Origin of the sequence: Enterobacter sp. 22466 (assembly GCF_052044775.1) — a bacterium.
Taxonomy (GTDB): Bacteria; Pseudomonadota; Gammaproteobacteria; order Enterobacterales; family Enterobacteriaceae; genus Enterobacter; species Enterobacter dissolvens.
Genome location: NZ_JBQENX010000001.1, coordinates 689,185 through 804,527, shown reverse-complemented (window position 1 = coordinate 804,527; position 115,343 = coordinate 689,185). Strand labels below are relative to the sequence as shown.

At 55.1% G+C, this 115,343-nt stretch carries 93 protein-coding genes (2 of these 93 only partly in view); 40 read left to right on the top strand and 53 right to left on the bottom strand.

Translation table 11 applies throughout. From position 1 onward, the window contains the following. Positions 1-544: the 5' portion of a helix-turn-helix transcriptional regulator gene (locus tag ACTJJI_RS03755; RefSeq protein WP_440653098.1), read on the bottom strand. 245 nt of this gene lie to the left of the window's left edge; only the first 544 of its 789 coding nucleotides appear in the window; its start codon is at positions 542-544; the stop codon falls past the left edge of the window. A gap of 10 nt (positions 545-554) precedes the next feature. Next, positions 555-1,112 carry a kinase inhibitor gene (locus ACTJJI_RS03750; protein ID WP_440653096.1) on the bottom strand — a complete coding sequence of 186 codons (558 nt, stop codon included), beginning with the start codon at positions 1,110-1,112 and terminating at the stop codon, positions 555-557. A 173-nt stretch (positions 1,113-1,285) separates the two neighbouring features. Here ACTJJI_RS03750 and rlmI point away from each other — a divergent pair, with 173 nt between their 5' ends. Continuing rightward, the gene (rlmI, locus tag ACTJJI_RS03745; RefSeq protein WP_440653094.1) at positions 1,286-2,476 is read left to right on the top strand and encodes a 23S rRNA (cytosine(1962)-C(5))-methyltransferase RlmI; all 1,191 of its coding nucleotides are present in this window, start codon (positions 1,286-1,288) and stop codon (positions 2,474-2,476) included. A gap of 60 nt (positions 2,477-2,536) precedes the next feature. Then, positions 2,537-2,854: a heat shock protein HspQ gene (gene hspQ, locus ACTJJI_RS03740; protein WP_013097248.1), complete on the top strand. Its 318-nt coding sequence runs from the start codon at positions 2,537-2,539 to the stop codon at positions 2,852-2,854. A gap of 33 nt (positions 2,855-2,887) precedes the next feature. Here hspQ and ACTJJI_RS03735 read toward each other — a convergent pair whose 3' ends face one another. Continuing rightward, positions 2,888-3,304, bottom strand: a complete 417-nt coding sequence (locus ACTJJI_RS03735) for a CoA-binding protein (protein ID WP_014831322.1) — start codon at positions 3,302-3,304, stop codon at positions 2,888-2,890. A gap of 173 nt (positions 3,305-3,477) precedes the next feature. Between ACTJJI_RS03735 and csgI the strand changes: the two genes are divergently transcribed. After that, entirely contained in the window at positions 3,478-4,140 is a 663-nt protein-coding gene (gene csgI, locus ACTJJI_RS03730; protein ID WP_153908177.1) for a curli synthesis inhibitor, read from the top strand. Positions 4,141-4,220: 80 nt separating this feature from the next. Beyond that, positions 4,221-4,679, top strand: coding sequence for a methylglyoxal synthase (mgsA, locus tag ACTJJI_RS03725; RefSeq protein WP_095455525.1), 459 nt, complete (start codon positions 4,221-4,223; stop codon positions 4,677-4,679). Between the two features lie 83 nt (positions 4,680-4,762). On the opposite strand, the gene helD is transcribed toward mgsA, so the two are convergent. Beyond that, positions 4,763-6,817, bottom strand: coding sequence for a DNA helicase IV (gene helD, locus ACTJJI_RS03720; RefSeq protein ID WP_440653091.1), 2,055 nt, complete (start codon positions 6,815-6,817; stop codon positions 4,763-4,765). 122 nt (positions 6,818-6,939) lie between these two features. On the opposite strand from helD, the gene ACTJJI_RS03715 reads away from it, so the two are divergent. Together ACTJJI_RS03715 and yccS are read left to right on the top strand one after the other, a co-directional pair. Then, a complete protein-coding gene (locus ACTJJI_RS03715; protein WP_014831318.1) occupies positions 6,940-7,386 on the top strand; it encodes a YccF domain-containing protein in 447 nt (148 codons plus the stop codon). A 19-nt stretch (positions 7,387-7,405) separates the two neighbouring features. After that, positions 7,406-9,568: a YccS family putative transporter gene (gene yccS / locus ACTJJI_RS03710; RefSeq protein WP_440653089.1), complete on the top strand. Its 2,163-nt coding sequence runs from the start codon at positions 7,406-7,408 to the stop codon at positions 9,566-9,568. On the opposite strand, the gene ACTJJI_RS03705 is transcribed toward yccS, so the two are convergent. Further along, positions 9,525-10,151: a TfoX/Sxy family DNA transformation protein gene (locus ACTJJI_RS03705; protein ID WP_013097255.1), complete on the bottom strand. Its 627-nt coding sequence runs from the start codon at positions 10,149-10,151 to the stop codon at positions 9,525-9,527. The genes yccS and ACTJJI_RS03705 overlap by 44 nt on opposite strands. A gap of 217 nt (positions 10,152-10,368) precedes the next feature. Between ACTJJI_RS03705 and sulA the strand changes: the two genes are divergently transcribed. Together sulA and ompA are read left to right on the top strand one after the other, a co-directional pair. Then, positions 10,369-10,878 carry an SOS-induced cell division inhibitor SulA gene (gene sulA / locus ACTJJI_RS03700; RefSeq protein WP_095455501.1) on the top strand — a complete coding sequence of 170 codons (510 nt, stop codon included), beginning with the start codon at positions 10,369-10,371 and terminating at the stop codon, positions 10,876-10,878. Positions 10,879-11,232: 354 nt separating this feature from the next. Beyond that, positions 11,233-12,285, top strand: a complete 1,053-nt coding sequence (gene ompA, locus ACTJJI_RS03695) for a porin OmpA (protein ID WP_118283100.1) — start codon at positions 11,233-11,235, stop codon at positions 12,283-12,285. 64 nt (positions 12,286-12,349) lie between these two features. Here the strand turns inward: ompA and matP are convergent, their stop codons facing one another. Further along, positions 12,350-12,802, bottom strand: a complete 453-nt coding sequence (gene matP / locus ACTJJI_RS03690; protein ID WP_013097258.1) for a macrodomain Ter protein MatP — start codon at positions 12,800-12,802, stop codon at positions 12,350-12,352. Between the two features lie 186 nt (positions 12,803-12,988). Between matP and ACTJJI_RS03685 the strand changes: the two genes are divergently transcribed. Continuing rightward, entirely contained in the window at positions 12,989-14,749 is a 1,761-nt protein-coding gene (locus ACTJJI_RS03685; protein WP_440653085.1) for an AAA family ATPase, read from the top strand. 68 nt (positions 14,750-14,817) lie between these two features. Next, positions 14,818-15,336 (top strand): bifunctional 3-hydroxydecanoyl-ACP dehydratase/trans-2-decenoyl-ACP isomerase, encoded by a 519-nt coding sequence (gene fabA / locus ACTJJI_RS03680; protein ID WP_000227926.1) that lies wholly within the window; start codon positions 14,818-14,820, stop codon positions 15,334-15,336. A gap of 72 nt (positions 15,337-15,408) precedes the next feature. Here the strand turns inward: fabA and rmf are convergent, their stop codons facing one another. The 6 genes from rmf to rlmKL form a co-directional block, all read right to left on the bottom strand. After that, a complete protein-coding gene (gene rmf / locus ACTJJI_RS03675) occupies positions 15,409-15,576 on the bottom strand; it encodes a ribosome modulation factor (RefSeq protein WP_013097261.1) in 168 nt (55 codons plus the stop codon). A 256-nt stretch (positions 15,577-15,832) separates the two neighbouring features. Beyond that, the gene (gene pqiC / locus ACTJJI_RS03670; protein WP_014831314.1) at positions 15,833-16,399 is read right to left on the bottom strand and encodes a membrane integrity-associated transporter subunit PqiC; all 567 of its coding nucleotides are present in this window, start codon (positions 16,397-16,399) and stop codon (positions 15,833-15,835) included. Next, positions 16,396-18,036 (bottom strand): intermembrane transport protein PqiB, encoded by a 1,641-nt coding sequence (pqiB, locus tag ACTJJI_RS03665; RefSeq protein WP_014831313.1) that lies wholly within the window; start codon positions 18,034-18,036, stop codon positions 16,396-16,398. Before pqiB ends, pqiC begins: the two co-directional genes overlap by 4 nt. Before the next feature lie 4 nt (positions 18,037-18,040). Further along, positions 18,041-19,294, bottom strand: a complete 1,254-nt coding sequence (gene pqiA / locus ACTJJI_RS03660) for a membrane integrity-associated transporter subunit PqiA (RefSeq protein ID WP_163281278.1) — start codon at positions 19,292-19,294, stop codon at positions 18,041-18,043. A 13-nt stretch (positions 19,295-19,307) separates the two neighbouring features. Then, a complete protein-coding gene (locus ACTJJI_RS03655; protein ID WP_014831311.1) occupies positions 19,308-21,215 on the bottom strand; it encodes an ABC transporter ATP-binding protein in 1,908 nt (635 codons plus the stop codon). Positions 21,216-21,227: 12 nt separating this feature from the next. Then, the gene (rlmKL, locus tag ACTJJI_RS03650; RefSeq protein ID WP_014831310.1) at positions 21,228-23,336 is read right to left on the bottom strand and encodes a bifunctional 23S rRNA (guanine(2069)-N(7))-methyltransferase RlmK/23S rRNA (guanine(2445)-N(2))-methyltransferase RlmL; all 2,109 of its coding nucleotides are present in this window, start codon (positions 23,334-23,336) and stop codon (positions 21,228-21,230) included. A 100-nt stretch (positions 23,337-23,436) separates the two neighbouring features. Between rlmKL and ACTJJI_RS03645 the strand changes: the two genes are divergently transcribed. Continuing rightward, on the top strand, positions 23,437-24,546 hold the full coding sequence (locus ACTJJI_RS03645; protein WP_014831309.1) for a YcbX family protein: 1,110 nt from the start codon (positions 23,437-23,439) through the stop codon (positions 24,544-24,546). On the opposite strand, the gene zapC is transcribed toward ACTJJI_RS03645, so the two are convergent. Together zapC and pyrD are read right to left on the bottom strand one after the other, a co-directional pair. After that, on the bottom strand, positions 24,543-25,085 hold the full coding sequence (gene zapC, locus ACTJJI_RS03640) for a cell division protein ZapC (protein ID WP_440653081.1): 543 nt from the start codon (positions 25,083-25,085) through the stop codon (positions 24,543-24,545). The genes ACTJJI_RS03645 and zapC overlap by 4 nt on opposite strands. Before the next feature lie 165 nt (positions 25,086-25,250). After that, positions 25,251-26,261, bottom strand: coding sequence for a quinone-dependent dihydroorotate dehydrogenase (pyrD, locus tag ACTJJI_RS03635; RefSeq protein ID WP_014831307.1), 1,011 nt, complete (start codon positions 26,259-26,261; stop codon positions 25,251-25,253). A gap of 249 nt (positions 26,262-26,510) precedes the next feature. On the opposite strand from pyrD, the gene ssuE reads away from it, so the two are divergent. The 5 genes from ssuE to ssuB are packed head-to-tail and all read left to right on the top strand — an operon-like array spanning position 26,511 to position 30,751. Continuing rightward, positions 26,511-27,086, top strand: a complete 576-nt coding sequence (gene ssuE / locus ACTJJI_RS03630; RefSeq protein WP_257256070.1) for an NADPH-dependent FMN reductase — start codon at positions 26,511-26,513, stop codon at positions 27,084-27,086. Then, positions 27,079-28,041: a sulfonate ABC transporter substrate-binding protein gene (locus ACTJJI_RS03625; protein ID WP_440653079.1), complete on the top strand. Its 963-nt coding sequence runs from the start codon at positions 27,079-27,081 to the stop codon at positions 28,039-28,041. The genes ssuE and ACTJJI_RS03625 overlap by 8 nt, the downstream gene beginning before the upstream one ends. Then, on the top strand, positions 28,038-29,183 hold the full coding sequence (gene ssuD, locus ACTJJI_RS03620) for an FMNH2-dependent alkanesulfonate monooxygenase (RefSeq protein WP_047362265.1): 1,146 nt from the start codon (positions 28,038-28,040) through the stop codon (positions 29,181-29,183). The genes ACTJJI_RS03625 and ssuD overlap by 4 nt, the downstream gene beginning before the upstream one ends. Before the next feature lie 9 nt (positions 29,184-29,192). After that, on the top strand, positions 29,193-29,984 hold the full coding sequence (gene ssuC / locus ACTJJI_RS03615) for an aliphatic sulfonate ABC transporter permease SsuC (RefSeq protein WP_083021140.1): 792 nt from the start codon (positions 29,193-29,195) through the stop codon (positions 29,982-29,984). Further along, entirely contained in the window at positions 29,981-30,751 is a 771-nt protein-coding gene (ssuB, locus tag ACTJJI_RS03610) for an aliphatic sulfonates ABC transporter ATP-binding protein (protein ID WP_014831302.1), read from the top strand. The genes ssuC and ssuB overlap by 4 nt, the downstream gene beginning before the upstream one ends. A gap of 51 nt (positions 30,752-30,802) precedes the next feature. Here ssuB and pepN read toward each other — a convergent pair whose 3' ends face one another. Beyond that, entirely contained in the window at positions 30,803-33,415 is a 2,613-nt protein-coding gene (pepN, locus tag ACTJJI_RS03605) for an aminopeptidase N (RefSeq protein WP_163281280.1), read from the bottom strand. Positions 33,416-33,670: 255 nt separating this feature from the next. Between pepN and pncB the strand changes: the two genes are divergently transcribed. From pncB to ACTJJI_RS03585, 4 genes are all read left to right on the top strand, one after another. Further along, positions 33,671-34,873 (top strand): nicotinate phosphoribosyltransferase, encoded by a 1,203-nt coding sequence (gene pncB / locus ACTJJI_RS03600; RefSeq protein WP_063412856.1) that lies wholly within the window; start codon positions 33,671-33,673, stop codon positions 34,871-34,873. 165 nt (positions 34,874-35,038) lie between these two features. Further along, positions 35,039-36,439, top strand: a complete 1,401-nt coding sequence (gene asnS, locus ACTJJI_RS03595; protein WP_221346117.1) for an asparagine--tRNA ligase — start codon at positions 35,039-35,041, stop codon at positions 36,437-36,439. Positions 36,440-37,044: 605 nt separating this feature from the next. Continuing rightward, positions 37,045-38,133: a porin gene (locus tag ACTJJI_RS03590; protein ID WP_050859796.1), complete on the top strand. Its 1,089-nt coding sequence runs from the start codon at positions 37,045-37,047 to the stop codon at positions 38,131-38,133. Positions 38,134-38,317: 184 nt separating this feature from the next. Then, on the top strand, positions 38,318-39,508 hold the full coding sequence (locus ACTJJI_RS03585; protein WP_014831297.1) for an amino acid aminotransferase: 1,191 nt from the start codon (positions 38,318-38,320) through the stop codon (positions 39,506-39,508). Between the two features lie 58 nt (positions 39,509-39,566). Here ACTJJI_RS03585 and ACTJJI_RS03580 read toward each other — a convergent pair whose 3' ends face one another. The 7 genes from ACTJJI_RS03580 to cmoM form a co-directional block, all read right to left on the bottom strand. Then, positions 39,567-40,214 carry an MBL fold metallo-hydrolase gene (locus ACTJJI_RS03580; RefSeq protein ID WP_440653074.1) on the bottom strand — a complete coding sequence of 216 codons (648 nt, stop codon included), beginning with the start codon at positions 40,212-40,214 and terminating at the stop codon, positions 39,567-39,569. 20 nt (positions 40,215-40,234) lie between these two features. Further along, positions 40,235-40,786, bottom strand: a complete 552-nt coding sequence (locus ACTJJI_RS03575) for a YcbK family protein (RefSeq protein WP_013097290.1) — start codon at positions 40,784-40,786, stop codon at positions 40,235-40,237. A gap of 174 nt (positions 40,787-40,960) precedes the next feature. Further along, complete coding sequence (ldtD, locus tag ACTJJI_RS03570) at positions 40,961-42,784, bottom strand: L,D-transpeptidase (RefSeq protein ID WP_046888159.1); 1,824 nt, start codon at positions 42,782-42,784, stop codon at positions 40,961-40,963. A 179-nt stretch (positions 42,785-42,963) separates the two neighbouring features. Continuing rightward, positions 42,964-47,412, bottom strand: a complete 4,449-nt coding sequence (gene mukB / locus ACTJJI_RS03565; RefSeq protein WP_047362267.1) for a chromosome partition protein MukB — start codon at positions 47,410-47,412, stop codon at positions 42,964-42,966. After that, positions 47,412-48,116 (bottom strand): chromosome partition protein MukE, encoded by a 705-nt coding sequence (gene mukE, locus ACTJJI_RS03560; RefSeq protein ID WP_013097294.1) that lies wholly within the window; start codon positions 48,114-48,116, stop codon positions 47,412-47,414. Before mukE ends, mukB begins: the two co-directional genes overlap by 1 nt. Then, positions 48,097-49,419, bottom strand: a complete 1,323-nt coding sequence (gene mukF / locus ACTJJI_RS03555; protein ID WP_013097295.1) for a chromosome partition protein MukF — start codon at positions 49,417-49,419, stop codon at positions 48,097-48,099. The genes mukE and mukF overlap by 20 nt, the downstream gene beginning before the upstream one ends. A 3-nt stretch (positions 49,420-49,422) precedes the next feature. Continuing rightward, positions 49,423-50,202, bottom strand: a complete 780-nt coding sequence (gene cmoM, locus ACTJJI_RS03550) for a tRNA uridine 5-oxyacetic acid(34) methyltransferase CmoM (RefSeq protein WP_014831294.1) — start codon at positions 50,200-50,202, stop codon at positions 49,423-49,425. 124 nt (positions 50,203-50,326) lie between these two features. Here cmoM and elyC point away from each other — a divergent pair, with 124 nt between their 5' ends. Continuing rightward, positions 50,327-51,106: an envelope biogenesis factor ElyC gene (gene elyC / locus ACTJJI_RS03545; protein WP_014831293.1), complete on the top strand. Its 780-nt coding sequence runs from the start codon at positions 50,327-50,329 to the stop codon at positions 51,104-51,106. Here the strand turns inward: elyC and ACTJJI_RS03540 are convergent. The 13 genes from ACTJJI_RS03540 to ACTJJI_RS03480 all read right to left on the bottom strand — a co-directional run bounded on the left by ACTJJI_RS03540 (position 51,083) and on the right by ACTJJI_RS03480 (position 66,008). Beyond that, positions 51,083-51,976, bottom strand: a complete 894-nt coding sequence (locus ACTJJI_RS03540; protein WP_014831292.1) for a YcbJ family phosphotransferase — start codon at positions 51,974-51,976, stop codon at positions 51,083-51,085. The genes elyC and ACTJJI_RS03540 overlap by 24 nt on opposite strands. A gap of 141 nt (positions 51,977-52,117) precedes the next feature. Beyond that, positions 52,118-52,864 carry a 3-deoxy-manno-octulosonate cytidylyltransferase gene (gene kdsB, locus ACTJJI_RS03535; RefSeq protein ID WP_192544202.1) on the bottom strand — a complete coding sequence of 249 codons (747 nt, stop codon included), beginning with the start codon at positions 52,862-52,864 and terminating at the stop codon, positions 52,118-52,120. Further along, a complete protein-coding gene (ycaR, locus tag ACTJJI_RS03530) occupies positions 52,861-53,043 on the bottom strand; it encodes a protein YcaR (RefSeq protein ID WP_013097300.1) in 183 nt (60 codons plus the stop codon). The genes kdsB and ycaR overlap by 4 nt, the downstream gene beginning before the upstream one ends. A gap of 45 nt (positions 53,044-53,088) precedes the next feature. Continuing rightward, complete coding sequence (locus ACTJJI_RS03525) at positions 53,089-54,318, bottom strand: winged helix-turn-helix domain-containing protein (RefSeq protein ID WP_333087004.1); 1,230 nt, start codon at positions 54,316-54,318, stop codon at positions 53,089-53,091. Positions 54,319-54,362: 44 nt separating this feature from the next. Beyond that, complete coding sequence (lpxK, locus tag ACTJJI_RS03520; RefSeq protein ID WP_046888154.1) at positions 54,363-55,340, bottom strand: tetraacyldisaccharide 4'-kinase; 978 nt, start codon at positions 55,338-55,340, stop codon at positions 54,363-54,365. Beyond that, positions 55,337-57,085 (bottom strand): lipid A ABC transporter ATP-binding protein/permease MsbA, encoded by a 1,749-nt coding sequence (msbA, locus tag ACTJJI_RS03515; RefSeq protein ID WP_046888153.1) that lies wholly within the window; start codon positions 57,083-57,085, stop codon positions 55,337-55,339. Before msbA ends, lpxK begins: the two co-directional genes overlap by 4 nt. A 36-nt stretch (positions 57,086-57,121) precedes the next feature. After that, complete coding sequence (locus ACTJJI_RS03510; RefSeq protein ID WP_333087009.1) at positions 57,122-59,386, bottom strand: ComEC family protein; 2,265 nt, start codon at positions 59,384-59,386, stop codon at positions 57,122-57,124. Positions 59,387-59,600: 214 nt separating this feature from the next. Beyond that, a complete protein-coding gene (ihfB, locus tag ACTJJI_RS03505; protein WP_003858233.1) occupies positions 59,601-59,888 on the bottom strand; it encodes an integration host factor subunit beta in 288 nt (95 codons plus the stop codon). Positions 59,889-60,058: 170 nt separating this feature from the next. Continuing rightward, complete coding sequence (gene rpsA / locus ACTJJI_RS03500) at positions 60,059-61,732, bottom strand: 30S ribosomal protein S1 (protein ID WP_008499966.1); 1,674 nt, start codon at positions 61,730-61,732, stop codon at positions 60,059-60,061. Between the two features lie 111 nt (positions 61,733-61,843). Beyond that, positions 61,844-62,527 carry a (d)CMP kinase gene (cmk, locus tag ACTJJI_RS03495; protein WP_013097305.1) on the bottom strand — a complete coding sequence of 228 codons (684 nt, stop codon included), beginning with the start codon at positions 62,525-62,527 and terminating at the stop codon, positions 61,844-61,846. Positions 62,528-62,712: 185 nt separating this feature from the next. After that, on the bottom strand, positions 62,713-63,996 hold the full coding sequence (gene aroA, locus ACTJJI_RS03490) for a 3-phosphoshikimate 1-carboxyvinyltransferase (RefSeq protein ID WP_440653064.1): 1,284 nt from the start codon (positions 63,994-63,996) through the stop codon (positions 62,713-62,715). A 68-nt stretch (positions 63,997-64,064) separates the two neighbouring features. Next, the gene (serC, locus tag ACTJJI_RS03485; protein ID WP_028028021.1) at positions 64,065-65,153 is read right to left on the bottom strand and encodes a 3-phosphoserine/phosphohydroxythreonine transaminase; all 1,089 of its coding nucleotides are present in this window, start codon (positions 65,151-65,153) and stop codon (positions 64,065-64,067) included. Between the two features lie 162 nt (positions 65,154-65,315). Continuing rightward, the gene (locus ACTJJI_RS03480; protein ID WP_440653062.1) at positions 65,316-66,008 is read right to left on the bottom strand and encodes a DUF421 domain-containing protein; all 693 of its coding nucleotides are present in this window, start codon (positions 66,006-66,008) and stop codon (positions 65,316-65,318) included. A gap of 127 nt (positions 66,009-66,135) precedes the next feature. On the opposite strand from ACTJJI_RS03480, the gene ycaO reads away from it, so the two are divergent. The 4 genes from ycaO (at position 66,136) to pflA (ending at position 72,433) form a co-directional block, all read left to right on the top strand. Beyond that, positions 66,136-67,896 (top strand): 30S ribosomal protein S12 methylthiotransferase accessory factor YcaO, encoded by a 1,761-nt coding sequence (gene ycaO / locus ACTJJI_RS03475; RefSeq protein ID WP_440653060.1) that lies wholly within the window; start codon positions 66,136-66,138, stop codon positions 67,894-67,896. Positions 67,897-68,302: 406 nt separating this feature from the next. Continuing rightward, on the top strand, positions 68,303-69,160 hold the full coding sequence (gene focA, locus ACTJJI_RS03470; RefSeq protein WP_440653058.1) for a formate transporter FocA: 858 nt from the start codon (positions 68,303-68,305) through the stop codon (positions 69,158-69,160). Between the two features lie 51 nt (positions 69,161-69,211). Further along, positions 69,212-71,494 carry a formate C-acetyltransferase gene (gene pflB, locus ACTJJI_RS03465; protein ID WP_014831282.1) on the top strand — a complete coding sequence of 761 codons (2,283 nt, stop codon included), beginning with the start codon at positions 69,212-69,214 and terminating at the stop codon, positions 71,492-71,494. Positions 71,495-71,692: 198 nt separating this feature from the next. Next, complete coding sequence (gene pflA / locus ACTJJI_RS03460) at positions 71,693-72,433, top strand: pyruvate formate lyase 1-activating protein (protein ID WP_440653055.1); 741 nt, start codon at positions 71,693-71,695, stop codon at positions 72,431-72,433. Between the two features lie 35 nt (positions 72,434-72,468). Here pflA and ACTJJI_RS03455 read toward each other — a convergent pair whose 3' ends face one another. The 10 genes from ACTJJI_RS03455 to lrp form a co-directional block, all read right to left on the bottom strand. Next, positions 72,469-72,996 (bottom strand): anti-virulence regulator CigR family protein, encoded by a 528-nt coding sequence (locus ACTJJI_RS03455; protein WP_043951591.1) that lies wholly within the window; start codon positions 72,994-72,996, stop codon positions 72,469-72,471. Between the two features lie 123 nt (positions 72,997-73,119). Then, positions 73,120-74,268 (bottom strand): MFS transporter, encoded by a 1,149-nt coding sequence (locus tag ACTJJI_RS03450; RefSeq protein ID WP_440653053.1) that lies wholly within the window; start codon positions 74,266-74,268, stop codon positions 73,120-73,122. 274 nt (positions 74,269-74,542) lie between these two features. Then, positions 74,543-75,406: a dimethyl sulfoxide reductase anchor subunit family protein gene (locus ACTJJI_RS03445; protein WP_047362276.1), complete on the bottom strand. Its 864-nt coding sequence runs from the start codon at positions 75,404-75,406 to the stop codon at positions 74,543-74,545. Position 75,407: 1 nt separating this feature from the next. Continuing rightward, entirely contained in the window at positions 75,408-76,025 is a 618-nt protein-coding gene (gene dmsB / locus ACTJJI_RS03440) for a dimethylsulfoxide reductase iron-sulfur subunit DmsB (protein ID WP_046888148.1), read from the bottom strand. 10 nt (positions 76,026-76,035) lie between these two features. Further along, positions 76,036-78,480: a dimethylsulfoxide reductase subunit A gene (gene dmsA, locus ACTJJI_RS03435; RefSeq protein ID WP_368529617.1), complete on the bottom strand. Its 2,445-nt coding sequence runs from the start codon at positions 78,478-78,480 to the stop codon at positions 76,036-76,038. A gap of 210 nt (positions 78,481-78,690) precedes the next feature. Beyond that, complete coding sequence (gene serS / locus ACTJJI_RS03430; RefSeq protein WP_008499983.1) at positions 78,691-79,983, bottom strand: serine--tRNA ligase; 1,293 nt, start codon at positions 79,981-79,983, stop codon at positions 78,691-78,693. 92 nt (positions 79,984-80,075) lie between these two features. Continuing rightward, positions 80,076-81,419: a replication-associated recombination protein RarA gene (gene rarA, locus ACTJJI_RS03425; RefSeq protein ID WP_440653050.1), complete on the bottom strand. Its 1,344-nt coding sequence runs from the start codon at positions 81,417-81,419 to the stop codon at positions 80,076-80,078. 9 nt (positions 81,420-81,428) lie between these two features. After that, positions 81,429-82,040, bottom strand: a complete 612-nt coding sequence (lolA, locus tag ACTJJI_RS03420; protein WP_014831274.1) for an outer membrane lipoprotein chaperone LolA — start codon at positions 82,038-82,040, stop codon at positions 81,429-81,431. A 128-nt stretch (positions 82,041-82,168) separates the two neighbouring features. Then, positions 82,169-85,873, bottom strand: a complete 3,705-nt coding sequence (locus tag ACTJJI_RS03415) for a DNA translocase FtsK (RefSeq protein WP_440653047.1) — start codon at positions 85,871-85,873, stop codon at positions 82,169-82,171. Positions 85,874-86,008: 135 nt separating this feature from the next. Beyond that, positions 86,009-86,503, bottom strand: coding sequence for a leucine-responsive transcriptional regulator Lrp (gene lrp, locus ACTJJI_RS03410; RefSeq protein WP_000228469.1), 495 nt, complete (start codon positions 86,501-86,503; stop codon positions 86,009-86,011). A gap of 545 nt (positions 86,504-87,048) precedes the next feature. Here lrp and trxB point away from each other — a divergent pair. The 5 genes from trxB (at position 87,049) to infA (ending at position 92,872) form a co-directional block, all read left to right on the top strand. Then, positions 87,049-88,017 carry a thioredoxin-disulfide reductase gene (trxB, locus tag ACTJJI_RS03405; protein ID WP_013097321.1) on the top strand — a complete coding sequence of 323 codons (969 nt, stop codon included), beginning with the start codon at positions 87,049-87,051 and terminating at the stop codon, positions 88,015-88,017. Positions 88,018-88,131: 114 nt separating this feature from the next. Then, complete coding sequence (gene cydD / locus ACTJJI_RS03400; protein WP_440653045.1) at positions 88,132-89,898, top strand: heme ABC transporter permease/ATP-binding protein CydD; 1,767 nt, start codon at positions 88,132-88,134, stop codon at positions 89,896-89,898. Further along, complete coding sequence (gene cydC, locus ACTJJI_RS03395; RefSeq protein ID WP_440653043.1) at positions 89,898-91,619, top strand: heme ABC transporter ATP-binding protein/permease CydC; 1,722 nt, start codon at positions 89,898-89,900, stop codon at positions 91,617-91,619. Before cydD ends, cydC begins: the two co-directional genes overlap by 1 nt. Before the next feature lie 45 nt (positions 91,620-91,664). Continuing rightward, a complete protein-coding gene (gene aat / locus ACTJJI_RS03390; RefSeq protein WP_047362282.1) occupies positions 91,665-92,369 on the top strand; it encodes a leucyl/phenylalanyl-tRNA--protein transferase in 705 nt (234 codons plus the stop codon). 284 nt (positions 92,370-92,653) lie between these two features. Then, positions 92,654-92,872, top strand: a complete 219-nt coding sequence (gene infA / locus ACTJJI_RS03385) for a translation initiation factor IF-1 (RefSeq protein ID WP_002211347.1) — start codon at positions 92,654-92,656, stop codon at positions 92,870-92,872. A gap of 286 nt (positions 92,873-93,158) precedes the next feature. Here the strand turns inward: infA and clpA are convergent, their stop codons facing one another. Continuing rightward, complete coding sequence (clpA, locus tag ACTJJI_RS03380) at positions 93,159-95,438, bottom strand: ATP-dependent Clp protease ATP-binding subunit ClpA (RefSeq protein WP_014831269.1); 2,280 nt, start codon at positions 95,436-95,438, stop codon at positions 93,159-93,161. A gap of 27 nt (positions 95,439-95,465) precedes the next feature. Then, on the bottom strand, positions 95,466-95,786 hold the full coding sequence (clpS, locus tag ACTJJI_RS03375) for an ATP-dependent Clp protease adapter ClpS (RefSeq protein WP_006174393.1): 321 nt from the start codon (positions 95,784-95,786) through the stop codon (positions 95,466-95,468). A 267-nt stretch (positions 95,787-96,053) separates the two neighbouring features. Between clpS and cspD the strand changes: the two genes are divergently transcribed. Continuing rightward, entirely contained in the window at positions 96,054-96,275 is a 222-nt protein-coding gene (gene cspD / locus ACTJJI_RS03370) for a cold shock-like protein CspD (RefSeq protein ID WP_008499993.1), read from the top strand. 70 nt (positions 96,276-96,345) lie between these two features. On the opposite strand, the gene macB is transcribed toward cspD, so the two are convergent. Both macB and macA read right to left on the bottom strand, forming a co-directional pair. Continuing rightward, positions 96,346-98,286, bottom strand: coding sequence for a macrolide ABC transporter ATP-binding protein/permease MacB (gene macB, locus ACTJJI_RS03365; protein WP_440653040.1), 1,941 nt, complete (start codon positions 98,284-98,286; stop codon positions 96,346-96,348). Then, positions 98,283-99,398: a macrolide transporter subunit MacA gene (gene macA, locus ACTJJI_RS03360; protein WP_014831267.1), complete on the bottom strand. Its 1,116-nt coding sequence runs from the start codon at positions 99,396-99,398 to the stop codon at positions 98,283-98,285. Before macA ends, macB begins: the two co-directional genes overlap by 4 nt. A 159-nt stretch (positions 99,399-99,557) precedes the next feature. Between macA and ACTJJI_RS03355 the strand changes: the two genes are divergently transcribed. Further along, positions 99,558-100,514, top strand: coding sequence for a VirK/YbjX family protein (locus tag ACTJJI_RS03355; protein ID WP_046888142.1), 957 nt, complete (start codon positions 99,558-99,560; stop codon positions 100,512-100,514). Here ACTJJI_RS03355 and ACTJJI_RS03350 read toward each other — a convergent pair. Beyond that, positions 100,511-102,169, bottom strand: coding sequence for an ATP-dependent endonuclease (locus ACTJJI_RS03350; RefSeq protein ID WP_047362284.1), 1,659 nt, complete (start codon positions 102,167-102,169; stop codon positions 100,511-100,513). The genes ACTJJI_RS03355 and ACTJJI_RS03350 overlap by 4 nt on opposite strands. A 372-nt stretch (positions 102,170-102,541) precedes the next feature. Here ACTJJI_RS03350 and aqpZ point away from each other — a divergent pair, with 372 nt between their 5' ends. From aqpZ to hcr, 4 genes are all read left to right on the top strand, one after another. Further along, positions 102,542-103,237, top strand: a complete 696-nt coding sequence (aqpZ, locus tag ACTJJI_RS03345; RefSeq protein ID WP_014831264.1) for an aquaporin Z — start codon at positions 102,542-102,544, stop codon at positions 103,235-103,237. A gap of 158 nt (positions 103,238-103,395) precedes the next feature. Continuing rightward, entirely contained in the window at positions 103,396-104,295 is a 900-nt protein-coding gene (locus ACTJJI_RS03340; RefSeq protein ID WP_047362285.1) for a lysine exporter LysO family protein, read from the top strand. Between the two features lie 144 nt (positions 104,296-104,439). Beyond that, positions 104,440-106,092 carry a hydroxylamine reductase gene (gene hcp, locus ACTJJI_RS03335; RefSeq protein ID WP_440653036.1) on the top strand — a complete coding sequence of 551 codons (1,653 nt, stop codon included), beginning with the start codon at positions 104,440-104,442 and terminating at the stop codon, positions 106,090-106,092. Positions 106,093-106,102: 10 nt separating this feature from the next. Continuing rightward, on the top strand, positions 106,103-107,071 hold the full coding sequence (hcr, locus tag ACTJJI_RS03330; RefSeq protein ID WP_440653034.1) for an NADH oxidoreductase: 969 nt from the start codon (positions 106,103-106,105) through the stop codon (positions 107,069-107,071). A gap of 58 nt (positions 107,072-107,129) precedes the next feature. On the opposite strand, the gene ACTJJI_RS03325 is transcribed toward hcr, so the two are convergent. After that, entirely contained in the window at positions 107,130-107,564 is a 435-nt protein-coding gene (locus tag ACTJJI_RS03325; protein WP_050859812.1) for a DoxX family protein, read from the bottom strand. Positions 107,565-107,716: 152 nt separating this feature from the next. Here ACTJJI_RS03325 and poxB point away from each other — a divergent pair, with 152 nt between their 5' ends. From poxB to ACTJJI_RS03305, 4 genes are all read left to right on the top strand, one after another. Further along, a complete protein-coding gene (gene poxB / locus ACTJJI_RS03320; RefSeq protein ID WP_046888139.1) occupies positions 107,717-109,435 on the top strand; it encodes a ubiquinone-dependent pyruvate dehydrogenase in 1,719 nt (572 codons plus the stop codon). Between the two features lie 38 nt (positions 109,436-109,473). Then, entirely contained in the window at positions 109,474-110,475 is a 1,002-nt protein-coding gene (ltaE, locus tag ACTJJI_RS03315; protein WP_063425800.1) for a low-specificity L-threonine aldolase, read from the top strand. 10 nt (positions 110,476-110,485) lie between these two features. Next, positions 110,486-111,922, top strand: coding sequence for a DUF2867 domain-containing protein (locus tag ACTJJI_RS03310; protein ID WP_440653031.1), 1,437 nt, complete (start codon positions 110,486-110,488; stop codon positions 111,920-111,922). Positions 111,923-112,014: 92 nt separating this feature from the next. Then, positions 112,015-113,028 carry an NAD-dependent epimerase/dehydratase family protein gene (locus ACTJJI_RS03305; protein ID WP_014831256.1) on the top strand — a complete coding sequence of 338 codons (1,014 nt, stop codon included), beginning with the start codon at positions 112,015-112,017 and terminating at the stop codon, positions 113,026-113,028. Positions 113,029-113,124: 96 nt separating this feature from the next. On the opposite strand, the gene ACTJJI_RS03300 is transcribed toward ACTJJI_RS03305, so the two are convergent. Next, positions 113,125-114,957 (bottom strand): glycoside hydrolase family 19 protein, encoded by a 1,833-nt coding sequence (locus tag ACTJJI_RS03300; protein ID WP_046888136.1) that lies wholly within the window; start codon positions 114,955-114,957, stop codon positions 113,125-113,127. Between the two features lie 136 nt (positions 114,958-115,093). Then, positions 115,094-115,343, bottom strand: partial view of a type III secretion system invasion protein IagB gene (iagB, locus tag ACTJJI_RS03295; RefSeq protein WP_323281501.1) — the 3' portion only. 203 nt of this gene lie beyond the right edge of the window; only the last 250 of its 453 coding nucleotides appear in the window; the start codon falls outside the window, past its right edge; its stop codon occupies positions 115,094-115,096.

Genomic DNA, 115,343 nt, shown 5'->3' with positions numbered 1-115,343 from the left:
TCCAGTCTCTGGCAGGCGACAGCATAATGAACTGATGCACCTGCTCAGTCAGGTTACTGTTTCGCTCAACAAGCAGCGGACCGGCCACTCCATCATGCAGCAATGCCAGCAACAGACCGAAAGCCTGATGTTTTTGTAGCGCCTCCGGTAAATCCTGACGCACGGCGTGCAGCAGGTTATCCCACATAAACGCCAGCCCCTCGCTCAGCGGCGCGCAGAGCGAATGCAGCGTCGTGCGCGGCCAGGATTTCAGGTAATGCGCTTTAAACTCGGAGACAATTTCCGGCGATAACATCAGTAAGTCCGAGTGAAACAGACCGTTCGCAGGCTGATTGATAATCTCCATCGCCGTATTGGCCGGGATAATAATCAGCTCATCCCGGGTGGCCACCAGGCGGTTATCGTCCTGAACAATCACCTTACTGCCGTGCGTGATATGACATATGGCCGGAAAAAAGAGTTTAACCTGGTGCAGGCGATGCATTTTGCTGGCACTCACTTCACCCGCGGTCAACTGTTTATGTCGAAAATGAAACTCCTGCACCGGGTCATCCTTATCTGCTGTAGGTTGCAGTTAACTGGGCTTTTTCCAGAACGTGACTGTTGATCATAAAACCGACCAGTGCGCCACTGGCGTTCATGTCGAGGGGCAATTTTTCTACGTTCAACGCCCAGACGGTAATCTGATAACGGTGGGGTTTGTCTCCCGCAGGTGGACATGCGCCGCCGAATCCAGAATAACCGAAATCATTACGCCCCTGCACAGCGCCAGCAGGTAATTTTTCACCATTTGGGTTACCGGCATCAGCAGGCAGCGTCGTGGTATTCGCAGGGATATTGGCTACCGTCCAGTGCCACCAGCCGCTGCCGGTGGGGGCATCCGGGTCATACACCGTGATCGCAAAACTTTTCGTACCCACTGGCGGATTTTTCCATGCCAGTTGCGGAGACTGATTACCCCCGTGGCAGCCGAATCCCTCGAATACCTGCTGTTGCGTTAAATGGCGCTCACCGGAAATATCCTGACTGGTCATATTGAAAGGCGTCGCGGCTAAAACCTGAAAACTTATCGCCGCCAGAGCGGCTGTTGTGATTACATTGCGCTTTTTCATGGGATTTCCTTTGCTGAACCGGAAGCCCTACTCTAAAGCCTGCTGCAATGTCGTAATGTGCCTGAACGATTTGATTTTGTGCCGAAACGCTCAATGCCATCCGCAGATGATTGCGCCTTGCTGAATGTGCTACTCTACGCGCCATTTCCCTGAAATCGACAGAACAGCAAATTATGAGTGTACGTTTAGTGTTAGCCAAAGGGCGCGAGAAGTCATTACTGCGCCGTCATCCCTGGGTCTTTTCTGGCGCGGTTGCACGTCAGGAAGGCAAAGCCAGTCTCGGTGAAACCATTGATATCGTTGACCATCAGGGTAAATGGTTAGCACGAGGCGCTTACTCCCCAGCCTCCCAGATCCGCGCGCGCGTCTGGACCTTCGACAAAGATGAAACCATCGACATCGACTTCTTCATCCGTCGTTTGCAGCAGGCGCAGCAGTGGCGCGACTGGCTGGCAAAACGTGATGGTCTTGACAGCTACCGCCTGATTGCCGGGGAGTCCGACGGTCTGCCGGGTGTGACCATTGACCGCTTCGGTAACTTCCTGGTTCTGCAGTTACTGAGCGCCGGGGCGGAATACCAGCGCGCCGCGCTGATCAGCGCCCTGCAGTCGCTGTTCCCGGAGTGCGCCATCTACGATCGCAGCGATGTGGCGGTGCGTAAAAAAGAGGGCATGGAACTGACCCAGGGCCCGGTGACCGGCGAACTGCCGCCTGCCCTGTTGCCTATCGAAGAGCACGGCATGAAGCTGCTGGTGGATATTCAGGGAGGTCATAAAACGGGCTATTACCTCGACCAGCGCGACAGCCGTCTGGCCACGCGTCAGTACGTTGCCGACAAGCGCGTGCTCAACTGCTTCTCTTACACCGGTGGCTTTGCGGTATCGGCCCTGATGGGCGGATGTGCGCAGGTGGTCAGCGTGGATACCTCGCAAGAAGCGCTGGATGTGGCGAAACAGAACGTTGAGCTGAACAAGCTGGATCTGAGCAAAGCCGAATTTATTCGCGACGACGTCTTCAAACTGCTGCGCAAATATCGCGACCAGGGCGAGAAGTTTGACGTTATCGTGATGGATCCGCCTAAGTTTGTGGAGAACAAAAGCCAGCTGATGGGTGCCTGCCGCGGCTATAAAGATATCAACATGCTGGCCATTCAGCTGCTGACCCCAGGCGGCGTGCTGCTCACCTTCTCCTGTTCAGGATTGATGACCACCGATTTATTCCAAAAAATCATCGCCGATGCCGCAATAGATGCTGGTCGTGATGTACAATTTATAGAGCAGTTCCGTCAGGCAGCCGATCACCCGGTGATCGCTACCTACCCGGAAGGGCTGTATCTGAAAGGGTTTGCCTGTCGCGTCATGTAACTTGAAAAGAGAAATATTGCCCGCACATACAGTGTAAGTAGTGTTTCCCGGGAGGTGACTATGATTGCCAGCAAATTCGGTATCGGCCAGCAGGTCCGCCACACTTTGCTCGGGTATTTGGGTGTGGTCGTGGATATCGACCCGGAGTATTCCCTTGATGAACCGTCGGCGGATGAGCTGGCGGTGAACGCAGAGCTTCGCGCCGCACCCTGGTACCATGTGGTGATGGAAGGTGACGATGGACAACCCGTCCATACCTATCTTGCTGAGGCGCAGCTAAGCAGTGAACTGCAGGATGAGCATCCGGAGCAACCCACGATGGATGAACTTGCTCAGACTATCCGCAAACAGCTACAGGCTCCGCGCCTGCGGAACTAAGCGTGTAAAAAAAGCCCGATAACGGGCTTTTTTTTATGACTTTGTCAGCCCCAGCCGGGGGATTTCGATCGCCGGACAGCGATCCATGACGACGTTCAACCCCGCATCCCGCGCCAGCACGGCGGCCTGTTCGTTAATCACACCCAACTGCATCCACAGGGTTTTCGCTCCGATGGCGATGGCCTCCTGCGCCACTCCCCATGCTGCCTCGGAATTGCGGAAGACATCCACCATATCCACCTTTTCCGGTACGTCGTTCAGCGTGGCGTATCCAGGCTGGCCCAGTAAGGTTTTACCGGCCACTTTCGGTGACACAGGGATGACGTGGTAGCCCTGATCGAGAAGGTACTTCATCACCCGATAGCTTGGACGATCCGGTTTATCGCTCGCCCCCACCAGCGCAATGGTGCGTGTGGACGTCAAAATCTCGGCAATATCATTCTCTTTCATGCTCATCCTCCTGGCTTTTTAACAAGTGTATGTCAAAGCGCACATCTCAACCATCCATCCCATACAGATGCATGAGGGCAAAAGACCATAATATGTCTATATGTTAGTAAACATGATTATCGACAAATTTAGATACATTATTGCGGTAAACGTATTATCGACAGGAGCCCCCTATGAAAACCGGCATTGCCACTGCTGTGATCGCGTTAGTGATGCCGGTTTGCGTCTTTGCAACCACGCTTCGGCTCTCTCCCGATATCGATCTGCTGGTGCTGGACGGGAAAAAAGTCTCCAGTTCGTTATTACGCGGCGCTGACAGCATTGAGCTGGATAACGGCCCTCACCAGGTGGTGTTTAGGGTGGAGAAAACCATCCGACTCGCTAACCATGAACAACGGATGTACCTCTCTCCCCCGCTGATTGTCAGCTTTAACACCCGGCAGGTCAGCCAGGTGAACTTTAATTTGCCGCGTCTGGAAACGGAGAAAGAGTCTGCGACGTTTGACGCCTCGCCGCGTGTGGAACTGGTGGATGGAGAGGCCATGCCGATTCCGGTGAAGCTGGATATTCTGGCACTGACCTCGTCACCGAAGGGCAATGATTATGAGGCCGCAACCCAGGCCTATAACAAAGCGGGTAAACGCGCCTCGCTGCCCCGGTTTGCCACCATGATGGCTGACGACAGCACGCTGTTGTCCGGCGTATCAGAACTGGATGTGATTCCCCCTCAATCCCAGACGCTGACGGAACAACGGCTGAAATTCTGGTTCCAGCAGGCCGATCCGGATACGCGAGCCCGTTTTTTACAGTGGGTGAAGCAACAACCTTCGTCGTGAGCCACATTTTTTTCTCCTTTCTCTTGCAGCCTCAGGCGGTTCCCGTCATCGTGTAGCCAGTTAACCTGATGGATATGATTATGGAACTGACAACACGCACGCTACCGGCACGCAAACACATTGCTCTGGTTGCGCACGATCACTGTAAACAAATGCTGCTTAACTGGGTTCGCCGCCATCAGTCCTTGCTGGAAAAGCACGCCCTCTCGGCGACGGGCACCACCGGTAACCTGATCCACCGTGAAACAGGCCTGGAAGTGAATGCGATGCTGAGCGGCCCGATGGGCGGCGATCAGCAGGTAGGCGCACAGATTTCTGAGGGGAAAATTGATGTTCTGATTTTCTTCTGGGATCCGCTGAATGCGGTTCCGCATGACCCGGACGTGAAAGCGCTGCTGCGCCTCGCCACCGTCTGGAATATTCCGGTGGCGACAAACCTGTCGACGGCGGATTTCATCATTGAATCACCGCAGTTTAACTCGCCGGTTGAGATCCTGATCCCGGATTATCAGCGTTATCTTTCCGACAGACTGAAGTAGCGTTATGCCCGGCGGCGCTACGCTTGCACGGGACGGCGTGTTTTGCAGGCCGGGTCAGGCGAAGCCGCCACCCGGCAATCCCGCTACGGCTTGCGCGCCACCGGCACATCAATACTCTTCAGAATATCGACAAACACTGACGGCTCCTCTTTGTTGAACAGCAGCCACACGCGATGACGCGCGCGGGTGATCGCCACGTACAGCAATCGCCGCTCTTCGGCGTCCGGGAAATCTTCCGGCACCGGCAGTAAGGCTTCCTCCATCACCGACTCACGGGCAGGCGCGGGGAATCCATCGCTCCCCTCTTTCAGCCCGACCACAATGACATAGTCGGCCTGCTGGCCTTTACTTGCGTGGATGGTCATAAAATCAAGCTGCAGCTTCGGCCAGCGAGTCGCCGCCTTCTCCAGCGCCGCCGGTTTAAGATGGTGATAGCGCGCCAGCACCAGAATACGTTCATCAGGCTTTGCGTAACCGCTGAGTTTGTCCAGCAGCGGCTCAAGCTGGTCATCCGCCAGCAGGGTCACGGCTTTTTTATCTCCCGCTCTCAGACTGTTGAGCGGCTTGGCCAACTGATGGGGGTTCTGCTGGATAAAGCGGTTAGCGATTTCACCAATTCGGGAGTTGAAGCGGTAAGTCGTGTCCAGATCGCTACGATCGCCTTCGCCAAAATAGTGATGGAACGCGGTGGTCAATGAAAGCTGCGCGCCGCTAAAGCGGTAGATGGCCTGCCAGTCATCACCTACGGCAAACAGAGAGGTATGTTTATTTTGTGCCCGTAATGCCGAAAGCAGTGCAGCACGCTGCGGGGAGATATCCTGGAACTCATCCACCAGAATATGTTTCCACGGGCTGACAAAACGCCCCTTCTCCAGAATGATGATGGCCTGATGGATAAGACCTGAGAAATCGACGGCGTTTTCCTCCTTCAGCGCCGTTTTCCAGGCTTTCAACAGCGGAGCCATCAGCTTGACCCGCTTTGAAAACAGGGCGCGAACAGACTCCGGCGCGCTTTCAATCATCTCCGCCTGCGATCCGCCATGCATCCGCATCAGACTCACCCAGCGGTCAAGACGCGAGCCGAGCCGGCGCGCCAGCTTTTCATCCTGCCAGAAGCTGCCTTCAGGCACCTCCCAGTTGAGCTCCTCTTCCAGCCACTGCCGCCACCCTTTCGCCTGTGCTTTTTTCTCGCTGCACTGCTGGCGCCACGTTTTAATAAACAGGGCCTGACGCGCCTGGGTGTCGTTTTCCAGTTTACTGATGGACGGGACTTTTTTGCTGCCCTGCTGAATGATGTGCAGCGCAAGGGCATGGAAGGTTCGCGCGGTGATATCCCGGGTGTGTAGCCGTTCCTGAATGCGTTCGTCCATCTCCTGCGCCGCCTTGCGACCAAACGCCAGCAGCAGGATCTGATCGGCGACGGCCTCACCCGTTGTCAGCAACCACCCCGCCCGCGCAACCAGCACGGACGTTTTACCGCTCCCGGCACCCGCAAGCACCAGCAGCGATTGTTCGCCGTTAACCACGGCGCGAGCCTGAGCAGGATTCAGCGGTGAAGACTCCACTGTGCTGAAGAAATCGGCGTAGCGGGTGAGCATTTCGTCAGTCCACGCCTGATTATGCGCCAGCCGGCTCTTGTCTGCATCGCTCAGCCAGGCCTGACACTGGCGCCAGGCGTCACGACAATTGTCGAATTCATTAAGGCGCGTCACCGGTAACGGTAGCGCCGTGAGTGCCTGCCTGATCTTTTGTTGCAGCCCGGCGGTCTGCTGACGGGTCAGCCACGTTTGTTGGGCATGACTCTGCGCAATATCATTCAGCACCTGCTGCAGGACTTGCGCGGCAATCACGCTCATATCGTGACTCCACTGCTGCCAGAGCTGGTTCAGATGATGATGAAAACGCTGGGTTTCGCCCCACTCCGTGCCATGAAGACGCACGACTTTATCGGCAGGCAACACAAATTCCAGTTCACCCCATACCAGCCCGCGCTTGCAGTGGATGGCCAGGAGCTGATTGAACGGAATAAGGTATTCGTGGCGTTCCCCGGAGACTTTCACTCCCGCGTTGAGGAGGACAACCTTGTCGTACGGGTGTTGCGCCAGGCGTTTGCCTATTGAAGTTGCTTTCAGTTCCATATCCAGCCGGATCCACGAAGAGATAATTGCCTGATAGTTTAACTGCCAGTTTTAAGGTGCTCCAGCCTAAAAAAACGTTACAATCATTGGGCGTTAATTTTATCGAAAGGAAGTGAGGGTTTATGCGTACCGTTCTGAATGTGTTGAATTTTGTGCTGGGCGGTTTTGCCACCACCCTTTCCTGGCTTTTTGCCACTCTGGTGAGCATCGTCCTGATTTTTACGCTTCCCCTGACCCGCTCCTGCTGGGAAATCACCAAACTCTCCTTTATCCCTTACGGGAATGAAGCCGTTCACGTCGACGAACTGAACCCGGAGAGCAAAAGCGCACTGATGAACACGGGTGGAACCGTGCTGAACATCCTGTGGCTGATTTTCTTCGGCTGGTGGCTGTGTGTGATGCATATTTTTGCCGGCATAGCCCAGTGCATCACGATTATCGGTATCCCGGTGGGGATCGCGAACTTTAAGATCGCCGCCATCGCTCTGTGGCCTGTCGGGCGCAGGGTTGTTCCGGTCGAAGTGGCCCAGGCGGCGCGTGAAGCGAATGCACGTCGTCGTTTTCAGTGATTAAGGACTGGCCGCGTCTATGCTAAGCCCACTGCTTCGCCGTTACACCTGGAACAGCTCCTGGCTCTATAACGTCAGGATTTTTATCGCACTTTGCGGCACGGTTGCCCTGCCGTGGTGGCTGAACGATGTCAAGCTCACCATTCCGCTCACGCTGGGGGTGGTTGCGGGGGCGCTGGCGGATCTGGACGATCGCCTTGCCGGGCGTCTGCGTAATCTGGTTATTACCCTCGTCTGCTTTTTTATTGCCTCCGCGTCCGTGGAGTTGCTGTTCCCGTGGCCGTGGCTGTTCGCTTTAGGCCTTACGCTTTCCACCAGCGGGTTTATTTTGCTGGGTGGGCTGGGACAGCGCTATGCCACCATCGCGTTTGGCGCCCTGCTGATTGCCATCTACACCATGCTGGGCGTTTCCCTTTACGACCAATGGTACCAGCAACCTGTTCTGCTGTTGCTGGGGGCCATCTGGTATAACCTGCTGACGTTAACCGGTCATCTGATCTTCCCGGTACGCCCTCTGCAGGATAATCTTGCCCGCAGCTACGAGCAGTTGGCCCACTACCTTGAGCTAAAATCCCGGTTGTTCGACCCGGATATCGAAGAGGAGAGCCAGGCGCCGCTCTACGACCTGGCACTGGCAAACGGCCAGTTGGTCGCCACGCTTAACCAGACCAAAGCCTCGCTGCTCACTCGCCTGCGGGGCGACCGGGGCCAGCGAGGGACACGCAGAACGCTGCACTATTACTTTGCCGCCCAGGATATTCATGAACGCGCCAGCTCGTCGCATGTGCAGTATGCCGCCCTGCGTGAGAAGTTCCGCTACAGCGACGTCATGTTCCGCTTCCAGCGCCTGCTGTCCATGCAGTCCCAGGCGTGCCAGCAGCTGGCACGCTCCATTCTGCTGCGCACGCCCTATCAACACGATCCGCGCTTTGAGCGCGTTTTCAGCCATCTCGATGCGGCCATTGACCGCGTGCGAGCCAGCGGTACATCGCCGGAGCATATAAAAGCGTTGGGATTTCTGCTCAACAACCTGCGGGCAATTGATGCTCAGCTGGCAACCATTGAATCTGAGCAGGCAATGGCGCTGCCGGGTAATGAGGCGGACAGCCAGCTTGTGGATGACAGCGTGCACAGTTTCAGCGATATGTGGCTCCGGCTAAGCCGCAACTTTACGCCGGAATCTGCCCTGTTTCGCCATGCGGTACGCATGTCGCTGGTGCTGTGCGTGGGCTACGCCTTTATTCAGGTCACCGGTTTACACCATGGATACTGGATCCTGCTGACCAGCCTGTTCGTCTGCCAGCCGAACTATAACGCCACCCGACACCGGCTTGCGCTGCGTATTATCGGCACGCTGGTGGGGGTCGCAATCGGGCTACCGGTGCTCTATTTCGTCCCCTCGGTGGAGGGCCAGTTGATCCTGATCGTGATCACCGGGGTGCTGTTCTTCGCCTTTCGTAACGTGCAGTACGCCCACGCGACGATGTTCATCACCCTGCTGGTGCTACTCTGCTTTAACCTGCTGGGTGAAGGGTTTGAAGTTGCCCTGCCCCGCGTGATCGATACTCTGCTCGGCTGTGCCATCGCCTGGGCGGCAGTGAGTTTTATCTGGCCCGACTGGCGTTTTCGTAATTTGCCGCGCGTCCTGGACAGGGCGATGAATGCCAACTGCCGCTATCTGGATGCCATTCTTGAACAGTATCACCAGGGACGCGATAACCGTCTGGCTTACCGCATTGCCCGACGCGATGCGCATAACAGCGATGCTGAACTGGCTTCCGTAGTCTCTAATATGTCAACGGAGCCGCGCGCCACGGCAGAAATTCGTGAAACGGCTTTCCGCCTGCTGTGCCTCAACCATACCTTCACCAGCTATATCTCTACGCTCGGTGCCCACCGCGAAAAACTGACAAACCCGGGTATCCTTGCCTTGCTGGATGATGCTGTCTGCTATGTCGATGATGCGCTACACCACCGCCCAGCCGATCAACCGCGTGTCCAGCAGGCACTGGATGAACTGGCTCAACGGATTGCGCATCTTGACCCAGGAAACGACAGCAAAGCGCCGCTGGTTCTCCAGCAGATTGGTCTGCTTATCGCTCTGCTGCCAGAAATTTGCCGACTGCAACAGCAAATTGCTACCTGGAGGAGCGATTCTCCTGTGGCTCAGGCAGCGCATTAAACCACTCCGTCAGCTCCCGGCGAATCTCCGCCGGGAGTGCCGCTTCATGCAGGCCCTCTATAGCCCCTTCCAGGGCAAACAGTACTTTAATACTGAGCGCTTTATTTTTTGCCCGCAGCTTTAGCCAGCTCGTTCTGGCTCCCAGCGACCGGAGGGTATCTTCGTTGGTAATCCCGGCTTCACAGAGCAGGACTTCCAGCTGAAAAGTCAGGTTGGGCAGATCCTTAAGCCGATTTCGCTGGTAGCGCTGTATGCGCTCTTTACGCGCGGCATTAAGCGCGTAAGAGGAAAGCTGAAGCAACCGCTCCCGGTCCTGCCAGAGTCCGTCATCCACACGATAGTAGTTAAGCAGGATCGGACGGCCGCGTTTCATTAAGGTCAAAAAGGAGGATCCGTTTTTGACACAGTACTTTGCACTTTCCTCACAGGCGCGAAGGTAAAGCTCACCGTCTGACACCATGGCAAACACCGCTTCATCGACGGCCAGGGTATAGCCACCAAAAAGCGCACGATGATGAATTTCTCCTAATGGAGAGAGGTATTCCTGGGATTTATAAATCCGTTCATAAGATATCTTTTTCATGATATTTCCATTAAAAATCAGATATTAACGACGACATTTCTTACTAACGGATCCGTTAACAGGAAAATAGGCAACTTATTGCCGATGAGCAAGATGATTTTTTCAGGTTCGCCAGGAATGAATGAATTTTGCGAGTCGCTTTCCGAAATTGAGGTTGATCTTTATGCATACAGGGGTTACTGTATATTCATACAGTAACTACAGGGCTGGAATGATTATGTACACTTCAGGCTATGCAAATCGCTCAACATCTTTCTCTTCTCCCGCTGGCGATGTCGCACAGAACGCCGTCGGGCGTGTTTCGACAGGGCTTATCAGTGAAGTGGTTTATCGTGAAGACCAGCCCCTGTTGACCCAACTTCTGTTACTGCCGCTATTGCAGCAGCTTGGTCAGCAATCGCGCTGGCAGCTCTGGCTAACGCCGCAGCAGAAACTGAGCCGGGAATGGGTTCAGTCTGCAGGCCTGCCGCTGACGAAAGTCATGCAAATTAATCAGCTCTCTCCCTGCGATACGGTTGAGTCGATGATCCGGGCATTACGTACAGGAAATTACAGCGTGGTGATTGGATGGTTATCAGACGAATTGACGGAGCAGGAACATTTTCGTCTCACCGAAGCGGCAGAAGAAGGCAATGCGATCGGCTTTATCATGCGCCCGGTTCGCCAGGATTCTTACCGCAGAGGACAACTTTCTGGGCTAAAAATTCACTCAAATTTGTATCACTGAGCAAATTTAAGAGTTTTCCTGGAATTTTTTTCGACCTCAAGATGCGCTTTTAGTTCCATGGTCCAAAACGGCGGCAAGGCTTGTCTGGTGCGGTTCTTCTTAATTTTATTGCACAAATTTCGTTCAGAAATTGTTAAATAATCGGTATACGGAACTTTTTTTTTCATATGCCTGACGGACTTCACACTTGTAAGTTTTCAGCTACGTTGTAGACTTTACATCGCCAGGGGTGCTCGGCCTAAGCCGAAGATATCGGTAGATTTATATTTGACCACGCCCCCCGGTGAAGGATTTAACCGTGATTCTCGATTGAGATTTTCATGGCGAATTTTGGATGATAACGAGGCGCAAAAAATGAAAAAGACAGCTATCGCGATTGCAGTGGCACTGGCTGGCTTCGCTACCGTAGCGCAGGCCGCTCCGAAAGATAATACCTGGTATGCAGGTGGTAAACTGGGCTGGTCTCAGTTCCACGACACCGGCTGGTACAACAGCAGCCTGAACAATGATGGCCCTACTCACGAGAGCCAGCTTGGTGCAGGTGCGTTCGGTGGCTATCAGGTTAACCCGTATGTTGGTTTTGAAATGGGTTACGACTGGTTAGGTCGTATGCCATACAAAGGCGACAACGTAAATGGCGCTTTCAAAGCTCAGGGCGTACAGCTGACCGCTAAACTGGGTTACCCAGTAACTGACGATCTGGACGTGTACACCCGTCTGGGCGGCATGGTATGGCGCGCTGACTCCAGCAACAGCATCGCTGGCGACGACCATGACACCGGTGTTTCCCCAGTATTCGCTGGTGGCGTTGAGTGGGCTATGACCCGTGACATCGCTACCCGTCTGGAATACCAGTGGGTTAACAACATCGGTGACGGTGCTACCGTTGGTGTTCGTCCAGACAACGGCATGCTGAGCGTAGGTGTTTCCTACCGTTTCGGCCAGCAGGAAGATGCGCCAGTCGTAGCTCCAGCACCGGCTCCAGCTCCAGAAGTACAGACCAAGCACTTCACTCTGAAGTCTGACGTTCTGTTCAACTTCAACAAAGCGACCCTGAAACCAGAAGGTCAGCAGGCACTGGATCAGCTGTACACCCAGCTGAGCAACCTGGATCCTAAAGACGGTTCTGTCGTGGTTCTGGGCTTCACCGACCGTATCGGTTCTGACGCTTACAACCAGAAACTGTCTGAGAAACGTGCTCAGTCTGTTGTTGATTACCTGATCTCTAAAGGTATCCCAGCTAACAAGATCTCCCCACGTGGTATGGGCGAATCTAACCCAGTTACTGGCAACACCTGTGACAACGTTAAAGCTCGCGCTGCTCTGATCGACTGCCTGGCACCAGATCGTCGCGTAGAGATCGAAGTTAAAGGCGTTAAAGACGTTGTAACTCAGCCAGCGGCTTAAGTTATCGTCTTATAAAAAAACCCCGCAATGCGGGGTTTTTTATTATCTGAAGTAACTGAAAACGTTATTTTTTGCCCAGCAGCGCCTGAAGATCGTTCTTCAGCGTGGACATCTGGTTGGCGTATTTCTCTTTATGCTCGGCATCTTCAATCAACTGCACCACCGTTTCTGACAACGTTTTTCCCCGCCGTTGCGCAAGCCCTGCCAGACGCTGCCAGACCATAAATTCCAGGTCGATGGATTTTTTGCGGGTGTGCTGGTGCTCAGCATTAAAATGCCGTTTACGTCGCGCGCGGATAGTTTGCTTCATCCGGTTTAACAGTGCCGGATTGATATGTTTCTCAATCCAGCCATTCACCTGTACCGGTTCATTTTCGAGGGTCAGCAAAATATCCACGGCCTCTTGTGCGGCGCTGGCTTCGATGTAGCAGGTAATCAGCTCCCCTTCTCGGTGCTTTTTGACCAGGTACTTCCATTTCCAGCCGCTTTCGAGATTTTCCAGTTGTTGATATTTCATTGCGATCTCAGTGTTACCACGTAACTCTGTTCAGAATATCAGTTTTTTAGCAATCTGCTGAAAAGAAATCATATCCTGTGAAGCATTGCAGGCGATTCGCTTCCCGAAAACCCCAATCCTGCTTGGGTACAGCCCCCCGCTTACGGTATACTCCACGCTTTTACATCTGACTAAAAAACATCAACTTTGACCATTACGAAACTTGCATGGCGTGACCTTGTTCCGGATACCGAAAGTTACCAGGAATTGTTTGCACAGCCAGACCTCGCACAAGAACACGAATTCATACTTAGCGATACACAACCGCGTTTGCATTACGCGCTGGAGCAGGTGTTAAGCCCATGGGCGACATCACCCTTCATGCTGCTCAAAGCCCCGGAAGAAGCCGAGTATTTGACGCTTCTGGGTGATGCCATGCGCCAGCTACGACCGGAAGCAAATGTTGTTTTCGGCGGCCAGTATCGTATTTCTGGACATGATGTCACTTTCGAACCCGCAGAACAGGCTGATGGCCGTTTTGCGGCTAAGGGCGAAGTGGTTACCGCTAACTGGGTCGAGGCTGAACAACTCTTTGGTTGCCTTCGCCAGTTCAATGGTGAGATATCGCTGCAGCCTGGGCTGGTACACCGCGCGAATGGTGGCGTACTGATCATTTCCCTGCGTACTTTGCTCTCCCAGCCGCTGTTGTGGATGCGTCTGAAGACAATCGTCAGTCAGCAACGCTTTGACTGGGTCGGCTACGACGAGTCTCGTCCTCTGCCGGTCTCTGTCCCCTCCATGCCGCTGTCGTTGACCGTGGTACTGACGGGTGACCGTGAATCGCTGGCTGATTTCCAGGAAATGGAGCCAGAGCTGGCGGCACAGGCGGTGTACAGCGAGTACGAAGACAACATCCAGATTGCTGATGCCGATGACATGGCTCAGTGGTGCCAGTGGGTGATGGCCATTGCAGCCCGTTTTACCCTGCCAACGCCTGGTGCTGACGCGTGGCCTGGACTTATCCGCGAAGCGGTTCGTTATACCGGTGATCAGGAGACGTTGCCGCTTTGTCCGCTCTGGATCAGCAAACAGCTGCGTGAAGTGGGCGTTATCAGCGGGAACGGCGTCTTTACCGGGGAACAACTCGCTCAGATGCTTGCCCAGCGAGAGTGGCGGGAAGGTTATCTTGCCGACCGTATGCAGGATGAAATTCTGCTGGAGCAGATTCTGGTCGAGACCGAAGGCGAGCGCATCGGACAGATCAATGCCCTGTCGGTGATTGAATTTCCCGGGCATCCGCGTGCGTTTGGCGAGCCTTCACGCATCAGCTGCGTCGTCCACATTGGCGACGGCGAGTTTACCGACATTGAACGCAAAGCTGAGCTTGGCGGAAACATCCACGCTAAAGGCATGATGATCATGCAGGCGTTCCTGATGTCAGAGTTGCAGCTTGAGCAACAAATCCCCTTCTCTGCCTCGCTGACGTTTGAGCAATCCTACAGCGAAGTGGATGGTGATAGCGCCTCTATGGCCGAGCTGTGTGCCTTAATCAGCGCCCTGGCGGACGTCCCCATCAATCAAAATATCGCCATTACCGGTTCAGTCGATCAATTTGGTCGCGCCCAGCCTGTAGGTGGTCTGAATGAAAAGATTGAGGGCTTCTTCTCTATTTGTCAGCAACGCGGGTTAAACGGCAAACAAGGGGTGATTATTCCGGCTCCCAACGCACGCCATTTGAGCCTCAGTCAGGCACTTCTGGATGCGGTGGAGCAGGAACAATTCACCCTCTGGGCCATCGAAGGGATTGAGGATGCACTACCCTTACTGACAAACCTGGTATGGGATGGGGAGGGGCAAACGACCCTGATGCAGACTATCCAGGAGCGCATTGCCCAGGCGACACAGCAAGATGCTCGTCATCGTTATCCGTGGCCGTTACGCTGGTTGGGTTGGTTTAGTCCGAACTGATCGGACTTGTTCAGCGTACACGTGTTAGCTATCCTGCGTCCTTCACTAAAATAAGGCTTACTGAGAACATGGTAGATAAACGCGAATCCTATACAAAAGAAGATCTTCTTGCCTCTGGTCGCGGTGAACTGTTTGGTGCGAAAGGCCCACAGTTACCGGCCCCGAACATGCTGATGATGGACCGTGTCGTGAAAATGACCGAAACCGGCGGCAACTTCGATAAGGGTTACGTAGAAGCAGAACTCGATATCAATCCTGACCTGTGGTTCTTCGGTTGCCACTTCATTGGCGATCCGGTAATGCCTGGCTGCCTGGGTCTGGACGCTATGTGGCAGCTGGTTGGCTTCTATCTGGGCTGGCTTGGCGGCGAAGGTAAAGGTCGTGCGCTGGGCGTGGGTGAAGTGAAATTCACAGGTCAGGTTCTGCCAACGGCGAAGAAAGTGACCTACCGTATTCACTTCAAGCGCATTGTTAACCGCCGCCTGATTATGGGCCTGGCGGATGGCGAAGTGCTGGTAGACGGTCGTCTGATCTATACCGCCAACGATCTGAAAGTGGGTCTGTTCCAGGACACTTCTGCTTTCTAATCGCTGCTTTTCGCGGCTCCAGAAAGGCGAAACCTCCGCATTGCGGAGGTTTCTGTTTTTAAAGAGACGTTATCAGGCAATGAGTGCCCTGTCGCCGATGGCTTCTCGCCAGCCTCCCAGCCATTGTGACCTTTGATTTATCGTCTGATAAGGACACATTTCTTTAGAACGTCCAGCGATGCCGGCCTGATAACCACGTTGATGAGCCCGTTCCAGGCGATCTCGTTTCTGTCTCTTCATGCCTCGTTTCCCTCATTCTTTTGTCTGGTGGAAAGAAAACAGTGGCTGCACAATACGTGCAGGCACAGATAACGAATACCCCGAATTAGTCGTAGCGTCAACGTTCAAAATTCATACGGATGTCATATTTGTGAGCTAGCTGGAAGATCATTTGTACAAAAAATGTGACCCGGGACAAGTAACGGTCTGACGTGAAAACGAAAAAAAAACCGCAATCAGTGGCACACCGATTGCGGTTTTTGCTGATGAATTTTACTTATGGCAGCCGGGAGATTTCTCTGGCGATGCTGGCCGATTCTTGTGCCCAACCCTGCGCCAGCACTTTCACCATTTCATCATAACCATCTTTTTGCTGCTTGAGCTCCAGATGGAAAGGACGCTTAATCAGCTGTCCCTGATGGTTCAGCAGCCACTCCCCGCTAATCACAACCGCACCGTCGTAGCGGCCGTGGAAGCCCGTCACCGTGACATTCAGCGTGTCCTGATCGTTACCTAACGGCTGGGACGCGACAACCCAGCCCGGAAGCTGGCTGCCCAGATTAGCCACCAGCGTATTACGTAACTGCTGATCCAGCGGGCTGGCCCACAGGTTATTGTTAGCGATGACATACTGCACATCGCTGGTCTGGTAGACCACTCCGTTGCCGGCCAGATAATCTGGCACAGCGACTTGCTCAACCCACAGCAGACGGTTGCCCTGCGAGGCGGTACTCTGGGTACCCGCCTGCGCCATCAGCGGCAGCTGGTAGTAACTTTTCGTTTCACTCCCTGAGCTACAGGCCGTGAGCACCATCGCACCTACAATCGCTAGCCATTTTTTCATTGTTTCGCCCTCTTCGGCTCAGGATCCTTTTTATCTTTTGCTTCAAACACCAGCGCGTTGCTCTTCTCATTGAGCGTTTTCAGTACTGGCTGCAGTTCGCGCAAGACCTGATCAAGACGCTGCATATCTGCCACCATCTTGTTGTACGCCGCCGAACCAGGCTGGAAGCCCTGCATACTGCGGTTAAGTTCACGCAGCGTTTTCTGCATATCCTGGGGCAGTTGCTGCATGCTCTGGCTTGCCGTGATCTTATTAATATTATCCAGCGTGGCTTGCAGACGTCGCATCGTCTCCTGGCTCTGATGTAACGAACCTGTCGCCGCTTCAATCATCGGATTCAGTGGCAGGTTGTTGATCTTGTCCAGGGTATCCATCAGACGCTGCTGGATCTGGGCCAGACCGCTGCTTACCGTTGGAATGATCTTGTAGCCGCCAAACTCACGAATACCGGTAACGGGAGGCGCTTTCGGATAGAAGTCCATATCCACATACAGCGCGCCGGTGACCAGGTTACCGGTCTTCAGCGAGCCACGCAGACCCCGGTTCATCAGTGTTGAGATATGCGTGCCAATATCCTGATCCTCGCCAATCTGGTTGAGCAGACGTTCCGGCTCAATGCGGATCAGCACCGGAATACGATAGTCATCATCCAGCACCTGACGCAGGCCCGGCACAAAGAACGGCACCTGGCCTACGGTACCCAGACGGATACCACGGAACTCAACCGGTGCGCCCGGCTGCAGGCCGCGGACAGAATCTTTAAAGAACATCAGGTAGTCGATGTGATCGGTATACAGCGCATCCTGAATGCTTCTTTGATCGTCAAAGAGCCTGAAAGCCGTTTTCTCGGCAACTGGCTGACCCAGTTCCAGCCCTTCCGGCACATCAAAGCTGACGCCGCCGCCAAACAGTGTCGTCAGAGAGCCCATTTCAACGCGCATCCCTGCTGAGGTGAGATCGACCGCGATCCCGCTGTCCTTCCAGAAGCGGACATTGCTGGTCACCAGCCGATCGTTTGGCGCGTTGATGAACAGCTGATAGCTAATGGTACGTTTTTGCGGATCAAAGCTGCTGGTCTCAACCGAGCCGACACGATAGCCGCGGAACAACACCGGATCGCCGGGAGAAAGCTGGCCCGCTTTTTTACTGTCAAGGATCACGCGGATACCTTTTGCATCAGGCGGCGCGAGTGGAGGTGAATCCAGGAGCTGGTATTGGCCCGGCTGGCTGCCTTTCGCCCCCGGCTGCAATTCAATATAGGCCCCCGACAACAGCGTTCCTAAGCCGCTGATCCCTTCCCGTCCGACCTGCGGTTTAACCACCCAAAACACCGAATCACCATGCAGCAGTTTTTCCATGCCAGCATTGAGACGGGCTTTGATTTCCACATGGGTTAAATCATCGGTCAGGGTGGCGCTTTCAACCACGCCCACATCCACGCTGCGGCTTTTGATGGTGGTTTTACCGCCCTCAATTCCCTCGGCATTGGTGGTGATGAGCGTCACTTCCGGCCCCTGATGGCTGTAGTGATAAAACAGGATCCATGCACCGATCAGCGCGGTCACGATGGGGAAGATCCACACCGGCGACCAGTTTTTGACCTTCTGCACTTTCGCCTCTCCACTCTTATTTTCCATGCTCTTACGCTTCCTCATGGCTTGATTCAGGCTCACGATCCCACGATAAACGAGGATCGAAGGTCATGGCCGCAAACATGGTCATAATTACAACCAATGCAAACATTAATGCCCCCATCGCGGGATAAATACTCATCAATCCGCCCATCCGCACCAGTGCGGAGAGAACGGCAATAACAAACACGTCAATCATTGACCAGCGTCCCACAAACTCGACGACTTCATAAATCAGGTGCATGCGTTCGCTGTCGCGTTTACCGTGCCCTTTTGCATCCCAACAGAGCCAGGCAATCGCAATCATTTTTAAGGTTGGCACCATAATACTGGCGATGAAAATCACACCAGCCACGGGATAGGAACCTTCTCCCCACAGCAAAATCACCCCGGCGAGGATCGTCGAGGGCATTTTGTCGCCAAGCAAATCGGTGATCATAATTGGCAATATATTTGCCGGGAGATACAGCATGACAGAGGTCACCAGCAGCGCCATCGTCCACTGCAGGCTGTTTTTACGTCGCACATGGCCTTTCGTCCCACAACGCGGGCAGACGTCCAGATCGGCGGGCAACACCGCAGTACAGCAGGAGCAAGAGCGTAACCCCTGACGGATCCCCGGTACGCCGATCTTAACCGTCTGAGCAAGCGTGGGGGCCGGAGCGATATCATCCCATGCCCAACGCCTGTCAACGCACTGGAATGCACGCAGTTGCAGTACGCAGTACAGACACCATGGGATAAAGCTGCTGCCAATCCCCACGTCACCGTAGGCCATCAGCTTTACGAAGCTGACCAGAATACCCGCCAGAAAAATCTCGGCCATTCCCCAGCTTTTAAGCTGGAACAGGATGCGCGCCAGTTTGATTTTCAGGGCTGCGGGCATTTTTATCCGGTTGACCAGCAAAAGGATGACCACCAGACAAAAGGCCGGGACGATCTGCACAAACAGAAGGAAGAAGGTGCCGAGGCTGGCGTAATCTTCCGAGAACATGACGCCCGGGATCTCAAGTAAATCCACCTGGCTTGTGATCCCTCCCACCTTCATATAGATGAAGGGGAAGAGATTGGAGAGCAGCAGCATGAATAACGCTGCCAGTGCATATGCAGTGGGACGCTGTCTTGGCGCATCCCACTCGGTTGTTAACGTTGCGCCACAACGCGGGCACAGGGCTTTATGTCCGTGACCAAGCTCTGGCAACGCCACGAGCATATCGCATTGCGAGCATAATATATGCCTGTCGGCATGGTGCTGGTCACACATATGTTATCCCTGTTTATGCGCCGTTTTTCAGAGACTCAAGGTACTCCCAGCGCTCAAATGCTTCTTCCAGAGCTTTTTCAGCCTCGGACAGTTCAGCCAATACTTTTTGAGTATAGTCGTGCGATTGTGTGAAGAATGACGCATCGGCAACCTGCGTTTGCAATGCCTCCAGTGCGGCCTCCAGCTCTTCAAGACGCTGAGGAAGCCCCTCCAGTTCGCGCTGCAGGTTATAGCTTAGTTTAGCCGAGGTTTTCTTGACAGTTTCTGCTTTTGTTACAGCAGGTTCAGTGCTTGTTTTAGGCTTTGCCTGTTTTTGCGCCAGCGACTGTGCCTGCTGCCCTTTCGCGTCGTGATAGCCACCCACATATTGACCAATCCGCCCTTCGCCTTCGAAGATCCAGCACTCGGTCACGGTGTTGTCAACGAACTGACGGTCGTGGCTCACCAGCATCACGGTGCCCTGATAACCATCGATCAGCTCTTCCAGCAGTTCGAGCGTTTCGACATCCAGGTCGTTGGTTGGTTCATCGAGAATCAACAGGTTGCTTGGTTTCAGGAATAACCGCGCCAGCAAAAGACGGTTTCGCTCACCGCCAGACAGCGCACGCACCGGGGTCATCGCCCGTTTAGGATGGAACAGGAAGTCCTGCAGATAGCCCAGCACATGGCGCGGCTTACCGTTTACCATGACCTCTTGCTTACCTTCGGCCAGGTTATCCATCACCGTTCTGTCCGGATCCAGCTCCGCACGGTGCTGGTCAAAGTAAGCCACTTCCAGTTTGGTGCCGCAGTGAATTCGGCCGCTATCCGCCTGCAACTGACCCAGCATCAGCTTCAGCAGCGTGGTTTTACCGCAGCCATTCGGACCAATCAGGGCAATTTTGTCTCCGCGCTGGACCTGGGCGGAGAAGTCTTTCACCAGCACTTTGCCATCAACCTGATAGTTGACGTTTTCCATCTCAAAGACGATCTTGCCTGAACGGGAAGCCTCTTCCACCTGCATTTTGGCGCTGCCCATCACTTCGCGACGTTCGCTGCGTTCACGACGCATCGCTTTCAGGGCGCGAACGCGGCCTTCGTTGCGGGTACGGCGGGCTTTGATCCCCTGACGGATCCACACCTCTTCCTGGGCCAGTTTGCGGTCGAACTCGGCGTTTTGCAGCTCTTCCACGCGCAGGTTTTCTTCTTTTTCCAGCAGATAGGTATCGTAATCGCCGGGATAGGTGACCAGCTTGCCACGATCGAGATCGACAATCCGCGTCGCCATGTTGCGAATGAAGGAACGGTCGTGAGAGATGAAGATGATGGTGCCGCTGAAGGTTTTCAGGAACCCTTCCAGCCAGTCAATCGCTTCAATGTCCAGGTGGTTCGTCGGTTCATCCAGCAGCAGCACCTTCGGCCCGCTAACCAGCGCGCGGCCCAGTGCCGCCTTACGCAACCAGCCCCCTGAAAGCGCAGACAGCTCCATGTCCGGCTCCAGGCCGAGCTGAGCCAGCACCTCGTTAATACGATTCTCCAGCTGCCACAGACCGTGGTGATCGAGCATCTCCTGGACTTTTGCCAGTTCGTTAAGGTTCTTGTCGCTCGGGTCAGTCATCACCAGATGAGAGATCTCGTGATAGCGCTTCAGGTATTCAGCCTGCTCCGAGATACCTTCCGCAACGAAATCGTACACGCTGCCGGTGACATGACGCGGCGGATCCTGCTGCAGACGGGAAACAATCAGATCCTGCTCGTAGACAATACGCCCGTCATCCAGACCCTGCTCACGGTTGAGGATTTTCATCAGCGTGGATTTACCCGCACCATTGCGGCCCACCAGACAGACGCGTTCGTTGTCTTCGATGTGCAGTTCAGCATTATCGAGAAGCGGTGAGTCGCTGAAGGAGAGCCACGCACCGTGCATACTAATTAAAGACATTTATTTTTCCTTTCAGGCCGCGGTGATAAGCCAGCAGTTATGGATCTGACGGTTACGGGCAAAGTCCTGAGACAGCGTTTTTTGGCTGATTTCTTGTGCTTTCAGTCCCAGCGCGGCCAGGCCGTCGTGATCCATGCGGAAACCGCGTTTGTTGTTCGAGAACATAATCGTGCCGCCTTTACGCAGGAGGCGCTTAAGATCGGTCATCAGGCGCAGGTGATCGCGTTGAACATCAAAGCTATCTTCCATACGCTTGGAGTTGGAGAACGTTGGTGGATCGATGAAGATCAGATCAAACTGTTCATCGGTGTCACGCAGCCAGCCCAGGACATCAGCCTGCATCAGACGATGCTGGCGTCCGGTCAGGCCGTTGAGACGCAGGTTGCGCTCCGCCCACTCCAGATAGGTGCGCGACATATCCACCGTGGTGGTGCTGCGCGCGCCGCCCAGGCCCGCGTGCACGCTGGCGCTGCCGGTGTAAGAGAACAGGTTAAGGAAGTCCTTACCTTTGCTCATCTGGCCCAGCATACGACGGGCAATGCGGTGGTCGAGGAACAGCCCGGTATCGAGGTAATCCGTCAGGTTAACCCACAGGCGAGCGTTGTATTCGCCCACTTCGATAAAGTCGCCCTTCTCCCCCATCTTCTGATACTGGTTTTTCCCTTTCTGACGCTCGCGGGTTTTCAGCACCAGCTTGTTTGGCGCAATGCCAAGCACGGCAATGGTCGCAGCAATGACGTCCAGCATGCGCTGGCGCGCTTTTTGCGCATCAATGGTTTTTGGTGGAGCATATTCCTGAATCACCACCCAGTCGGCATAGCGGTCAACCGCCACGTTGTACTCCGGCAGATCGGCGTCATACAGGCGATAGCATTCAATACCTTCCTGTTTAGCCCATTTTTCAAATTTCTTCAGGTTCTTGCGCAGACGGTTGGCGTAATCTTCTGCCACACCCGACGGTTTGCTGTCCGCCGCTTTCTCCGCCAGATGGTAGTTTTTCTGCACGCAATCCAGCGGGCCATTCTTCGCTTTAAACTGGCGATCTGCGCGCAGCTGCAGGCAGCTCAGCAGTTCTGGTGAAGCGCTAAACAGGGAGAGATTCCAGCCGCCAAAGTAGTCTTTCATATTACGACCCAGCAGGCTGTGCAGCGCAATCAGCGCCGGTTCGCTGTCCAGACGTTCACCGTATGGCGGGTTGCTAATAACCGTACCGTACGGGCCTTTCGGCAGCGGGTTGGTCAGGTTCGCGACATCTTTCACATCAAAGGTCACCAGCTCACCGATACCCGCGCGACGGGCATTGCTGCGCGCACGTTCAATCACGCGCGGGTCGCTGTCAGAGCCATAGAAATGGGAGGTGTACTCGGCCAGACCTTTACGCGCACGGGCCTGTGCTTCAGCTTTGACCTCTTTCCAGAGGGCTTCATCGTGCTGCGCCCAGCCGCTAAAGCCCCAGTGGCCACGATGCAGGCCGGGAGCGCGGTCAGTAGCCAGCATGGCGGCTTCAATCAGCAGCGTGCCGGAACCACACATGGGGTCGAGCAGTGGCGTTCCCGGCTGCCAGCCGGAGCGCATCACGATGGCGGCGGCCAGGGTTTCTTTAATGGGCGCCATACCGGTGCGATCGCGGTAGCCACGCAGATGCAGACCCGCCCCGCTCAGATCCAGAGAGATACTGGCGGTATCGCCATTGAGCCAGACGTTAATGCGCAGATCCGGGTTTTCACGATCGACGTTTGGTCGTTCTTTATTTTTACGCGTAAAACAGTCCACGATGGCGTCTTTCACACGCAGCGCGCCGTACTGGCTGTTGCGGATCTCATCGTTTACGCCGTTAAAATGCACCGCAAAGGTGGCATCTGGCGTGAAGATCTCTGTCCAGTCGATCATCTGTACGCCGGTATAGAGGTCAAGATCGCTGTAGACCTTGCACTCTTTCATCGGCAGCATGATGCGCGACGCCAGACGGCTCCACATCAGGCTCTGGTAAATAAGCCGTGTGTCGCCCTCAAAATGGACACCACCCTGAACCACCTGGCACTCTTGCGCGCCCAGGGTTTCCAGTTCAGTTTTTAACAGCTCTTCCAGCCCACGGGCCGTACTGGCAAACAGAGAATTCATATCGTCACTTTTACTCTAAGAAAATTGTCGCGCATTATAGCTAATATGACGTGTATGTCATAAAGTTGAAGGCTTATTTTCATTCGAGGGACTGTGCACAGTGGCGACGTTATCCAGGCTTTTTATTCATCCGGTGAAATCCATGCGCGGTATCGGCGTTTCTCACGCGCTGGCTGACATAAGCGGATTTGCCTTCGATCGTATTTTTATGGTCACCGAGCCTGACGGTACATTCATTACCGCACGCCAGTTCCCGCAGATGGTTCGCTTTACGCCTTCACCGCTTCACGACGGTCTGCACCTCACCGCGCCGGATGACTCCAGTGTAGTGATTCGCTTTGCTGATTTTGCGCCTGTCGATGCGCCAACGGAAGTGTGGGGCAATCATTTTACCGCTCGCATTGCCCCGGACGAAATTAACCGCTGGCTGAGCGGCTTCTTCTCCCGCGAGGTACAGCTGCGCTGGGTGGGTCCGGCGCTGACACGACGCGTCAAGCGTCACGAAGCGGTTCCCCTTTCGTTCGCCGATGGCTTTCCGTTCCTGTTAACCAACGAAGCGTCACTGCGTGACCTGCAGCGCCGCTGTAAGGCCAGCGTGCAGATGGAGCAATTTCGACCGAATCTGGTGGTGACCGGCACTGAAGCCTGGGAAGAAGACACCTGGAAAGTGATCCGCATCGGCAGCGTGATTTTTGATGTCGTGAAGCCGTGCAGCCGCTGTATCTTCACAACCGTGAGCCCGGAGAAAGGCCAGAAACACCCTTCCGGCGAGCCGCTGAAAACCCTGCAGTCGTTCCGCACCGCGCAGGACAATGGCGATGTGGATTTCGGCCAGAATCTTATTCCACGCTCCAGCGGGGTAATCCGCGTGGGCGACGAGGTGGAAATTCTCGCCCGTGGGCCAGCACGCGTATACGGCGCAGGTCAGGAAGAAGAGTTTGTCGACGTTGAGATGCAAACCAGTTCGGCGGTGGATATTCACTGGCAGGGCCGCGTTATTCGGGGAAACAATCAGCAGGTTTTACTTGAGCAACTGGAGCAAGCCGGGATCCGTATCCCGTATTCCTGTCGGGCGGGTATCTGTGGATGCTGTCGTATCAAGCTGGTCGGGGGCGAAGTGAGTGCGCTGAAGAAATCAGCAATGGGTGATGACGGGACGATCCTGTGCTGCAGCTGTATTCCTAAAACGTCAGTACAGCTGGAAGCTTAAACCGCCTGTTCCAGGCTGAACGAATCTACGCGAAGCTGCGGTTTCAGCCTGTCATTCATCACTTTAATAGCATCCCCGAGCTGCATCGTCCGCCCGGCAATGGTCACGCCGGGCTGGGCCAGCAGACAAAGCGCAGCATTTTCGCCAGGTTCCACTACCAGCAAACTCACCTCTTCTGCGGTATCGCTCAGATTGACGCTGGCCGCGTCGCCCGAGGCTGGCGTCCAGTTCATGTCGTGCGGCAGAAAATGCCAGCTTTTTGGCATTTGCGGCTTCAGGAAACGAATCGCCACCAGCGCGTTTAATACCAGTTCGGCACGCTGTTCTTTTGAGAGCTGCAGGTCACGGCATTTCTCTTCAAAAGAGAAATAAAGCGCAGCGTCGTCGACACAAAAACCAGACGGGGAGAAAGCGTCCGGGGTTAACATGCGACGGGCAAAACGAGAGCGGAACAACATACCATTGGCTAAATCGAGCATCATACGGTCATGCTCGTCACAAAAATACCAGCGCCAGTTATCGTCAGGTTTAATTCGCATGTTTCTCTCCCGTCCCCAAACGTCCTGTACTAAAAATGTCCTGATTGTCGCTTCGTTTATAACACCATTAATAAAAGACTATAATGTCTAAATAAGCAACAGTGACGGAATATAAAACAACCAGGGCTGGAAATAAAGCCCTGGTTGTCTGATTAAGAGAAAAGATTAGATATGAGTAACGATTTCTTTAATCAGTGGCGGTCCTTTAAAAATAAAGCCGGAATAGATTTGCACCAGTGAGGCTCCCGCAGCCATCTTCTCGCGCGCAGCAATCACCGAATCGATACCACCGACACCGATAATGGGCAGACGACCTTTTAATTCGGCGGAGAGTGCGCGAATAATTTCCGTACTTTTTAATTGTACCGGACGTCCACTTAACCCACCCGCTTCGTCACAGTTTTTCATTCCCTGAACGAGGGAGCGATCGAGCGTCGTATTGGTTGCAATCACACCATCAATATTATGACGAACTAAACTGTCGGCAACCTGGATCAATTCTTCAGCAGAAAGATCCGGTGCGATCTTAACCGCCACCGGGACATATTTATGGTGGATCGCCTGCAGTGCATTTTGTTTATTTTTAATGGCGCTCAGAAGATCGTCCAGCGCTTCACCATATTGCAGAGAACGTAGCCCCGGGGTATTCGGCGATGAAATATTCACGGCGATATAACCGGCATAGGCGTAGACTTTATCCATACAAATCAGATAGTCATCTTTACCCTGCTCAACCGGCGTGTCTTTATTTTTGCCAATATTGATGCCTAATACGCCATCGAAATGAGCTTTTTTGACGTTCTCTACCAGATGATCCACGCCGAGGTTATTAAAGCCCATGCGGTTGATCAGCCCCTCGGCTTCAACCAGGCGGAACAGACGCGGCTTATCATTACCTGGCTGCGGACGCGGCGTAACAGTACCGATTTCGATGGAACCAAAGCCCATCGCGCCCAGGGCATCAATGCACTCGCCATTTTTATCCAGACCGGCCGCCAGACCCAGCGGGTTTTTAAAGGTCAGACCCATGCACTGCACAGGTTTTTCCGGCACATTCTGACGCACCAGTGCGGCCAGCGGCGTACCCGTAATACGGCGTAACTGCTGGAATGTAAATTCATGAGCGCGCTCAGGGTCGAGCTGGAAAAGGGCTTTACGAACGAAGGGGTAGTACATGAACTCTCCTGGATTCCCGGTGTGCAAACCGGGAGGGGATTATGTGCGATCCTGCCCGGAAAGGGAATTGACCTGTGGCAAAAAAATGGACGTAAAACGCAAACGTTTACCTGTCAGTACACTTGTTATGCACTTTTTCGCATTTTAATTGCAGATAAATCATTTAGTGGAATAACCGCGCAGTGTCACACTCCAGAAAATTGTTATGAATGTTAGATAAAAGCAAACAATTAGTTATAAGGAGCACACATGCGCGTCATCACCCTGGCCGGAAGTCCACGATTCCCTTCTCGTTCCAGCGCCCTGCTGGAATATGCCCGCGAAAAGCTCAATGCGCTGGATGTGGAAGTGTGCCACTGGAACCTGCACAACTTTGAGCCTGAGGATCTGCTCTACGCCCGCTTTGACAGCCCGGCACTGAAAACCCTGACTGAACAACTCAAAAGTGCTGACGGGCTTATCGTGGCGACGCCGATTTATAAAGCCTCATTTTCAGGCGCACTGAAAACGTTGCTCGATCTGCTGCCTGAACGTGCACTTGACGGCAAAGTGGTGTTGCCGCTGGCAACGGGCGGCACGGTTGCTCATTTACTGGCGGTGGATTACGCCCTGAAGCCGGTACTGAACGCGTTGAAGGCGCAGGAAATCCTGCACGGCGTTTTCGCCGATGACTCGCAGGTGATCGATTACCAGCATAAACCTCATGTCACACCGAACCTGCAAACCCGCCTCGACAGCGCACTGGAAACGTTCTGGCATGCCCTGCACCGTCGCGATATTCAGGCCCCTGCGTTTGGACAGCCACAAGGAGTCGCGCATGTTTAAAACACTGAGTCGAATTAGCCTGGCTGGTCTGCTGGCATTCTCGTCACTGGCCCATGCAGCAGAGACGGCACCTGACAGTTTGCGCATTGGTTACCAGAAAGGCAGCGTCAGCATGGTGCTGGCCAAAAGCCACCAGCTTCTGGAAAAACGCTTCCCACAGACCAAATTCTCCTGGGTGGAGTTTCCTGCCGGCCCCCAGATGCTGGAGGCATTGAACGTCGGCAGCATCGATTTAGGCAGTACCGGCGATATTCCACCGATCTTTGCACAGGCGGCCGGGGCGGATCTGGTCTACGTTGGCGTTGAACCCCCGAAACCCAAAGCGGAGGTGATTCTGGTGCCTGAAAACAGCGCCATAAAAAATGTGGCCGAACTTAAGGGTCACAAAGTCGCATTCCAGAAAGGTTCCAGCTCGCACAACCTGCTGCTCCGCGCCCTGCAGGAGGCCGGGCTAAAGTTCACCGATATTCAGCCCGTCTATCTGACTCCGGCTGATGCACGCGCCGCCTTCCAGCAAGGCAATGTTGACGCGTGGGCCATCTGGGATCCTTACTACTCCGCGGCATTATTGCAGGGTGGCGTGCGGGTGTTAAAAGATGGCACCACACTGAAACAGACCGGTTCGTTCTACCTCGCTGCCCGTCCATATGCCGAGAAAAACGGTGCCTTTGTTCAGGAGGTCCTGAATACCTTTACCGAGGCCGATACCCTGACGCAAAGCCAGCGACCGGAGAGCATCACCCTGCTGGCGAAAACCATGGGCTTACCGGAGGCGGTGATCGCCAGCTATCTCAACCACCGTCCACCCACCACCATCACCCCGGTGGACGCGCATGTCGCAGCCCTGCAGCAACAGACTGCTGACCTCTTTTATCAAAACCGCTTAGTTCCAAAACAGGTGAACATTCGCGAACGCATCTGGCAGCCCACAGCCAAAGAAGGAGCCAAATCATGAGTCTGAATCTTTTCTGGTTTTTACCTACCCACGGTGATGGACACTATCTTGGTACCGAAGAGGGTTCGCGCCCGGTTGATCACGGGTATCTGCAGCAGATTGCGCAGGCGGCAGACAGAATCGGTTTCACCGGCGTGCTGATCCCCACCGGTCGCTCGTGCGAAGACGCCTGGCTGGTCGCCGCGTCGATGATCCCGGTCACCCAGCGCCTGAAATTCCTGGTGGCATTACGCCCGAGCGTGGTTTCCCCGACCGTTGCTGCGCGTCAGGCGGCAACGCTCGACAGGCTTTCCAACGGACGCGCGCTGTTTAACCTGGTCACCGGCAGCGATCCGCAGGAGCTGGCCGGTGACGGCGTGTTCCTCGATCATACGGAACGCTATGAGGCCTCCGCCGAGTTCACCCGCGTCTGGCGCCGTCTGCTTGAGGGCGAAACGGTCACCTTTGAAGGCAAACATATTCATGTACGTGACGCGAAACTTTACTTCCCGCCTGTTCAGCAGCCGCGTCCGCCACTCTACTTCGGCGGATCGTCGGATGTGGCGCAGGATCTGGCGGCAGAACAGGTCGATCTCTATCTGACCTGGGGTGAACCTCCTGAATTGGTGAAAGAGAAAATCGCCCAGGTGCGGGCCAAAGCCGCCGCTCACGGCCGCAAGGTACGCTTTGGCATTCGCCTGCACGTGATTGTGCGTGAAACCAACGAAGAGGCCTGGCAGGCCGCAGACCGGCTGATTTCACATCTGGACGATGAGACCATCGCCAAAGCGCAGGCGGCATTTGCGAAAACCGACTCCGTAGGACAACACCGGATGGCCTCATTACATAACGGCAAACGCGAGAATCTGGAGATCAGTCCGAATCTGTGGGCGGGTGTCGGCCTGGTACGGGGTGGTGCGGGTACCGCGCTGGTGGGTGACGGTCCGACCGTGGCAGCGCGTATCAATGAATATGCTGAGCTGGGTATCGACAGTTTTATCCTGTCGGGCTATCCGCATCTTGAAGAGGCGTACAAAGTGGGTGAACTGCTGTTCCCGCATCTGGATGTCGCCATCCCGGACATTCCGCAGCCCCGACAGCTGCAGCTTCAGGGCGAAGCCGTGGCCAACGAGTTTATTCCACGAAAAGTCGCGCAAAGCTAAGGAGTTGCCATGTCCGTCACCTCACACAAATGGCTGCTGCGGGCCGCCCCGTGGTTTTTACCTGTCGGCATAGTTCTTATCTGGCAACTGGCCTCCTCCACCGGCTGGCTTTCGAGCCGCATTCTGCCCTCTCCGGAGGGCGTTATCGAAGCCTTCTGGTCGCTGAGTGCCAGCGGCGAGCTGTGGCAGCACCTGGCCATTAGCTCCTGGCGCGCGTTGATTGGGTTTTCCATCGGCGGCAGCATCGGCCTGGCACTGGGGTTGATCAGCGGCCTTTCCCGTTGGGGTGAGCGTTTATTGGATACCTCTATTCAGATGCTGCGCAACGTACCGCATCTGGCGCTGATCCCACTGGTCATTTTGTGGTTTGGCATTGATGAGAGTGCCAAAATTTTCCTCGTGGCGCTGGGCACGCTGTTCCCGATTTACATCAATACCTGGCATGGGATCCGCAATATCGATCGCGGGCTGGTTGAGATGGCACGCAGCTACGGGTTATCAGGATTTGCCCTGTTTATCCATGTACTCCTGCCAGGTGCCCTGCCCTCCATTATGGTCGGCGTTCGCTTTGCGCTCGGCCTGATGTGGCTGACGCTGATCGTCGCAGAGACCATCTCAGCCAACTCCGGTATCGGTTATCTGGCGATGAACGCCCGTGAATTCCTGCAAACGGACGTGGTGGTGGTCGCCATTATCCTTTACGCCCTGCTGGGCAAACTCGCTGACGTCAGCGCCCAGTGGCTGGAACGTAGCTGGCTGCGCTGGAACCCGGCCTATTTCTCTCAGGAGGCGAAAGCATGAATACCGCCCGACTCACACAGGGGACACCGCTGTTACTCAACGGCGTCACAAAACGCTACGGCGAAAAAACCATTCTTAACGCCCTGGATCTGCATATCCCCGCCGGGCAATTTGTGGCCGTGGTCGGTCGCAGCGGCGGCGGTAAGAGTACGCTGCTGCGCCTGTTAGCCGGGCTGGAAGCCCCGAACGGCGGGGAAATTCTGGCAGGGACAACGCCGCTTGCCAATATTCAGGATGATACCCGCATGATGTTTCAGGACGCGCGCCTGCTGCCCTGGAAAACGGTAATTGATAACGTCGGGCTGGGTCTGAATGGCCACTGGCGGGAGGAGGCGCGTCAGGCGCTGGCCGCCGTCGGGCTGGAGGATCGCGCCGGTGAATGGCCTGCGGCCCTCTCTGGCGGGCAAAAACAGCGTGTAGCACTGGCGCGGGCGTTGATACATCGTCCTGGCCTGCTGCTGCTCGATGAGCCGCTCGGGGCACTTGATGCCCTGACGAGGATTGAAATGCAGGATCTGATTGCCTCACTCTGGCAAGAGCATGGATTTACGGTCCTGCTGGTGACGCACGACGTGAGCGAAGCCGTCGCCATGGCCGACCGGGTGTTGCTTATAGAAGAAGGGAAAATAGGTCTGGATCTGACGGTGGATATTCCACGTCCTCGACGTGTCGGTTCGGCAAGACTGGCAGAGCTGGAAGCGGAGGTGCTGGAGCGGGTAATGAAGCGTGGTGTGAATGAGCGCGCGTTGATTACGGCTAATGCCTGATGCCTTCACCCGGCCCTCTCCCACGGGGAGAGGGTGGGATTAGCGTTTATATTACGCCAGCGCCTTCGAAATCTTCTCGTACAGATCGCCAGAGAGATTTTCCAGCCCTTTAAGCTGCTCAAGCGCAGCACGCATCTTCTCCTGACGCTTCGCGTCATAGCGTTTCAGACGGATCAGCGGCTCAATCAGACGTGACGCCACCTGTGGGTTACGGCTGTTCAGCTCGGTCAGCATTTCCACCATGAACTGATAACCGCTGCCGTCTTCCGCATGGAACGCTGCCGGATTGCTGCTGGCAAACGCGCCAATCAGAGAGCGAACGCGGTTCGGGTTGCTCATGGTGAAGGAGCGGTGCTTCAGCAGACTGCGGACTTTGCTGAGCGCATCGGCCGCCGGGCTGGTCGCCTGCAGAATGAACCACTTGTCCATCACCAGACCATCCTGGTGCCACTTGTCGTCGTACTCCTGCATAAGCGCATCGCGGCACGGCAATTCGGCAGCAACACTCGACGCCAGGGCCGCCAGCGCATCGGTCATGTTATCCGCTTCGTGATACTGCTTGCTCACCAGCGTGTTCGCCAGGTCCACGTCACCAAAAGCAAGGTAGCGCAGGCAGGTATTGCGCAGGGAACGTTTGCCGATGTCCTCATGTTCCACGCGGTACGCATCCAGCTTGTTGGCGTTATAGATTGCCAGGAATTCGTCCGCCAGTTCGGCCGCCAGCGTGCGGGTCAGCGCTTCACGCACTGCCACGATGGCAATCGGATCGATGATATCGAACAGCTCAGCAATTTCGGTGGCTGACGGCAGTGTCAGAATTTCCGCCGCCAGAGCCGGATCGATATGCTCGTCCAGCAGGACCGCACGGAATGCGTCAGCCACATGAACCGGCAGCGACAGCGGCTGGCCCTGCTGATGGCGATTCACGTTCAGCTTGATGTACGTCGCCAGCAGGCTTTGCGCGGCATCCCAGCGGGAGAAATCGTTGCGGGCGTGACGCATCAGGAACGTCAGCTGCTGATCGCTCCACTTGTACTCCAGCTTCACTGGCGCAGAGAATTCACACAGCAGCGCAGGCACCGGCTGGAAATAGACGTTATCGAAGATAAAGGTCTGCTCCGCCTGGGTCACGTTCAGCACATGGTGTACCGGGTGGCCGCCCTTCTGCAGCGGGATCACTTTGCCTTCGTTATCATACAGTTCAATGCTGAACGGAATGTGCAGCGGATGTTTCTCTTCCTGCTCAGCCGTTGGCGGCGTGCGCTGGCTGATGGTCAGGGTGTACTGCTCGGTCTCCGGATTGTAATCATCTTTCACGGTGACAACCGGCGTACCGGCCTGGCTGTACCAGAGACGGAAGTGAGAGAGATCCACGTTGGAGGCATCTTCCATCGCCTGCACAAAATCATCGCAGGTGGCGGCGCTGCCGTCGTGACGCTCGAAATAGAGCTGCATCCCTTTCTGGAAGTTCTCCTCACCCAGCAGGGTGTGGATCATCCGGATAATCTCCGCCCCTTTTTCATACACCGTCAGGGTGTAGAAGTTGTTCATCTCGATGACTTTGTCCGGACGAATGGGGTGCGCCATCGGGCTGGCATCTTCCGCAAACTGCAACCCACGCATGGTGCGTACGTTGTTGATGCGGTTAACCGCCCGCGAGCCCAAATCTGAGCTGAACTCCTGGTCACGGAAGACGGTCAGACCTTCTTTCAGGCTCAGCTGGAACCAGTCGCGGCAGGTAACGCGGTTACCGGTCCAGTTATGGAAATACTCGTGGCCAATAACGCGCTCGATATCGAGGTAGTCTTTATCGGTAGCGGTATCGGTACGGGCCAGCACGTATTTGGAGTTAAAGATGTTGAGACCTTTGTTCTCCATCGCCCCCATGTTGAAGAAGTCGACGGCGACGATCATATAGATGTCGAGATCGTATTCCAGACCAAAGCGCTCTTCGTCCCACTTCATGGAGTTGATAAGCGAGGTCATCGCCCATGGCGCGCGATCGAGGTTGCCACGGTCAACGAACAGTTCCAGCGCCACTTCGCGGCCAGAACGGGTTTTGAAGGTGTCGCGTAAGACGTCGAAATCACCCGCCACCAGCGCAAACAGGTAGCATGGTTTCGGGAACGGATCCTGCCACTGTACCCAGTGACGGCCATTTTCCAGCTCGCCCTCACCCACGCGGTTACCGTTGGAGAGCAGGAAAGGATAAAGCGTTTTATCCGCGATGATTTTGGTGGTAAAGCGCGCCAGCACGTCCGGACGGTCGAGATACCAGGTGATGTGGCGGAAACCTTCCGCTTCACACTGGGTGCACAGCGCCACGCCAGACTGGTAAAGCCCTTCGAGCGCCGTATTGGCGGCAGGGCTGATTTCATTCACGATGCGCAGCGTAAAGCGTTCCGGCAGGTTGTCGATAACCAGCTGGTTGCCTTCTTCTTTATAGTCAGTCCAGGCGGCATCATTAATATGCAGGGAGACCAACGTCAGGTCTTCGCCATCCAGACGCAGCGGCACTGCCGTCGCGCTGTGGCGCGTCACCTGGCTTACCGCCGTCACAACGGTTTTAGTGGCATCCAGGTCAAAAGTCAGATCGATATCGCTAATCAGGTAATCCGGCGCACGATAGTCGTGGCGGTATTTGGCTTGTGGCTGTTGTGTCATAGAAAACCTTATGCATCGTTTGTCGAATAACGAATCCAGTCTATTCCTGTTGTGTAGATCGCGCTATGCAGAATGTTCATCTTTTCAGGTACAAACACCCTTTTTGCTACATTTGTATAACACGGGGCACAAAATGCCCTCGACCATAAAGAGCGCTTATGTTGTGATCGGGGTTCAATAAATCACTAAACAAGGTATACTCCGGAGTTGTTTATTGTACTAAACGCTCCTGTGAGAGGATGCTACTGCGCACCTATGACTCGATTCGCTTCTCCTGTTCTGCATACGTTGCTGGATACCGACGCGTATAAACTGCACATGCAGCAAGCCGTTTTCCACCATTACTATGATGTTGATGTTGCGGCGGAATTCCGCTGCCGTGGCGACGACTTGCTTGGTATCTACGCAGACTCCATTCGTGAACAGGTCGATGCTATGCAGCATCTGACGTTGCAGGACGACGAATACCAGTGGCTTTCCGGCCTGCCTTTCTTTAAATCTGACTATCTCAACTGGCTACGCGACTTCCGCTATAAGCCAGAGCAGGTCACCGTCACCAATGATAACGGCAAGCTGGATATTCGCCTTGAAGGCCCGTGGCGCGAAGTGATCATGTGGGAAGTTCCGCTGCTGGCCGTGATCAGCGAGTTGGCTCACCGCTACCGTTCGCCGGAAACCGGGGTGACTCAGGCACTGGGCGCGCTGGAAAACAAACTCGCGGGGTTTGCCACCCTGACGGATGGGCTGGATATGTCCCGCTTCCGCCTGATGGACTTTGGCACGCGTCGCCGTTTCTCTCGCGACGTTCAGCGGGCCATTGTCGAGCGTCTGCAGCAGGAGCCGTGGTTCGTGGGCACCAGTAATTACGATCTGGCGCGTCGTCTGAACCTGACACCGATGGGTACCCAGGCACATGAATGGTTCCAGGCACATCAGCAGATCAGTCCAGATCTGGCCAACAGCCAACGTGCCGCACTGGCCGCGTGGCTTGACGAGTATCCGAATCAACTCGGCATCGCCCTGACCGACTGCATCACGATGGATGCGTTCCTGCGTGATTTCGGCCCTGAGTTCGCTGAGCGTTACCAGGGGTTACGCCATGACTCCGGGGATCCGGTTGAATGGGGTGAGAAGGCGATCGCCCATTATCAAAAACTCGGCATCGACCCGATGAGCAAGGTGCTGGTCTTCTCCGATAACCTCGATCTCGCGAAAGCGGTTGAACTCTATCGCCATTTCAGTACCCGAGTGAACCTGAGCTTCGGGATTGGCACCCGTTTAACCTGCGACATCCCTCAGGTAAAACCGCTGAATATTGTGATAAAACTGGTGGAATGTAACGGCAAGCCGGTAGCGAAGCTCTCCGATAGCCCGGGTAAAACCATCTGTCATGACAAAGCATTTGTCCGCGCGTTACGCAAAGCTTTCGATCTCCCTCAGGTCAAAAAAGCCAGTTAAGCGCTTAAGGGAGCCAAATGGCTCCCTACTTCTTATTTATTTCTTAATTCTTCTCTTTTGACTGCGAAATTTACTTGTCTGATAGCGGATGGCAGGTAACATAGATATCCCCCCATTTGGGTGGACAAGTGTTTATTTTTTCCGACTATTAACAGAGAGAATATTATGAGCGTTGTGCCTGTAGCCGACGTACTCCAGGGCCGTGTCGCTGTTGACCAGGAAGTCACCGTGCGCGGATGGGTGCGTACCCGCCGAGATTCTAAAGCTGGCATCTCCTTCCTTGCCGTCTATGACGGTTCCTGCTTTGATCCTGTACAGGCCGTCATTAATAATTCTCTGCCCAATTACAATGATGACGTTCTGCACCTGACAACCGGTTGTTCCGTAATTGTTACCGGCGTGGTTGTTGCATCACCGGGACAGGGTCAGAGTTTTGAAATTCAGGCCACTGCCGTTGAAGTGACCGGCTGGGTTGAAGATCCGGACACCTACCCGATGGCCGCAAAACGTCACAGCATCGAATATCTGCGTGAAGTGGCTCACCTGCGTCCGCGCACTAACCTGATTGGTGCGGTTGCCCGTGTCCGCCACACGCTGGCGCAGGCACTGCATCGCTTCTTCGACGAGCAGGGTTATTTCTGGGTGTCTACCCCGTTGATCACCGCCTCCGATACCGAAGGTGCTGGCGAAATGTTCCGCGTCTCGACGCTGGATCTGGAAAACCTGCCGCGCACGCCGGAAGGTAAAGTGGACTTTGACAAAGACTTCTTTGGTAAAGAAGCCTTCCTGACAGTGTCCGGCCAGCTCAACGGCGAAACCTACGCCTGTGCACTGTCTAAAATCTACACCTTCGGCCCAACCTTCCGTGCGGAAAACTCCAACACCAGCCGTCACCTGGCGGAATTCTGGATGCTGGAGCCTGAAGTGGCTTTCGCAGACCTGAACGATGTCGCTGGCCTGGCGGAATCCATGCTCAAGTATGTCTTCAAAGCGGTACTGGAAGAACGTGCTGATGACATGAAATTCTTCGCTGAGCGTGTCGATAACGAAGCGATTGCACGTCTGGAGCGCTTTGTTTCCTCCGACTTTGCCCAGGTGGATTACACCGATGCAGTCGCTATTCTCGAGAAATGTGGTGAGACGTTTGAGAACCCGGTTTACTGGGGCGTGGATCTCTCTTCCGAGCATGAGCGGTACCTGGCTGAGAAGCACTTCAAAGCACCGGTTGTTGTGAAAAACTATCCGAAAGACATTAAGGCGTTCTATATGCGCCTTAACGAAGACGGTAAAACCGTTGCCGCAATGGACGTACTGGCACCGGGCATTGGTGAAATTATCGGTGGTTCCCAGCGTGAAGAGCGTCTGGACGTGCTGGATGCGCGCATGCAAGAGATGGGGCTCAATCCGGCGGATTACAGCTGGTATCGCGATCTGCGCCGTTACGGTACTGTGCCACACTCAGGCTTTGGTCTGGGCTTCGAACGTCTGATCGCCTACGTCACAGGTGTTCAGAACGTACGTGACGTTATTCCGTTCCCACGTACGCCGCGTAATGCCAGCTTCTAAGTAACCAAAATCATAATGGCCAGCATTTGCTGGCCATTATTTTATTCTGCTCTGTCAATTTTCGTCAGCGAAAAGTAAGCACCTCTCAACTTTGACCCCGTCACAACCACTAGTTGTTACGTTTTGTTTCCACGAAATATCTACGAACAAAAAATAAACCCTATTCTTATTGCGATTATTTAATCCTCAAGCAATAGCACAAATTTCAACCAAAATCACAGCCATCCAGAAGTCCTTTTTGAGTCATAAGAAAAAATGAGTCGTTGAAGGTGCGCGTATACGAATTGCCTTTATCTAAATTAATTATAAGGAATTCATATATATAGGAATCTGCTTGCCGTTTAATTCGCCACGTCTTTCTGAAATTTGAGGTGGTTCACAAAGTTCCGAAAAATACATATTTAGTTACATATAATTTCTTTTTGTTACTCAATCTTGAAAACTGTAGCACTTTCAGGCTAGCGAAACGGTTCTATGAATGGAAAGATGCCTGACAGATACATAAAGACACCAAACTCTCATCAATAGTTCCGGAAATATTTATTGACGGAATTTATTGGCGGCAGTGGCGAGTGTCATAAAAAAACCAATGAGGGTAATAAATAATGATGAAGCGCAATATTCTGGCAGTGGTAATCCCTGCCCTGCTGGTAGCCGGTGCAGCTAACGCTGCAGAAATCTATAACAAAAACGGCAACAAACTGGATCTGTACGGGAAAGTGGTTGGTGAGCACGATTTCGTGACCTCCGGTGACAACACAGACAGCAGCGATGCTACCTATGCTCAGATCGGTTTCAAAGGCGAAACCCAAATCAATGACCAACTGACCGGTTACGGCCAGTGGGAATACCGTGCTCTGGCAAGCCAGCCAGAAAGCAGCCAGACTCAGCGTACCCGTCTGGCGTTCGCTGGCCTGAAAGCTGGTGATGCAGGTTCCATCGACTACGGCCGTAACTACGGTATCGTTTACGATGTAGAATCTTACACCGATATGGCGCCATCCTACTCAGGTATGACCTGGGCTAACTACTCTGATAACTTCATGACCGGCCGTACCACTGGCGTTCTGACCTATCGTAACTCTGACTTCTTCGGTCTGGTTGATGGCCTGAGCCTGGGCCTGCAGTATCAGGGTAAAAACGATCGTACCGACGTTAAAACCGCTAACGGTGACGGTTTTGGTACCTCTGTTGGTTATGAATTCGGCGAAGGTTTCGGCCTGATCGGCGCATACAGCAACTCTGACCGTACTAACCGGCAGACCGCTGACGGTAAAGGCGAGAAAGCGGAAGCATGGGCTGTTGGTGCTAAGTACGACGCGAACAACATCTACCTGGCAACCACCTACGCTGAAACCCGCAACATGACCCGTGAAGAAGACGGTTCATTCGCAAACAAAACTCAGAACTTCGAAGTTATCGCTCAGTACCAGTTCGACTTCGGTCTGCGTCCATCCGTGTCCTACGTTCAGTCTAAAGGTAAAAACCTGGCTCAGCGCGGCACCTTCGCGGGCGGCGATGCTGACCTGCAGAAATTTGTTGAACTCGGTGCGACTTACTACTTCAACAAAAACTTCAACATCTATGTTGACTACCAGTTGAACCTTATCGACGACACCGACTACTCTCGTAGCGTGGGTATCGTGAACGGTAAAGACGACCAGGTTGCAATGGCTGTAACTTACCAGTTCTAATCAGTACACCACTTTGTTATATGCTTAATGAACAGGGCTTCGGCCCTGTTTTTTTATGCCTGACAGAAAATAATGGCGACTTTTGAAAAGCCGCACGCTTTTCGTCGCAAACGGTTGGCATTTTGTAAATCTACCGTTAACCTGATAGCGGATTTCACTTCTGTAATCACAATGGAACTTCGTCATGTTTGAGAACATTACCGCCGCTCCTGCCGACCCTATTCTGGGCCTGGCCGATCTGTTTCGTGCCGACGACCGCCCTGGCAAAATCAACCTGGGTATTGGTGTATATAAAGATGAAACCGGCAAAACCCCGGTACTGACCAGCGTAAAAAAAGCTGAGCAGTATCTGCTGGAAAATGAAACCACCAAGAACTACCTCGGTATTGATGGTATCCCTGAGTTTGGTCGTTGCACGCAGGAGCTGCTGTTCGGTAAAGGTAGTACAATTGTGAGCGACAAACGCGCGCGCACAGCACAAACGCCTGGCGGTACCGGCGCACTGCGCGTGGCGGCGGATTTCCTTGCAAAAAATACCGCTGTTAAGCGTGTCTGGGTGAGCAATCCAAGCTGGCCGAACCATAAGAGCGTCTTTAACTCTGCGGGTCTGGAAGTGCGCGAATATGCGTATTATGACGCCGCACACCACGCTCTGGACTTCGATGGCCTGCTGGCAAGCCTGAGCGAAGCACAGGCAGGTGACGTGGTACTGTTCCACGGTTGCTGCCACAACCCAACCGGTATTGATCCTACGCTTGAGCAGTGGGAACACCTGGCTAAGCTCTCCGTTGAGAAAGGCTGGCTGCCGTTGTTTGACTTCGCCTATCAGGGCTTTGCCCGTGGTCTGGAAGAAGATGCTGAAGGTCTGCGCGCATTCGCAGCTGTCCATCAGGAGCTGATCGTTGCAAGCTCCTACTCCAAGAATTTTGGCCTGTACAATGAGCGCGTAGGCGCCTGTACGCTGGTCGCGGCAAGCGAAGAGACCGCCGAGCGTGCGTTCAGCCAGATGAAATCTGTGATCCGCGCAAACTACTCTAACCCACCGGCACACGGTGCCTCTGTCGTTGCCACCATTCTGAGCAACGATGCGCTGCGTGCGATCTGGGAACAAGAGCTGAACGATATGCGTCAGCGTATTCAGCGCATGCGCCTGCTGTTTGTAAATACTCTGGCTGAGAAAGGGGCTGACCGTGACTTCAGCTTTATTATTAAGCAGAACGGGATGTTCTCTTTCAGCGGCCTGACCAAAGAGCAGGTACTGCGTCTGCGTGAAGAGTTTGGCGTGTACGCCGTGGCCTCTGGCCGCGTGAACGTTGCAGGTATGACCCCTGACAACATGGCGCCACTGTGCGAAGCGATTGTCGCCGTACTGTAATGTAATTAGCGCCCACAAAAAAGCCTGCACTATGCAGGCTTTTTTTTATTATCCGAATTTACCAGACAGGCATTTCATCCTGAAGGAAGGGGTTATGCACCCGCTCGTAGCCCAGCGTCGACATCGGGCCATGTCCAGGGATAAACGTCACATCATCACCCAGTGGCAATAACTTCTGTTTAATCGACTGGATCAGCTGTCCGTGGTCGCCACGCGGAAAATCGCTGCGTCCTACGCCACCTTTGAAAATCACATCGCCGGAAATCAGCAGACGAGACTGGTCATCAAAGAAGACGATATGGCCTGGCGTATGCCCAGGACAATGCAACACCTGTAAAGTCACATTCCCTACGTTCACACGCGCTCCTTCGTTTAACCAGCGATCGGGCGTCAGCGGCTGACACTCATCGAGGCCAAACATGCGGCTTTGGGCTGGCAAACCCTGCAGCCAGAACTCATCTTCTTTTTCCGGACCGATCACCGGCACACCATAGTGCTGTGCCAGCTCCGCCGCTGCGCCGACATGGTCAAGGTGACCATGCGTCAGTAAAATCTGCATCAGCGTCACACCGCTTTCTGCAACTTCCTGTTTGATCTTCTCAGCGTCACCGCCGGGATCGACAAGCGCGGCCAGTTTGGTTTGCTCACACCAGATCAATGAACAATTCTGGGAGAACGCCGTAACCGGAATAATACGATAGTTCATACTGCTCCTGTGTTTCGTTATTACCAGTGCCGAACTGGACCGGTATCAATATGCACAAAGTTACTACTTGGGTAATATCCTACACCACCTGCGCGCATAGATAACGCAGCTTTGCGAATATTGGCTAACGAAACGCCTTCAATATGGAAGTCCATTGCCTGTCCCCTGGTGTGATAGCTTTTTTTCGCTACCCCACGGCTGCGGGCGCGCAATTCATTATTGGTATCAATGGAACGATAACCCGAAATGAGTTGCACCGGCTTGCTGGTACCCAGCAGGCCCTGAAGGCGGAACAACTGGTCAAATAATCCTGGGTCGATGGCTTTTACTTTATTCGCGCGGAAATCACGGAAAAAATGGTTAAGTCTTGCTAATTCATCCTGAATATAGCCTCTGCCATCGAAGAACTCCGCTTTTAGCGACTCACCAGTATGCAGATTGTTGAGCGTTAAAATACGCGGACGAGGTGTCGAGAGGGTGGCAAATGCTGGCGTCGGCAGGATGGCCGCTGCGCCGAGCGCAACGCCACCTAACGCCAGCAGTTTGCGGCGATTAGCGTCAAATTTGTCCATGATAATCAGGTCTACAGGTCAAAGAAATCGTAATATGCTTAGCGCACGAAGGGCACCTTAACTGGCAAAGCCGACGACGTCAAGGCACCCAACCCCAGCAAATACGCGGCTTCCAGCCATATCGCCACGTATTTACCCTAACTTACGACAACCTTTTTTCCCGAACTGCTTCATTTACCTGATTAATTGTTCAGCTTTTGGCAAAATTTGTGCGCCGGATCGCGCGGTGAGATCATAATTGTAAATATCTGTACGATACTGAGTACGCCCATCTTCGCCAACAAACGCCGTCAGATAGTAAAGATTGACCGGAATATTGTGTCGAATATTAACGTAACGCGTATCCCCTTGTTTCAGCGCATCAGAAATGCGCGTATCGTTCCAGCCCGCATCCTGCAACAGCATATTCGCCAGTTCCGATGCCTTATTCACACGAACGCAGCCTGAGCTGAGCGCGCGGGCATCTTTCTGGAACAGATTATGGTTCGGCGTATCATGCAAATAGATAGCGTCCGAACTTGGCATGTTGAATTTATAGCGCCCCAGCGAGTTATGCGCACCCGGAGCCTGCTGGAAACGGAATGGCAGGTTCGACGGCGTAATCGTTGACCAGTCAACCATCCACGGATCGATCGTCTCTTTGCTGTTCCAGCCGCGGATCACCGTATAGTTATGACGCTCCAGATAGCCAGGATCGTTCCAGACCTTAGGCAGAATATCCTTGCGCGCCAGCGTCGGCGGCACGTTCCACGGCGGGTTTACCACCACGTTATTCAGGGCGCTGCTCATCATCGGCGTTTTTCGGTCAGGCCGCCCCACAATCACCCGGGAGGCCAGCACCTCGCTACCGTTCTGATAATAAACCAGCGAATACGCCGGAATATTCACCATAATCCCGGTCGACAGCGTTCCCGGCAGCAGGCGTAAACGCTGGATATTCAGCGCCAGCACCCCAGCGCGCTGAGCAGGCGAGACGTTCAGCCAGTCGCGGGTGGATGGACCGATCACCCCGTCTGCGCCCAGCCCCTGCGCGGCCTGGAACTGCTTAACCGCCGCGACCAGCTCGCGATCGTAGGCGGCGGGTTTGTTGCTCTGTGCAACAGCCTTTTTCTCTTTTACCGGGGCCGACGGGCTGACGACCGCGCTTTGCGTATCGTCGCCAGGCAGCGCAATCTTGGGACCGCTTTCGAGAATGCCGGAGCGTTTCATAATTTCGCGGATTGCCGGGACATCGCTGCTCCACTGCCCCGGACGAAGCGTGGTTGTGCCACGCACCTGAGGCCACGGGCGGGAATCGGCAACCAGCTCAAGCAGCGACTGATGCATGGTGGCATATTGCGGATGCGCCGGCGCCAGGCTTGCGATAAAGCGCGGCAGCTCTCCGTTATCCAGCGCCAGTTGCCACTGGTTAATGACCGACAGCGCCGGTGTCGCCAGCTTGTACGGTTTTTGACTGTATAACCAGCGGTTGCCATTGACCGGAATACCCGCCACAAACTGGAGGTAGCCCATCATGGCATCAGACAGCACCACATCGCGCGCCTGACCGGTTACAGTCGGATCGGTCAGGAGCTCAACCCAGGTGGTGAATTGCGGCTGAAAACCTGCAATGGCGACTTCCGCCAGTTGCTGCTGGAAAGCCCGCACGGCGTCCCGGTTTTCCCACATCGGCTTCATATCACGTGCGGCATAAAGCAGCGCAAGCTGGTTAATGTAGGCAGGCGTATATCCGGCAGGAAGTCCGGTAAGAAGCTGCTGGCGGAGCGCGCCGGCGTCGATACCTTCGGGTAGCGGCCTGATACCCGCCATAATGGCCGTCGCCGGAGATTGATCCAGCGGTTGTGACAGCGACGTCGGCTGCGCACCCATCGTCGCGGAACTGTCTGACGGTACAACTTCAGGCTCATCGGCCTGAGCGCTTAACAGTGGAGCAAACATCACCGCCAGACACAAACTCAACGCTGACAGCTGATGACCACGATTTTTCTTTAGCAACATCCCTTGCCCCCTGTTTTCTCACGACATGCCCATCACACTGGGGCTTTTATTCATTATAGGAAGGCACAAACGCAGTTGCCTTACCTTATGTAAAGAAGTTTAAAGATAACGCAGCCCTAAGCATAAGTTAAGCGTAAAAAAAAGCGGCGCTAGTGCGCCGCGCTTTGTAACAACACACCTCAGGAGGCGTCTGCCGTTCCCGGTAATGACTCCGGCGGCTGCGGAGCAAAGCCACGCAGGCCTACAACGTGAACGTGCTCGCTGTTCTGGAACACTTTACGCACCAGTTTGTAGGTGGTGCCTTTTTCCGGACTGATGTTTTCCGGTGCCGCAATGATGAGCTGCATATCCAGACGTTCGCAGAGCTCAAACAGCGTGGCGATGGAACGGGCGTCCAGACGCGCAGCTTCATCAAGGAACAGCAGACGGCATGGGGAAATATCCTTGCCGCGCAGACGACGCGCTTCATCTTCCCAGCTCTGCACGACCATCACCAGAATCGACATCCCGGTACCGATAGCTTCACCGGTAGACAGCGCACCCGATTCAGCACGCAACCAGCCATCTGAGCCACGGTTAACCTCAACTTCCATTTCCAGGTAGTTACGGTAATCCAGCAGCTCTTCACCGATGGTTTGCGGCGTACGTTGCCCCATATCAATCTGCGGATTCAGACGCTGATACAGTTTCGCCAGCGCTTCGGAGAAGGTCAGACGGTTGCTGTTAAACAGATCCTGATGCTGTTCATGCTGCTCAGACAACACATCCAGCAGCGTAGCGTGCGCTTCACGCACGTTTACATTCAGACGTACGCTGTTCACCTGACCAAACGATACGCTCTGCAGACCCTGGTTCAACTGGCGAATACGGTTCTGCTCGCGCTGAATGGTCTTGCGGATGATGTTCGCCACGCTGCGGGAACTGATAGCCAGCTTCTGCTCACGAGAGGTCAGCTCTTCCGTCAGGCGACCCAGTTCAATTTCCATCTGTTCAATGGCTTCAACCGGATCGTCGGTACGAATGATGTCCTGACGAATACGCTCGCGCAAGTGCTGATAAACCGCCACGAAGAACTGAATTTTACGCTCTGGACGTTTCGGATCTTCAGACATGCGCAGCACATCGCGCAGATGTTCGTTATCCGCCACCGCCAGGCGCAGCGCGCCCAGCGCCTTATCCGACATGGAGCGCAGCTCATCGGCAGAGAGGTAGGCCAGTTCACGACGATGCAGGCGGCGTTCAACATTATTGTCTTTCACCATGCGCATTACTGCGCACCAGCCTGCCTTCGCGGTCACTACCTGCTCACGCATTTCATGATAGTCGCGCTCAAGCTTGCGCAGGCGACGCGTCAGGTTATCCATCTCCGCTTCACAGAAGGTCAGCGCTTTTTCCAGCTGATTACGACGCGCACGGTTGTTGCTGAGCTGGCTATGCAGTTCATCACGACGAACACGCGCCCGCTCTTCTGCCCCACTGTCGGCACGAACGCCGATATCCTGCAGCTCTTTCTGCAGATCGTTTAACAGCTCTTTCTTGGTATCAAAGGAGCTTTTTAGCGAGGCCAGAACCTGGTTGTACTGGTTCAACTGGGCCGCGTGGCTACGCATCGCTTCACGGGCACGCGTACGTTCCACTTCAGCCTGCTCAAGGCGCTGGCGTAATTTCTCGTTCAGATCGCTGTTACCGCTCAGCATTTCCGCCGAGTCTGAATAACCGAAGTGAGCGCGACGCTGCACCACTTCCGTCAGGGCAAACGCCTGCTGGCGTGCTTCACGCTGCACCTGCTGGGACCAGGCATAATCTTCTTTTAGCTGCTCAAACTGCTCTGGATCGCTTTGAAGCACCGAAACGACCGGCTCCAGCTTCGCCAGCTGATTACCATGCTGCTGCACAAAGCGCGCGGCTTCCTGCGCTTCATCCAGACGTTCCTGGATTTCATCCACGCGGTCAGCCAGCGTATCATCCGCCAGCAGATTCAGACGCGGCAGAATACGGTTAAGGGCAGCAACGCCCTCTTTTGCCTGTTCAAACTGAACGCGACTCTGTTGATTATCACTTTCATGGCTGGCAATCGCGCGCTCGAGTTCACCACGACGGGTGGTAAGCTTGCGAATTTCCGCTTCCGGGTCAGCCTCAAAAGCCACTCCCAGATGACTACCGATAAAGCGGCTAAACGACTGATGCAGACGCTGGGTTTTCTGCACGTCAAACGACAGGGTCGCAAAACGTTCAGACAGCGTTTCACGCTCAGCGTGCAGGCTTTCAATACGGCTTTCACGCGCAGCGCGGCCAAACAGAGGAAGTTCCGGGAAGCGCGAGTAACGCCACTGACGGTCAGCGATTTTCACCACCACCGCTTTTTCCAGCTCATCAACGCTGAACACGCTGTCATCAAATGACTGCGGATCCCCTTCAATCAGATAGAGATCTTCCGGGCAATCTTCCAGCCCTTCAAGCTGATCGGCAATCAATGACAGATCCGGCACCACAATCGCGTTACGCGACGGGCCGTACAGTGCGGAGAAGTACGGCGCATCGTCCAGACCAACATCGTCATAAATTTCAGACAGCAGCACACCGCCAAAACGCTCCGCCAGCGTATTCAGGCGTGCATCTTCCGCACCGCCCGGCTGGCTTAAGCGTTCAATCTCTTCGTCAACCTCACGCTTGCGCGCGCCAACTTCATCACGCTCAACAATGGCCTCTCGCTCACGCTCCAGCAGCTGTTGCAGGTATTCCGTCACTTCCTGGCTGGATTCGAAGGTTTCGCCACACTGTTCGCTGAGCTGGTTCAGGCTGCTTTGTGCCGCCAGCCAGACGGGTGCGCGTTGCAACAGCGTCTGCGAGCGGGACTGAAGCTGCTCCAGCTCCTGACGCAGCGTCATACGCTGTTCACTGGCGCTGGATACCGTATCGGACAGTGCGGCGATACGGGCTTCCAGCTCCTGATGCAGGGCCTCAAGCTCGTCGATGTCGTAATGTTTACCCTGACGCTTGCAGAACTCAGCCAGCAGACGCTCGGCCTCCTGCTGCTCGCGCAGACGCTGTTCCAGCTCGTTCAGACGCATACGCAGCGGCTGGACCTGCTCGGCCAGATGACGCTGGTTTACACCATCGCGCAGCAACTCACGGGCAACATCCCACGCTTCATTTCGCGCCAGCGGGCCGTTAATCGCCACCACCAGCTGATAAGCTTGTTCAAACTGGCTGTGCGCGGTCTGCGCGACGCTCATTTTCTGTTCGAGAGAGAGCAGTTTTTCCGTGGCTTCCTGTTCTTTCGCCTGGAAAGTATCCAGCCACTCGTCAGCGCTGTCCGGCGTCAGGTCAGGCAGATGGCACAACTCTTTCGCACGCTGCAAAGCCTGCAGGGCCTGGTTGTACTGAATCGCTCGCGTCTGCTGCACGTCCAGCGCCTGCTGGTAATCGGCGAGCTGGCTTTTCAGCTCATCCACTTCCAGCTCGGCGGCTTCGGCACGCGCTTCGTTCTCTTCCTGCATGTCGGCGGCTTCGGCCACCACTTCATTTTGCTCTTCGAGACGAATTTGCAGCTCATCGAGATCGGCTTCGTAGCGCTCGATTTTTTCCTGCTGGCGCAGCGCGGTCTGAACCAGGTTCAGGTGATCGCTGGCGGCCTGATAATCGGCTTCCAGATCGCCCTCAGCCCCGTTGTGTTCACCCAATTCACGGGCCATTTCAACGTGCTTATACTGCTCGGCCACCAGCTGTTTACGGGAGGTGAACAGCTCGCGGCGGTACTCTAATGCCTGATCGAGATGCACGCGACGCTCGTTGGCGTGGCGCATATAGTCCGCTGCCACATAGTTAGTGGCTTCACTGATCAGGTGTTTAAACAGATCGCGGTCAGACTGGGTAACGCGAATTGCTTCCAGCGTCATGCGGTTTTCACGCAGCGCGGCTTCCATGTCCTGGAAGGCCTTACGCACGCCGCTGTTTTCCGGCAACAGGTAGTCACGCAGGGAGCGGGTAATGGCGCTGGAGATCCCGCCGTACAGGGAGGCCTCAATCAGACGGTAGTATTTGCTGCGGTCGGATGCGGTGCGCAGACGACGCGCCACCACGCCCAGATCGAACATCAGGGAGTGGTAATCGGTTATCGAGTTAAACTGCTTGAACTGCACGCCTTCGATGGCTTCGAGCTTATCTTTTAGCTCCTGCAGCGTAAGCACCCGCGCCTGACGCTCATTGAGCGTTTCCGTCAGCAGCGCCGTTGGCTGCATAGACGTTGGCAGCCCCTGGATCGCGAACGGTTTGATATCTACCTTTCGGTCGCGACCGGCGACCTGCTGCAGACGCACGCCCACCACCACACGCTGGTGACGGGAGTTGATCACATCCAGCACCGAATAACAGACGCCAGCTTTGAGCTTACCGTGCAGGCCTTTATCGCGGGAGCCGCTTGTTGCACCCGCTTCGGTGGTGTTACGGAAGTGCAGCAGCGTCAAATCAGGGATCAGCGCCGTCACAAAGGCCGCCATGGTGGTGGATTTACCCGCACCGTTACCGCCGGAGAGCGTTGTCACCAGCTCATCGAGATCAAAGGTTCGGGCAAAGAAGCCGTTCCAGTTAATCAGCGTTAGTGAGCGAAATTTACCGCGTTCAATCATTACTCTTCCTCCCCGCTATCCGGCTGATTGTCTTCAGGCTCGTCATTGAGCTGCAAATGGTTTTCCACCGGCATCGCCTCACCGTCGCGGATCATGCGAAGCTGCGCTTCACGCGCGTCGTCGCCCGCACGCACGTCGGCACCGAAGCGGAAAACAGATTCCGTAATGCGGAATTTGCTGCTGTCGTGGCCCATAAACCAGACCATACCCAGACGACGCAGACGGTTCAGGGAAGAGCGAACTTTTTCCTGTAATTTCTGACGATCGAGATCCGACCCCGTAGAACGGTTGTTCACAAGCTTCAGCAGCTTGCTTTCGTCTGCCAGCGTCAATAGCTCATCGTAAAGCTCTTGCTGGGTGAAAATCCCTTCATTTGCCAGACGTTCCGGGCTGAGGTAGAGGTAGCACAGAATTTTGCCGACCATCATATCCAGCTCGGAGAGCACGGAGCGCGGAATAAGCGTAGTGGAACGCGGGCGCAGGTAGAAGAAACCTTCCGGCGCGCGGATAAGCTCAACGTTATAGCGAGCGTAAAACTCTTCCAGATACTCCTGGAAGTCCATCAAAAAGGCGTGATTATCCAGCTCGTCGAGGCCAATATGACGACCGGCACGCAGCTGGCTGTCCAGCGCCGGAAATAACGGATTCGCCAGCGCCTGTGCCAGCTTTAATGGCATCACTTGTTCAATATTTGTCAATGACATGCGCCTGTACCTTGGCTCCGTAATCGTTAATCGGCTGCCACTTCGGCGGCAGTCCGGTGAAATCTGCTTGCGCGATACCCAGGCGAACCGCCTGGTCTACCACAATGCGGGCAACGTCGAAGTGGCGCGCGCGAGGATATTGCGCCAGATAGTCGCGCACCACGAGACCAAGATCCAGCGGTACCTGTCTGGTTTTGTAGACAGCGAGCTGTTCTTCGATCATGGCCGCAAGTTGCTCACGAATTTCGTTGAATTCTTCGTATTCCAGATCCGGTGGCAGTTCACCGGTGACCTCTTCATCACGCAACGCCATCTCTTCGTCACGCATATCGAGCAGACGATCGGCATTGGCGTAGGTTAGCGCCCACGGCGCATCGAAGTAGGTTTGAACAGACTGACGCAGACGCTGAGCAAAGACGCGGTTTTTATCCATATCGATGGCGGTACGGATAAATTTATGTACATGACGATCGTAACCGATCCACAGGTCAATCGATTGTTGGCCCCAGCTAATGATGCGATCGAGCTTGCTCTGCAAATCAAAGACCAGACGGTCGATAAAATGCAGATCGTCATGTGCCATGGTCGCATCCTGAATGCGCAGCAGGTTGGCCTGCAGCTTATCCCCTGCGGCCTCCAGCGTATCCTGCAGTTCGCGCAGCGTGCCGGAGGTTTCCGACAGCAGCAGTTCACAGCTGGAGATGGCCGCGCGCCAGTCTTTATTCAGCAGTTGTGCGATATCGTCCTTCACCTGCTGCTGCTGTTCGTCCATCAGACGCTGGGTCAGATCGATACTGTCGAAAATCTCCGCCACCGAGTATTTCAGCGGTGCGTAGACATTGCGGTGCCAGTGGAACTCATCACCGTTTTCATCCGCGGCATCGGCCGCACGCTTAAGCTCACCCGCCACAATCGAGAGCTGCATGGAAAGACGCAGCGTGGAAAATTCACGCTGGCGGATGTAGTAATCGGTAATGCCGATGCCTAGGGGTGTCAGTCGATAGATGGCGTTTCCTTCGGCCTGCTCGCTGGTAAAGCGGTTCAGCAGACGTTGACGCACCATATCGTTGATTGCGTTGTTGGCACGCACGCTAATGGTTTCGCTGGTTTGCTCAAACGCATCACTCACATGGCGGAACGCATCCACCAGTTCACCCTCGCTCATTTCACCATCCAGCCGTTCGCCGTTCAGCGTGGCAACCGCCAGCAGGAAAGAGAGTCTGTCTACCGGCAGCGAGATGGAGAAATCGTTTTTCCTGGCCCAGGCAACCAGTTCGGGGACTGTCTGGGAAAATTCACTCATAGGTTATCCTTGCATCTGCGGCTTGTGCGCGGTGACGTGAATATAGCGGCCAAGACTGATAAAAGGCTCCTGACGGCAATACCGCGTTTCTAATTCTGTTAAGGTGTCAAAACAGTCACGCTGTTTGTGTTTTTCACGCAGATAATCATGAAACACCCTGACGCCTGTCTTTCCGGTGATCTGCCAGCCGATCTCTTCCAGCCAGCCGTAAACCTGCTGGGGATCGCGCGGATAGTCCGGGGAAAGCGTGCGCTTTTTCTTTTTCGGCATCCCGACCTGAACATAGTCAAAGTTACCCGCCACCATGTTGTGCATCAGGAAGCCGTTAGCATTGTAGAACATCAGCGACAGCGTACCGCCCGGGCGTAGCATCGACCACAGGGTCTTTAACACGCTTTGCGGATCGGCTACCCATTCCAGCACCGCATGAAACAATATCAGATCAACCTGGGTTTCCAAATGCTGTGCGATGTCCTGAGCGGCGCATTGTACAAAATGCATGTTGTCGCTCACACCTTTCTCCTCTGCTGCACGCGTGGCACGCGCAACCATCTCAGCAGAAAGATCGCAAAGTGTGACGTGATGACCGCGCTCTGCCATTTTTATGGCCGTCTGCCCTTCACCGCCTCCGGCGTCAAGCACGCGCAACGTTTGACCGCCATACGTGGCCAGAATGGCGTCCAGATCCTGCCAGAGGATCGTCTGACGTAACTGCCCTTTTGTCGTGCCGTAAATGTTGCGCGAAAACTTTTCCGCGATGTCATCAAAATTGCGATCCCGCATTGGGAGAGTTCCACTCGCTAACTGCAAAACCGCTATTTTGTCACACCCGCGCGGAGAATGAACCTCTCTGGTGTAATATCACGGGTATTCGCCTGCTATATGGTTAAAAAAGGAACCAAAAAGGATGCTTTTTACCCTGAAGAAATACATTGGAGGCATGATGCTTCCCCTTCCGCTACTGCTGCTCATCATCGCGCTCGGGCTGGTGCTGGTGTGGTTTAGTCGCTTTCAGAAAAGTGGCAAAACGCTTATTACATTCGGCTGGCTGGTACTGCTGCTGCTGAGCCTGCAACCCGTCGCGGACAGACTGTTACGTCCCATCGAAAACACCTACCCAACCTGGCAGGGAAAGCAGAAGGTGGAGTACATCGTGGTGCTGGGGGGCGGGTATACCTGGGATCCAAACTGGGCCCCCAGTTCCAACCTGATCAATAACAGTCTGCCGCGCCTGAACGAAGGTATTCGCCTGTGGCTGGCTAATCCGGGATCGAAAATGATCTTCACCGGCGCGCCAGCCAAAACCAACCCGGTCAGCACGGCTGAAGCGGGAGCCAGGGTCGCGGAGTCACTCGGTGTGCCGCGTTCCGCGATTATCACGCTGGACAGTCCGAAAGATACCGAAGAAGAAGCCGCCGCGGTGAAACAGGCTATTGGCGATGTGCCGTTCTTACTGGTGACGTCTGCTTCGCATCTGCCAAGGGCAATGATTTTCTTTGAAAAACAGGGTCTGCACCCGCTTCCTGCCCCGGCGAACCAGATGGCCATTGACGCCCCGCTCAACCCGTGGGAACGGGTGATCCCGTCCCCGATGTGGTTGATGCATAGCGATCGCGTCGGCTATGAGACGCTGGGACGCGTCTGGCAGTGGCTGAAAGGTTCGTCAGGCGAGCCAGGGCAGGAGTGATTTTGTCGCAAGGTCGAAGTTGGCGCGGTTGAAACGTCCGGTATTCACCAGTTGCGCCACTTCATCCCATAGCAGATAGAGCCAGCGCCGCCAGAGAAACGCCTCGGCTACGGGTGCGCGCTGCAGATAGTGCCACAGTAAACCTTCAGCGGCCGCGCTGTCGCTGAGCCTGAACAACTCGTACTCGCGCGGAGCCCAGAGCATGACCCCCGGCCCCAGCATTGCCAGGAGCTGATCGCTGCGTGAATCTTTTAGCATGCTGCGCAGCGTAAAATTACCGTGTATCAACACGCAGTTGTCGTTAAAGCCGTCAAACAGCGCCGGTAAACACTCGCGGGTGCGGAAAAGAATCCGTTTGTCCTGCATGGTTAAGCCGGTGTTGTTGAACTGATTAAGCGTCCCCCACAGCACCTCTACACGCTGGCGATACCACAGCGGCCAGAGGTTTTCCTGCGTGCTGTCGACGGGGCCAACCAGGCCACGGCTATCCTGCCGGTGCCACGCCAGCAGCGCCTCAACGATCTGGTCTTTCAGCTGTTCCCAGCGCTCTGGCGTACGCGCCGGGGCTTCAACGGATACCCCGCGTAAACGCTCAATCAGCAGAACATCCGGGCCGGGGTGTTCTTCATGCGTCATCACGCCGTACACCGTCGGCATACGCACGGTTCCTTGCCGCGCGAGCATAGAAATTTTCCAGGCGAGCTGTCTGGCAACGCCCGGTGAGGTAAAACTTCGGGCCATGAGCGGCATTGGGTTTCCCTGACTGTCGTACAACGACCAGAGCGCGGTATCTGCCTTTTCACTCACACATTCAACCCGGCTTAATTTCTCGCCAAGCAGGTGACTCAGTTCGGCACGCAGCTGTTCCATATGAGATTACCCCTATTAAGACTACTGCTTTTATAATGAGCGTGCAGGACGCAGATGTCACCCTGCGGAGATCAATTATGGAAAAGAAAGGGAAAATAAACCGGAGAGAGCATCCCTCCGAAAAGAGGGATGCCGCAAGGATTAACGCAATTCAGCGCGCACGCGCTCAAGATCTTCTGGGGTGTCTACACCCGTTCCAGGCACTTCCTCGGCCACGGCAACATGGATTTTTTCGCCGTACCAGAGCACGCGAAGCTGCTCCAGCATTTCGATATGTTCCAGCGGGCTCGGTGCCCAGCTCACATACCGACGAATAAAGCCCGCGCGATAGCCGTAGATGCCAATATGGCGCAGGAAGGTATCGCCAATAGCCTCTCTGGAGACCGCAAAGCGATCGCGATCCCACGGGATAGTGGCGCGGGAGAAATAGAGCGCATAGCCCTCTGCATCCGTCACTACCTTCACCGCGTTCGGGTTGAATGCCTCGTCCGCGTGGTGAATGGGCACCGCCAGCGTGGCCATACCGACCTGTCGCTGCGCCAGGTTTTCTGCCACCTGACGAATAATGACCGCCGGGATCATCGGCTCGTCGCCCTGTACGTTGACGATCACGGTATCGTCGCTGAACGCACATTTCTCAACCACTTCAGCCAGACGCTCGGTGCCAGACTGGTGATCGGCGCGGGTCATGCACACTTCCCCGCCAGCAGCTTCAACCGCACGCGCAACATCCGGATGATCGGTGGCAATGATAATACGGTCAGCACCGGAGTCACGGGCGCGTTCAAGGACATGCACAATCATTGGTTTGCCGTTGATATCTACCAGCGGCTTACCCGGCAGGCGCGTTGAGGCGTAACGGGCAGGAATAATGACGACAAAGCTCATGGTTTGCTCTCTTCTGCGACCAGGGAACGGGCTTCGTTTTCCAGCAGTACCGGAATACCGTCACGCAGCGGGAAAGCCAGGCTGTCCGGTTTGCAAATCAGCTCTTGTTTGTCCTGGCTATAGTAGAGTTTGCCGTTGCACACCGGGCAGGCAATAATTTCAAGTAAACGGTGATCCATAGTTCCTCCGTATGGGTAATCGCTAAAGCTTAACACATTCTCTTTTCAGGGCGTGCCTGTTTCCCAGCCACTTCGACAGGATGTAAAGAGCCCGTCAGGCACCCGGCCCAGCGTCACTTCACAGGCCTTCTGCCAGCAGGCGAAATCATTGATGGCGGATGTTAACCCTTTTTCCAGGGTCGCGGTTACCCTGATGCCCTCTTCCAGATACAGCGCAATGACCTCTAGCGTGCCGGTTTTACGGTGCATTTTGGCATCCATGCGCCCTACCAGTTGTCCCTTGTGCAGCAGGGGCAAAACAAAGTAACCGTACTGGCGCTTCGGCGCGGGAGTGTAGCACTCCAGCCGGTAGCAGAAGTCAAACAGCTGCTCGGCCCGTTTTCTGTCCCAGACCACCGGATCAAAAGGTGACAACACTGCGGTATGGGTTGCCTGAAGTTTACCTGCTTCAGCTTGTGGCAGCAGCGGGAGTAAATCCGCATGCAGCCACATATCGCCCAACCTCTCTACTGAGACCGGGATAACCCGCTGCTCGCGCTGCCAGTTATCCAGCAACGGTTTCAGCACGGGCTGTCGGAGACGATAATAATCGGCCAGCCATTGCGGACGGAAAATCCCCAGACTGCGGGCGCTGTTCTCCAGCATGATGGCTTCGGCGGCTTCCTGAGTGAGCAGGTCGCGCTCGTCGTCCCAGTGAGGCATCACCCGGTGCGTCAGGTCGTAAACTCGCTGAAAATTACGCCGTTCGATAACCATCACTTTGCCTGATGTAAACAACCCTTCGAGATGACGCTTATGTGGCTTCCATTCCCACCAGCCGCTTGCCCCTTTCCGTGGGTGCTCGAAATCTGCGGAACGTACTGGCCCCTTTTCCGCAATATGAGCAATAAGCTGCTCAATCTCAGCCGCATGCTCGTGCATCCACGCCTGCCGGTACTTCCAGCCCATTTTTTCCGGAGCAAGCATACGGTGACGAACCAGGGCAAAATCACTGCGGGGCAGGAAACAGGCTTCATGCGCCCAGTATTCCATCAACTCTCCCTTGCTGAGCGCATCATCGAGCCACTGAGGCGGATAATTGCCCAGCCGGCTGAACAGCACCAGGTAGGGGCTACGAGCCACAATATTAATGGTGTCGATTTGCAACAACGACATGCGTTGCACGGTAGTGAGGATATCGGCAGGCTGCGCGCGGCGACGGGGCTTTTTAAGAAGTCCTTGCGCGGCAAGGTGTAAATTACGTGCGGCTGAAAGCGAGAGTTGCGGTAAAGACATGCGTTTTCCTGTCAGTCAAAGCGCCACCAGAACCGCGTAAGCTGTTAATGCACCAACGCAATCAGTTCCTGGAGCAAGTGTTCCGGTTGCTCACCGCTGAGTTCAGCGTCAACCGGCAGATACCACCAGTTTTCTTTCGCAAAGGCACGGCATTTCACCGCATCTTTTTCAGTCATGATTAACGTCTGACCGGGCGTCGTCAAGGCGTCTACCTGTTCCGCCACCAGCACCTGGTGATCGGCCAGTGGAACACGTTTTTCAATCCGGGCACCACACTGCTCCAGCGTCGCGAAGAAACGCGGAGGATGGCCAATGCCCGCCATCGCGACCAGCGCAGGTAACCGGGAAACGGCCTGGCGTTCGCCGGTCAACAGGTTAACCGCCATGCCTGGCTGGAGTTGCATCGGGATCTCACCCGGCCTTGCAGCACCGCCATTAACAATCACCGCATCCACGGACTTCAGGCGCGAAGCGCGTTCTCGCATGGGGCCTGCAGGCAGCCACCAGCCGTTGCCAAAACGGCGGACACCATCAATGACCACAATCTCTTTATCACGCGCCAGCGCGTAATGTTGCAGGCCATCATCGGTAATGATTATTTGTACGTCGTGTTCAGCAAGCAGCGCCTGAACGGCGTCACTGCGTACCGGAGAGACTGCGACAGGCGCGCCAGTACGCTGATAAATCAATACCGGCTCATCCCCCGCCTCGGCGGTCGTCGTGTCCGGCGACAGGAGCAGTGGATAGTGCGCCGCTTTGCCGCCGTACCCTCGCGACACCACGCCGGGGCGGATACCACGCTTTTGCAGCTGCTCAACCAGCCAGATGACCACCGGGGTTTTACCGTTCCCCCCTGCCGTGAGGTTACCCACCACAACAACCGGTACCGACGCGCGCCACGCACGCTTTAGCCCCAGACGGTAAAGCAGACGAATAACGCCGCTCACCAGGCCATACAGCCAGGAGAGCGGCAGAAGCAGCAGCCACAGCGGGGACTCACCGGACCAGATGCGGGCAATCATTCGCCGAACTGCATCTTATGGAGCTGAGCGTAAACACCACGGTGCGCCAGTAAATCCGTATGGCTACCGCGCTCTACAATGACCCCATCCTCCACAACGACGATTTCGTCAGCCTGTTCGATAGTCGACAGACGGTGCGCGATCACCAGTGACGTACGGTTCTTTTGCAGTTCATCCAGTGCGGACTGGATTGCGCGTTCAGACTCTGTATCCAGCGCAGAGGTTGCTTCGTCGAGGATCAGAATAGGGCTGTTACGCAGCAACGCACGGGCAATGGCGATACGCTGACGCTGTCCACCGGAGAGCAGAACGCCATTCTCACCGATGATCGTATCCAGACCGTTGTCCATCTTGTTGATAAAGTCCATGGCATAGGCCATGCGAGCGGCTTCTTCAATTTGCTCGCGGCTGTACTCTTCAGTGCGCGCATAGGCAATGTTGTTCGCAACAGTATCGTTGAACAGATGCACGTTCTGAGAGACCAGCGCAACCTGGTTACGCAGCGACTGCAGGGTGTATTCCCGCAGGTCGTGACCGTCTAACAGAATTTCACCTTCGTCAATGTCGTAGAAACGGGTGATCAGGCTGGCAATAGTGGATTTACCCGAGCCGGAACGGCCGACCAGCGCCACGGTTTTACCGGCCGGAATGGTCAGGTTGATATTACGCAGCGCTGGAATTTCACGACCAGGATAGGTGAAGGTCACATTGCGGAATTCAACATCCCCTTTTGCGCGCTCAATCACGCGTGTACCTTCATCTTTCTCTTGTTCAGAATCCAGAATGCTGAACAGCGTCTGGCATGCTGCCATCCCGCGCTGGAACTGGGCGTTAACGTTGGTCAGCGACTTAAGTGGACGCATCAGCGCGATCATGGAGGAGAACACCACGGTGATGGTCCCCGCCGTCAGCGTTTCCATCACGCTCGGGAAGCTCGCCGCATACAGGACGAATGCCAGTGCCAGAGAGGCAATCAGCTGAATAATGGGGTCAGAGATTGAAGAGGCCGAGACCATTTTCATCCCCTGCAGACGCATTTTGTTGCTGACCTTATCGAAGCGTTTCGTTTCGACATCCTGCCCGCCGAAAATTAACACCTCTTTATGCCCTTTCAGCATCTGCTCTGCGCTGGTGGTCACCTGCCCCATGGTATTCTGCATGTTCTTACTGATATTGCGAAAACGCTTTGAGACGACGCGGATCGCGACAGAAACCACCGGAGCCAGCACGATAAGGATCAGCGACAGTTGCCAGCTGTAGTAAAACATCATCACGAACAGGCCGATAATCGACGCCCCCTCACGCACAACGGTGATCAGGGCGCTCGAAGACGATGAGGCCACTTGCTCGGAGTCGTAGGTAATACGTGACAGTAAGGTTCCCGTCGATTGCTTATCAAAGAAGGCCACCGGCATGCCCATCATGTGGCTGAACAGCCGACGGCGCATTGTCATGACCACTTTTCCTGACACCCAGGAGATGCAGTAGCTGGAAATATAGCTGGAGATACCGCGTAAGATCATCAGTCCGATCACCACCAGTGGCATCCATAGCAGCACTGAGCGATCCGTTTTACCAAAACCGTCGTCCAGTAACGGTTTGAGGAGCGATAACATAAAAGTATCGCTGGCTGCGTTGAGGACTAACGCTATACCCGCCACGATCAAGCCTGCTTTAAAAGGTGCAATCATCGGCCAGAGTCGGCGGAAGGTTTGCCACGTGGAGAGATCTTTGTCGTTATGCATTCAAAAAACCAGCATCTGTTGAAATAGCCGCATATTCTACCCGTTATCGACGGGCGCGCCAAACCACTGATGATACCAACGCGGTAAATATTGTTCCCGCAACCGCCGGATTTGCCATGAATGTTGCGAAAACGTCACCGATATTTGTCCGGAATGAGGGGTATCCTGCCAGATATAGCCCTCCTTTCGATAACGTCTGACCACTCTCGTGGACGGGAATCGCCACGCATTGTAACGGGCCGCAGAATCCAGCGCGATTTGTCCCTCCACCCGTTGTACCAGCGGCAACGATGACGAAGTATTACTGCCATGGTGCGGCACCTGTATCACCGTTGATGTCAGATAACGCCAGTAATGGCTAAGCATAGCCTGTTCCGCTTGCGCTTCAATGTCCCCTGTCAGCAAAACACTCTGCTCACCGTCATCGATTTTAACCACGCAGGAGCGATTGTTACCCTGGGCAGAGGATCCAGCCGGTGGCCAGTGAACGGTCAATGTCAGCCCCTGCCATTTCCACTGCTGTCCACGAAAGCAGGGAAGATGCTGTGCCCACCCCAGCGGGCTTCTTACCCACAAGCCGGGCCATGCCGCCTGCAGCGAGGCCAGACCACCAGCATGGTCCAGGTGCTCGTGACTGAGAATAACGCCCTCTGGTTGCAGGTGATGCCAGCGTAACCACGGAATAATCAGCTGCTGCGCACTATCTCCCCCAGGCCAGCCGGGACCGGTGTCGTATAGAAGCGCTTTACCCTGCCGCTCAATAACCATTGATAGCCCCTGCCCCACATCCAGCATATGCAACGTCCAGCAATCGGTTTTCTCCGTTCGCATGAATGGAGATGCCAGCACGACAGTTCCAGTCAGACACACCGCCGGCATGCTTTTCCAGGAGCGAAAGCGCCAGCCGATAATGGCCAGCCAGGGCAGCAATGTCAGGTACTGCCAGCGCTCATCGACATCCTGCCAGCCATCAGGCAGGCGCTGCAGCAGCCAGAACAATCCGGCCAGGGACTTATCTGCTGCAAACCATACGCCAGTCTCCAGGGAGGCCAGCGGGAGCAGGTGCAGTAGCATACCGAGCAGGATCAGCGGAACCGAGATAAAGGTCACCAGCGGAACGGCAAAGAGATTCGCCACCAGCGAAGAGACACTGAAACCATGGAACATCAACACCTGCAAAGGCAGGAGCAGCAGCAACATTCCGACCTGCAGATAGAGTAGATTTATCAGGGGTCGCACCCGGCGAGTCCAGCGCCAGCTGGGGGCTGGCAACCACTGATACCAGAAAATCAATGCGGCGACGGCAAATGCAGACAGAGCCAGACTCTGAGAAAGCACCGCCAGCGGATCAACGATGAGTATCGCTGCAATACAGCTACACCAGATCTGCCATGCAGACCACTGACGCGCGCCGATCCGCAGAGCGGCCAGCACCGCAAGCGCAATGACCGTGCGTAATGCTGGCGGCTGTAGACCCGTTAGCCATGCGTAGAAAGCCGCAAAAAACAGTCCCGCAAGCAGAGGCATTTGCCAGCGGATCCACTGACACGGCAATAACAACTGAAAACCCCTGGCAAGCAACCAGACAATGGAAGCCGCCAGTGCGATATGCAAACCCGAGATCGCCATCAGATGCGACGTGCCGGTTTCACGCATCAGGTTTTTTATTTCCCGGGGGACATCCAGGCGTTCACCCATCCCCAGCCCCAGGATCACGGCTCCCCAGCGATAGGGTGAAAGCGTGTCGTGCAGTGATGACAGATAGCGGGCACGAAGACTGCAGCGTTCATCGACAATTGCCGCCTGCGTAAAACGTCCGCTCAGCGTTTGATGTCGGGCAAAAGCATTTCGCTGAGGATCATACCCACCATCATTCAGTTCCCCATGTACAGGCCTGAGCCGGAGCGTCATGGCCCAGCGCTGACCCGCGCACGCCTTTTGTGGCAGGTAATTGCCATAAAGTACGATCCCCGTCGATGCCCACCAGCGTTTGCCATCAAGCGTGACAATCTTTCCCTGATGCATCGTTGCCCCATCGGTGGCCGTGATCTCTACCTCTGCCTTTACCGCACCGGTGGTTAAATGCTGCATCGGCCAGACGCTTTCCTGCGCGGCCAGAATACCCCAGACGCAAAATAGCAAACCAATACCGACAAACTTCAGGCTGACGTTCCGCTGAATGCCCAGCGCTATCCCGCCAGCGAACATGACCCACACGGTTTCGCACGCAGGTAGTTCAGGTAACCAGAGTAGCGGCACTATCGCCAGAATGGCGCACAGACTTAGTGTGGGAATACCCATTACGACCTCCCTGTTTCAGGGCGACAGTATGTAAGAAGAGGGAGAGAGGCGTCAGTTGAATAAAATGCAGGTTACAGCGCGCGCTGCACTGTTTTTGTCGGTTTGCAGAAAACGACACGGAGATTGCGGCGCAGCTTCAGAATAAAAACGATAAGTACAAAAAAAGCACCCGAAGGTGCTTTCTTTCGAACCCAGTTTAACCTGATGGCTAAACTCAGTTGCCGTAAATATTGGCGCGATCGCGCAGTTCTTTACCCGGCTTAAAGTGTGGAACGTACTTACCTTCCAGCTCGACTTTATCACCAGTCTTCGGGTTACGCCCGGTACGTGGAGCACGATAGTGCAGAGAAAAACTACCGAAACCGCGGATTTCAATGCGCTCGCCCTGGGCAAGAGTGGTGGCCATATGCTCCAGCATCTCTTTTACGGCATCTTCCACTGCTTTGGCTGGGATATGCGGTTGCTGACTGGCAAGTCTCTCAATCAATTCTGACTTGGTCATGATTCCTCCGGTTCCTTTCAAACCAATTAGCTGAACAGCTCATTAAACAAGGGCGGCCGTAGCCGCCCTTTGTTATTGATTACAGGACGAATCCTGCAATCTGTCAAGTTTGCTCCTCATCCTTCGCGCGATAAATGCGTTACCGCTCAAAGGATGCTGAGGACTTGATATTACTCGCCTTTAGCTGCTTTGAAAGCTTCAGCCATTGCGTTGTTAGAGAAGTTTGCATCTTCCTGTTTGTTAACAGTTGCGATTGCATCTTTCTCATCAGCTTCGTCTTTAGCACGAACAGACAGGCTGATTGCACGGTTCTTACGGTCAACACCGGTGAACTTAGCTTCAACATCGTCGCCAACGTTCAGAACCAGAGTGGCATCTTCAACGCGGTCACGTGAAGCTTCAGAAGCGCGCAGGTAACCTTCAACGCCGTCAGCCAGTTCTACGGTTGCGCCTTTAGCGTCAACTGCAGTCACTTTACCGTTTACGATTGCGCCTTTCTTGTTCAGTGCAACCCAGTTGTTGAACGGATCTTCTGCGAGCTGTTTAACGCCCAGAGAGATACGCTCACGCTCTGCGTCAACCTGCAGAACAACTGCTGCGATTTCGTCGCCTTTTTTGTATTCACGAACTGCTTCTTCGCCTGCAACGTTCCAGGAGATGTCAGACAGGTGAACCAGGCCGTCGATGCCGCCGTCCAGGCCGATGAAGATACCGAAGTCAGTGATAGACTTGATTTTACCTTCAACACGGTCGCCCTTGTTGTGGGTTTCCGCGAACTGCTGCCATGGGTTGTTTTTGCACTGCTTCAGGCCCAGGGAGATACGACGACGTTCTTCGTCGATATCCAGAACCATAACTTCCACTACGTCACCAACGTTAACAACTTTGGATGGGTGGATGTTTTTGTTGGTCCAGTCCATTTCGGAAACGTGTACCAGACCTTCAACGCCTTCTTCGATTTCAACGAAGCAGCCGTAGTCAGTCAGGTTGGTCACGCGACCAGTCAGTTTGGTACCTTCTGGGTAACGCTTAGCGATAGCTACCCATGGATCTTCGCCCAGCTGTTTCAGGCCGAGGGATACACGAGTACGCTCGCGGTCGAACTTCAGCACTTTAACAGTGATTTCGTCGCCCACGTTCACGATTTCGCTTGGGTGCTTAACGCGTTTCCACGCCATGTCGGTGATGTGCAGCAGGCCATCAACGCCGCCCAGGTCAACGAATGCGCCGTAGTCAGTGAGGTTCTTAACGATACCTTTGACTTCCATGCCTTCCTGCAGGTTTTCCAGCAGCTGATCGCGTTCTGCGCTGTTTTCGGATTCGATAACGGCACGACGGGAAACAACAACGTTGTTACGCTTCTGGTCCAGCTTGATTACTTTGAACTCAAGCTCTTTGCCTTCCAGGTGCAGGGTGTCACGGACTGGACGAACGTCTACCAGTGAACCTGGCAGGAACGCACGAATACCATTCAGCTCAACAGTGAAGCCACCTTTAACTTTGCCGTTGATAACACCGACCACAGTTTCAGCTTCTTCGTAAGCTTTCTCCAGCGTGATCCATGCTTCGTGACGTTTAGCTTTTTCACGAGACAGCAGGGTTTCGCCGAAGCCGTCTTCTACTGCGTCCAGAGCAACGTCAACTTCGTCACCTACCTGGATTTCCAGCTCGCCCTGGGCGTTTTTGAACTGCTCTGCCGGAATGGCGGACTCAGATTTCAGACCGGCGTCAACCAGTACTACGTCTTTGTCAATAGCAACAACAACACCGCGAACGATGGAACCCGGACGGGTTTCGATTTCTTTTAAGGATTCTTCAAACAGTTGAGCAAAAGATTCAGTCATGTTTAATCTTCAGGTTAATATTAACGTCCACCTGGCTCCGTGCCGGATGGGGTTGTTTCACATACCCGCCGTCAATCCATTGCAGCGGGGGTACTGCTAAATCGGTCGCGATTACGCGAGTGCCAGTTTCTGGCGCGCATATTGTAGCGCTTTTTCAATCACTTGCTCAATAGTTAAACTGGTGGAATCCAGAACTAGTGCATCTTCTGCAGGAACAAGTGGGGCGACGGCGCGGTTACGATCGCGGTCATCGCGCTCTTTTATCTCGGATAAAAGGCGATCAAAGTTAACACTAAACCCCTTCTCCTGCAACTGAAGCATGCGGCGTTGAGCCCGTTCTTCCGAGGAGGCGTCAAGGAAAATTTTCACTGGCGCATCAGGGAAAACCACCGTCCCCATATCTCGCCCGTCAGCAATCAGACCCGGCGCTTCACGGAAAGCGCGTTGACGGCGTAACAGAGCTTCACGAACGCGCGGGAAAGCCGCCACCTGAGAGGCCGCATTAGCAACCTCCTGCGTACGAATTTCGCCGCTTACATCTTCCCCTTCCAGGATCACTTCGAGGTTGCCATCGGTCGAGACAAAACGCACATCCAGATGCGCAGCCAGCGGAACCAGCGCCTCTTCAGACGCAACATCCACATGGTGATGCAGCGCTGCCAGCGCCAGCACGCGATAGATAGCTCCCGAATCTAAAAGATGCCATTGCAATGCTTCCGCCATCGCCTTGCACAGAGTTCCTTTCCCTGCGCCACTAGGCCCATCAATGGTGATTACCGGGGCAACTGCCGTCATCTTTTTCTCCTTAATAAAGGCATACCGTTAACATGAACGCCGCGCATTATACGCGCCAACGTGCGCAACTGTTACCTTTGCGTGCAAATTACGGAATTAATGAAGCAGAGTGTAGAAGAAATGTGCGGGAACAAACGTCAGAAAACGTAAGGAAATGCCGCATCGGGTGATGCGGCATTATGTCATCAGGCCAGTGTACTGATGCGGGCCAGCTGCTCGAAGTAGTCCGGGAAGGTTTTCGCCGTACATTTAGGATCGAGGATCGTAACAGGTGTATCGGACAGCGCCACCAGCGAGAAGCACATCGCCATACGGTGATCGTTGTAAGTGCCAATTTCCGCGAACTGCAGTTTTGCCGGAGGCGTTACGCGAATGTAATCTTCGCCCTCTTCCACTTCGGCGCCTACTTTACGCAACTCGGTGGCCATCGCGAACAGACGGTCAGTCTCTTTTACGCGCCAGTTGTAGATGTTGCGCAGCGTCGTGGTGCCTTTGGCAAACAGCGCAGCGGTGGCAATGGTCATTGCCGCGTCAGGAATGTGGTTCATGTCCATATCGATGGCATTGAGCTCACCATGTGTACAGGCGATGAAATCCTCCCCCCAGGTCACCACCGCCCCCATTTTTTCCAGCACATCAGCAAAATGAATATCGCCCTGCACGCTGTTACGGCCAATACCGGTCACTTTCACGGTACCGCCTTTAATCGCCCCTGCTGCCAGGAAGTAGGAAGCAGATGAGGCGTCACCTTCAACCAGGTAGTTGCCCGGAGACTGATACTGCTGCGCCCCCCGCACCACGAAACGCTGATAAGACTGGTTTTCCACCTCAACGCCGAAGGTTTTCATCAGATGCAGGGTGATATCAATGTACGGCTTAGACACCAGGTCGCCCTTGATGGTGATAACCGTATCCTGCGGTGCCAGCGGAGCGGTCATCAGCAGTGCCGTCAGGAACTGGCTGGAGACGCTGCCGTCCACCTCAACGTTGCCGCCGCTAAAGCCACCGCGAAGGCGCAGTGGGGGGTAATCCTCTTGCTCCAGATACTCAATCTGCGCACCGCCCTGACGAAGGGCATCCACCAGATGGCCGATCGGACGCTCTTTCATGCGCGGCTCGCCGGTCAGAACAATGTTGTTGCTACCCAGACACAAGGCGGCAGCCAGTGGACGCATGGCGGTTCCCGCGTTACCCAGAAACAGCTCCAGTTCCTCGGCTGAACGTAGCGCACCGCCATTCCCCGTTACTTCACAGCGGGTACGGTCGTCAGACAGCGTGTAATGAACTCCCAACGCTTTCAGCGCATTGAGCATATGGCGCACGTCATCGCTGTCCAGCAGGTTAGTGAGGACGGTGGTGCCGTTTGCCAGAGCTGCCAGCAGCAGAGCGCGGTTCGAGACACTTTTTGAACCAGGCAGATTAATGGTGCCATCTACCCGCGCGATAGGTTGTAACGTCAGGGATTTCATGAAACTTAACTCTCAACTCAACATAATAAAAACCCCGCAGCAGGGCTACGGGGGTGAAAACAGCGCAATTAACCGTGGCGACGTTCGAAGTCAATCATGAAATCGGTCAGGGCCTTAACGCCTTCCAGCGGCATGGCGTTATAGATAGAGGCGCGCATGCCGCCCACCACACGGTGGCCTTTCAGCGCATGCAGACCTGCGGCGAAGGACTCTTCCAGGAAAACTTTATCCAGGTTGCTGTCCGCCAGCTGGAACGGCACGTTCATGCGGGAACGGTTGGCTTTCGCCACATCGTTACGATAGAAATCACTCTTATCAATCACGCCGTACAGCAGCTCAGCTTTCTGCTGATTGATCTTATCCATCTGCGCCACGCCACCGTTTTGCTTCAGCCATTTGAAGACCAGGCCGGAGAGATACCAGGCAAAGGTCGGCGGGGTGTTGAACATGGAGTCGTTATCGTTCAGCACGGTGTAATCGAGAATCGACGGGCAGGATTTATGCGCTTTACCCAGCAGATCGTCACGCACGATGACGATAGTCAGTCCTGCAGGGCCGATATTTTTCTGCGCACCCGCATAGATGACACCGTAGCGGCTGACGTCAATCGGCGCAGAGAGAATGGTAGAGGAGAAGTCAGCGGCAACCACCACGTCTTTACCGAAGTTCGGCGTCTCGTCGATGGCAATCCCGTCGATGGTTTCGTTCGGGCAGTAGTGCAGATACGCGGCGTTGTCAGAGAGCTGCCACTCGCTCATCGGCTTCACGGCACGAAGGCCATCAACGGTTACTTTGGCGTCGATGACGTTTGGCGTGCAATATTTATGCGCCTCTTTCACCGCGCTGGCAGCCCAGTAACCAGCGTCAACATAGTCTGCCGTGGTTTTGTCGCCCAGAATATTCAGCGGTACGCCAGCAAACTGGCCGCGTCCACCACCGTGGCAGAACAATACTTTGTAGTTCGAGGGAATGTTCAGCAGATCGCGAAAATCCTTTTCTGCCTCTTCCGCCACCTGAATAAATTCTTTACCACGGTGGCTGATTTCCATCACCGACGTACCCAGACCGTTCCAGTCACAAAGTTCCTGTTGAGCCTGTTTAAGCACGTCTGCCGGTAACATTGCCGGACCTGAACTGAAATTAAAGACTTGAGCCATTTCCCCTCACCACGCTAAAAGCCATAAGTTATAACTGTGGATATCGGTTTTATCATTCAGTGACACGCGCCGCAATGTCTAAAACTTATGACCGGTGAAATGTGCCCGTCGTCACACAATACAATCTGCCGCCTCGTTGTCACAAAACCGACAAAATGGCTGTCAGATAAGGCGTTTGGCCCGGCTAACCTTCGTCCATTCCGGATTTGTACAGCGGGGGCATAATTGATGATCGCCCACCTGCATGGAGACGACATGGCTGCATCTTACACAGGCATACTCGCCGGACTCCGGCACTGTCTTAAACCGTTCGATCAACATATCCGGCAGAATACACAACCCCGGCTTCACCTCGTCGTCGGGATAGTAATACACACTGATTTGCCCATTGGTTTCCATTATCGCCAGACGCACCTGCCCAAGCTGTTCCACGCTATTCAGACGCAGCTCCATGAAGAACTCAAATTCGGTCATATTGGCGCTTTGAACATTTTCCCAGGCCAACTGTCCATCCTCAACGATAACGACGGGCTTCCCTTCAAGCATGTCTTCCAGCTTTTCGCTTTTCGACATCAGCCACATGACCAGCCGGTAAAGCAGCGCCAGCGTGACGAAGACAATAAACACCGGCACCATTGGTACATCATCATAAAAAGCGACATCCCCCGCCGCTGAGCCCAGCGTCAGAATGATCAACACTTCAAACAGCGACATCTGCCGCACACCGCGCCGACCAGTGATTTTAAGAAACAGAAAGACCAGGACGAAGGTATACAGGCTACGCAGCGCCACTTCGCCTAAAAATTCGGGTGGGACTTTATCAAACGCCATCCTCTGGAGATCGAATGCTTTCATTTTTCTATGCCTTAACAGTCAGTTACTGACAGTAAGCATAGCCCAGTCTTTTATTTTCGCCGGAGATAGCACCTGTCACGCAAAACCCGTATCATTGCGCGCTTTACGTACGATAAAAGTGAACGCCATGACTCAAACGTTTATCCCCGGCAAAGACGCCGCTCTGGAAGATTCCATCGCTCGCTTCCAGCAGAAACTGACCGACCAGGGCTTTAATATCGAAGAAGCCTCCTGGCTCAATCCAGTGCCTCACGTCTGGTCCGTGCATATTCGCGATAAAGACTGTGCACTGTGCTTTACCAACGGTAAAGGCGCGACGAAAAAAGCGGCGCTGGCTTCTGCGCTGGGTGAGTATTTTGAACGTCTGTCGACCAACTACTTCTTCGCCGATTTCTGGCTGGGTGAAACCATCGCTAACGGCCCGTTCGTTCACTATCCCAATGAAAAATGGTTCCCGCTGACCGAAGACGATGAACTGCCGGAAGGTATTCTCGATGCGCGCCTGCGTGCGTTCTACGATCCGGAAAATGAACTGACCGCCAGCATGCTGATCGATCTGCAGTCGGGTAATGAAGAGCGTGGGATCTGCGCCCTGCCGTTCACCCGTCAGTCTGATGAACAGACCGTTTACATCCCGATGAACATTGTCGGTAACCTGTATGTGTCTAACGGCATGTCCGCCGGTAACACCCGCAATGAAGCGCGTGTGCAGGGGCTGTCAGAAGTGTTTGAGCGCCACATTAAAAACCGCATCATTGCTGAATCCATCAGTCTGCCTGAAATTCCGGCCGACGTGCTGGCGCGCTATCCGGGCGTGGTGGAATCCATTGCTAAGCTGGAGGCAGAAGGCTTCCCTATCTTTGCTTATGATGGCTCGCTGGGCGGTAAATATCCGGTTATCTGCGTTGTGCTGTTTAACCCGACGAACGGCACCTGCTTCGCCTCCTTCGGCGCGCATCCTGACTTTGGCGTGGCGCTGGAGCGTACCGTCACCGAGCTGCTGCAGGGCCGTAGCCTGAAAGATCTCGATGTATTTACTCCACCAACCTTTGACGACGAAGAAGTGGCCGAGCATACCAACCTCGAAACCCACTTCATCGACTCCAGCGGTTTGATCTCCTGGGACATGTTCAAGCAGGACGCAGACTATCCATTCGTCGACTGGAGCTTTGCCGGTACGACCGAAGAAGAGTTCGCTACCCTGATGGCCATCTTCAACGCGGAAGATAAAGAAGTCTACATTGCTGACTACGAACACCTGGGTGTTTACGCCTGCCGTATTCTGGTGCCGGGCATGTCCGATATCTATCCGGCTGAAGATCTGTGGCTGGCGAACAACAGCATGGGTGCGCACCTGCGTGAAACGCTGCTGGCCCTGCCGGGCAGCGAGTGGGAAAAAGAGGATTATCTGAACCTGATCGCCCAGCTGGACGACGAAGGCCATGATGACTTCACGCGCGTACGTGAGCTGCTGGGTCTGGCTACCGGCAAAGACAACGGCTGGTATACCCTGCGCATCGGCGAGCTGAAAGCGATGCTGGCGCTGGCTGGCGGCGATCTGGATCAGGCCCTGGCCTGGACCGAGTGGACCATGGAATTCAACCAGTCAGTGTTCTCTGCCGAGCGCACCAACTACTACCGCTGCCTGCAAACCCTCCTGCTTCTTGCGCAGGAAGAGGATCGTGAGCCACTGCAGTACCTGAACGCCTTCGTGCGCATGTACGGTGCCGAGGCGGTAGAAGCCGCCAGCGCGGCCCTGAGCGGCGAAGCGCCATTCTACGGACTGCAGGCGGTAGACAGCGATCTGAAAGCCTTCCCTGCGCATCAGTCGCTGTTGAAGGCCTATGAAAAACTGCAGAAAGCAAAAGCCGCTTACTGGTCAAAATAAGCGCATATAACATTATCAGCAGTAGGCGTATTTAATCGTCTGGGCTATATTACGGGGCAATTTCATTGCCCCGTTTTTTATTTTTTTCGGCAATGAACGTTGGATGTAATAATAAAGTTAAATATGGGTAAATATAATAATATTTACCTGGGCTTTACTGTTACTTTTTATGGCAAATACTCCATATTAATTAACTGTTCCAGAGGTGGCCGACCGAAAAAATTCAACTCTTTTCATAACTTTTAAAATTTATTTTTATATTGATAATCAAAAACTTACACCGCATTTGTCGTAAAACCATACACACTGCGGGCCTATAAGCCAGGCGAGATATGATCTATATCAATTTCTCTTCTATAATGCTTTGTTAGTATCTCGTCGCCGACTTAATAAAGAGAGAGTTAGTGTGAAAGCTGACAACCCTTTTGATCTTTTACTCCCTGCTGCGATGGCCAAAGTTGCCGAAGAAGCGGGTGTCTATAAAGCAACGAAACACCCGATGAAGACGTTCTATCTGGCGATCACGGCCGGTGTGTTCATCTCAATCGCGTTCGTCTTCTACATCACTGCCACCACCGGTACTGCCGCGATGCCTTACGGCATGGCCAAACTGATTGGCGGCATTTGCTTCTCACTGGGTCTGATTCTGTGCGTTATCTGCGGCGCCGACCTCTTCACCTCAACGGTGCTGATTGTCGTAGCAAAAGCCAGCGGAAGAATTACCTGGGGTCAACTGGCGCGCAACTGGCTTAACGTCTATGTTGGTAACCTGATTGGCTGTCTGCTCTTTGTTTTGTTGATGTGGCTCTCTGGCGAGTATATGACCGCCAACGGCGGCTGGGGACTGAACGTCCTGCAGACCGCGGACCACAAAATGCACCACACATTTATCGAAGCGGTTGCACTTGGCATCCTCGCGAACCTGATGGTCTGTCTGGCGGTATGGATGAGCTACTCTGGTCGTAGCCTGATGGACAAAGCCATGATTATGGTTCTGCCGGTTGCGATGTTTGTTGCCAGCGGCTTCGAGCACAGTATTGCGAACATGTTTATGATCCCAATGGGTATTGTAATCCGCAACTTTGCGAGCCCGGAGTTCTGGACCGCAGTTGGTTCAACCCCGGAAAGTTTCTCTCACCTGACTATTATGAATTTCATTACTGATAACCTGATCCCTGTCACTCTCGGGAACATTATCGGTGGGGGTCTGTTAGTTGGGTTGACATACTGGGTCATTTACCTGCGTGGCGACGATCATCATTGATGGTTATCTCAGGCAGTAAATAAAAAATCCACTTAAGAAGGTAGGTGTTACATGTCCGAGCTTAATGAAAAGTTAGCCACAGCCTGGGAAGGTTTTGCGAAAGGTGACTGGCAGAATGAAGTAAACGTACGTGACTTCATTCAGAAAAACTATACCCCGTATGAAGGTGACGAATCCTTCCTGGCTGGCGCAACTGACGCGACAACCAAGCTGTGGGACAGCGTAATGGAAGGCGTAAAACTGGAAAACCGCACTCACGCGCCAGTTGATTTTGACACCTCCGTTGCTTCCACCATCACTTCTCACGATGCTGGCTACATCAACAAAGCCCTTGAGAAAATCGTTGGTCTGCAGACTGAAGCACCACTGAAACGTGCGATCATCCCGTTCGGTGGTATCAAAATGGTTGAAGGTTCCTGCAAAGCGTACAACCGCGAGCTGGACCCAATGCTGAAAAAAATCTTCACCGAATACCGCAAAACCCACAACCAGGGTGTATTCGATGTTTACACCAAAGACATTCTGAACTGCCGTAAATCTGGCGTTCTGACTGGCCTGCCAGATGCCTACGGCCGTGGTCGTATCATCGGTGACTACCGTCGCGTTGCGCTGTACGGTATCGACTTCCTGATGAAAGACAAATACGCGCAGTTCGTTTCCCTGCAGTCCGATCTGGAAAACGGCGTAAACCTGGAAGCGACTATCCGTCTGCGTGAAGAGATCGCTGAACAGCACCGTGCGCTGGGTCAGATCAAAGAGATGGCTGCTAAATATGGCTGCGATATCTCTGGTCCTGCAACTAACGCTCAGGAAGCTATCCAGTGGACCTACTTCGGCTACCTGGCCGCCGTTAAGTCTCAGAACGGTGCAGCAATGTCCTTCGGTCGCGTATCCACCTTCCTGGATGCGTACATCGAACGTGACCTGAAAGCAGGTAAAATCACCGAGCAAGACGCTCAGGAAATGATTGACCACCTGGTCATGAAACTGCGTATGGTTCGCTTCCTGCGTACTCCTGAGTATGATGAACTGTTCTCTGGTGACCCAATCTGGGCAACCGAATCTATCGGTGGTATGGGCGTAGATGGCCGTACTCTGGTTACCAAAAACAGCTTCCGCTTCCTGAACACCCTGTACACCATGGGTCCTTCTCCGGAGCCAAACATCACCGTTCTGTGGTCTGAAAAACTGCCTCTGAACTTCAAGAAATTCGCCGCTAAAGTGTCCATCGACACCTCTTCTCTGCAGTATGAGAACGATGACCTGATGCGTCCGGACTTCAACAACGACGACTACGCTATCGCATGCTGCGTGAGCCCAATGGTTGTTGGTAAACAAATGCAGTTCTTCGGTGCGCGTGCAAACCTGGCGAAAACCATGCTGTACGCTATCAACGGCGGCGTTGATGAAAAACTGAAAATGCAGGTTGGTCCTAAGTCTGAACCAATCAAAGGCGATGTGCTGAACTATGACGAAGTCATGGAACGCATGGATCACTTCATGGACTGGCTGGCGAAACAGTACGTTACTGCACTGAACGTTATCCACTACATGCATGACAAATACAGCTACGAAGCTTCGCTGATGGCGCTGCATGACCGTGACGTTATCCGTACCATGGCGTGTGGTATCGCAGGTCTGTCCGTTGCTGCTGACTCCCTGTCTGCAATCAAATATGCAAAAGTTAAACCAATTCGTGACGAAGACGGTCTGGCTATCGACTTCGAAATCGAAGGCGAATACCCGCAGTTTGGTAACAACGACGCTCGCGTTGATGACATGGCGGTTGACCTGGTTGAACGTTTCATGAAGAAAATTCAGAAACTGACCACCTACCGTAACGCTATCCCGACTCAGTCTGTTCTGACCATCACCTCTAACGTTGTGTATGGTAAGAAAACCGGTAACACTCCAGACGGTCGTCGTGCTGGCGCGCCATTTGGCCCAGGTGCTAACCCAATGCACGGTCGTGACCAGAAAGGTGCTGTTGCCTCTCTGACCTCCGTTGCTAAACTGCCGTTTGCTTACGCGAAAGATGGTATCTCTTACACCTTCTCTATCGTGCCAAACGCGCTGGGTAAAGACGACGAAGTGCGTAAAACCAACCTCGCGGGTCTGATGGATGGTTACTTCCACCACGAAGCGTCCATCGAAGGTGGTCAGCACCTGAACGTGAACGTCATGAACCGTGAAATGCTGCTCGACGCGATGGAACACCCTGAGAAATATCCTCAGCTGACCATCCGTGTATCTGGATACGCAGTACGTTTTAACTCCCTGACGAAAGAACAGCAGCAGGACGTTATCACCCGTACTTTCACTCAGTCCATGTAACTGGAATTGACTGAAATCACGCGTTAAAAAGCGTACAATAAAGGCTCCACGTCAGTGGGGCCTTTTTCTTCCACACCCCAGTCTCTTTTGGCCGCTATCTATACTGAATGGATAACAGCCAAAACAGACTCGACATAGCCTTTGAGCTGTGCATCTACACAGGCCCCTGGATGGGCCAAATTCGGAGATATCACCGCAATGTCAATTATTGGTCGCATTCACTCCTTTGAATCCTGTGGCACTGTTGATGGCCCGGGCATCCGTTTTATCACCTTTTTCCAGGGCTGCCTGATGCGCTGCCTGTACTGCCACAACCGTGATACATGGGATACGCACGGCGGCAAAGAAGTGACCGTTGAAGATCTAATGAAAGAGGTGGTGACTTACCGCCACTTTATGAACGCGTCCGGCGGGGGCGTCACCGCATCCGGTGGTGAAGCCATTCTTCAGGCGGAATTTGTGCGCGACTGGTTCCGTGCCTGCCACAAAGAAGGCATACACACCTGCCTCGACACGAACGGGTTTGTGCGCCGCTACGATCCGGTCATCGATGAATTGCTTCAAGTCACCGATCTGGTCATGCTCGATCTCAAACAGATGAATGATGAGATCCACCAGAACCTGGTTGGCGTGTCCAATCACCGTACGCTGGAGTTCGCCAAATATATTTCAGCCAAGGGTATCAAAACCTGGATCCGCTATGTCGTCGTTCCTGGCTGGTCTGATGATGATGATTCCGCACATCGCCTGGGCGAATTTACCCGCGATATGGGCAACGTTGAGAAAATTGAGCTTCTGCCCTACCACGAACTGGGTAAACACAAATGGGTGGCGATGGGCGAAGAATATAAACTTGATGGCGTTAAGCCGCCGAAGAAAGAGACGATGGAGCGCGTGAAAGGTATTCTGGAACAATACGGACACAAGGTCATGTATTAAAAAAGAGGCCCGGTGATAACCGGGCCTCTTTGTATTTATTTAAAGACGCCGTTAATTACGGAAGTCACAATCGCAGTACTCAGCGCGACCAGAACCAGATCGTCACCGACCACACGCCATTCATAGCCAGGATAGGAAGGAAGCTGGCCCAGCATGGAGGCTGGCACGGTTTTCTTCGCAATACCTGGAGGCAGTGGTTTACCACGTGCGAGGTTTTTAGCAATGCCCGGAGGCAGTGATTCATACCCCGTTAATCCATAGTTCAATGCCAGATGACGAGCATGATCGAAGCTCACGCGGGCGTCGACATCATCACTGACGCTTTTATTCGATTTACCCGGGTTATCCTGACCACTTTTTTTATTGCCATGGGTATCGGACTTACCGTTGCCATGATTGCCGGAATTCCCGTTGCCGTGATTACCGCCATTACCTTGTCCGCCACTGTTACCGTGACCACCACCGCCATTCCCGTTTCCAGGGTTAGCCATGACAGGCGCTGTAGCAAACGTTAAAGACAACACTACTGCCAGTGCGGTAGTGGTTAAACGACGTGTAGCCATGATTGCTGCCTTTTAGTGTTAGAACTCACCTGAATTATCGCCTGGCGCGATAAACAAACAATGCGTAAAATTCCTATATGTGATGGGGATAAAAAAGCCAGTCAATGACTGGCTTTTAATTCATCAGGCATGTGCCACTGGCGTGGGATGCTCGCCCGCTTTTCGCAGTAACATTAAGAGATAAATAAACGACACGCTGGCAATCATGATAAACAACAAATTGTCGGAATAATTCTGCATCAGCATCGCGGTAAATGTCGGCCCCAGCAAACTGCCAATGGTATAGCTTAAAAGCAACGCCTGGTTCATCGCCACCAGCTGGTGATGTTCAACTTTTTCACAGGCCCACGCCATCGCGACCGGATAAAGAGTGAAACCTGCCGCCCCCAGAATAAACAGCGCAGGCGCCATCGCGGCATTACTGAGCATGGCAAGGCAGCCCATAATCACCACGAAGACCTGGACGCGCAACACCAGCAGGCGCCCAAAACGGTCTGCCAGACGGCCAATCGGCCACTGTCCGACGATGCCCGCGCTGACCATTACCGCCATCCAGAAGCCGATCCCGGAATCACTGACGCCCTGGTGGTTCAGATAGAGCGGCATCAAGCCATAAAGTGAACCCAGCACAATCCCGGAGATGATGCAGCCGTTCACGCCCAAACGCGCCTGACGCAGTCTCAGCATCGGCCAGACGTGGGTCGCTTCCTGATGTTCACTGTTCTGATTCACAATGCGTGTAAAGAGCAGCGGCAGGATCGCCGCCAGCACCATGCCCGTGACCCACGGCAGAACGCTCATCAGGTTGGTCGGCAGTTTGCTGACCATCAATTGCCCAAGCACGGTTCCGACGTAATAGACCATCATATACGCTGCCAGCAGACGTCCCCGGTTGCGTGAGGTACCGCTGCACATCAACGCACTTTCGACCACAACCCAAATCATCGCGCAGCCTACGCCAGCAATAAAGCGCCATGCCATCCAGCTCCAGAAGCCGACCATCAGGCCCAGCCCGGCACATCCGGCAGCGAAAATCAGCGAGGCCAGATAATAGCTGCGGTTAAAGCCAACGCGCTTAATCAGACTTCCCGTCATCAGGGTGCCCAGCAGGTTCCCCGTGAAAAAGGACGAGCTGACCATACCCACCTGCCAGGTCGGTAAGTTTTCATGGGCGAGCCATAGCGGGACGAGCGTATTTAACACTGCGATCGCCAGGGTCAGCAGAAGCAGGCCACAGAGCAACAGAAGCACTGGCCGGGTATAGGTGGTCATGGATTAAAAACCGTGAGGAAGTTCAGATTTCGTGCGCATCATGCCACTGGCAAAAACAAAGTCAATCCACCGATTCAGGCGTGACGCACGATATGTGCCATGTCGATTTAAAAAACTCATCCTGCTAATGTAAAGCCTGCTATAGATATTAATTATCTATTTGTTTTTATTTATTTCAGGGAATTTTTATTACGAAACATCAGTCGAAAAATTTCATGAATGAAAAAAGAAAAGCCGGGCGCTATGTCCCGGCTTTTTATAACAAAAAATAAAATCAGCTGGCGATAGCCATACCAACGGTCATATGCAGACCGTAAAACACACCGCGCCCAATCAACTCCCCTGCCAGCACCAGCACAAAGGCCAGCGACAACAGCGGTAGCGCAGGCTGATAACCTTTAAGCTGAGGAGCAATCCAGAATACCAACGCCGCCACCAGCAGGACGACACGCCAGGCCATCAGAGAACCGTAATCTGGCACCAGGGCTGAGGCCTGCTGAATGGAGCTGTGAATGGTTGCCAACTCAGCGCCCTGCATCAGGGCAACCATTGCGCTGACTACCAGCGCCAGCAGCGAAACGGCTGGCAGAAGGCGCATCGCCCAGCCGTCCACACCCGCCACGCGCAGCAGCAGGTAGCCCAGCAGCGGCCCACCGATAAACATCGTCAGGAAGAAACTCAGTGGCGTCCAGACGCTATACCAGGTGGGAACGGTATCGATAGTGTTGTAAACCCGCACCATCATCCACACGAAGACCACACCCAGCACCATCGTGACCACCAGCCACACGTTGCGCAGCCCCGCAGGAAGCTTTTTCAGGGCTGCCAGCAGCCAACCTAGCCCGCCGACAGCAAAGAAGATCGCCCCGCTGGCAATTTCGTTACTGAGCGAAGACGCCCCCACGCGATTGAGCGAGTTGAACGCGCGCATTGGCGAGCCGAGGTGCAGCGTAGAGGCAATAAAACCGATCCCCATCAGCACCCACAGTCCAAACATACTCAGCACCACACGCTGCTGCTGTTCAGCCTTCAGATCGCCTTTCATTAACGCCAGGGCAAGCACAATAAAGCCGCCCACCACACACTGCCCAAAGACCGTGAAGATCATCAGCGGCCATTCATGCCATCCACTTCCCATCTCACACCTCCTTCGGGTTTGCCAGGTAGCCGGTGGTATCTCCCGTGGGGCGGCTGTTGGCGTTAGGTTTAATCACAATGCTCGGCTTCGTGAAGTGCGCGGACGGCAGCGGCGCGACGGCCGCAAGCTGGCCGTGTTTTTTACGCAGCTCGTCAATCGGACCGAAGTCCAGCGCCCGCAGCGGACAGGACTCCACGCAAATCGGCTTTTTGCCGTCGGCGACGCGGTCGTGGCAGCCGTCGCACTTGGTCATGTGGCCTTTCGCGGCGTTGTACTGCGGCGCACCGTACGGACAGGCCATATGGCAGTAGCGGCAGCCAATGCAGACATCCTCATCCACCACCACAAACCCGTCGTCACGCTTGTGCATCGCCCCGCTCGGACATACTTTGGTGCAGGCCGGATCTTCACAGTGGTTACAGGCAATCGACAGGTAATAGGCAAAGACGTTCTGATGCCAGACGCCGTTATCCTCCTGCCAGTCGCCGCCTGCGTATTCGTAGATCCGGCGGAAGCTGACGTCCGGGGTCAGGTCTTTGTAATCCTTGCAGGCCAGCTCGCAGGTTTTGCACCCGGTGCAACGGCTGGAATCAATAAAAAATCCATACTGGGTTGTCATCGGTTACTCCTTACACCTTCTCAACCTGAACAAGGTTTGTGTGGGACGGGTTGCCTTTCGCCAGTGGCGACGGGCGCTGCGTGGTCAGTACGTTAATACTGCCCGCCTGGTCGATGCGGTTTGCATCCGGGCTGTACCAGGCGCCCTCTCCCAGCGCGACAACGCCAGGCATCATGCGCGGCGTCACTTTGGCTTCAATATGCACCTCCCCACGACCGTTAAAGATACGCACGCGATCGCCATTGCTAATGCCGCGCGCTTTCGCATCCATCGGGTTTATCCACATCTCCTGGCGGCAGGCGGCTTTCAGCACATCAACGTTGCCGTAGGTGGAGTGAACACGCGCTTTATAGTGGAAACCGGTCAGTTGCAGCGGGAATTTCGCGGTCAGCGGATCGTTATAGTTTTCAAACCCTGGCGTGTAGATCGGCAGTGGATCGATAACATCCCCTTCCGGCAATTCCCAGGTCGCGGCAATGTTCGCCAGCGCTTCGGAGTAAATCTCGATTTTGCCCGATGGCGTGGTCAGCGGATTCGCCTGCGGATCGTCGCGGAAGGCTTTGTACGCCACGTGATGCCCTTGCGGATCGCGCTGTTTATAGATGCCCTGCTTGCGGAAGGTATCGAAGTCCGGCAGGTCAGGGATCGCTTTACGGGAAAGTTCATGCAAATGACGCATCCACTCTTCCTGAGTACGGCCCTCGGTGAACTGTTGTTCGACGCCAAGACGTTTCGCCAGCTCAGAGGTCATCTCATAGATGGTTTTGCACTCGAAGCGCGGTTTAATCGCCTGGTCGGTAAAGATCACGTAGGACATGTTGCCGCAGGAGGCATCCAGCGCGAAATCCATCTGCTCAGAGGCGGTGCAATCCGGCAGCAGAATATCCGCATATTTCGCCGATGAGGTCATGTGGCAGTCGATCACCACAATCATCTCGCACTTCTTGTCATCCTGCAGGATTTCATGGGTGCGGTTGATTTCTGAGTGCTGGTTAATAAGACAGTTACCGGCGTAGTTCCAGATCATCTTGATCGGCACATCCAGCTTGTCTTTACCCCGTACGCCATCGCGCAGGGCGGTCATCTCCGGGCCACGCTCAATGGCGTCGGTCCACATAAACATGGAGATGCTGGTCTGAACCGGGTTTTCCAGGGTTGGCATCCGTTCAAACGGCAGCGAATACGAACCTTCACGCGCGCCGGTATTCCCACCGTGAATACCCACGTTACCGGTCAGAATGGAGAGCATGGAAATAGCACGGGTGGCGATTTCGCCATTCGCGTGGCGCTGCGGCCCCCAGCCCTGGCTGATATAGGCCGGTTTCGCTGAACCGATTTCACGCGCCAGCTGGACAATACGTTCCGCCGGTATCCCGGTGATGGTGGATGCCCACTCCGGGGTCTTCGCCACGCCGTCACTGCCCTGGCCCAGAATATACGCCTTGTAATGCCCGTTGGCAGGTGCACTGGCGGGCAGGGTTTTCTCGTCATAGCCGACACAGTATTTATCGAGGAACGGCTGATCGACAAGGTTCTCGGTAATCATGACCCACGCCAGCGCGCTGACCAGTGCCGCATCGGTACCCGGACGAATAGGGATCCACTCATCTTCCCGGCCTGCGCCTGTATCGGTATAACGCGGATCGATAATGATCATACGGGCGTTAGATTTGGCACGAGCCTGCTCGAGAAAATAGGTTACCCCACCGCCGCTCATGCGCGTTTCACCGGGGTTGTTTCCGAAGAGCACCACCAGTTTACTGTTTTCGATATCGGAGGGACTGTTACCGTCTGCCCAGCCACCGTAGGTGTAGTTCAGGCCTGCAGCAATCTGCGCAGAAGAGTAATCGCCGTAGTGATTGAGATAACCGCCGCAGCAGTTCATCAGACGCGCCACCAGCGTTTTGCCTGGTGGCCATGAGCGGGTCAGCGTTCCCCCGAGCGTTCCGGTGCCATAGTTCAGGTAGATGGATTCGTTGCCGTACTCTTTTATCAGACGCTGCATATTGCTGGCGATGATCTCGTAGGCTTCATCCCAGCTGATGCGCTCGAACTTCCCTTCCCCGCGCTTACCGACGCGTTTCATCGGGTACTTCAGACGGTCCGGGTTATAGACCCGGCGTCGCATTGAGCGGCCACGCAGACAGGCGCGAACCTGATGCAAGCCGTCGTAGTTATCGTCACCGGTATTGTCAGTTTCGACGTATTTAATTTCGCCATCCACCACATGCATCCGTAATGGACAACGGCTACCACAGTTTACGGTACAGGCACTCCACACCACATTTTCCGGGGCTGTAGCCGGGGACAATGCATCCGCCGCCGACGCCAGTCGGGTAAAAGGGAGAGTGAAGGCACTGCTGGCAACGGCGAGACCGCCAATTGCCGTGGTTTTCATCAACCCACGGCGAGTGACCTCGGCAGCCATTAACGCTTCAGGCGCTTTGATTTTCATAAAGACTCACTTTGGTTGCTCACAAAGAATAAGGGGCGGAATTAACCGCGATATCGTTTTATAGATAACGAGCTAATGCGTTATGCGTGTTTTATGCTGGCTTTCATTCGGAGGAGTATTACTACTTTAGAGGGAGGGGGTATTGCGTCGTATCAAACCGAGGGTATAAAAAAAGCGCCAAAAGGCGCTTTTTTGTTGTAAGGCAAAGAATTAGCCGATGTACTGCTGGCCTTTCATGTATGGGCGCAGCACTTCAGGGATCTCAATACGTCCGTCTGCCTGCTGATAGTTTTCCAGCACGGCAACCAGCGTACGGCCAACAGCCAGACCAGAGCCGTTCAAGGTATGCACCAGACGGGTTTTCTTGTCGGACTTGCTGCGGCAGCGTGCCTGCATACGACGCGCCTGGAAATCCCAGACGTTAGAGCAGGAGGAGATTTCACGGTAGGTGTTCTGCGCAGGTACCCACACTTCCAGATCGAAGGTTTTGCAGGCGCCAAAGCCCATATCACCGGTGCACAGCGCCATACGACGGTACGGCAGGCCGAGCAGCTCCAACACTTTCTCCGCGTGGCCGGTCATCTCTTCCAGCGCGTCCATGGACTCTTCCGGACGAACGATCTGAACCATCTCAACTTTATCGAACTGGTGCATACGGATCAGACCACGCGTGTCACGGCCGTAAGAGCCTGCTTCAGAGCGGAAGCACGGAGAGTGCGCCGTCAGTTTGATTGGCAGGTCGTCTTCGTCGATGATCTCATCACGCACGAGGTTGGTCAGCGGCACTTCCGCGGTTGGGATCAGCGCGTAGTTGCTGCTGTCGGCTTCCTCGTCCAGCGGACGGGTGTGGAACAGGTCGCCTGCAAATTTCGGCAGTTGTCCGGTACCGTACAGGGTATCGTGGTTAACCAGATACGGAACGTAGGTTTCGCTGTAACCGTGCTGCTCAGTGTGCAGATCCAGCATGAACTGTGCCAGCGCACGGTGCAGATGGGCAATCTGACCTTTCATCACTACGAAGCGAGAACCAGTCAGCTTCACGGCTGCCGCAAAGTCCAGGCCCGCGTGCATTTCGCCCAGAGTAACGTGATCGCGAACCTCGAAGTCGAATTCGCGAGGTGTCCCCCAGCGTTTCACTTCAACGTTGTCATTTTCGTCTTTACCGACAGGAACGCTGTCGTCAGGAATGTTCGGGATAGCCAGGGCGATATCACGAATTTCGGCCTGAAGAACATCCAGCTCAGCTTTCGCCTGGTCCAGCTCTTCACCCAGTTTGTTCACTTCCAGGCGTAATGGCTCAATGTCTTCCCCGCGCGCTTTCGCCTGGCCGATGGACTTCGATCGAGAGTTACGCTCTGCCTGCAGATTTTCAGTTTGTACCTGCAGAACTTTACGACGCTCTTCAAGAGCGCGCAGCTTATCTACATCCAGCTTAAAGCCCCGGCGTGCCAGTTTTTCAGCGACTGCGTCTGGCTCATTACGCAGCAGATTGGGATCGAGCATGCTTATCCTGTGCTTATCGAATTAAAATAGGAAAAAGTGGCCACAGCCTGCGGCCACAGGGATACAATGCCAACATTACCGCAACGACTGAACTAACGGTAGCGTTTTATAGGGCTATTTTGATCCTGTCCGGCGAGCCAGGCGAGCTTTTCGCCAATCTTGCCTTCAAGACCTCTGTTTGTGGGGTGATAATAGCGGGTTTGTGCCATTTCCTGCGGGAAATACTCCTCCCCGGCCGCGTATGCATTGGGTTCATCGTGGGCGTAACGATACTCCTGCCCGTACCCCATCTCTTTCATCAGCTTCGTTGGCGCATTACGCAGATGCACCGGCACATCGTAGTCCGGTCGTTCACGTGCATCCGACATGGCCGCTTTGAACGCGGTATAGACGGCATTGCTTTTCGGCGCGCAGGCCAGATAGACAATCGCCTGAGCAATGGCACGCTCACCTTCTGCTGGCCCGACGCGGGTAAAGCAGTCCCAGGCCGAAAGCGCCACCTGCATGGCGCGCGGATCAGCATTGCCAACATCTTCTGAGGCAATCGCCAGACAGCGACGCGCCACGTACAACGGATCGCCACCGGCAGTGATAATGCGTGCGTACCAGTAAAGCGCGGCATCCGGCGCGCTGCCACGTACCGACTTATGCAGCGCCGAAATCAGATCGTAAAAGCGATCGCCTGTGTTATCAAAACGCGCGCTACGCTCACCGGCAATTTCGGTCAACAGTTCCGGTTTTAACACCCGTTTGCCGGCGTCGTCGACTTCGGCCATATCGGCCATCATTTCCAGGGTATTCAGCGCCCGCCGCGCATCGCCGTTGACCAGCTCAGCAATGGCCCGACGCGTGTCGTCTGGCAGGATAATATCCTGCCCGCCATAGCCGCGCGCTTTATCCTCCATCGCCTGAATGAGGACTTTTTCAATATCCTCGGTGGTCAGCGATTTGAGCAGGTAGACGCGCGCCCGGGAAAGCAGTGCCGAGTTGAGTTCAAACGACGGGTTTTCGGTGGTGGCACCGATGAAGAAGATGGTGCCGTCTTCGATGTGCGGAAGGAACGCATCCTGCTGACTTTTATTGAAGCGGTGGACTTCGTCCACAAAGAGGATGGTTCGTCGACCGGCGTTACGGTTCTGCCGCGCGCGCTCGATCGCCTCACGGATCTCCTTCACACCGGATGTGACGGCCGAGATGCGCTCAACGTCCGCGTTAGCGTAGCGGGCGATCACTTCAGCAAGCGTGGTTTTACCGGTACCGGGTGGTCCCCAGAGGATCATCGAGTGCAGATGCCCGGCCTCTATGGCTCGCGGCAACGGCTTCCCCGCAGCCAGCAGATGCTGCTGGCCGATATACTGTGCTAAATTTTCTGGCCGCATACGCGCGGCCAGAGGTTGAAACGCATTATCCGAAAAATCGAGCGACAGGTTGCCCACTCATGCCTCTTACTTACGTTGGTCGTCCACCGTTACGCCCTGCGGCGGGGTAAAGGTGAATTTTGATGCATCGACAGCGCCATTTTGCTGGGATTTGAGCTGATAGCTGCTGCGCTGATCGTCCTGCTCAACAGCGCCGAACTGATTGATGGTACCGTTGGAGCTCACATTAATAGTGAACTGCTTCAGGTTGCCGTTACTGCCTTTCGGCGTCAGGACAAACTCATCACCGTTCTGCTTAATATTATATTGCTGCCAGTCGCTGGCCTGGTTGCGGGCAATCAGCATAAAAGGCGTGTTGCTGGTCGCATCTTTCAGCCAGGTGGCGGTTGCCTGCTCAACAAACGGGTTGAAGAACCACAGGGTTTTACCGTCAGACACCAGGATGCTCTCATCCGGCTGAGTCATATGCCAGTTGAAAAGATTTGGGCGTTTTACCCACAGATCGCCCTGACCTTCCTGCACCGCATTACCGCTGCCGTCAGTCACTTTTTGCGTGAAGCTGGCGTGGAAGCTGCTCACTTTATCCAGGCGGCTTTTAAGGTCGCTGGCCGCATCAGCCCAGACGCTGCTGGCGACAAAACTGGTGAGTAATGCACAGGCGATTGCGATTTTTTTCATTGTTAATCCTTAAAATACGTCATCCCGAAATGGGGTTTCCGTTTTCTATTCTGGACCTGCCCGCAGGCAGGTGACAGAAGAAAATGCTTAAATTTGGCTGATTTACCCTTCTTTGCACACGCTGAAGATCAATCAAACGGCGGCGGAGCCAGCACCTCACGGTTACCATTATGCCCCTGCTCGCTGACAATGCCCTGGGCTTCCATCTGCTCGATGATGCGCGCCGCGCGGTTGTAGCCAATACGGAACTGACGCTGAACGCCGGAGATAGACGCTTTGCGTTTTTCGGTAACAAAATTAACCGCCTGGTCGAATAACGGATCCAGCTCTTCGCCGCCGTCAAAGCCACCGCCGCCACCTTCGCTTTCGCTGTCGGAGGTAATGCCGTCAACGTATTGTGGACGACCGCGCGCTTTCCAGTCCTGCACCACGGCATGCACTTCCTGGTCGCGAACAAATGCGCCGTGAACGCGCACCGGAGAGGTGGAGTTCGGGCCAGAGTACAGCATGTCCCCCATCCCCAGCAGCGATTCTGCACCGCCCTGATCAAGGATGGTACGCGAGTCAATTTTACTCGAGACGGTAAAGGCGATTCGGGTTGGAATGTTGGCTTTGATCAGACCCGTAATGACGTCCACGGAAGGACGCTGGGTCGCCAGTACAAGGTGAATACCGGCCGCACGCGCTTTCTGCGCCAGACGGGCAATCAACTCTTCCACTTTCTTACCGACGGTCATCATCAGGTCGGCGAACTCATCTACCAGCACGACGATGTAAGGCAGTTTTTCCAGCACCGGATGCTGGGCATCCATGCTATCACCCGGTTTCCAGTACGGATCCGGAATCGGGCGCCCCATCCGTGCCGCCTCGGCGATTTTCTCGTTATAACCGGCAAGGTTACGCACACCCAGAGCCGACATCAGCTTATAACGGCGCTCCATCTCGTTGACGCTCCAGCGCAGGGCGTTGGCTGCGTCTTTCATGTCGGTCACGACTTCCGTCAACAGATGCGGGATCCCCTCATAGACCGACAGTTCCAGCATTTTCGGGTCGATCATGATGAAACGCACATCTTCTGGCTGCGCTTTGTAGAGCATGCTGAGGATCATGGCGTTCACACCGACCGATTTACCGGAACCGGTCGTACCCGCCACCAGCAGGTGAGGCATTTTAGCCAGATCGGCAACCACCGGCTCACCCGCGATATCTTTACCCAGTACCACGGTGAGTGGTGAAGGGTTGTCGCGGAATTTGGTGTTATCCAGCACTTCACGCAGGTAAACGGTCTGACGTTTTTTGTTCGGCAGCTCAAGACCGACATAAGGTTTACCAGGAATAACTTCAACCACACGTACCGCAACGGTCGACAGGGAACGCGCCAGGTCACGGGACAGGTTTGAAATACGCGCGGCTTTAACGCCAGGCGCCAGGTTGAGTTCGAAACGGGTAATGACAGGGCCTGGAGAGTAGTTGACCACGTCCGCTTTAATGCGGAAGTCAGCCAGACGCGCTTCTACCAGACGGGCCATCTGCTCCAGCGCGAAGGTATCGACCGGCTCAACTTCTGCTGGCGGTGGCGTTAACAGATCCAGCGACGGCAGAGGCGTGCTCGGGCGTTGCAACGGACGACTGTCACCGTTACGCATCAGCAGCGGATGAATGAGACTTTCCTGCGGCTGTGCCGGAGGCTGCTGGAACTGCGGCTGTTGTGGCTGCTGTGGCTGCTGTGGCTGCGCATAAGGTTGCGGTGCAGGCTGCTGTGGCTGGGCGTACGCCTGTGGCGCAGGGGTCGGCTGCTGACGCACCGGCTCGGCTTCCGGCATGACGCTCGGCGTGAACAGCGGTTCGCTCGGACCCTCATCCACCAGATCTTTCATCGGTGAGAATTCAAAATCCGATAGCGAGAACGGATTCGCGCCAGCAGGCTGCTCGCCCGAATAGCGTTGCTGCTGAGTGGCCGCAAACTGGCGTGCTAATTCTGCCTCTGCGGCATCATCGTCGTCCGCCTGAGCAGGATGATCGTGCTGATACTCCTCTCCATAACGCTGGTGCTGCTGCGCGGCGAACTGACGCGCCAGTTCGTCCTGCTGCATTTCGTCAGCATCATCGTCGTAATCAGATTCACGGGCTTTCTCCTCAGCCATACGCTGGGAAGGCAGCTTAATGCCATAGGAGGCCAGCTCACGGCGGGTTGGCACACGCACGCGGTTAGGGCGCGGCAACTGCGGGCCAATTCCCTCTTTTACCTGAGGACGTGGCGTTCCACCTGCCGCCAGGCTAAAGACCGGTGCCGCAACGGATGCGGCGGTAGCGGCTTGCTTCACGCTCTCTGCCACCGGCGCAACCGCAGGCGTTGGATCAACTGGCGGTACGGAAACAGACGGCGTACTCACAACAGGCTCCTGCACCGGCTCGGGAACCGGCTGATACCATGCCGCCAGCTGCTCGCGCTCACGGGCACGGCGCTCTTCAACCTCTTCGAAATAGTACATAGGCGGACGAGACGGTTTCACCTCTTCCACCACCTCAGGTTCTGGTTGTGGCGCGACGTACGGCTCGGCAGGTTGAACTGGCTCAGGCACATACTCCTGATACGGTTGCGCGACGGGCTGCTCGTAGTGCGGATACCCCTGAGGCTCATGTACGGGCTCAGGCTGATAAGGCTGCTGCCACGGTTCCTGCTGGACCGGTGTATAGCTTTCTGGCTCTGGCGCGATAACCGGCTCTGGCGTATGAACGCCCGGCGCCGTTTGCCACTCTACCTGAGGCTGTTGAATCACGGACTCGGGAGCGGGAACCGGCGCAGACGGCATCACGGCTTCTGCCGGTGCTGCATAAGCCTGCGCGGCCGTGGTCGCGGCTGCCGCGGCAGCAACCGGTGCGGTAACAGAGTGACCGTTTAGCAGCGGGTCGTATTCGTCAAAATCGCCCGGCGTGGCACGGCTTCCGGAGAAGAGCACATCATCAGGATCGACGGCGGCACCGGCTGAACGGTACTCAACATGATCGTCCTCGTCCATACGTTTACCGGAGAAGAGCGCCGCATCGGTTTTACGACCCAGCGGGTTGGCAAATTTCTCGGCGACGCGCTGGCGACGCGCAAGCGCTCCGCGCAATATGCGTGCACGACGAGATTCACGACGCTGTACAGGCGCATCGTCTTCCTCTTCGTACTCGTCTTCATACTCATCTTCATCGACCCAGGTATCATCACGACGGGTGCGATTGCTGGCAAAGGTCAGAATGGTGAGGATAAAACTGCCGATCTTCTCGGCAATGCTCACCCACGACCAGCCGGTGAACAGCGTTAATCCTGCCGCCCAGATGCACAGCAATGCCAGGGTACCGCCGCTGCTGTGAAGCATAGGCTGCAGCGCAGAACTCAACAGACTGCCAATCACCCCGCCCGAGGCGAAATACCAGATATCATCAGCGTTGATGGCCGCCAGCCCGCAGGAGGTGAGGATCAGCGCCAGCGCGCCAATCAGGCGCAGCGAAACCGCGAAATAGTCGATGTAGTCGTCATTCTGACGATGGCGCCAGACAAACCAGCATCCGCCAATAATAATGACGGGAATGGTATAGGCCATCACACCGAAAATGAAAAACAGGGTGTCCGCAAGCCAGGCACCGGGAACGCCGCCTAAGTTATGGATAGGCTCATGCCATGCAGTTTGTGACCAGCTGGGATCTGAGGGGTTGAAACTGAGTAAGGCTGCCATCAGCCAGACGGCAAAAAGGGCAATAACGATCAGCAACGCCTCAAGGAGCCGACGTCCGCTGCTTAGCTTCGATAATGTGACTTCTTTGTCTTCAGTGTATTCCTGGCTCAAGAAAGGCTCTCCAGGTATCAGGCATATCCTGCCTGTTTGCTAAAACGGACAACAGCGCCGGGACTCCCCGGCACTGTTGCTGTATGGATTAACAGGAGTGTAATCAAACTACGCTGATTTTGCACCTGTTCCGTGTTAGCGCGTCTTAATAACCAGACGATTGCTCTGTTTGACCTCTTCCATCACCACATAGGTACGGGTGTCGTTCACGCCTGGCAGACGCAGTAGGGTTTCACCCAGCAGCTTACGGTAGGCGGACATATCTGGTACGCGGGTTTTCAACAAGTAGTCGAAATCGCCAGAAACCAGATGACACTCTTGAATTTCTTCAAGTTTTTGTACAGCGGCGTTAAATTGCTCAAACACATCCGGTGCACCACGATTCAGAGTAATCTCAACAAATACCAGAAGTGAGGCATCCAGATAATGCGGGTTCAGCAGAGCCGTATAGCCCTGAATAAAACCCTGTCTTTCCAGTCGGCGCACACGCTCAAGGCACGGCGTCGGGGAAAGTCCCACACGTTTTGAAAGCTCGACGTTGGAAATACGCCCATCCTTTTGCAATTCATTAAGAATGTTACGATCGATACGGTCGAGATCTTTGCCAGGGCGCTTCTTGCTATCTACCATTATTATTGTCTCTCTGTATTCCTTCCCTACTCCTGCCTGGACCCTGTGCACATCACTGTTCAGAGCCTGTACCCGTTAGTCATCACATCGCCTGGTTATCTATTAGACGCGATGCGGATTCGGGTTCTGTTGGTAAGAAGACCGTTGCCCGAAAGCAGTCACCGACATCACGTATGGCGTCTGTCCACGCCATGCGTAGATTTCATTGACCCGGTAAAAATGGCATTTACGTGCATGCCTATGCGGCACACGGTTAACGCGTTTTTTTTTTCTTCCTTGAATGTTTTCGCAAAAGCGCAGGGGATTGTCAAAGCAAAACATCGATTTTTAGTACAACATGCCGGATATTCATTTCGGTGGGGTATTAATCCTCATTTTATTGCCTCATAAACAAGCGAATTTAAGAAGAAAGTGTGACGTTATAGCGCTCAATTTATCGTCATCACCTATCGTACAGATTGAGATCAACATTGCTGCGCTCTTTTTTTACGGCAACAAATTCCCTACAATCCTGCCAACTGTCTGCCAACAACAATGGGGATCTCATGGGCACGGCCAAACACAGTAAGCTGCTAATTCTTGGTTCTGGACCTGCGGGATATACCGCGGCGGTCTATGCTGCACGCGCTAACCTGCAACCGGTTTTGATTACCGGCATGGAAAAAGGCGGTCAGCTGACCACCACCACAGAAGTGGAAAACTGGCCAGGCGACCCTAATGACCTGACCGGGCCGCTGCTGATGGAACGTATGCACGAGCATGCGGCTAAATTCGAAACCGAAATTCTGTTCGACCACATTAACAAGGTCGATTTGCAGAACCGTCCGTTCCGCCTGACGGGCGACAGCGGTGAGTACACCTGTGACGCGCTGATCATCGCCACGGGTGCCTCTGCCCGTTATCTTGGCCTGCCATCAGAAGAAGCGTTCAAAGGTCGCGGCGTTTCTGCCTGTGCAACCTGTGACGGTTTCTTCTATCGCAACCAGAAAGTCGCGGTCATCGGCGGCGGCAACACTGCCGTAGAAGAGGCGCTCTATCTGGCGAACATCGCTTCTGAAGTGCACCTGATCCACCGTCGCGACACCTTCCGCGCCGAGAAGATCCTGATTAAACGTCTGATGGATAAAGTGGCGAGCGGCAACATTGTGCTGCACACCAACCGTACGCTGGAAGAAGTGACGGGCGATCAGATGGGCGTTGCCGGTCTGCGTATTCGTGATACCCAGAACACCGATAACGTCGAAACGCTGGAAGTGGCGGGCCTGTTTGTGGCTATCGGCCACAGCCCGAACACGGCGATCTTCGAGGGACAACTGGAACTGGAAAACGGCTACATTAAAGTACAGTCCGGTATTCACGGCAACGCGACCCAGACCAGCATCCCGGGCGTGTTCGCTGCCGGTGACGTAATGGACCACATTTACCGTCAGGCGATCACCTCTGCAGGCACCGGTTGTATGGCCGCGCTGGATGCTGAACGCTACCTTGATGGTCTGGCTGAACAAGGTAAATAATCTTTACAAGTCAGTAACAAACGTAAATAAAGGCGGCGATAAGTCGCCTTTATTGTCTCCCCGTTGTAACATTGCGCTGCCCACTTTCTAATAACATCACCTGCAAAGCACGCAATGGAAAAAACCCGTCAACAAGAGTTAACACGCTGGCTAAAACAGCAGAGCGTTCTTTCCCGCCGCTGGCTCATGATTTCCCGTCTTCTGGGACTGATCAGTGGTCTGTTGATTGTTGCCCAGGCATGGCTGCTGGCCCGCATTCTTAATCATATGATCATGGAGAACATTCCGCGTGAAGCGCTTCTGTTGCCCTTCATCGTCCTGATCCTGGTTTTTATTCTGCGTGCCTGGGTCGTCTGGCTGCGCGAACGCGTTGGGTTTCACGCGGGGCAGCATATTCGCTACGAAATTCGCCGGCAGGTGCTTGACCGTCTTCAGGAAGCCGGACCCGCGTGGATCCAGGGAAAACCTGCCGGAAGCTGGGCAACGTTAATCCTTGAACAGATTGACGATATGCATGACTACTATGCCCGCTATCTTCCACAGATGGCGCTGGCCGTGTTCGTTCCGCTACTGATTGTGATAACCATTTTCCCCATCAACTGGGTGGCGGCGCTGATCCTGCTGGGTACAGCCCCGCTGATCCCGCTGTTTATGGCGATGGTCGGGATGGGAGCGGCCGATGCTAACCGGCGTAACTTTCTTGCGTTGGGCCGCCTGAGCGGCCATTTCCTTGACCGTCTGCGCGGCATGGAAACGTTACGCATTTTTGGCCGGGGTGAAGCGGAAACCGAAAATATTCGCCAGGCATCGCAGGATTTCCGTCAGCGTACGATGGAAGTGTTGCGTCTGGCGTTTCTGTCATCAGGGGTACTGGAATTCTTTACCTCTCTGTCGATTGCCCTCGTGGCGGTCTATTTTGGCTTCTCCTATCTTGGCGCCCTGGATTTTGGCCACTACGGCACCGCGGTGACCCTGTCGGCCGGTTTCCTGGCGCTGATCCTGGCTCCGGAATTTTTCCAGCCGCTTCGCGATCTTGGTACTTTTTACCATGCCAAAGCGCAGGCGGTTGGCGCGGCTGACAGCCTGAAAACGTTTATGGAGACGCCACTCGCGCATCCGGAACGTGGAGAGGTTACGCTGAACGCCAAAGAAGCGGTAACCCTTGAAGCCCGTGATTTCTCTATCCTGTCACCTGAAGGGAAAGTGCTGGCAGGCCCACTGAACTTCACTCTGCCTGCCGGGCAACGTGCGGTACTGGTGGGTACCAGCGGTTCAGGAAAAAGCTCGCTGATCAATGCGTTATCCGGTTTTATGACCTATACCGGCTCACTGCGAATCAACAAAACCGAACTGCGCGATCTCGATCCGGACGCCTGGCGTAAACAGCTCAGTTGGGTGGGGCAAAACCCTCAGCTTCCTGCCCCGACGCTACGGGAAAATGTCCTGCTGGCTCGTCCGGATGCACGTGAAGATGAGTTGCAATCTGTTCTCGACCGCGCCTGGGTCAGCGAGTTTCTGCCGCTGCTTCCTCAGGGTGTCGATACCGTTGTCGGCGATCAGTCTGCCGGGTTGTCCGTGGGCCAGGCGCAGCGCGTGGCGGTCGCCCGCGCACTGCTTAATCCATGTCAGTTGATGCTGCTGGACGAGCCCGCAGCCAGCCTGGATGCACACAGTGAGCAGCGCGTGATGGCTGCCCTGAACGCCGCCTCATTGCAGCAAACCACCCTGATGGTCACTCATCAGCTGGAAGGCATTGCCGACTGGGATCAGATCTGGGTCATGGAAAACGGTCGTATTGTTGAGCAAGGCGATTACGCCTCTCTCGTTACCGCGCAGGGCCCCTTCGCGGCCCTGCTGGCGAATCGTCAGGAGGACATCTGATGCGTGCCCTGCTTCCCTATCTCGCGCTCTATAAACGCCACAAGTGGATGCTGACATTGGGCATCGTGCTGGCGATAGTGACCCTGCTTGCCAGCATCGGCCTGCTCACGCTTTCCGGCTGGTTCTTGTCCGCCTCTGCCGTCGCGGGCGTTGCCGGGCTGTACAGCTTCAACTATATGCTTCCGGCGGCGGGCGTACGCGGCACCGCCATTACCCGCACGGCAGGACGGTATTTCGAGCGACTGGTCAGCCATGACGCGACGTTCCGCGTGCTGCAACACCTGCGTATCTACACCTTCAGTAAATTGCTGCCCCTCTCCCCTGCCGGACTGGCGCGTTTTCGTCAGGGGGAATTGCTCAACCGTGTGGTTGCGGATGTCGACACCCTGGATCACCTCTACCTGCGCGTGATATCCCCGATTGTCGGCGCGTTTGTGGTGATTGTGGTGGTCACGCTGGGCCTGTCGGTGCTGGATGTCTCTGTTGCGCTGGCGCTGGGCGGGATCATGCTTTTGACGCTCATTATCCTGCCGCCGCTGTTTTACCGCGCGGGTAAATCCACCGGAGAGAATCTGACGCGTCTGCGCGGGGAGTACCGCCAGCAGCTCACCGCCTGGTTACAGGGGCAGGCCGAACTGACGATATTTGGCGCCAGCGAGCGCTATCGTGCGCGTATGGAGAACACGGAGCTCAACTGGCATGAAGCCCAGCGCCGTCAGTCTGAGCTTACCGCGTTCTCTCAGGCGCTTATGATGTTAATCGGCGGTATCGCGGTCATTGCGATGCTGTGGATGGCGTCGGGCGGCGTGGGTGATAACGCACAGCCCGGTCCCCTGATTGCCCTGTTCGTTTTCTGCGCCCTGGCGGCCTTTGAAGCCCTGGCACCGGTGACAGGCGCGTTCCAGCATCTCGGCCAGGTGATCGCCTCTGCCCTGCGCATCACAGAGATTGCGGAGCAGGATCCGGAGGTGAAGTTCACCGCAGAGCAAACGGCCACGCCTGAGCAGGTTGCCCTGACGCTCAATAACGTCACCTTCGCCTATGACAAGCAGGCACAGAATGCGCTGGAAGGCATCAGCCTCGCTGTGGATGCGGGTCAGCGGATTGCGATCCTCGGCCGTACCGGCTGCGGCAAATCCACGCTTTTGCAGCTGTTAACGCGAGCCTGGGATCCGCAGCAGGGTCAGATCCAGTTTAACGGTACACCGCTGACCGACTTCAGCGAACAGGCGCTGCGCAAAACCGTCAGCGTGGTTCCGCAGCGCGTACACCTCTTTAGTGCCACGCTGCGTGATAACCTGCTGCTGGCCGCGCCGGACGCCTCTGATGATGCTCTTCGCGCCATGCTGGAGCAGGTCGGGCTGCATAAGCTGCTTGAAAACGATGGCCTGAACAGCTGGCTGGGTGAAGGCGGTCGTCAACTGTCTGGCGGTGAACTGCGTCGTCTGGCGATTGCGCGCGCGCTGCTGCATGATGCGCCGCTGATGTTGCTCGACGAGCCCACAGAAGGGCTTGATGCGACAACTGAAAGCCAGATCCTTGATTTACTTGCGAATGTTATGGCCGGTAAAACCGTGCTGATGGTGACACACCGTCTGCGCGGACTGGCGAGTTTTGATCAGATAATTGTGATGGACAACGGACACATTATTGAGCAAGGTAGTCACGCAGAGCTGTTGACGAAACAGGGTCGCTACTACCAGTTTAAACAGCGTCTGTAGACTATATTTGTAGCGTCCTCACTCGCGTACTGGAGTTTTGCTGTCATGCGCCTGGTCCAGCTTTCTCGTCATAACATTGCGTTCCCGTCGCCAGAGGGAGCGCTGCGTGAACCCAATGGGCTGCTGGCGCTTGGCGGCGACCTCAGCCCTGCCCGGCTCCTGATGGCCTACCAGCGCGGCATATTCCCGTGGTTTTCACCTGGCGACCCTATTTTATGGTGGTCTCCCGATCCGCGTGCTGTGCTGTGGCCAGCAGAGTTTCACCTGAGCCGCAGCATGAAACGTTTCCACGCTAAATCACCGTACCGGGTCACGCTGAATCATGCCTTTGGCGAGGTGATTGAGGGGTGCGCAGAAGATCGTCATGAAGGAACATGGATCACCCGCGATATCATCACCGCCTATCATCAACTGCACGAGCTTGGCTATGCCCACTCCATTGAGGTGTGGGAAGGTGGCGAACTTGTTGGCGGTATGTACGGCGTCGCGCAGGGGACGTTGTTCTGCGGTGAGTCGATGTTCTCCCGTGCGGTAAACGCCTCGAAAACGGCCCTGCTGGTTTTCTGCCAGGCGTTTGCTCAGCGCGGCGGGCAGTTGCTGGATTGTCAGGTTCTGAACGAGCATACCGCCTCCCTCGGTGCTGTTGAAATCTCCCGCCGCCACTACATTGAGCACCTGGATAACTGCCGTCAGGAGAAACTGCCGCGCGATTTTTGGGTACCGCGGACACTCTTTCTGCCCAATGCCTAAATGTTTTCCGCATATTTTTTATGAGGGTGTTATAATTATGCCGCAGAGTAGCTTCTGCCTGTTGCCCCGCCGCCGTTTGGGACCTTCGCTTCAGATAACGTCCTGACGTTTATCCTGTTGTATCCCCTTTACGAATGCGCTTTCCGTTCGGTTGTACCGTGACGCTTGGGCAATGCGCCGAAACTGTTTTGCTGCGTTTTAAACGCGCAATTCTTTACTTAATTGATGAATTTCGGCATTATCTTGCCGGTTCAAAACTTGGTAGTGATACCCCAGAGGATTAGATGGCCAAAGAAGACAATATTGAAATGCAGGGTACCGTACTTGATACGTTGCCTAACACCATGTTTCGCGTAGAGCTGGAAAACGGTCACGTGGTAACTGCGCACATCTCCGGTAAAATGCGCAAAAACTATATCCGCATTTTGACGGGCGACAAAGTGACTGTTGAACTGACCCCGTACGACCTGAGCAAAGGCCGCATTGTCTTCCGTAGTCGCTAATTGTTTTCGCCTGTAATGGCAGATGAATATTAAAAAAGGCCGGGATAATCCCGGCCTTTTTTTATTCATGGCTTTAGTGTTGATGTAGTGTCTTCCACGGTTGTACAGAAGCGCCAATTTATGTCTGTGGATTAATCCAGAACCAACATCGAACGAAACTGGAAAGCGTCTCGCAAAATTCCTCTGCGGGCTGTTGCCCTCACCCCGCCCCTCTCCCCAGGGAGAGGGAGAAAGGCAGGCATAAAAAAACCGGGCTAATGCCCGGTTTTTAACACACATATTACACTCAGTGAGCCGCTTCCGGCTTGTGCTTCGCCGCACTCTGGAAATCGTACGTCAGTTCGTTCTTCGCCTGATCCAGCGCCACCGTTACCTGGCCGCCGTCTACCAGCGAGCCAAACAGCAGTTCGTTCGCCAGCGGTTTCTTCAGGTTGTCCTGAATCACGCGCGCCATCGGACGGGCACCCATCGCACGGTCGTAGCCTTTCTCAGCCAGCCAGTTGCGGGCCTCCTGGCTCACTTCCAGCGACACGCCTTTCTGATCTAGCTGAACCTGCAGCTCGACGATGAACTTGTCTACCACCTGATGGATCACCTCGGTAGACAGGTGATCGAACCAGATAATATTGTCCAGACGGTTGCGGAACTCCGGCGTAAAGATCTTCTTGATCTCTTCCATCGCATCGGTGCTGTTATCCTGGTGGATCAGGCCGATGGATTTACGCTCGGTTTCACGCACACCGGCGTTGGTGGTCATCACCAGCACCACGTTGCGGAAGTCCGCCTTGCGCCCGTTGTTATCGGTCAGCGTCCCGTTGTCCATCACCTGCAGCAGGATATTGAACACGTCCGGGTGCGCTTTCTCAATTTCATCGAGCAGCAGTACCGCGTGTGGATGCTTGATCACCGCGTCGGTAAGCAGGCCACCCTGGTCAAAGCCCACGTATCCCGGAGGTGCACCAATCAGACGGCTGACGGTGTGACGCTCCATATACTCGGACATATCAAAGCGCAGCAGTTCAATACCCAGCGCTTTGGAAAGTTGCACCGTTACTTCGGTTTTCCCGACACCGGTTGGACCGGCGAAGAGGAACGAACCGACAGGCTTATGCTCATGCCCCAGTCCGGCACGGGCCATCTTGATCGCTTCGGTTAAGGCCTCGATGGCTTTATCCTGACCAAAGACCAGCATCTTCAGACGATTGCCAAGGGTACGCAGCGTGTCGCGATCGCTCTGAGAAACGCTCTTCTCAGGAATGCGCGCGATACGAGCCACTACGGACTCAATATCCGCCACGTTGACGGTTTTCTTACGCTTGCTGGCTGGCATCAGACGCGCACGCGCCCCTGCCTCGTCAATCACGTCAATCGCCTTATCCGGCAGATGACGATCGTTGATATATTTCACCGCCAGCTCCACCGCCGCACGTACCGCTTTCGCGGTGTAACGCACGTCATGGTGCGCTTCGTACTTCGGTTTCAGGCCGTTGATGATCTGTACCGTTTCCTCGACGGACGGTTCAGTGACATCGATTTTCTGGAAGCGACGCGCCAGGGCACGATCCTTCTCAAAGATGTTGCTGAACTCCTGGTATGTGGTCGAGCCAATTACCCGGATCTTGCCGCTGGAGAGCAGCGGTTTGATCAGGTTAGCGGCGTCCACCTGGCCACCCGAAGCAGCACCGGCACCGATGATGGTATGGATCTCATCGATAAACAGGATGCTGTTGGTATCCTGCTCCAGCTGTTTTAACAGCGCCTTGAAGCGTTTTTCAAAATCACCACGGTATTTGGTGCCCGCCAGCAGAGAGCCGATATCCAGGGAGTAGATGGTGCAATCGGCAATCACTTCCGGTACGTCGCCCTGCACAATACGCCAGGCGAGACCTTCGGCAATCGCGGTTTTACCCACGCCCGATTCCCCCACCAGCAGCGGGTTGTTCTTACGGCGACGGCACAGCACCTGGATCGCACGCTCCAGCTCTTTATCGCGACCAATCAGCGGGTCGATACCGCCAACGCGAGCAAGCTGATTAAGGTTGGTGGTGAAGTTTTCCATACGATCCTCCCCGCCTGCTTGCTCTTCATTGTTATTGACCTGATTGCTGGAATCTGAAGCCTGGTTAGGCTCGTCTTTGCGCGTTCCGTGAGAAATAAAGTTAACCACGTCGAGTCGGCTGACTTCGTGTTTGCGCAGCAGATAGGCAGCCTGTGACTCCTGCTCGCTGAAGATGGCGACTAAGACGTTTGCGCCAGTCACTTCGCTTCGTCCGGAAGACTGGACGTGGAAAACCGCGCGCTGCAGCACACGCTGGAAGCTGAGCGTCGGCTGCGTGTCTCGCTCTTCTTCACTGGCTGGCAGCACCGGTGTGGTTTGTTCGATGAAGGCTTCGAGTTCCTGACGTAGCGCCACCAGATCCACGGAGCAGGCTTCCAGCGCTTCGCGGGCAGATGGGTTGCTAAGCAGTGCGAGCAGTAAATGCTCGACGGTCATAAACTCATGTCGGTGCTCACGCGCTCTGGCGAAAGCCATGTTTAAACTGAGTTCCAGTTCTTGATTGAGCATAGGCACCTCCCCCAATTTTATGCCTTATCAGGCCTTTTCCAGCGTACACAGCAACGGATGCTCGTTCTCCCTCGCATAGTCGTTCACCATCGCCACTTTGGTTTCCGCCACCTCGGCGGTAAAGATGCCGCAGATAGCTTTGCCACGATAATGAACGGTAAGCATCAGTTGCGTTGCACGTTCTACATCATAAGAAAAGAACTTTTGTAGCACGTCAATAACAAATTCCATCGGCGTGTAATCATCGTTCATTAACATAACTTTATACATAGATGGCGGTTTTAGCGCGTCACGCACTTTGTCTTCCGCCAGCTGGTCAAAATCCAGCCAGTCGTTGGTCTTACCCATTTTGCATAACCACTTTGAATCTACCTCAGATGTTAGATAACAATCATCTATTACTGTCATCCGCGATGTCTGTCACAAACTGTTGCAATAGCGTTAACTGCTTCAAACTTTGGTTGATTATTGTCCCATCTCCAGCGCCAAACGCTTGACGGTTTCTTTCGATTCTCTAAATTGTACAAGCGTGAGATGGCGAGGTTTTGAACAGCCCCCACTCCACCACCGGTTCATTCCATCTTAACTTATAAGATTTACGAAGGATGTCGAAGCATGGAAATGGGTACTGTTAAGTGGTTCAACAACGCCAAAGGGTTTGGCTTCATCTGCCCCGAAGGCGGCGGCGAGGATATCTTCGCTCACTATTCCACCATTCAGATGGATGGTTACAGAACGCTCAAAGCCGGGCAGTCCGTCCGGTTCGATGTACATCAGGGACCTAAAGGCAATCACGCAAGCCTTATCGTACCGATTGAAGCAGAAACGGTTGCATAGCTCTCTGTTTTATTGTGTACATCCCGCCGTCAAAATGCCAGCCCGATCGGCTGGCATTTTTATTTTCGGGTTATTCCCGAGCCAGCGCATCCACCGGATCCAGCCGCGCCGCGTTGCGGGCCGGCAGCCAGCCAAACAAGATGCCGGTAAAGGTCGAGCATAAAAATGCGGTAAGAATGGCTACCGGTGAAAACCCAATCTCCCAGCCGGGTAAAAAGAGCTGCAGGGCAAAGGCGATCATCATCGACAGCGCAATCCCCATCGCGCCGCCCACCAGACATACCAGCACCGCTTCAATTAAAAATTGCTGCAGCACATCGCTGGCCCTGGCCCCAACCGCCATGCGGATACCAATCTCACGAGTACGCTCCGTTACCGAGACCAGCATGATATTCATCACCCCGATACCGCCAACAACCAGCGAGATCACCGCCACCAGCGTCAGGAACAACTGAAGAGTACGTGTGGTCTTTTCCGCCGTTTTCAAGAGGCCATCCATGTTCCAGGTGAAGAAATCCTTCTTCCCGTGACGCAGGGTTAACAGTCGCTCAAGCTGCTGTTCGGCCAGCGCGCTGTCATAACCCTCCTTGACGCGCACGGTGATAGAGTTCAGCCATGACTGCCCCATAATCCGCCCGGAAATGGTGCTGTACGGTAGCCAGACGCGCAGGATCTTGCTGCTGCCAAACATGGACTGTTTCTCTTCCGCCACGCCAATCACCGTCGCAGGCATGTTCCCGACCAGGATCACCTCCCCCACGACGTTGGTTTTATTGGGGAAGAGTTGTCTGCGCGAGTTCGCGTCCAGCACCACCACCTGCGCCCTGCCTGCCAGCTGTTCGGCGTTGAAGGTGGCCCCTTCGCTGAAGGTCATGCCGTAGACGTTGAAATAATCCCCGCTGACGCCGTTCGCGCTGGCGGCAACATCCACGTTACCCACCCGCAGGCGGAGGTTTTGCGACACGGCAGGCGTCGCCGAATTGACCCACGGCTGTTTCTGAATGGCCGCCAGGTCGTCGTATTTCAATGCCTGCTGATATTGCGGCTCGTCGTCACCAAAGTCTTTCCCGGGATAAACGTCAATGGTGTTGGTCCCGATAGCGCGGATATCCGCCAGCACCAGCTGTTTGGCGGCATCGCCCACCACCACAATCGACACCACCGATGCAATACCGATGATGATCCCGAGCATGGTCAGCAGGGTGCGCATTTTATTGGCCGCCATCGCCAGCCAGGCCATGGTCAGCGCCTCACGAAAACCGCTGGAAAACTGTCCCCAGCCGGTTGCAGCAGGCAAGGCTTCTTTCGGTGCTGCCGCCCTGACGTGCCGCGGCGGCGGGTTGCTCACCAGCTCGCCGTCGTGGATCTCGATAATGCGTTCAGCCTGCGCCGCCACCTGCGGATCGTGAGTCACGATAATGACCGTGTGCCCTTGATCGCGAAGCTGATGGAGGATCGCCATCACCTCTTCGCCGGAATGGCTGTCGAGCGCACCGGTGGGCTCATCGGCGAGGATCACCTGCCCGCCGTTCATCAGCGCACGGGCAATACTCACGCGCTGCTGCTGACCGCCAGAAAGCTGCGAGGGCTGATAATCTACCCGCTCCGCCAGGCCAAGACGCGTTAACAGCGCCTTCGCCCGCGCGAGGCGTTTCTTGCGCTCCACGCCCGCGTACACCGCCGGCACTTCAACGTTCTGCGCCGCACTCAGGTGAGAGAGCAAATGGTAACGCTGAAAGATAAAACCGAAGTGCTCCCGGCGCAGCTTCGCCAGCGCGTCGCCGTCCAGAGTGGAAACGTCCGTTCCGGCCACGCGATAGGTGCCGCTGGTCGGTTTATCCAGACAGCCAAGAATGTTCATCAGCGTCGATTTACCGGAGCCGGACGCACCGACAATCGCCACCATCTCGCCCGCTTCCACGCGCAGGGAGATGCCTTTCAGCACCTCCATCGGACCATCGCCCGACGGATAGCTGCGACGAATGTCAATCAGCTCAAGCAACGCCGTCATTTCGCCGCTCCGGGCAGGGTTTCGCTGGTGACTACCTCGTCACCCTCTTCCAGCCCTTTCACCACCACCACGTCGGTATCGTTGCGTGCGCCAATCACCACTTCACGCTCGCGCGTTTCGCCGTTGCGTAGCACCTTCACCTTATAGCGGTTATCCCCTGCGGATTCCCCCAGCGCAGAGAGCGGGACGGTCAGAACGTTTTTTACGCCCGTAAGCTGAATATGGACCTGCGCGGTCATATCCAGACGCAGCACGCCCTGCGGGTTAGGGACTTCAAAACGGGCATAGTAGAAGATCGCATCGTTCACTTTTTCCGGCGTGGGCAGAATGTCCTTCAGCACGCCTTCATAGCGCGTCTGCGGATCGCCCAGCACGGTAAACCAGGCGTTCTGCCCCGGCTTCAGATGGATAACATCCGCCTCGGAAACCTGGGCTTTCACCAGCATTGTGCTCATATCCGCCAGCGTCAGAATGTTCGGCGCCTGTTGGGCGGCAATCACCGTCTGACCCTGAAGCGTGGTGATCTGGGTCACTTCCCCGGCCATGGGCGCCACGATCTTCGTATAGTCGAGGTTGGTTTTCGCCGTATCCAGCGAAGCCTGATTGCGCTTGATTTGCGCGTCAATGGTGCCAATCTGCGCCTGCTTCACCGCCAGTTCGGTGGCGGCCGTGTCGAGATCCTGTTTCGAGATCGCCTGCGTTTTGGCCAGCGCCTGCTGGCGCGTCAGGGTCACCTGGGCGAGGTTTCGCTCCGCCAGCGCCTGCGCACGCTGCGCGCGCAGCTCCATCAGCGTAGCTTCCACTTCCCGGATCTGGTTCTCGGCCTGCTCAGGATCGATAACGCCGAGCAGCTGCCCCTTTTTCACCTTATCGCCAATCTCAACGGACAGCGTTTTTAACTGTCCGCTCACCTGCGCCCCCACGTCCACCTTGCGCAGGGCATCGAGTTTGCCTGTGGCGAGCACGTTTTGCTGCAGTTCGCCCGGACGGACGATCAGTGTTTGATACTGCGGAACAGGCGCGTTGAGCACTTGCCACAACCAGTACCCACCCGCTACCACCACTATCGCCAGCAGCAGAAACCACTTTCTGCGTTTTCCCTTAAGGTTCATAAATATTCCAAATAATTGTTCTGGCTTTCATCAACGTTGATTCTATCTAAACCACTCCTCAACGAAACCCCTGATTTCGGGAAATGCCTGGATTTGTTGACACGACGTTGACAAAGGGCCTGCTGAAATAACGCCATTCCATAAGAAGCAGGATCTCACATGTCTTCCATCGTCGATACACCGTATTCCACTCCGTCACAGCCAAAATCCGGCTGGCAGCTGTTTAAAAACCTGGTCACCGGTGCCATTACGCCGGGTCTGGCATGGCAAAACCCTGCTTATCGACGTAAGTTTGCGCTTCGCACCCTGGCGACGCCCCTCAGCACCGCGCGCCTGCTCTCAAGCCTGGCAAAGCAGCCTCGTCTGATGCAAATACTGCAGGTTCAGCCCGGTCTGCCGTGCCGCCTGCACCGCCCGTGGCTGACCGTGAATATGGATCGCCCGCATGCGCTGGAAGCCCTGAACTGGCACTACCAGACCATGAGCAACCACCTGCCGGCCGCGCTGCTCAAAGGCTATCTTTCTAAACAGGGCGTGACGCTCCTGACTTTAACCGGTAAGGATGAACAGCAATTTACCGTTCGGTTATGCGCCGATGCGTTCCTGGATAAAGAAGGAGAAGCGACCCTCGTCTTCTGTGATCATCAGGATACCGTGCTGGCGGAAATAACGTTTACGCTGTGCCCGTTTGAAGGCAAAAGCACACTCTTTATCGGCGGCCTGCAAGGGGCGAAAGCCCACGTTCCGCATGAGCTGATCCAGAAAGCAACCAAGGCGTGCCATGGCCTGTTCCCGAAACGTCTGCTGGTTGAAACCGCGATGACGCTTGGCGGAGCTTTCCCGGTGGAACAGATTGTCGCGGTGAGTAATGCCACCCACATCTATCGCAGCTGGCGTTACCGGAAGAAAAAAGAGGGGAAACTGCTGGCGGATTACGACAGCTTCTGGATCTCCCTCGGCGGACACAAACAGGATAACGGTAACTTCGTGCTACCGCTTGCCATGCCGCGTAAGTCCATGGAAGAGATTGCCAGTAAAAAACGGGCTGAATACCGCCGCCGCTATGAGCTGCTGGATAGCCTGACGGAGCAGGTCACCCAGGCAACCCGGCGTTAATCGGCTTTCCCGCGTGCCAGCCACAGGACGCGGGAGAACATTTTGCGCAGCAGCGTCGGCACTGACTCCACCCCCCGCCTTCCCGCTTCTGTCGCCACTTCAATGGCTAAATCCGGCTTCGAAGAGCGGTGGATCGCTTTGGCAATCACGCGCCGCATGTTCATCGGCACATCGACCGGCACCATCGCTATCCGGTGGAACACATCGTCGAACCCCTGGCGATACATAAAGTGCTCCATGTCCATCGCCGGCAGCATGGTTAAATGGTCGCGCTCCTCTTCTCGCTCATCGTTTAACAGGCTACGCACGGTAGACGCATATTTTTTCCCCGCCTCATCGCCGTCGACCAGCACGTGCCATTCGATGCCCATCCGCCGGGCGAATTTGATCAGCGGTTTTAATCCTGACTGCGCAAACTCGATGACCTTAATCCCTTCCGCATCAAAATGGTGACCACACTGGCGCGCCAGCTCGTTGATGACCCAGGTCTCGGTTTCCCCCTCCACCAGGAGCCAGCAGCGGGCAAACAGCGACGAGGCACGATTAAAGCGGATATGAAACGCGATACGGCGACCATCCTCCGCATTCAGTCCCCCCGGCCCCAACCGGTAAGCAGAAACACGCGATGATTCACGCACCAGGCGGCAAACATACTCGACCGGCGTCAGAGACAACAGTTCGCCGGAATTGGTGGTGGTAATGCGCTGAAGCGGCAGCAGATTCAGCAGGTGCCAGGCAACGGAGAGCATGATCGGGTGCAGACGTGTTTCCGGGTCTTCCACCAGCAGCAGCGGACGCGCATCGCGATCCAGACGAACGGTTCCTTTGGCCTGCAGAAGCGTGGAAAACAGCCCCAGTAAAATCACCCGATGGGTGCGCCCACCGGGCCGGTCGATCATCCGGTTAATGATGTCGAGATAACGCCAGCTTCGCTGCTCATCGTGGGAACGGCGGCGCATCAGACGATGGCGCGATTGTGACGTCCCCTGCTCGGAAAAATAGTGCTCCAGCAGTTGCACCATGGCAGAGAGCCCCTGGCGGATTTGCCCATCGGTGAGATTTTGCGGACGCGAAACCAGCTCGCGTGCCAGGAAATCAAGCTCGCGGGCGGTGACTTCCACTTCCGGCATATTTGGCACGGTACCGTTACGGATACGCCGCATAAAACGCGCGTCGCGCAAGCGTAACACCGGGGAGAGACGGATCAGATGGCGGGCCAGGTCGTCGATATTGTCCAGCGGGATGGGGTTGCCCTTTTCGTCAAGAAAATCACGCAGGGTCAGTACCCCGTCGTTCTCTGACATCTCGCCTTCCAGGCGATAAAAAATACGGTGGAAGCCATCGTCGCTCTGAACCCAGCACGGTGACATAGGGCGGAAACGACGCACGCGGTGACGCCCTGGCTCGGATTCACGGAAGGTCAGAATAATATGGAGATGCTTCTCGCGGCCGTTGACATCGCCGGGCGGAAACCAGAAATCGTCATGCACGAAGTGGTACAAATCGCCTTCGGGCGACAGCAGCAGCGTCAGCGCATCCAGCAGGCTGGACTTACCCCAGGCGTTCTCACCGATCAGGACGTTGTTCTGCTCCAGATGCAGTGACAGGCGGTTTATACCGCGAAACCCGACAATATCCACACGTTCGAGAAGCATACATCCCCCGAGAAATGACCACTTTTTCCTTTAAGTTATCAGCAGTATAGCGGGAGGATGCCGTGCAGAACACTGCCATACGTCCCGATTATTCTTTGCAGGCGCGAAAAAATTAAGAATTTACGTGGCAAGTTTCATTTGAAATAGTTTCAACAGCACAACAAACTACTGCCCGCAAATTGGACTATGCTCTATTCACCTCCAGTTTGAACAAGGATCGACATCACATTGCCTTAAATCAAATTAACCGAATTTATTTAAGTGGCGAAGGGGTGTTATTGGTTTTTAAAATACGGGCTCTTTGAGTCGTCATCCCTTTATGGCGATATATCCCGCGCGCGGGAAAGCGTGCGGAAGTTTATTGAGGTGGTTATGTTCAGAAAATTAGCAGCAGAATGCTTTGGTACATTCTGGCTGGTGTTTGGTGGCTGCGGTAGTGCCGTTCTGGCAGCAGCATTTCCGGAACTCGGCATTGGTTTTGTCGGCGTCGCGCTGGCATTTGGTTTAACGGTATTAACCATGGCCTTCGCCGTGGGACATATTTCCGGTGGTCATTTTAACCCGGCTGTGACATTAGGCTTATGGGCCGGTGGTCGTTTCCCGGCCAAAGAGGTCATTGGTTATATTGTCGCTCAGGTCGTGGGCGGTATTATTGCTGCAGGCGTTCTGTACGTGATTGCCAGCGGTAAAGCCGGCTTTGACGCCGCAGCCAGCGGTTTTGCGTCCAACGGCTTCGGTGAGCATTCGCCTGGCGGCTACTCCATGCTCTCCGCCATTGTGATTGAAATTGTGCTGACCGCCGGCTTCCTGCTGGTGATCCACGGCGCGACCGACAAATACGCCCCTGCGGGCTTCGCGCCCATCGCCATTGGTCTGGCACTGACCCTGATCCACCTGATCTCCATTCCGGTGACCAACACTTCTGTGAACCCGGCGCGCAGTACCGCTGTCGCCATCTTCCAGGGCGGTTGGGCACTTGAGCAGCTGTGGCTGTTCTGGGTTATGCCGATCGTCGGCGGTATTCTGGGCGGCGTGCTGTATCGCACCCTGCTGGAAAAACGCGATTAATCTTTCCCTCCCTCTCCCTGTGGGAGAGGGCCGGGGTGAGGACAACAGGCCGGGTAAGGCGCAGCCGCCACCCGGCTTTCTTTTTGCCGCTTTACTGAACAGCCTTTATTGGGTAGTGTCTCTGGCGCTTAACAGATACTCACAAGGACCGGTTGTTCATGTTTTCAGGACTCCTCATTATTCTCCTGCCCTTAATCGTGGGCTACCTGATTCCGCTGCGTCGTGAATCCGCATTACGGCTTATCAACCGTTTTCTCAGCTGGATTGTTTACGTCATTCTTTTCTTTATGGGGATTAGCCTGGCCTTTCTGGATAACCTGGCGACCAATCTGCTGGCGATCCTGCATTATTCTGCCGTGACTGTTGTGGTTATTTTGTTCTGCAATATCGCCGCGCTATTCTGGCTTGAGCGTACTATTCCGTGGAAAAACCACCACCATCAGGAAAAACTGCCCTCCCGAATTGCGATGGCGCTGGAATCATTAAAACTGTGCGGCGTCGTGGTGCTCGGTTTTGTGCTTGGGCTCACCGGATGGTCTTTTTTACAGCACGCCACCGAAGCCAGCGAATATACCCTGATCTTCCTGCTGTTCCTTATTGGTATCCAGTTACGCAATAATGGCATGACGCTGAAACAGATTGTCCTGAATCGTCGGGGAATGATTGTTGCCGTTATCGTGGTCGCCAGCTCAATGGTCGCTGGGGTGATTAACGCCTTTATTCTCGACCTGCCGTTGAAAACCGGGCTGGCCATGGCCTCCGGATTCGGCTGGTATTCCCTTTCCGGTATCCTGCTGACCGAATCATTCGGTCCGGTGATTGGCAGCGCAGCCTTCTTTAACGACCTGGCGCGGGAGTTAATCGCCATCATGCTGATCCCGGGTCTGGTTCGCCGCAGCCGCTCTACCGCGCTGGGTCTGTGCGGTGCCACGTCGATGGACTTTACCCTGCCAGTATTACAACGTTCAGGGGGTCTGGAGATGGTGCCCGCCGCCATTGTGCACGGCTTTATTCTGAGCCTGCTGGTGCCTGTTCTGATGGCCTTTTTCTCCGCCTGATACCTCTCTGGCGGTAGGGCTCCTGCCGCCAAAATTGCGCTAAATCAATCTCCCTCCACTTAGTACAAGAAAGCCCTTTTCAGCGTTGTGGCACAGGCATAACCTTAAACATGTATATCAAATATAACTTTAACAGGTGTGATTATGTTTTGTGTGCAATGTGAACAAACTATCCGTACCCCGGCAGGCAATGGCTGTTCTTACGCGCAGGGTATGTGCGGTAAAACCGCAGAGACATCAGACCTGCAGGATCTGCTGATTGCTGCCCTGCAGGGGCTTTCCGCCTGGGCCTCAAAAGCCCGTGAGTGCGGTATTGTCGACCACTACGTAGACAGCTTTGCGCCGCGCGCCTTTTTCTCCACGCTGACTAACGTCAACTTTGATTCGCCGCGCATTGTCGGGTACGCCCGTGAAGCCATTGCCCTGCGTGAAGCCCTGAAAGCGCAGTGCCTGAATGCCGATGCCAGCGCCCGCGTGGACAACCCGATGTCAGAACTGCAGCTGGTGAGCGACGATCTGGGCGAATTACAGCGTCAGGCCGCAGAATTTACCCCGAACAAAGACAAAGCGGCGATTGGCGAGAACATTCTCGGCCTGCGCCTGCTGTGCCTGTACGGCCTGAAAGGTGCCGCAGCCTATATGGAGCACGCGCACGTGCTCGGTCAGTACGATAACGACATCTACGCGCAGTACCACAAAATCATGGCGTGGCTGGGCACCTGGCCTGCCGATATGAATGCGCTGCTTGAGTGCTCCATGGAAATCGGCCAGATGAACTTCAAAGTGATGAGCATTCTGGATGCCGGTGAAACCAGCACCTACGGTCATCCAACGCCAACGCAGGTCAATGTGAAAGCGACCGAAGGCAAATGTATTCTCATCTCCGGCCACGACCTGAAAGATCTCCACAACCTGCTGAAGCAGACCGAAGGCACCGGCGTTAACGTTTATACCCACGGCGAAATGCTGCCCGCACACGGCTACCCGGAACTGCGTAAATTCAAACACCTGATCGGGAACTACGGCAGCGGCTGGCAGAATCAGCAGGTTGAGTTTGCCCGCTTCCCGGGCCCAATTGTGATGACCTCTAACTGCATCATCGACCCGACCGTCGGCGCGTATGATGACCGCATCTGGACCCGCAGCATCGTCGGCTGGCCGGGCGTGAGCCACCTTGAAGGTGACGATTTCGGTCCGGTGATCGCCCAGGCGCAGCAGATGGCGGGCTTCCCGTACAGCGAAATTCCACACCTCATCACCGTCGGTTTTGGCCGCGAAACGCTGCTCGGCGCCGCAGACTCGCTGATTGACCTTGTCAGCCGTGAAAAGCTGCGCCACATCTTCCTGATTGGCGGCTGTGACGGCGCGCGCGGTGAGCGTAACTACTTCACCGATTTCGCCACCCGCGTGCCGGAAGATTGCCTGATCCTGACGCTGGCCTGCGGTAAATACCGTTTCAACAAGCTGGACTTCGGCAACATTGAAGGGCTGCCGCGTCTGGTGGATGCTGGTCAGTGTAACGATGCCTATTCAGCCATCATTCTGGCGGTCACGCTGGCGGAGAAACTGGGCTGCGGCGTGAACGATCTGCCGCTGTCGCTGGTGCTCTCCTGGTTCGAGCAGAAAGCGATTGTGATCCTGCTGACCCTGCTCTCTCTGGGCGTAACCAATATCGTCACCGGCCCGACCGCGCCAGGCTTCCTGACGCCGGACCTGCTGGCCGTGCTGAACGAGAAATTCGGTCTGCGTTCCGTGACCACCGTTGAAGAAGATATGCAGCAACTGCTGAGCGCGTAAGGAGTATTTCATGACCATGCCAACCTCTCAGTGCCCGTGGCGGATGCAGGTTCATCACATCCATCAGGAGACGCCGGATGTGTGGACGCTGTCGCTGCTGTGCCATGACTACTACCCGTACCGTGCCGGTCAGTATGCGCTGGTCAGTGTCCGCAACGCGGCGGACACCCTGCGCGCCTACACGATCTCCTCGACGCCGGGCGTCAGCGAATACATTACGCTCACTATCCGCCGCATCGATGACGGTGCAGGCTCGCAGTGGCTCACGCGTGACGTCAAGCGCGGGGATTACATCTGGCTCTCTGACGCTCAGGGGGAATTTACCTGTGACGACAAAAGCGAAGATAAATTCCTGCTGCTGGCCGCGGGCTGTGGCGTCACGCCGATCATGTCAATGCGTCGCTGGCTGGCCAAAAACCGCCCGCAGGCCGACGTGCAGGTGATCTACAGCGTGCGCTCGCCGGACGATGTGATCTTTGCCGATGAGTGGCGCAACTACCCGGTGACGCTGGTGGCGGAGCACAACGCGACGCACGGTTTTGTCGAGGGACGTCTGAGCCGCGAGCTGCTGCAACGCGTGCCCGATATAGCGAACCGTACCGTGATGACCTGCGGCCCGGCACCGTATATGGAGATTGTGGAACAGGAAGTGAAAGCCCTGGGCGTAACCCGCTTCTGCAAAGAGCAGTTCTTCACGCCGGTGGCGGAGGCGGCAACCAGCGGGATTCAGTTCACCAAACTGCAACCGGCACAAACCTTCTTTGGCCGCGTCGGCACCACGCTGCTGGAGGCGCTGGAAAGCAATAAGGTGCCGGTGGTGGCTGCCTGTCGCGCGGGCGTATGCGGATGCTGTAAAACGAAGGTAGTCTCCGGGGAGTACACCGTGACCAGCACCATGACGCTGACCGATGCAGAAATTGCTGAAGGTTATGTGCTGGCGTGTTCCTGCCATCCGCAGGGCGATCTTGTGCTCGCGTAATCGTTAAACGTGTCATCGTAGGCCCGGTAAGCGCCAGCGCCACCGGGCTTTTTTTCCCCTACCGCCACGCGGGCGCTTTCCCTACCGCGTACCGCCCTGCCCCTAAAAACACCACCGCCAGCGAACCGATAAAGAAGTACACCAGGCTCTCAATGGCCCACGCACCGACGGCATCGAGAGCAAAGGTTTTGTCCGTGCCCACCATCAGCCACGCCACAATCATGGTAAACGCCAGTACCAGCGCAGCCGGACGCGTGAAAAGACCGACAATGATCAGGATCGGTGCCACCACTTCGCCAATCAATACGCCGTAAGCAATAAATCCCGGCAGCCCTTTTTCCACCAGCAGGCCGCTGATGAAGCCCACACCGCCAAATAACTTGTGTAATCCGTGAAACAACATCAGCCCACCGACGGCAAGTCGTAACAAGAGTTTGCCGAGATCGTCGCACGTTAGCTTTTCGTTTACAGCAATTAACAATGATTTAACCATCTGAAATAATTCCCGTTTTCACCCAATCTGTCGCCAGAGTATGCCGAATCATTGCCGGTGAAAACCACCCTGAAATGAGGGGTATTGTGCAGGCAATACAGTGACTTTCTTCTAAGCTTGTAAGCGATATCACAAAAAGGAGACGGACAACCATGAAACAAACCGTGGCTGCATACATAGCGAAGACCCTTGAACAGGCAGGTGTAAAACGTATCTGGGGCGTAACCGGCGATTCACTGAACGGGCTGAGCGATAGCCTGAATAAGATGAAGACCATTGAATGGATGCCGACCCGTCATGAGGAGGTGGCCGCCTTTGCCGCCGGGGCCGAAGCGCAGCTCACCGGGGAGCTGGCCGTCTGCGCCGGGTCGTGTGGGCCGGGCAACCTGCATCTCATTAACGGGCTGTTTGACTGTCATCGCAATCACGTGCCGGTGCTGGCGATTGCCGCCCATATTCCCTCATCTGAAATCGGCAGTGGCTATTTTCAGGAGACGCATCCGCAGGAGCTGTTCCGTGAATGCAGCCACTATTGCGAGCTGGTGTCGTCGCCGGAGCAGATCCCGCAGGTTCTGGCGATCGCCATGCGCAAGGCCGTGCTAAACCGTGGCGTTTCCGTGGTCGTCATCCCGGGAGATGTGGCACTCAAGGCCGCGCCGGAAGGGGCGAGCACCCACTGGTACCACGCCCCGCAGCCGGTGGTGACGCCAGCCGAAGAGGAGCTAAAAAAGCTGGCGCAACTGCTGCGTTACGCCAGCAATATTGCCCTGATGTGCGGCAGCGGCTGTGCGGGCGCGCACGAAGAGCTCCTTGAATTTGCGGGTAAGCTAAAAGCCCCAATTGTTCATGCCCTGCGCGGCAAAGAGCACGTCGAGTACGATAACCCTTACGACGTGGGCATGACCGGGCTGATCGGTTTTTCGTCCGGCTTCCATACCATGATGAATGCCGACACGCTGATTCTGCTCGGTACCCAGTTCCCCTATCGCGCGTTCTACCCGACGGATGCCAAAATCATTCAGATCGATATCAACCCGGCCAGCATCGGTGCACACAGCAAGGTCGATATGGCGCTGGTGGGCGACATCAAATCCACCCTTGCCGCCCTGCTGCCGCTGCTGGAAGAGAAAACGGATCGCAAATTCCTCGACAAAGCCCTGAGCGATTACCGCGATGCGCGTAAGAGTCTGGACGATCTCGCCAAACCGAGCGACAAAGCCATCCACCCGCAGTATCTCGCGCAGCAGATCAGCCACTTCGCGGACGACGATGCCATCTTCACCTGCGACGTGGGCACGCCCACCGTCTGGGCGGCACGCTACCTGAAGATGAACGGCAAACGCCGCTTGCTCGGCTCGTTCAACCACGGCTCGATGGCCAACGCCATGCCGCAGGCGCTGGGCGCCAAAGCCACCGCCCCGGAGCGTCAGGTGGTGGCGATGTGCGGTGACGGCGGGTTCAGTATGCTGATGGGCGATTTCCTGTCGGTGGTGCAGATGAAGCTGCCGCTGAAAATCGTGGTCTTCAATAACAGCGTGCTGGGCTTTGTGGCGATGGAGATGAAGGCCGGGGGCTATCTGACGGACGGCACCGAGCTGCACGACACCAACTTCGCCCGCATTGCCGAAGCCTGCGGCATAACCGGTATCCGCGTGGAGAAAGCCTCCGATGTGGATGAAGCCCTGCAACGGGCGTTTTCCATCGACGGCCCGGTGCTGGTGGATGTCGTCGTCGCCAAAGAGGAGCTGGCGATCCCGCCACAGATCAAGCTGGAGCAGGCCAAGGGCTTTAGCCTCTACATGCTGCGGGCGATCATCAGCGGCCGTGGTGATGAGGTGATCGAACTGGCAAAAACCAACTGGCTCAGGTAAAACATTTCGCATGACCTCTTAAATTAAAGGGATGTGAAATGATTGATTTACGCAGCGATACCGTTACCCGACCGAGTCGCGCCATGCTCGAAGAGATGATGGCCGCCCCGGTCGGGGACGACGTCTACGGTGACGATCCAACGGTGAACGAACTGCAGCGCTATGCCGCAGAACTCAGCGGTAAAGAGGCCGCCCTGTTCCTGCCTACCGGTACACAGGCCAACCTGGTGGCGCTGCTCAGCCACTGCGAACGCGGCGAAGAGTATATTGTCGGCCAGGGCGCGCATAACTACCTGTACGAAGCGGGCGGTGCCGCAGTGCTCGGCAGCATTCAGCCGCAGCCTATCGACGCCGCGCCGGACGGCTCCCTGCCGCTGGATAAAGTCGCCGCAAAAATCAAAGCCGACGATATCCATTTCGCCCGCACCAGATTGCTCAGCCTTGAAAACACCCACAACGGTAAAGTCCTGCCACGCGAGTACCTGAAAGCAGCGTGGGAGTTTACCCGCGAGCGCAAGCTGGGGCTGCACGTGGACGGCGCGCGGATCTTTAACGCCGTGGTGGCGTACGGCTGCGAGCTAAAAGAGATTACGCAATATTGTGACTCGTTCACCATCTGCCTCTCTAAAGGGCTGGGCACCCCGGTGGGATCCCTGCTGGTCGGCAATGCGGACTACATCAAGCGCGCCAACCGCTGGCGTAAAATGACCGGCGGCGGCATGCGTCAGGCCGGTATTCTGGCCGCGGCCGGACTGTATGCGCTCAAAAACAACGTGGCGCGTCTCAAGGACGATCACGACAACGCCGCGTGGATGGCAGCGCAGCTGCGTGAAGTGGGTGCCGATGTGATGCGTCACGACACCAACATGCTGTTTGTTCGCGTGGGCGATGACCACGCCGCTGCGCTTGGTGAATTTATGAAAGCGCGTGGCGTCCTGATCAACGCGTCACCTGTTGTGCGTCTGGTGATGCACCTCGACGTCAATCGCGAGCAGTTAATGGACGTCGTGAAACACTGGCAGGCGTTTTTACAGCGTTAAGGAGCAGAACGTGCCGCAACGTATTCTGGTGCTCGGTGCCAGCGGGTATATCGGTCAGCATCTGACCACGGCGTTAAGCCAGCAGGGGCATCAGGTGCTGGCGGCGGCACGCAACACGGAACGCCTGCAAAAACTGAACCTGCCTGGCGTCACCTGCCACAACGTCGACCTTAACTGGCCAGAGTCGCTGCCCGCGCTGCTGGAAGGTGTCGACACGCTGTATTACCTGGTGCACAGCATGGGCGAAGGCGGCGATTTTATCGCCCATGAACGTCAGGTGGCCCTGAACGTCCGCGATGCCCTGCGGCAAACGCCGGTTAAGCAGGTGATTTTTTTAAGCTCGCTCCAGGCGCCCGAAAATGAGCAGTCGGACCACCTGCGCGCCCGTCAGCTTACTGCGGACACCTTGCGCAGCGCGGATATCCCCGTCACCGAACTGCGGGCGGGGATCATCGTCGGCGCGGGCTCTGCCGCCTTCGAAGTGATGCGCGATATGGTCTACAACCTGCCGGTGCTCACGCCACCGCGCTGGGTACGCTCGTGCACCACGCCGATTGCCCTGGAGAACCTGCTGCATTACCTGGTGGCGCTGCTGGACCATCCCGCCGAAGCGCACCGGGTGCTTGAAGCCGCGGGACCGGAAGTGCTCAGCTATCAGGAACAGTTCGAGCATTTTATGCGCGTCAGCGGCCGCCGACGCTGGCTGATCCCCATCCCCTTCCCGACCCGCTGGATCTCCGTGTGGTTTTTAAATGTCATCACCTCGGTGCCGCCGACCACTGCGAAAGCGCTGATCCAGGGGCTGAAACACGATCTGCTGGCGGACGATCGCGAACTGCGCGCATTAATCCCGCAGACGCTGATCCGTTTTGACGACGCCGTACGCCATACCCTGAAAGAAGAAGAGAAGCTGGTGAACTCCAGCGACTGGGGCTACGACGCGCAGGCGTTTGCCCGCTGGCGGCCGGAGTACGGTTATTACCCAAAACAGGCGGGCTGCATGGTGAAAACCTCGGCCAGCCTGACATCGCTGTGGGAGGTGGTGAACCAGATCGGCGGCAAAGAGCGATATTTCTTCGGCAATATTCTCTGGCAAACCCGCGGAGCGATGGATCTGCTGGTGGGCCACCGGCTGGCGAAAGGCCGCCCTGCTCGCCCGTATCTTGAGGTGGGTGATACGGTCGACAGCTGGAAAGTCATCATCGTCGAACCGGAAAAACAGCTGGCGCTGCTGTTCGGCATGAAAGCACCGGGTCTGGGACGGCTCTGCTTCACCCTGAAAGACAAAGGCGATTACCGTGAACTGGACGTCCGCGCCTGGTGGCATCCGCACGGGATGCCGGGTCTGTTCTACTGGTTGTTTATGATCCCGGCGCACCTGTTTATCTTCCGTGGGATGGCGAAACGCATTGCACACCTCGCAGAACAAAAGACGGAAAAGATCTAAATAAAACTCTCTTTCTTTCACCTTTCCCATTGCATAGCGCCGTAATTCACGAAAGAATGCGCACGAAATTCTTTTCAACACAGTGGATTGATATGAAGGTACTGGTTACCGGGGCGACCAGCGGCTTAGGCCGAAATGCGGTCGAATTTCTGCGCAACAAGGGCATCAGCGTCAGGGCTACCGGTCGCAACGAAGCGATGGGAAAACTGCTGCAAAAAATGGGCGCAGAGTTTGTCCATGCCGATCTGACGGAGCTGGTCTCCTCTCAGGCGAAAGTGATGCTCGCCGGAATCGACACCCTGTGGCACTGCTCCAGCTTTACCTCACCGTGGGGTACCCAGGAAGCCTTCGATCTCGCCAACGTGCGCGCCACGCGCCGTCTGGGCGAATGGGCCGTCGCCTGGGGCGTGCGTAACTTTATTCATATCTCCTCCCCGTCGCTCTACTTCGACTATCACCACCACCGGGATATCCAGGAAGAGTTCCGTCCGGCCCGTTTTGCCTGTGAGTTTGCCCGCAGCAAGGCGGCCAGCGAAGAGGTGATCGACCTGCTGGCGCAGTCGAACCCGCATACGCGCTTTACGATACTGCGTCCACAAAGCCTGTTCGGGCCGCATGACAAAGTGTTTATCCCGCGTCTGGCGCAGATGATGCACCACTACGGCAGCGTGCTGCTGCCCCGCGGCGGCGATGCGCTGGTGGATATGACTTACTACGAAAATGCCGTGCACGCCATGTGGCTGGCGAGCCAGCCGGACAGCGATAATCTGGTGTCTGGCCGCGCCTATAACATTACCAACGGCGAACCCTGCACCCTGCGCAGCATTGTGCAGCGTCTGATCGACGAACTGCAGATAGACTGTCGTATTCGCTCGGTGCCTTACCCCATGCTGGATATGATTGCCCGCAGCATGGAGCGTTTTGGCAGCAAGTCCGCCAAAGAGCCGGCACTGACGCATTACGGCGTATCGAAGTTGAATTTTGATTTTACGCTGGATATTTCGCGTGCGGAGAATGAGCTGGGGTATAAGCCGATTGTGACGCTGGATGAAGGGATTGTGCGCACCGCGGCGTGGCTGCGGGACCACGGGAAGTTGCATCGGTAGTTAATTGGGTGCGGCCTGATGCCCTCACCCCGGCCCTCTCCCACAGGGAGAGGGTGTCAATACTAAAACGGCAACCCGAAGGTTGCCGTTTTGCTTTTACAGAGCCGTCCAGGCCTCAGACCATGCCAGACCTGCGCCTGGTTCATAGTACATTGGTGCGTTGTTACACCAGCCGCTGTACGGGAACGGTTTGCACTGGAACAGTTTACCGTGGTTGTTCACGATATCGCCCGCGCTGTACTTACTGTTCGCGCTCCACGCCGGGTAAGTGCCAGACGTGCCTTCGTCCTGAGACGGTGTGGCGGCCTTAGCTTTTACGTTCAGCAGGTACGAGGTGGTGCTGCTCAGCTCGCCGTCGCTGACGGTCAGGCTGATTTCATACTGCTGCGCCGTCGCGGCTTCCGGTGCGTTGAAGGTCACCACCGCTTTATCGTCGCCGGTAACGGTCTGGCCGTCCTGGGAACGCCAGGTGTAGGTCAGCTTATTGCCGTCTTCATCGGTAGAACCTTCTGCACTCAGGGAGACCTGCGCACCCGCTTCGACCGCACCAATCGGCCCTGCAATCTGCGCCACCGGGGCGTGGTTTGCCGGCACAGGAACGGTATCTTCATCCGGCGTTGGGGTGACGTTTTCGTCAGGCGTTGGGGTCACATTTTCGTCTGGCGTCGGCGTAACCTTATCTTCGTCAGGCGTCACGGCTGAGCCATCATCGTTCACGATATTCACGTTGAAGAACTTCTGTACACATTTAGTGTAGTCGCCGTCTTTAAACGCGCTGAATGGCGTCTGATAACCCACCAGCTGGCAAGCATAGGTCTTACCATCAGGGGTATCTGCGCTCCATCCCCAGTCCTGTTCCCAGTAGATCTTCAGGGCGCCTGCGCCACCTTCATCGAACTGCTTCATGTTGGCACAGCCAAGCACTTCGTCAGCCGGTACAGGGACTTTCAGGTAGTTAGCGAACTCTTTGTAGTATTTGATACGGTTCTGAGACTGGGCAATTTCAGTCGGGCCACCGCACTCTACGCCGCCGTTAATGATCTGGGTGGTCACGCCGAAGCCAGGGACAAGGCCGTTGGCTTTATCGTGATCGTTCGGCTGCCAGGTGCCGTCAATAACCTGCAGCATGCTTGGTTTTGGCGGCTGCGGGTAGGCAAAGAAGAAGATCGCACTGGCCAGGTTCAGCCAGGTGTCGGCCACCAGCTCAGGTTTATCGAGCAGTGTGCGGACATCGCCGTACATCGCTTCGGAGAATGGACCGTAGTTGTAGTTGTAGGACAACTGCTTAGCACCGCGACCAAAGTAGCTCAGGAAGTCGCCATCTTTGTCTTTACCGCATGGCCAGGTCTGACCCTGCCAGACATCCGGATTACATTCCCCGTTATAGCCGCCCTTCTGGCCTTCGCTCCAGCCCATCTCACGCACATAGACCAGCGCCTGACGCCATTCGGCTTCCGGACGCCAGCTTTCGTGACCACCGGTTTCCTGTGCGAAGTGGGCAAACATGGTTGCCAGCTCTTTACGGCAAATGGCTTCGCTGTCGCGACCATCATTGTAGGTATCACACAGCGCCGGGAATTTACCTACGGCTTTCAGGAAGTTGCTGTAGCTGTAATCCTTCGCGCGCAGCGGGAACAGATATTCCCAGTCGCTCTCTTTGAGGATCCCTTCAACGCGTTTCACGTTTGCCGGGTTTGCTGCACGGCCTGGCTCAATCTGCTCTACCTGAGCATTGTCCAGCGTACGGATAGTATCTTTCACGGATTTCATCAGCGGGAAATCGGTGAGCTCTTTTTCCTTTTTGGCCAGATCGCTGGCTTTGATGGTGTAAGGCTGGCTGCTTTCCGCCTTCAGCATGGTAGCCTGAGCAATAACCGGTGCTACGCAGGCACCGGCAATAAGCACGCTCAGTAATGTCCTTTTATTCATCTCGGTTATTCCTGTTAATGTCGATAACGTTAAATAAATCCAGGTTTATTTATTAATCCGTTAATAAATAAACGCCAGACAGCTGCTTTTCATTTTCTGAAGAATACGGGTGGGTACTCTTCAAAAAAGAAAAAACTCACCAGTTGGTTCTGTCACGGGCGGCTAATTTTAACTGCTGATACTTTCGCCAGACTTTATGGGCATACACCATTCGTTGGGGATAGTTTTCCTTTTTAAGCCCGGCGTTATAGGCGCCAACGGCTTCCCAGTTGTATCCATAAACCTTAATCATGCCCGACAAAATAGAGGCGCCGACCATAATGGAGGTGCAGGGTTCTGTCATCAGGCGGTTTTCGTTAATACCTTTGCGCCTGAGTTCAGGAAAG

What these genes read in the sequence shown, in the direction of transcription:
- pflA (WP_440653055.1), top strand. Translation starts at nt 71,693, where the DNA reads ATGTCAATTATTGGTCGCATTCACTCCTTTGAATCCTGTGGCACTGTT.
- helD (WP_440653091.1), bottom strand. Translation starts at nt 6,817, where the DNA reads ATGGAACTGAAAGCAACTTCAATAGGCAAACGCCTGGCGCAACACCCG.
- cydD (WP_440653045.1), top strand. Translation starts at nt 88,132, where the DNA reads ATGGAAAAAACCCGTCAACAAGAGTTAACACGCTGGCTAAAACAGCAG.
- pqiA (WP_163281278.1), bottom strand. Translation starts at nt 19,294, where the DNA reads ATGTGTGACCAGCACCATGCCGACAGGCATATATTATGCTCGCAATGC.
- dmsB (WP_046888148.1), bottom strand. Translation starts at nt 76,025, where the DNA reads ATGACAACCCAGTATGGATTTTTTATTGATTCCAGCCGTTGCACCGGG.
- hcp (WP_440653036.1), top strand. Translation starts at nt 104,440, where the DNA reads ATGTTTTGTGTGCAATGTGAACAAACTATCCGTACCCCGGCAGGCAAT.
- asnS (WP_221346117.1), top strand. Translation starts at nt 35,039, where the DNA reads ATGAGCGTTGTGCCTGTAGCCGACGTACTCCAGGGCCGTGTCGCTGTT.
- hcr (WP_440653034.1), top strand. Translation starts at nt 106,103, where the DNA reads ATGACCATGCCAACCTCTCAGTGCCCGTGGCGGATGCAGGTTCATCAC.
- ompA (WP_118283100.1), top strand. Translation starts at nt 11,233, where the DNA reads ATGAAAAAGACAGCTATCGCGATTGCAGTGGCACTGGCTGGCTTCGCT.
- ACTJJI_RS03575 (WP_013097290.1), bottom strand. Translation starts at nt 40,786, where the DNA reads ATGGACAAATTTGACGCTAATCGCCGCAAACTGCTGGCGTTAGGTGGC.
- ACTJJI_RS03715 (WP_014831318.1), top strand. Translation starts at nt 6,940, where the DNA reads ATGCGTACCGTTCTGAATGTGTTGAATTTTGTGCTGGGCGGTTTTGCC.
- rlmI (WP_440653094.1), top strand. Translation starts at nt 1,286, where the DNA reads ATGAGTGTACGTTTAGTGTTAGCCAAAGGGCGCGAGAAGTCATTACTG.
- ssuE (WP_257256070.1), top strand. Translation starts at nt 26,511, where the DNA reads ATGCGCGTCATCACCCTGGCCGGAAGTCCACGATTCCCTTCTCGTTCC.
- mukF (WP_013097295.1), bottom strand. Translation starts at nt 49,419, where the DNA reads ATGAGTGAATTTTCCCAGACAGTCCCCGAACTGGTTGCCTGGGCCAGG.
- cmk (WP_013097305.1), bottom strand. Translation starts at nt 62,527, where the DNA reads ATGACGGCAGTTGCCCCGGTAATCACCATTGATGGGCCTAGTGGCGCA.
- aroA (WP_440653064.1), bottom strand. Translation starts at nt 63,996, where the DNA reads ATGAAATCCCTGACGTTACAACCTATCGCGCGGGTAGATGGCACCATT.
- ACTJJI_RS03590 (WP_050859796.1), top strand. Translation starts at nt 37,045, where the DNA reads ATGATGAAGCGCAATATTCTGGCAGTGGTAATCCCTGCCCTGCTGGTA.
- ACTJJI_RS03735 (WP_014831322.1), bottom strand. Translation starts at nt 3,304, where the DNA reads ATGAAAGAGAATGATATTGCCGAGATTTTGACGTCCACACGCACCATT.
- ihfB (WP_003858233.1), bottom strand. Translation starts at nt 59,888, where the DNA reads ATGACCAAGTCAGAATTGATTGAGAGACTTGCCAGTCAGCAACCGCAT.
- macA (WP_014831267.1), bottom strand. Translation starts at nt 99,398, where the DNA reads ATGAACCTTAAGGGAAAACGCAGAAAGTGGTTTCTGCTGCTGGCGATA.
- elyC (WP_014831293.1), top strand. Translation starts at nt 50,327, where the DNA reads ATGCTTTTTACCCTGAAGAAATACATTGGAGGCATGATGCTTCCCCTT.
- ACTJJI_RS03655 (WP_014831311.1), bottom strand. Translation starts at nt 21,215, where the DNA reads ATGTCTTTAATTAGTATGCACGGTGCGTGGCTCTCCTTCAGCGACTCA.
- ACTJJI_RS03350 (WP_047362284.1), bottom strand. Translation starts at nt 102,169, where the DNA reads ATGCTTCTCGAACGTGTGGATATTGTCGGGTTTCGCGGTATAAACCGC.
- ACTJJI_RS03445 (WP_047362276.1), bottom strand. Translation starts at nt 75,406, where the DNA reads ATGGGAAGTGGATGGCATGAATGGCCGCTGATGATCTTCACGGTCTTT.
- lrp (WP_000228469.1), bottom strand. Translation starts at nt 86,503, where the DNA reads ATGGTAGATAGCAAGAAGCGCCCTGGCAAAGATCTCGACCGTATCGAT.
- sulA (WP_095455501.1), top strand. Translation starts at nt 10,369, where the DNA reads ATGTACACTTCAGGCTATGCAAATCGCTCAACATCTTTCTCTTCTCCC.
- clpS (WP_006174393.1), bottom strand. Translation starts at nt 95,786, where the DNA reads ATGGGTAAGACCAACGACTGGCTGGATTTTGACCAGCTGGCGGAAGAC.
- ACTJJI_RS03450 (WP_440653053.1), bottom strand. Translation starts at nt 74,268, where the DNA reads ATGACCACCTATACCCGGCCAGTGCTTCTGTTGCTCTGTGGCCTGCTT.
- yccS (WP_440653089.1), top strand. Translation starts at nt 7,406, where the DNA reads ATGCTAAGCCCACTGCTTCGCCGTTACACCTGGAACAGCTCCTGGCTC.
- ltaE (WP_063425800.1), top strand. Translation starts at nt 109,474, where the DNA reads ATGATTGATTTACGCAGCGATACCGTTACCCGACCGAGTCGCGCCATG.
- ldtD (WP_046888159.1), bottom strand. Translation starts at nt 42,784, where the DNA reads ATGTTGCTAAAGAAAAATCGTGGTCATCAGCTGTCAGCGTTGAGTTTG.
- cspD (WP_008499993.1), top strand. Translation starts at nt 96,054, where the DNA reads ATGGAAATGGGTACTGTTAAGTGGTTCAACAACGCCAAAGGGTTTGGC.
- rmf (WP_013097261.1), bottom strand. Translation starts at nt 15,576, where the DNA reads ATGAAGAGACAGAAACGAGATCGCCTGGAACGGGCTCATCAACGTGGT.
- ACTJJI_RS03750 (WP_440653096.1), bottom strand. Translation starts at nt 1,112, where the DNA reads ATGAAAAAGCGCAATGTAATCACAACAGCCGCTCTGGCGGCGATAAGT.
- ACTJJI_RS03480 (WP_440653062.1), bottom strand. Translation starts at nt 66,008, where the DNA reads ATGAAAGCATTCGATCTCCAGAGGATGGCGTTTGATAAAGTCCCACCC.
- msbA (WP_046888153.1), bottom strand. Translation starts at nt 57,085, where the DNA reads ATGCATAACGACAAAGATCTCTCCACGTGGCAAACCTTCCGCCGACTC.
- ssuC (WP_083021140.1), top strand. Translation starts at nt 29,193, where the DNA reads ATGTCCGTCACCTCACACAAATGGCTGCTGCGGGCCGCCCCGTGGTTT.
- ACTJJI_RS03300 (WP_046888136.1), bottom strand. Translation starts at nt 114,957, where the DNA reads ATGAATAAAAGGACATTACTGAGCGTGCTTATTGCCGGTGCCTGCGTA.
- csgI (WP_153908177.1), top strand. Translation starts at nt 3,478, where the DNA reads ATGAAAACCGGCATTGCCACTGCTGTGATCGCGTTAGTGATGCCGGTT.
- kdsB (WP_192544202.1), bottom strand. Translation starts at nt 52,864, where the DNA reads ATGAGCTTTGTCGTCATTATTCCTGCCCGTTACGCCTCAACGCGCCTG.
- mgsA (WP_095455525.1), top strand. Translation starts at nt 4,221, where the DNA reads ATGGAACTGACAACACGCACGCTACCGGCACGCAAACACATTGCTCTG.
- pncB (WP_063412856.1), top strand. Translation starts at nt 33,671, where the DNA reads ATGACTCGATTCGCTTCTCCTGTTCTGCATACGTTGCTGGATACCGAC.
- ACTJJI_RS03705 (WP_013097255.1), bottom strand. Translation starts at nt 10,151, where the DNA reads ATGAAAAAGATATCTTATGAACGGATTTATAAATCCCAGGAATACCTC.
- dmsA (WP_368529617.1), bottom strand. Translation starts at nt 78,480, where the DNA reads ATGAAAATCAAAGCGCCTGAAGCGTTAATGGCTGCCGAGGTCACTCGC.
- infA (WP_002211347.1), top strand. Translation starts at nt 92,654, where the DNA reads ATGGCCAAAGAAGACAATATTGAAATGCAGGGTACCGTACTTGATACG.
- fabA (WP_000227926.1), top strand. Translation starts at nt 14,818, where the DNA reads ATGGTAGATAAACGCGAATCCTATACAAAAGAAGATCTTCTTGCCTCT.
- zapC (WP_440653081.1), bottom strand. Translation starts at nt 25,085, where the DNA reads ATGCGAATTAAACCTGACGATAACTGGCGCTGGTATTTTTGTGACGAG.
- mukE (WP_013097294.1), bottom strand. Translation starts at nt 48,116, where the DNA reads ATGTCATTGACAAATATTGAACAAGTGATGCCATTAAAGCTGGCACAG.
- ACTJJI_RS03525 (WP_333087004.1), bottom strand. Translation starts at nt 54,318, where the DNA reads ATGTCTTTACCGCAACTCTCGCTTTCAGCCGCACGTAATTTACACCTT.
- ACTJJI_RS03340 (WP_047362285.1), top strand. Translation starts at nt 103,396, where the DNA reads ATGTTTTCAGGACTCCTCATTATTCTCCTGCCCTTAATCGTGGGCTAC.
- cmoM (WP_014831294.1), bottom strand. Translation starts at nt 50,202, where the DNA reads ATGCGGGATCGCAATTTTGATGACATCGCGGAAAAGTTTTCGCGCAAC.
- lolA (WP_014831274.1), bottom strand. Translation starts at nt 82,040, where the DNA reads ATGAAAAAAATCGCAATCGCCTGTGCATTACTCACCAGTTTTGTCGCC.
- lpxK (WP_046888154.1), bottom strand. Translation starts at nt 55,340, where the DNA reads ATGATTGCCCGCATCTGGTCCGGTGAGTCCCCGCTGTGGCTGCTGCTT.
- cydC (WP_440653043.1), top strand. Translation starts at nt 89,898, where the DNA reads ATGCGTGCCCTGCTTCCCTATCTCGCGCTCTATAAACGCCACAAGTGG.
- ACTJJI_RS03510 (WP_333087009.1), bottom strand. Translation starts at nt 59,386, where the DNA reads ATGGGTATTCCCACACTAAGTCTGTGCGCCATTCTGGCGATAGTGCCG.
- macB (WP_440653040.1), bottom strand. Translation starts at nt 98,286, where the DNA reads ATGACGGCGTTGCTTGAGCTGATTGACATTCGTCGCAGCTATCCGTCG.
- pepN (WP_163281280.1), bottom strand. Translation starts at nt 33,415, where the DNA reads ATGACACAACAGCCACAAGCCAAATACCGCCACGACTATCGTGCGCCG.
- rpsA (WP_008499966.1), bottom strand. Translation starts at nt 61,732, where the DNA reads ATGACTGAATCTTTTGCTCAACTGTTTGAAGAATCCTTAAAAGAAATC.
- clpA (WP_014831269.1), bottom strand. Translation starts at nt 95,438, where the DNA reads ATGCTCAATCAAGAACTGGAACTCAGTTTAAACATGGCTTTCGCCAGA.
- trxB (WP_013097321.1), top strand. Translation starts at nt 87,049, where the DNA reads ATGGGCACGGCCAAACACAGTAAGCTGCTAATTCTTGGTTCTGGACCT.
- ACTJJI_RS03325 (WP_050859812.1), bottom strand. Translation starts at nt 107,564, where the DNA reads ATGGTTAAATCATTGTTAATTGCTGTAAACGAAAAGCTAACGTGCGAC.
- serS (WP_008499983.1), bottom strand. Translation starts at nt 79,983, where the DNA reads ATGCTCGATCCCAATCTGCTGCGTAATGAGCCAGACGCAGTCGCTGAA.
- ycaO (WP_440653060.1), top strand. Translation starts at nt 66,136, where the DNA reads ATGACTCAAACGTTTATCCCCGGCAAAGACGCCGCTCTGGAAGATTCC.
- hspQ (WP_013097248.1), top strand. Translation starts at nt 2,537, where the DNA reads ATGATTGCCAGCAAATTCGGTATCGGCCAGCAGGTCCGCCACACTTTG.
- rlmKL (WP_014831310.1), bottom strand. Translation starts at nt 23,336, where the DNA reads ATGAATTCTCTGTTTGCCAGTACGGCCCGTGGGCTGGAAGAGCTGTTA.
- ACTJJI_RS03355 (WP_046888142.1), top strand. Translation starts at nt 99,558, where the DNA reads ATGTCTTCCATCGTCGATACACCGTATTCCACTCCGTCACAGCCAAAA.
- pyrD (WP_014831307.1), bottom strand. Translation starts at nt 26,261, where the DNA reads ATGTACTACCCCTTCGTTCGTAAAGCCCTTTTCCAGCTCGACCCTGAG.
- serC (WP_028028021.1), bottom strand. Translation starts at nt 65,153, where the DNA reads ATGGCTCAAGTCTTTAATTTCAGTTCAGGTCCGGCAATGTTACCGGCA.
- pqiC (WP_014831314.1), bottom strand. Translation starts at nt 16,399, where the DNA reads ATGAAAAAATGGCTAGCGATTGTAGGTGCGATGGTGCTCACGGCCTGT.
- ACTJJI_RS03585 (WP_014831297.1), top strand. Translation starts at nt 38,318, where the DNA reads ATGTTTGAGAACATTACCGCCGCTCCTGCCGACCCTATTCTGGGCCTG.
- ACTJJI_RS03305 (WP_014831256.1), top strand. Translation starts at nt 112,015, where the DNA reads ATGAAGGTACTGGTTACCGGGGCGACCAGCGGCTTAGGCCGAAATGCG.
- ssuD (WP_047362265.1), top strand. Translation starts at nt 28,038, where the DNA reads ATGAGTCTGAATCTTTTCTGGTTTTTACCTACCCACGGTGATGGACAC.
- ACTJJI_RS03540 (WP_014831292.1), bottom strand. Translation starts at nt 51,976, where the DNA reads ATGGAACAGCTGCGTGCCGAACTGAGTCACCTGCTTGGCGAGAAATTA.
- pflB (WP_014831282.1), top strand. Translation starts at nt 69,212, where the DNA reads ATGTCCGAGCTTAATGAAAAGTTAGCCACAGCCTGGGAAGGTTTTGCG.
- poxB (WP_046888139.1), top strand. Translation starts at nt 107,717, where the DNA reads ATGAAACAAACCGTGGCTGCATACATAGCGAAGACCCTTGAACAGGCA.
- ACTJJI_RS03455 (WP_043951591.1), bottom strand. Translation starts at nt 72,996, where the DNA reads ATGGCTACACGTCGTTTAACCACTACCGCACTGGCAGTAGTGTTGTCT.
- mukB (WP_047362267.1), bottom strand. Translation starts at nt 47,412, where the DNA reads ATGATTGAACGCGGTAAATTTCGCTCACTAACGCTGATTAACTGGAAC.
- ssuB (WP_014831302.1), top strand. Translation starts at nt 29,981, where the DNA reads ATGAATACCGCCCGACTCACACAGGGGACACCGCTGTTACTCAACGGC.
- pqiB (WP_014831313.1), bottom strand. Translation starts at nt 18,036, where the DNA reads ATGGAAAATAAGAGTGGAGAGGCGAAAGTGCAGAAGGTCAAAAACTGG.
- aat (WP_047362282.1), top strand. Translation starts at nt 91,665, where the DNA reads ATGCGCCTGGTCCAGCTTTCTCGTCATAACATTGCGTTCCCGTCGCCA.
- aqpZ (WP_014831264.1), top strand. Translation starts at nt 102,542, where the DNA reads ATGTTCAGAAAATTAGCAGCAGAATGCTTTGGTACATTCTGGCTGGTG.
- ycaR (WP_013097300.1), bottom strand. Translation starts at nt 53,043, where the DNA reads ATGGATCACCGTTTACTTGAAATTATTGCCTGCCCGGTGTGCAACGGC.
- matP (WP_013097258.1), bottom strand. Translation starts at nt 12,802, where the DNA reads ATGAAATATCAACAACTGGAAAATCTCGAAAGCGGCTGGAAATGGAAG.
- ACTJJI_RS03625 (WP_440653079.1), top strand. Translation starts at nt 27,079, where the DNA reads ATGTTTAAAACACTGAGTCGAATTAGCCTGGCTGGTCTGCTGGCATTC.
- ACTJJI_RS03580 (WP_440653074.1), bottom strand. Translation starts at nt 40,214, where the DNA reads ATGAACTATCGTATTATTCCGGTTACGGCGTTCTCCCAGAATTGTTCA.